Raw genomic sequence first — 115,343 nt, 5'->3', positions numbered from 1 at the left:
AAAAATTTTAGAAATATTATCTCAAAATTGTACTAAGTGTGATTCAGGCTTGGAAACTTTTATTTTAGCAAGAGAGGATACAATTTTAGAATCTGATTTTTTAATAGTCAGATGTAAATCTTGTAGGGAGTTTAATTTAATAGATAATGGGCCAAATGTAAAGCAATTAAGATTTGGGGATTATGAATTAGTTGAGCAATTACCAAAAGATAATTACGATTTAGAAGGAGCCAAAATAAGATTAAAACAACTACAATTTTTTAGAAAATAACATAAAAAAGGCTTTCTGAAATATTTCAGAAAGCCTTTTTTATGTTATTTTAAATTTGTGAAATCCGTGTTTTAATTCAAACTAAAATTATAAATAATCTTCCCAGTTTGTTTCACAGGAGCGTTATCATCGGGAGCCCATTTTGTATTCATCGCTGCAATTCTGGCTTGGTCCAATAAACAACTCGCTGTATTTGTTGTTCCTTTAATTCCTGCTGTTGCACTAATTGTTTTTCCGTTTTGATCTACTGTAACTTCAACAACTACTTTTCCTTCTTCGTTGCAACTATATTTAGGTGCAGGTTTCGATAATGCTTTTCGGTTTCCAAGAGAATATCCTGATCCGCCGCCAGAACCACCGCCGCTTCCGGCTCCGTAACCGCTTCCGGTACCAATACCATTTCCGGTTCCGTTTCCACCACCTGTTCCGCCGCCAGAACCTCCGCTGCCGTAATAACCATTAGAACCTAAACTTCCGTTAGCTTTTCCTTTGTTTCCTGCCACTTTATCATCTCCGTCTCCGCCTTTGTTCGATCCTTTCATAATGCTCGATAAAGCATCGTTTGTAGAATTCGAAACTTTAGGTTTTTCAGGAACTGGTTTTGTTACCGGTTTTTCAACAGGAGCTGGTTTTTTAGGTTTTTCTTTTACGGGAATAACGACATCATTAACATCGTCTGCTGTGTTTTCCTGAGTTATGATTGCCTCGTCTGGAGTTGATTTTGCTGGAGTTGCTTTTGCCTGGTTTTTTACGTTTAAAACTTCACTTTTATAATTCGCTCCTGAGCCTAAATCGCTATCTCCAAAATTCACAGTTACGCCGCCACCGCCACCACCTTCAGCAAGTGCGACGTTGTTTTCCGGGTTGTATGGAGGCCAAAAGCGTATAAAAAACAGTAATACTAAAATGACTGCATATATCGCCGTGGTGAGTAGTAGAGATTTCTTTTTATCTGAAGAAATAGTGGAACTCATTATGATTCTGAATTTTGTATTGTATCTTATTAAAAACGTTTAAAAGTACTAAAAATTGTTTAGAATCAAAGAGAGAATTTAACCGCTAGGTTTGCTAAGGCCTACGCAAGGAACGCTAATTTATTTCTCGCAAAGTCGCGAAGTCGCAAAGAAAACTTAAAATAAACTTTGCGACTTCGCGACTTTGCAAGATTAAAAACAAAAAGCATAGCGAACTTTGCGTAAACCTTAGCTTACCTTGCGGTTAAGCAAAAAAAAGCGAGCTAAATAATTTAGCTCGCTTAAAAATGAAGTATAAAATAAATTATACTAATTGTTTCAATGCAATCTCAAAAGCCGTTGCACTAATATTTGTTTTTGATGGATTCAAAGCATGAGCTTTTACAATCGCATTTTTTATAATTTCTGAAGTATCATTAAAGATCGCCTCATCTGTCATTTGCACTTTTTTCTCCATGAAATAAGCAAAAACTCTCGCCATTCCGCAGTTTGAAATAAAATCCGGAATCAAACTAACTTTATGATCCACTTCTTCCATAATAGATCCGAAGAAAATTTCTTTATCTGCAAAAGGAACATTCGCACCACAAGAAATAACTTCTAATCCGTTTGCAATTAAGCTGTCAATTTGAGTTTGTTGAACCAATCTTGAAGCAGCACAAGGGGTGAAAATTTCAGCACCTATTGTCCATATTTTAGAATTGATTTCCTCAAACGGAATCATATTGTCGGCAACTAATTTGTTTCCATCTTTATTTAAAAACAACGTTCTTATTTCTTCAAACGAAAAACCTTCCTCGTTGATTAATCCTCCGTCACGGTCAATAATTCCGATAACTTTGGCTCCCATTTCAGCTAAATAAAAAGCTGCTGCAGATCCAACATTTCCAAATCCCTGAACGATTGCTTTTTTACCTTTAATATCTCCGCCGTATGTATTGTAGAAATGACGAACAGCTTCGGCAACGCCATAACCTGTAATCATGTCGGCAACAGTATATTTTCTCGTTACATCTGGTGAGAATTTAGGGTTTTCAATAACCTTAATTACACCTTGACGCAATTGACCAATTCTGTTGATTTTATCAGCTTCAGTTGGTTTGAAGTGTCCGTTAAAAACACCTTCCTGCGGATGCCAAACACCACATTCTTCCGTCATCGGAATAACTTCGTGAATTTCATCAATATTCAAATCACCACCAGTTCCGTAATAACTTTTTAACAAAGGCGAAACCGCTTTGTACCAACGTTGCAAAACACCTTTTTTACGAGGATCGTTTGGATCAAAATTAATTCCGGATTTAGCGCCTCCAATTGCAGGTCCAGAAACTGAAAACTTAACTTCCATTGTTTTAGCCAAAGAAAGAACTTCGTTCATATCCAAGCCTTTTCTCATTCTAGTTCCACCTCCTGCGGCTCCTCCACGAAGTGAATTAATTACTGTCCAACCTTCTGCTTCTGTTTCAGAATCTTTCCAGTTAAAAACAATTTCAGGTTCTTTATTTTCAAATTGCTGTAATAAATCTTTCATTTTGTTGTGATATGTTTATTTTGCGTAAAAGTATAAAATAGAATAATGCGAATAATGTATTTAGATGCAATTTTATTTAAAGAAAAAAAGAAAGCCGAAAACATAATGCTTTCGGCTTTAAAATTTTATGAATGTTAGGAGATTATATTCCTAATAAATGTTTTTTTAATGTTTCATCAACTGGCTTATCTGATAACCAGATTCCGAATAATGCTTTTTTGAAATCAAATCCAGGAACTTTTCCTTTTACAACTTCATTTTTAATAACATTTATCGTTTGGTCAAATGGGTTGTACCATAATACAAAAACGTCTTTTTCTGTAATTGGATCGCTCAAAAGTGTTTTGAACTGCTCAATTCTTGGTCTTAATTCTTCCAGATTGCTTCCTGCAGATTTTTCGAAACCGGCATTCATAGCTTTAGTCAATTTGTTTGAAGAAACCATAGACGAAGTAATTTCAATTCTGATTGCCATTTCAGTATCACTGTCAATAATGAATTTTGGATCTTGGCTTAACTGCGATAAATATAAGGCCTGAACGTAAACTTCCAACCACATTTTTGATCTTCCGCCAGCACCGTTAAGTTGCATTGTTTTATTTTGTACTTCAATTTTTCTTGGAACTGTTACGCCATTAACTTCTAACTGAGTTTGGGCCGAAACGGTCGAAAATTGTAAACTTAAAAGGAATGTAAGTGCAAGTAAAATCTTTTTCATAAGCTGTCAATATAATAATTTTTAGGCAAAAATAATGTTAATTTCTTAATATTGAGTTGTTAAACGATATGTTTTTTTATTTGAAATTTTTATTTTTTATATCGTATAAGATTAATAATCAATTTAGTAAGAGTAATTTTACGTACAATTACCTGTTTTAAGAAATGTTTAGCCTTTTTTGGACTATTTTTTCACTAAAACTTTTTAGTAAAGTACTTTTTATGTGAATTTTTATTCTTAAATTTTAGAGAAAACATTGCGGACTTTATGCTTGTAGGCTTAAAATGCAATAGTATTACGAAAACGTTATCGTAATTGTTGCTGATCTATTAATTTTATATGCATGCATTGTTAAATTGACTTTTAAAAATTATCTTTGAAAGCCATTTTCAACAAAAATTGGCAAGTAAAAACAAAACTAACCACTGACCTGACCAAAATGATGAATTTTGGTTTCAAAAAACAATAAAATAAATTTAGACTATGGATTTCAATCTTACCGAAGAGCATTTAATGATTCAACAAGCCGCCAGAGATTTTGCCCAAAACGAATTGTTGCCAGGTGTTATTGAGCGTGACGAAAAACAAATTTTTCCGACCGAGCAAGTAAAAAAAATGGGACAATTAGGATTTATGGGAATGATGGTTGATCCTAAATACGGAGGAAGCGGACTTGATGCTATTTCATATGTAATCGCAATGGAAGAAATTTCTAAAGTTGATGCATCGGCTTCTGTTGTAATGTCTGTAAATAACTCTTTAGTTTGTTGGGGGTTACAAGAATTTGGAACTGAAGAACAAAAACAAAAATATTTACCAGGTTTAGCATCTGGAGAAATTCACGGTGCTTTTTGCTTAAGCGAGCCAGAAGCAGGTAGTGATGCAACTTCTCAAAAAACGACTGGTATTGATATGGGCGACCATTATTTAGTAAACGGAACAAAAAACTGGATCACGAACGGAAACACAGCTTCTGTTTATTTGGTAATTGTGCAAACGCATCCGGAGAAAAAGCATAAAGGAATCAATGCTTTGATCATGACGAAAGATATGCCAGGATTTTCAGTTGGACCAAAAGAACAAAAAATGGGAATCCGTGGTTCTGATACACACTCTCTAATGTTCAGTGATGTAAAAGTTCCAAAAGAAAATAGAATTGGAGAAGATGGTTTCGGATTCAAATTTGCAATGAAAACATTGGCCGGAGGTCGTATTGGAATTGCGTCTCAGGCTTTAGGAATTGCTTCAGGAGCTTATGAATTGGCTTTGAAATATTCTAAAGAAAGAAAAGCTTTCGGAACAGAAATCTGCAATCACCAGGCAATTGCTTTTAAATTAGCAGATATGGCGGTGAATATCGAAGCAGCACGTCATTTATGTATGAAAGCGGCTTGGGATAAAGACCAACATAAAAACTATGATGTAAGTGGAGCGATGGCGAAATTATTTGCTTCGCAGGTAGCAATGGATACGGCTGTTGAAGCGGTTCAGATTCATGGTGGAAACGGTTACGTAAAGGAATATCACGTTGAACGTTTTATGCGTGATGCTAAAATTACTCAGATTTATGAAGGAACTTCTGAAATTCAAAAAATCGTAATTTCAAGATCCGTTATCGCAGGATAATTTTAAGATCATTTATATAAAAATTGCCCTTTCAGCTTTTGGCTCGAAAGGGTTTTTTTATGAAATATTTTTTTTCCTCTTCAGAAGTTTATACTTTTAAACCAATTACTTAGCCTTCTAAAAAAATAAATCATGAAAAAGTTTTACTTTCTTCTTTTTTCGTTAGCATTATTAAGTTGTAAATCGACTCCTTCGGCAACAACCGAAAAGGCAACCCAATCAGATTCAAAACCTTTAGAAATTTCCTATAAAGTAAAAGAAACTGATGTTTCAGATTTCTTGAAATACCTTTCTTCAGATGAATTAGAAGGTCGTGAAACGGGAACAAAAGGAATTGAAAAGGCCGCAGTATTCTTGGAAGATTATTTTAAGAAGAATAATATAAAACCTTATTTTAAAACATATCGTGATACATTGACCAATTTTCAATCTCCTTCATACAACATTGTTGGAGTTTTGGAAGGTACGGATCCGGAATTAAAAAAAGAGTTTGTAGTTTTAAGTGCGCACTACGATCATATTGGAATCGAGAAAAAACAACAAGCTGATGTGATCAACAATGGAGCCAACGATGATGCTTCTGGTGTAACCGTTGTAGCAGAAATGGCTAAATATTTTGCAGAGACAAAATCAAACAAACGAAGTATTCTTTTTGTGTTTTTTGCCGGAGAAGAAAAAGGATTATTAGGTTCTAAAAGTTTAGTTCCAAAACTTCAAAAGCTTAATTTTAATTTATATACCCAAGTGAATATTGAAATGGTTGGTGTGCCAATGAAAAGGGATTTTCTGGCTTACGTAACAGGTTTTGATAAGTCAAATATGGCAGAGAAAATAAATCAATATACCGGAAAAAAAACAATTGGGTTTTTACCAAAAGAAGCCGAATATCAACTGTTTTACAGATCTGACAATTATTCATTTTACGAAGCGTTTAAAAAACCTTGTCAGTCGATAAGTACTTTTGACTTCGAGAATTTTGATTTTTACCATCATGTTTCAGATGAATTTAAAGTGATGGATATTCCGCATATGACTTCTTTCATACAAGAATTATTACCGGCTGTTACACAAATTGCATCGACACCAACGGAAGAAATTACGATGAAATAATAACCTTTCTTTTTATTGGATTTGCTTATTTTTGCTTCCTGAAATCGCCATGATTCCAAATAAAAAACGGGACTAAGAATGGCGATTCCATATTCCATAAAAAAGAAATAGTATCTCCATATGAAAAATATTATCGTTACCGGAACAAGCAGAGGAATTGGATATGAATTGGCTTTGCAGTTTGCGAATGCCGGACATCAGGTTTTGGCTATTTCGAGAAAAATACCTCAGATGCTTTTAGCGCACCAAAATGTTACTTGTCTTTCAGTAGATTTATCGGATGAAAGCGCTTTGCATGAAGTAGAAAGTTTTCTTTCATCAACCTGGAAAAAAGTAGATGCCGTTGTGCATAATGCAGGAGCTTTATTATTGAAGCCTTTTGCAGAAACCACTCAGGCTGATTTTGAAAGTATCTATAAAGTGAATGTTTTTGCTGTAGCCAATCTTACCAGAATTTGTTTGCCTTATCTTCAAAAAGGAAGTCATGTAGTAACTATTAGTTCAATTGGTGGTGTGCGCGGAAGTTTAAAATTCGCTGGCTTGGCTGCTTACAGTTCTAGTAAAGGTGCTGTTATTACGTTAACTGAATTGTTAGCTGAAGAATACAAAGAAAAAGGGATCTCCTTCAATGTTTTGGCTTTAGGTTCAGTTCAGACAGAAATGCTAAACGAAGCTTTTCCGGGTTACCAAGCTCCAATTTCTGCTGAAGGAATGGCAACTTATATTTATGATTTTACCTTAAATGGAAATAAATACTTTAATGGAAAAGTGTTAGAAGTTTCTTCAACAAATCCATAAATTCCTTTATTTAACCCCCAAACCTTACAAACAAACTAATGAAAAAAAGAATTCTAATTCTTGCAATTGTATTATGTACTGTTTTTTCTAATCAAAAAGTTTCTGCTCAGTCCTATAAATCAGAACATCTGAGTTTTTATAATTTTGTTTTTCCAGACTCTTATATTCCTAAAGGTTATAGAACTTACACGGTAAAAATGAATCTTTCGAACAGGCCAATTGCTATTTTGATTGATGGTGAAAAAAAAGGAGGCAGGGGACCACTCTCCTATAATGAATTTTTCAAAGAAGAATATTTAGTTCGCCCACTTTCGGGCACAGAAACAGAAGTTAATTATAAGGGTGAAGTCATTCCTTCAATTGCTGATTTAGGATATAGAAATCAGTCTTCTGCTAAAGCTGAAGATCACCTTATTCTTGATGTTCTTATTGATCATATTGCTTATGCTGCGGAAATACAAGAAACGAAATCGGCAGAAAAACCTTTTGGATATGAAATGTATTATCAATATAATGTCTTTTTTAAATTTAAAAATAGCGTGACTGATAATGTGGTTTTAGAAAAATCGTTCTTTGTTAAACAGAGAATGAGTGCTACCAGTGCGTCTCAAGGAACTATTTTTAATTTCAAAACAAGATCGGAAGCCGTAAATTATTTAACAGAAAATGCTGATAAAAATCTGATTTACAATGAACTTGTAACCGATATTCAGCGCTATATGAAAAGCAGGGTTGTTTCATGGGTAGGAGTTGCGTATTATCAGGACACGTATCTTTTTTCAAGAATTTCTAAAGAAGATAAAAATCCGGTATTTCTAAAGTTAAACCAGGATGTTGATGCTATGGAAAATTGGTCTAAATCTAAGCCTCAGCCTACGGTAGATGAAGCCCTTTTAGCATCAAATACTGAATTTGTTGAAAAGAATAATTTGACAATTAAAGATAATTCAGAAGCTTTTCATGGTGACGTAAATTTAAGAGACTATAAAAACTTTATAAATAAAAAACGAGTTTTTACCGATTTCATTCTAAAAATGGAAGGATATTCTAAACAGTTAGACGCAAACGATAAAGGGCAAAAGGCTGCTCTTTGGGCGTGTTATATAAATATTGCTTCAAGTTTCGGCGTTCTAAATAATTATAAAAGTAGTTTAGAATTTCTTCAAAAAGCACGTTCTTTAGATTATCAGGAACGTAAAGTACAAGAAGTTGAAAAAGAAATAAAAGACAAGCAAACAAAACTGAATATTTTTTATGGTACAGATGGTGCGATTAAAAATGATGTAAACAATAGTTATCTTAAATACCTAACCTTGTAATAGGGTTCATTTTTGCATGGATTTGTAAAATGTTTACCCTGATTAAACAGCTATGAATAAATGATTTCTTAGATTTGTTTTTTGATATATTAATACGTAATCGATTTGAACGAAACTTTAGCAAGATACATCCCCGAACATGCTGTAAAGCCTGTTTTTGAATTGATTGTTGCCAATCAGGTTCATCTGAAAATTGTGAATGAGCGCCAGACGCGTCATGGCGATTACAGACGCGGACTTAGTGGTAAACATGAAATCACGGTAAATGCAAGTTTAAATAAATATCGTTTTTTGATTACCCTGATCCATGAGATTTCACATTTAGTGGCTTTTGAAAAGTTTGGAAGAAACATCAAACCACACGGAAATGAATGGAAATTTACTTTTCAGAGAATGATGGTTCCTTTTATCCGGCCTGAAATATTCCCGGGACATTTATTACCATTGTTAGCAAGGCATTTTAAGAACCCAACAGCCAGCAGTGACACTGACACTACTTTGTCTTTAGCTTTAAAGCAATACGACAAGGAAAACGATAAAAACTACGTTTTTGAGATTCCTTATGGGAGTGTTTTCAGAATAAAGAACGGTAAAATATTTAAGAAGCTGGCGGTACGAACAAAACGTTTTGAATGTATTGAAATCAGCTCCGGTAAAACGTATCTTTTTAATCCAAACGCTGAAGTTGAATTGATCAATATTAATGAGAAATTCTAATAAAAAGGGAATTCAATCTTTTGAAATTCCAATTATAAAAAGAAATTCCAAATACCAACCTTTGCAGTTTGGAATTTGGAATTTTTTTATTGAAATTTTAAAAGGTTTTAACCTTTTAAGTATGCTTCTCTTACTTTTTTAAACAGGTTTGAAGAGTAGACAAACTTAACGATATCTTTATTATCGGTTCTAAAGATTTCTTCTTTAGTTCCTTGCCAGGCTTTTACTCCTTTTTTTAGAAATACGATATTCTCGCCAATTTCCATAACTGAGTTCATATCGTGTGTGTTGATTACGGTTGTAATATTATATTCTTCTGTAATTTCTTTAATTAGATTATCAATCAAAGTAGAAGTGTTTGGATCTAAACCAGAGTTCGGTTCATCACAAAATAAATACTTCGGATTATTTACAATTGCTCTCGCAATCGCCACACGTTTTTGCATTCCTCCCGAGATTTCAGAAGGCAGTTTCTTATGTGCATCAACTAAGTTTACTCTTTCTAAAACAAAGTCAACACGTTCTTGAATTTTTGCCTTGTTATCATTCGTGAACATTTTTAAAGGAAAAGCAACATTTTCAGCAACGGTCATTGAATCAAATAAGGCACTTCCCTGAAAAACCATTCCAATCTCCGTTCTTAGTTCTCTTTTTTCGTCAGGATTTAAATCAGAATAAACACGTCCGTCAAATTCAATTGTACCTGAATCAGGCGAGTGAATTCCTAACAAAGTTTTTAATAAAACAGTTTTTCCGGATCCACTTTGTCCAATTATCAGGTTGGTTTTTCCAGTTTCAAAAACAGTCGAAACGCCTTTTAAAACTTTACTGTCGCCGAATGATTTTTCTATGTTTTTTACTTCGATCATTATCCTAATAATAATTGAGTTAATATATAATTGAAAAGAATAATACAAACAGATGTCCAGACAAATGATACTGTACTAGCTTTACCAACTTCAAGCGCACCACCTTTCATGTAATATCCGTGGAAAGATGGAATTGTAGCTAATAACATTGCGAAAATTAGCGTTTTAATAAAAGCATATGTAATATGAAAAGGAATAAATTCCATTTGAGCACCCTGAATAAAGTCCTGACTAGTTGAAAATCCACCATAGGCACAAGCAAGCCATCCCCCAAAAATTCCCAGAAACATACTAATTCCGATTACGAAAGGATACATTAATAAGGCTACTATTTTTGGGAAAACGAGATAGTTTAATGAATTAACTCCCATAACTTCTAAAGCATCAATTTGTTCTGTAACACGCATTGTTCCGATACTTGAAGTGATGTAAGATCCCATTTTTCCGGCCATAATTACCGAAATAAAAGTAGGAGCAAACTCCAGAATTACAGATTGACGTGTAGCAAAACCAATTAAATATTTTGGAATTAATGGGTTCGTTAAGTTTAATGCTGTTTGAATGGCTACAACTCCTCCGATAAAAAAGGAGATAAAGCAAACGATGCCAAGAGAGTCGATTATTAAGTCATCGATTTCTTTGAAAATCAATTTTTTCATAACAGACCATTTTGTCTGTTTATTGAAAATTTCTTTCAACATTAAAAAATATCTTCCTATTTGAGATAAATAACGAATTAGCATCATAGTTTTTGAAATATTGGCTAAGGTAAAAAGAAGTTACGAGTTTTGGGTTATGACTTTTGGATTTTCGCCTGTTTTCCGAATCAAATTAACTTTTCTTTCATTTTTTTGAAACGATAATTTCGGATAAATTTGGCTTGTTCCGATGTAACTAATAACGGAGTTTTTGCGTTTTTAGCTTTCCAGAATCCTTTGATGTAATCCAGAAACAGAAACGGTTTTTTCTTCATCATGGCCAGTTTTGCCGAAGCAATTGCCGTAATCCAGAAGCCGTATCCTAAAGTGTAAAAAGCTTCTCCTTGTTTGTAACGTGCTGTTTTATTATAATTGGCACCTGTTGGTTTAAGGTGTTTTACGTGTAAAGATTCATCTGTAACGACTTTCCAGTCATAATATTTACAAAGCAATTCATCTACTGTATCCCAACCCATAGCAGGTTTTAAACCCCCAATTTGTTGGAACGTTGCTTTTCTATACGCTTTCAAAGCACCGCGAATATGGTCTTTGTCTGTTAGGTTTTCTAAAACCCAATCGCCATTTTTCTCGATGTAACAAAATCCACCCACCATTCCGATTTTTGGATCGGATTCAAAGTGTTTTATGATTGTTTCGAAATAGTTGGCCGGGAAAATTAAATCGCCGTCAATTTTTACAATAATATCGTATTCAGAATCTAAAGTTTCAAAACCTTTTTGAAAAGCCTGGATTACTTTGCTTCCCGGCATGTGAATAGCATCTGAAGTTTTGTTTACCACAGAAATATAAGGATTGTCTTTAGCGAAACCCAAAACAACTTCTTCTGTTTTATCTGTAGAATTGTCGTTTACTACGACAATTTTTGAAGGTAAAACTGTTTGTGAAACCAGAGATTGTAAAGTCAGGCCAATTAAATCCTGTTCGTTGTGTGCGGGAATGACGATATAGTACTTCATATAAAAATTTTAGATTTTAGATTTTAGATCTTAGATTGGTTTTACTATATCTAAAAATCAGAAATCAGAAATCGTTACTCTAAAATCTACAATCTGAAATCTAAACTTTTTCAGCGTAAACAATATAATATCTGTTGGTAAAGCTTCTTAAAAACGGACGTAGACCAAACTTTTTAACCGGGTTTGTCCATTTTTGTCTGTCGATGATTTTCCAGCCTGTTTTTTCTAAAAGCCAGTCTAATTGCCAATCTTCAAATTCATGATAATGTCTGTCCCACATATCCGTTTTAGAACGATATGCCGGAGAAAACCATAAACGCATTGGAATTGAAATTAAAAGTTTGTCTGATTTAATTTCGTTTAAAATTGTAAATGGATTTAATAAATGTTCGAAGATTTCAAAAGCCGTTACAACATCCTGACTATCTGTTTTTAAAACGTTTTGATCCAAATCTAAATCTTCGCCAGTGGTATTCTTTACTGAATAACCAGCTTCTTTCATGATTTTCGAAAACGGATTTTCAACTCCTAAATCAAGGATTGTTTCAGAGGTTTTGATATGCTTTTGTAAAAATTCTAAAGTAAGTTTGAATCTTTTATTTGGAAACGTTTTTTCGTACATAGTCTTTGCGAGGAACGAAGCAAGCTGTCGTTCATGATTTTATATTAGGTCGCAAATATACAAAGATTACTTCTTTTTTTGAGTTTTTTAATTTGAATGAAAAATGAAAAGTCCGCATTTAAAATGTGTTTTAAATACGGACTTGTATGATTTTTATATGATTTAATTATAGCTCTAGAAGAGCGTAATATTTATAGCCAATTTGAGCGCCAATTTTATAGCTCCATCGGAGCGATATTTTTTTAGCAAACTAAGAGATGTCGCCCCGATGGGGGCTTTTTGAAAGCTTAATGTGTATTCTATAAATATAACGTCCCAATGGGACTTATAATTATGTATTAATGACGGTATACAAAAGCATTAACATTCATTCCCGCTCCAACAGAAGCAAAAATGATGACATCGCCTTTGTTGATTTCATGACCTTCGATTTTTCCTTTTAGGATTAAGTCATATAAAGTTGGAACTGTCGCTACACTGCTGTTTCCTAAATCATGAATGCTCATTGGCATAATGTCTTTCGGCGCAGTTTTGTCGTATAATTTGTAGAAACGTTCGATAATCGCTTCGTCCATTTTTTCGTTAGCCTGGTGAATTAGAATTTTCTTCACTTCGTCGATTCCGATACCGCTTTTGTCTAAACAGCTCTTCATGGCACAAGGAACCTGGCTTAATGCAAATTCGTAAATTTTACGACCGTACATTTTAATGTATTTGATATCCGGATCTAAATCTGGATTGTATGATTTTCCGAAGTAAAGGAAATTAGCTTCATCATTTGCGAAAGTAGCGCTTTCGTAAGATAATAATCCTGATTCGCCTTCAGTTCCTTCTAAAATGGAAGCACCGGCACCGTCAGAATAAATCATTGAGTCACGATCGTGATCGTCAACCACTCTTGATAAAGTTTCGGCACCAATTACCAGAACGCGATTTGCCATTCCGGATTTGATGAATGCGTTGGCTTGCAAAACACCTTCAATCCAGCCCGGACATCCAAAAAGAATATCGTAAGCAACACATTTAGGGTTCTTAATAGCTAATTTATTTTTAACACGAGTAGCTAGACTCGGTAAAATATCAGTTTGATGTGTTCCAGATTTTACATCCCCAAAATTGTGGGCGAAAATGATATAATCTAAAGTTTCGCGATCGATTCCTGCGTTTTCAATTGCTTTTTCAGCAGCGAAAAAAGCTAAATCGGATGCGTTATGTTGAGTCTCGGCATAGCGGCGGTTTTCGATTCCGGTGATGCCTTTGAATTTTTTAATTACAACTTCATTTGGGTAGCCAAAAGGAGTTCCATCTTCATTTAAAAAAACATGCTTGTCAAAGTCAGTATTGCTTACTTCTTTATTCGGAATGTAACTTCCGATACCTATTATTTTTATTTTCATTATTCCTTAATTATCCAATAAATTTATTGCTAAATTATATAAAAAATTATGATAACTATCATAAAAAATACTATGCATGCATATAATTATCAAATAATAATTATTTACGGGATATATTGTTTATTTTTTAATGAAATTTAAGTTTTACCAAGATTTCAAACGTTTGAAATGGAATTTTGAGGAAAGTTTTTTTTTATTTCAGGTTTCAGGTTTCAAGTTTTGGCATAACATATAATTCGTGATCTTGTCATTTCGACGAAGGAGAAATCTTCATTAGAAACTCGACAAAGATTGACTCTTAGGGATGGAGCTACTTGCGAGGATTTCTCCTTCGTCGAAATGACATTACTTTGCTGAAAATGGAACCCGAAAGATTTTTAAAACTTATCGGGCATGTTAGAACGTTTACTCGCGTGAGGGATAGGAGGAAGCTACCGAAGTAGCGTGGATAGCCCGACAGTATTTAAAAAAAGGCCTTATAAGCGCAAAGTTGATTAGGCCTTTTTTTAAATACTGGCACGCCCAGATTATAAAAGTTTCTTTTGTTTCAGGTTTCAGGTTTCAAGTTTCACGTTACGCTCGAACCTGAAACTTGAGACCTGAAACAAAATAAACCAAAAAACAAAACCCGACAAGTCTTAAGACCTGTCGGGTTTTTGATATAATATAAAAAAACTTATTTCTTAGTTTTCCATGTAAGCTTCGATAGGTGCACAGCTACAAACTAAATTTCTGTCACCATATGCGTCATCTACACGACGAACTGATGGCCAGAATTTATTTTCAGCAATGTACTCTAATGGGTAAGCTGCTTTTTCTCTAGTGTAAGGGAAAGTCCAGTTATCAGTAGTTAACATTGCCAATGTATGAGGTGCATTTTTCAATACGTTGTTTTTATCATCGGCTGTTGCTGCTTCAATTTCTTTTCTGATTGAAATAAGTGCATCACAAAAACGATCTAATTCTGCTAAATCTTCAGATTCTGTAGGTTCAATCATTAAAGTTCCTGCTACCGGGAAAGAAACTGTTGGAGCATGGAAACCGTAATCCATTAAACGTTTTGCGATATCACCAACTTCGATTCCGTTTTCTTTGAATGAACGACAATCTAAAATCATTTCGTGAGCAGCTCTTCCACATTCTCCTGTATAAAGAATAGGGTAGTGTCCTTCGAAACGCGCTTTCATATAGTTAGCATTCAAAATAGCATGCTCGGTAGCACTTTTTAATCCTTCAGCACCCATCATTGTGATGTAACCGTAAGAGATTAAACAAACTAAAGCAGATCCGTAAGGTGCAGATGAAATAGCAGTAATCGCTTGCTCACCACCAACTTTTAAGATTGGGTTTGTTGGTAAAAATGGAACCAGTTTTTCGTTCACACAAATTGGTCCAACTCCAGGCCCACCACCACCGTGAGGAATAGCGAATGTTTTGTGTAAGTTTAAGTGACAAACGTCAGCACCAATTGTAGCTGGGTTGGTTAAACCTACCTGAGCATTCATATTAGCACCGTCCATATATACTAATCCGCCGTTGTCGTGGATTAATTTCGTGATTTCAATAATTGAAGATTCGAAAACTCCGTGAGTAGAAGGGTACGTTACCATTAAACAAGATAAATCATCTTTATGTTCGATAGCTTTTTCTCTTAAATCTTCTACATCAATGTTTCCTTCAGGAGTAGTTTTAGTAACGATGATTTTCATTCCGGCCATAGCTGCAGAAGCAGGATTGGTTCCGTGAGCTGATGAAGGAATTAAACATACATTACGGTGACTATCGCCTCTTGATAAATGGTAAGCACGAATAGCCATTAAACCAGCATATTCTCCCTGAGCTCCTGAATTTGGCTGTAATGTTGTTCCGGCAAAACCAGTAATTACATTTAATTGCTCCTCTAACTTTTTAAGCATCGTGATATAACCCTCAGCTTGTTCTACTGGTGCAAAAGGGTGAATGCTGTTCCAGTTTGGCATTGATAAAGGCAACATTTCTGAAGCTGCGTTTAATTTCATCGTACAAGAACCTAATGAAATCATTGAATGGTTCAATGATAAATCTTTACGTTCTAATTTTTTGATGTAACGCATTAACTGACTTTCTGAATGATGATTGTTGAATACATCATGCGTTAAGAAAGAAGATGTTCTTTCTAATGAAGCAGGTAATTGACTTGCAGCAGTTAATTCAGAAACGGTAAAAGTTTCTTTTCCTAAAGCTTCAGCAAAAATTGCTATAATTTGATTGATATCAGCAATTGAAGTTGTTTCGTTGAATGAGATAGAAATAGTGTCGGCATCAACATAGAAGAAGTTTACTTCATTTTTCTCCGCTACAGCTTTTACTTTTTGAGCATCTGCTTTTACTAAAATAGTATCAAAGTAAGCTGTGTTGGTTTGGTAAACACCCAATTTATTTAAAGCTTCAGCAGTAGTAACCGCTGATGCATGAACTTTACCAGCAATATATTGCAATCCTTTTGGTCCGTGGTAAACTGCATACATTCCGGCCATAACCGCAAGTAAAACCTGAGCTGTACAAATGTTTGAAGTTGCTTTTTCACGTTTAATGTGCTGTTCACGAGTTCCTAAAGCCATACGTAAAGCACGATTTCCGTTTACATCAATAGAAACTCCGATAATACGACCTGGCATAGATCTTTTGTATTCTTCCTTAGTTGCAAAAAAAGCAGCGTGAGGACCACCATAACCCATCGGTACACCAAAACGCTGAGTAGTTCCAACCACTACAGCTGCACCCATTTCTCCCGGAGAAGTTAAAGTAGCTAATGATAAAATATCAGCAGCAAAGGCAACTTTGATTTCATTTTCTTTTGCTTTAGCAACAAAAGCAGTATAATCGTTTACCTGACCATATTTTCCTGGATATTGTACAATGGCTCCGAAGAACTCATTTGAAAAATCAAAGGTTTCGTGATTACCAACAACTAATTCAATTCCAACTGGAGTTGAACGTGTTTGTAATATTGATAAAGTTTGTGGTAAAATTTCTTCAGAAACGAAGAATTTGTTTGTATTGTTTTTCTTTTGGTCACGTGTACGAACGTCAAATAATAAAGCCATTGCTTCAGCAGCAGCTGTACCTTCGTCAAGTAAAGATGCATTTGCGATTTCCATTCCTGAAAGTTCAATAACAGTAGTTTGGAAATTTAAAATAGCTTCAAGACGACCTTGAGCAATTTCTGCCTGATAAGGTGTATAAGCTGTATACCATCCTGGATTTTCGAAGATGTTTCTTTGAATTGGAGCCGGAACGATAGTTGGGTGATAACCCAGACCAATATATGATTTAAATACTTTATTTTTCTTTCCTAATTCCTGAATATGATTTGCGAATTCGTACTCCGTCATTGCCGGATCTAAATTCAAAGGCGCTTTTAAACGAATATCGTCCGGAAGGGTTTCATAAACAAGTTGTTCAATCGATTCCACTCCAATAGTTTTTAACATGTGTGGAAGATCTGTTTCTCTTGGGCCAATGTGTCTTAAAGCAAAAGCATCTGTTCTCATTTGTAGCTATCTAGTTTTTTAAAGTGAATGTAATTAGCAAAGTAAATTCCCAATTAAGCAAGATTTACAATGGTTTATTACACTTTATAGTAAATGTGTTGTTTTTTTGTCGCGCAAAATTAAGTATTATTAATAATTTAATGGGTATTTTTAACTTCAATTTTTATGAAATTTATAACCAAAGAGTTGATTTGTTACCAATTGATTAGATTTGAGATATGAAATTTTTAAAACAGATATTAGATTTTTACATCAATAGCAGCATTCATGTGGCTTTATCGTGTTATGCTTTAGTCAGAGTTACATTTCATGTGTTTCATATTCAGTATGATGAAGCGATGGCCTTGTTTGCTTTTTTTGGAACAATTGTAGGATATAATTTTGTTAAATACGATGCATTGGTCCGTGTTAAGAAAAAACCTATAGGAATTCAGTTAAAAATTATCGCCATTTTAAGTTTCATTTCACTCGTTTTAGTGGGCTATTATTTTTTCCATTTAAAGCGAATTGCACAAATTGTTTCTGTTGGAATATTTTTAATAACGGCTCTTTATACCTTGCCGTTTTTCCCAAATCGAAAAAATGCCAGAAACTGGGCAGGCGTAAAAATTTATATAGTAGCACTTTGCTGGGTAGGAGCAACGCTGGTTTTGCCTTTGATAAATGCCGAAATTCCTTTTACGGCGAACTTTTTTATCAAATGTATTCAGCGATTTGTCTTGGTTTTTGTGCTGATCCTGGTTTTTGAAATTTTGGATCTGGCTAATGATGATCCGCATTTACAGACGGTTCCCCAAACTATTGGCGTGAAGAAAACTAAGATTTTGGGCTTTTCGCTTTTGGTACCTTTTTGGGTTGTGGGAATATTGTCATTTGATTTTCATGATCTTATCATCAATCTGATAATGGTTGTCATGTTGATGCTGTTTATTCTGTTTGCAAACCCAAACCGCTCTAAATATTATACTTCTTTCTGGGTAGAAAGTGTTCCGATTTTTTGGTGGCTGATGATTGAATTTCTTTAAGTTTTTTAATTCTATATTTGAAAACAAATAGCACTATATGCAAAAAGATGTTTCTTTTTTTGGAATGAAGTTTACACAACTGCAATTTATTTTATTTTTCTTCGGATGGATGTTTTTCCTGGCTTTTATCTGGCCATTTATTGTCGGCTCTTATCTTGGAATGTCGGTTTTGATATGTGGCCTTTCTATTCTTTTTGTTGGTTTGCTTAACCGGTTATTTGGGTTGTTACTTCTTGTGTTTTATTTTGTAAATAAATCACTTATAAGATACTATCAAAATTTCATGATGGTACTTATGTCAATTTTGGTTACCTGGATATACAGTTTTTTTGTGCCAATGAATTTTTATACTTACATGGCGCATCTTTTGGTTAACACTTTTACTGTTTTTTTGATCCATGATTTTTTCTTCAAAAAAGGTGGTATCGAAGATGAGATTATCAGTTTAGATGATGATAATTAAGATTGAAGGTCTATAATGGAGATTTTTCAGAAACTTCTTTTAAGATTTTATTCCTTTCCAAAAGAAAATTAGTTAGATGTTTTTCCAGAAATAGAATGTCAAATAATTCTCCGAAAATTCCAAATGGCGCTTCGTATTGCAATTTATCTTTCATGATTGTGAAGCCATTTTTTTCTTCAAAAAAATGTTCGTGTTTGAAAGATTTAAATTTTCCAAGTTCCATTTCATCTACAAAATAATCGTAAAAATTCATTTTTGTAATTCGGCTTTTATGTGTGAGATAAAATCCGAAATGTTTTCCACGCCATGTTACCGTTTCATTTAAATTGATTAATCCGGATGTTACTCCTGCAATTGCTTTTTCATTTGATTTACTCGCAGATTGTTGATGAATGTCAATATTTCTTGAAGCATCAAAAACGGTTTGTTTTGGTGCTTTTATTTTTGTTGTGAGGTTTATTGTTGTCATTAATTTGTATCTTGTTTTGCACAATCTTGTCATTTCGACGAAGGAGAAATCTTCGCAAGTAACTCCGTTTCAATAAGCCAATCTTTGTCGAGCTTCTCGCGAAGATTTCTCCTTCGTCGAAATGACAATATCATGAGGATTGAACTTTGTCAAAGTTTTAAACTTTGACAAAGTTGTTTAGCGTAATAAATTTTTAAAAGCGTAATCAATATTTCCATACTTAAATTGAAACCCATTTTCTAAAAGTCGTTTAGGTATCACATTTCTACTTTTTAAAACTAATTCAGTTTCTGTACGAATAAAGAAAGATCCAATTTTTAGAAAAAATTTACTTATCGGAATTCCGAAAGGAAAGCCAACTGCTTTTCGGAGTTTCTGCATAAAATTAGCATTACGAACGGGTTCGGGAGAAACAACATTCACAATTCCGGTCATTTCTTTTTCAATAATAAAATCAATTGCATTTGCAAAATCTTGTTCGTGGATCCAGCTTATAAATTGATTTCCTTTTCCCTGTTTTCCGCCAAAACCAATTTTTGCTAAAGTCTTTAACGGAATAAAAGCACCTCCGTTTTTTCCTAAAACAATTGAAGTTCGCAAAGCGGTTTTTAAAGTATTGGGTGTTTCGGTTTTAAAGAATGCTTTTTCCCATGAAAGCGCGACGTTGATAGAAAAATCATTTCCGATTTCTCCGTCAATTTCATCCATTTGTTTGTCCAAAGAAAAACGATAAATAGTTGAAGTTGATGAATTCAGCCAATGTTTCGGCGGATTGTGACATTTTAAAACGGCCTTGTTTAAAATCTTGGTGCTTTCAATTCGAGACAATAGAATCTCTTTTTTGTTTTCTTTGGTATAACGGCAATCCACAGATTTTCCGGCAAGATTGATTAAAACGGTCGCGTTCTCTAATTCTTTTTCCCAGCCAGAAAAAGTTCTGGCATTCCAGTTTACATATTTTATTCCGTCAATTGTTTGAGATTTTCCTCGGGTTATAATTACAATTTCTTCAAATTTATTTTTAAAATGATGGACTAAAACCTGTCCTAAAAATCCTGTTCCCGCTGCTATGATGAGTTTTTTCATTTTATAAATTTAAGATAAATACTAAAGCAATAATTCTGTAAAGAACCCAGGTAAAACATACATAAAAAGGAAATTGTAGCACTTTCACTCTTCTAAAATGTTCCGCAAACATGATGAAAACTGTTATTCCAAACCAGCCTAAAATTAAAAACTGCGGAAGATTAACAAATTGATTTAGAATTAAAATAGGAACTAAAATCAAAGATCCCATTAAAGAAATCGTCATTAAATTTCCGGCATAATTGAGTATTGTTTTTTTATCCATTTTCAAAAGAAATAAACTTTGAAAAACAATTTGTCCAAAGGCTAAAATGAATTCTCTTAAAATACTTGTTTTCGGTAAACTCGGAATCAAATTAGAAAAGCCAAATAAGACCCAAGTGGTTATCGTTAAAGCAAATCCGATAAAAATAAATCGATACTTATAATTAAAATCGGGAGTACATTGAAGTTTGTTTTCTTTTTTACTATTTCCGCCAGGAATAATCACTTTTCGATTGTAAGAAACAAAAGAATACATTTTTGTCAGAATGAAATGAATAGGCTTAATTGTCGCGATTTTTTCAATTAATGGAAATGAAAAACCGATGACTTTTATTAAACTGTCAATTCCGTAAGTAACGGTTTTAGTTTTATTATCAACCAAAGCAATTTCGTTTGGCGCCCGTTTTAAATCGACAAAACTTTGTTCTTCTTGAGATAATTGGCAATATGATTTTCTTCCATTTTCATCTAACATACCGCTTTTTACAAAGCCAGTGGTGTACAAACTGCAAAGCGGACAATCTTCATCGTAAAGTAAAGTTTGGTTTTCGAGCGTTTTCATAATTCCTGATTTTATAGATTAATAATAAAATTCTAATGGTAAGCTTCTTCAAGAGCAAAGACAGTTTCGAGTTTTCGTTTGTTTTTAACTTTAATATCAGATCCTTTTGCAAGGAAAACAGAAGTTGGATTTGTGTTTTGTAAAAACTCGAAATCGTTGCCATACGTTTTTCTGAAATCGATAGCAACATTATAATTTAAAACCTCAAATTGTTCCCATCTTGGATGTTGAACTTCATATTCAAAAGTAGTTTCGGGATTAATTTTGGTATAACCGAAATAATGTTCTGTAATAAATTCAGCCTCAGAATCAACTTTAATTTCTGTTGGAATTTTTTCAGTTTCTAATTGAATGGTATTCCAGTTTTCGTTCTTTTTCCATTGATAAATAAAAGTTTTACTGTTTTCGTTTTCAATGATTTCATGTCTCATTTTTTGAGTTTCATAATTTTCCTGATACAAAGTATTTGCAATAAAAGTGATTGCTTTTTTAGGAACAATTTCTTTGATGAAAACAACACCACGTTTCCATTCGCCATTTTCAAAACGTTTTACATAAAATCTTAAATTGACTTCTTCAAAATCAACATGAAACGGAACTTTCAATCCTAATACTTTGGTATTTTTAAACATAAAACCTACCAAACTCACGTAACATTTGTTATTCCATAAATCTATTTCGGTACCACTTGGAAGATATTTTTCTAAGATTTTAGCATCAACTTCATAGTTGAAAAGTGCTAAGTTTTTCCATTCTGCTTTTAAGAAGTTCATTGATACGCTTTTTTATAAGTTATGATAGAAAAATAGATGGCCAGAATTATCGGTATTATAAATAACAGAAAGTAAATAAATTCAAAATGCATTATAAAAGCATTAACAGGCCACAACAGGAAAAAGAAAATAACTCCGTTTACATAAGCCTGAAGATTTTTGTCATCAGGTTCATCGATTAGCATTTTTATTCCAAAAATTAATTGAAATAAACCTGTAAGTATTGTGAATAAAAGACCAAAACATGCTAGTTCAGAACTAGTAAACAGCCCTATTGTAAATAGTATGATGGGTGCAGTAACAAAAAAGTAGTTGAGATAGTTTATAGCTTTCATAGTTATTGTTTGTTTTAAACTTTCAGAAAAAAATGAAAGTTTTAATTAAATTTTTTTATTTCATGATTTTTAGAACCAAACGCCCTAACCAGTTTTCATTGAATTCCGTCATTTTATCTAACATGTTGTCTGCTTTTAAAACGAAGTCATACAATTTAGAAGTCTGATCCACAAAGTGTTTTTCTTCAGCCGAATTGCTGGCGTCAATTGTAGAAACTTCTTTTAAGATTTTAAGAGCAGGTTTGATTTCTCTTTTGCTTCTTTCTCTTGCGATTTTTACCGCTAATTCGTCTAAATCTTTTTCGGCAGTAAAAAACTCTCTTCTTTCGCCTGCTTTGTATTCTTTATAGACAATTCCCCAATCCATTAAAGCTCTTAGATTCATGCTGGCATTTCCACGCGAAATTTGCAATTCGTCCATAATGTCTTCCATTGAAACGGCCTCGTTCGAGACCATTAATAAAGCATGGATTTGCGCCATGGTTTTATTAATTCCCCATTGAGAACCTAATGCTCCCCAGGTTTGTACGAACTTATTTTTTGCTTCTTTGAATTCCATGAAACAAATGTATATAAAAGTTTTTAAACTTTCAAAAATAAATGAAAGTTTGTTTAAAAAGAATTTATTTAGATGTATTTTCTTATATTTGCATATGCATTAAAATATAAAAATGGAAAATTATTTTGAATTTAAAGGATACAAGGGAAGCGTAGAATTTTCAGAAGAAGATAAAGTCTTTTTTGGAAAAATTCAGGGAATTAATGATATAGTCACTTTTGAGGGAGCTTCGATAAGTGAACTTAAAGAAGCTTTTCAAGAATCTGTATTAGATTATTTGGAAGTTTTAAACTAAAAAGTCCGAAGTAATTTTACTTCGGACTTTTTTTATCGTTTATCCTCTTTAGAATAATTAGAAGACCCATTTATATCAATAGGATTTCCTAAAAAATAGGGTTCGCGATTTCTCAAAACATCCCAGAAAGATTTAAAAATCGAACCATATTCTCTAAAACAAACATATTTATATCCTGAATATTCTCCTTTATTAGCCGAATATCCAACTGATTTAATTCCGAGTTTTTGTCCAATGTAAATCGCTCGGTTCAAATGATATTCCTGCGAAATTAAAGTTGCTTTTTTGATATTGAAAATATGTTTTGCACGATACATAGTAGAATAGGTATCGAAACCGGCGTAATCAATAAATATTTTAGTGGTATCAACTCCATGAGTGTAACAGTACTTTTTCATTACAGTTAATTCATCATATTCTTCACGGCCATTATCTCCTGAAAGTAAAATTTTATTGATTCGTTTTGCCTTCCATAATAAAATACCGGCATCAAGTCTGTCTTTTAAATACTTACTCGGTTGGTCTCCTCTGATTCCAGCTCCAAAAATAATTCCAACATCGTTTTTAGGAAATCTTTTAAGAGAATGATGAATGTTCTTTTTGGTCGAAGACTTTACGTAGTAATTTACAGAAACCACAGCAATTAATCCAATAATTGCAAGGTAAAGGGCGATTTTAAAATATTTTTTCAATTTATTTTTTGTAAGATTAAGTTTAAAAAGACGAAGATAATTAATTTTATTTTCAGACAAAATCAAATTAAAAATCCGAAGTATTTCTACTCCGGATATAATCTAAAATCTGATATCTAAAATTTGAAATTTACAATAGTCCCGCACGTTTCAACAAAGCTTCCGGTTTTGGTTCCTGACCTCTGAAACGTTTGTACAAAATCATTGGATGTTCTGTTCCTCCTTTTGAAAGGACATTGTCTTTGAATTTTGTTGCAACTTCTTTATTGAAAATTCCTTTTTCCTGAAAATATTCAAAAGCATCTGCATCCAGAACTTCAGCCCATTTGTAGCTGTAATATCCGGAAGAATATCCGCCTTGAAAAATATGAGAAAAAGCCGTACTCATTGCATTTTCTTTTACATCAGGATACAATTGTGTATTCGCAAATTGTTCGGTTTCGAAAGCTTTTAAATCCGTAATGTTTGTCGGATCTTGTCCGTGCCAAGCCATATCTAAAAGTCCAAAACTCAATTGACGCAAAGTCGCTAATCCTTCCTGAAAACTCGCACTTTCTTTGATTTTTTGTACATATTCAATCGGAATAATTTCTCCGGTTTCGTAGTGATTGGCAAACAAAGCCAAAGCTTCCGGTTCGTAACACCAGTTTTCCATAATCTGACTTGGCAATTCTACGAAATCCCAAAAAACAGAAGTTCCGGATAAACTCGGGTACGTTGTGTTGGCTAACATTCCGTGTAAGCCGTGTCCAAATTCGTGGAATAATGTCGTCACTTCATTAAAAGTTAACAACGAAGGTTTCGTTTCTGTTGGTTTTGTAAAGTTGCAGACGTTCGAAATATGTGGTCTTTCGTTTACGCCGTCTTTTATGGATTGTGATTTGAATGAAGTCATCCAGGCACCGTTTCTTTTTCCTTTTCTTGGGAAGAAATCGGCATAGAAAATTGAAACTAAATTACCATCAGCATCTGTTACTTCATAAGTGGTAACTTCTTCATGATATTTGTCGATGTCAAAAACTTCAGTAAAGGTTAATCCGTATAATTTTTGGGCAACCGTAAAGGCTCCGTCTAAAACTTTTTCTAATTGAAAATAAGGTTTTAGTTTTTCATCGTCTAAATTAAAAAGCTGTTGTTTTAATTTTTCAGAATAATAAGCGCCGTCCCATTTTTCCAGTTGTTCGATTCCGTCTAATGCTGTAGCGAAAGCGGTTAATTCTGCAAATTCTTTTTGAGCTGCAGGTTTTGCTTTTGCCAATAGATCATTTAGGAAAGAGAAAACTTTCTCCGGACTTTCGGCCATTCTTTCTTCCAAAACAAAGTGAGCGTGCGTTTTATAACCTAATAAATTGGCTCTTTCAAAACGCAGTTTAGCAATCTTCAGGACATTTTCCTGATTGTCGAATTCGTTATTCTGAAAAGCTTTTGCACCAAAAGCAATTGCCATTTTTTTACGCAATTCACGATTATCCGCATAAGTCAAAAACGGAACATAACTAGGATGATCTAAAGTGAAAATCCAGCCTTCTTTTTCTCTTTCTTTTGCTAATAATCTGGCAGCTTCGATTGTGCCTTCCGGTAAACCTGCTAAATCTTTTTCATCGGTTAAATGCAATTCGAAAGCATTTGTTTCAGCCAAAACATTTTCGCCAAATTGTAAACTCAGCTTCGATAATTCTTTGTCGATTTCACGCAATTGACCTTTTTTGTCTTCCGGTAAATTCGCCCCATTTCTGGAAAAACTTTTATATTTTTTATCTAATAAAGTTGTTTGTTCCGGACTTAGATTTAATGTTTCTTTTTGTTCGTAAACCGCTTTTATTTTAGCAAATAAAGCAGCGTTCAAAGTAATGTCATTTCCGAATTCAGATAATAAAGGCGAAACTTCCTGAGCGATTTTTTGCATTTCGTCATTCGTTTCAGCCGAATTCAGATTAAAGAAAATGCTGGAGAGACGATCTAAAATATCTCCGGAAAAATCCATGGCAACAACCGTGTTTTCAAATGTTGGTGGTTCGGGATTGTTTACGATGGCATCAATTTCGGCTTTAGCTAAAGCAATTCCTTCCTGAAAAGCAGGAACGTAATCTTCGATTTTAATTTGCGAAAAAGGCGCTGTATTATGTTTGGTATTGAATTTTGAAAGTAAAACACTCATTATGATATACTATTTTTTATTAATTGAAGTCAAATTTTTTTGAATTTCAAAGATAACAATTTATAAAAATCTAATAGGCTATTTGAAATTGATTGCAGGCATAAAATCCTCTTAAATTGTGTTATAGATATGTTATTTATTGCTGTAGCAGATATTAAAAGCGTAAATTGAAAAAATACGATTAGAATTATAACACTAATCATAATTAAATAAAATACTATGAATTATCAAATTATAATAAAGAATATTGACACGGTTAATGAAGTTGAAGGATATTGGACAGATGAAGATTTGGTTGTGTTATTACAAAAATTCAATTATCCCGATGGAGCTACAGCAGAGAAAAGCAGTTTGCCGGAATTATTAGAAATGGCCATTTCGGATTACGAGCCGAACGAAGCAGCACAGATTGTTTTAGAATATAAATTGGGAGATGAATTAAGTGCAGGACAAATTGAGCAGATATCAAACAATATGCTGATAGATAAAGTATGTGAGGAATATCCGGAAATACACATGCAAGGCAGATTATTTCATGTCAATCAATTGCTTTTTAAGGCTTACAATGGGAAATTTCCAAATGCAAAAGCGTCTGTTGTTCATTTCTCAATGACACCAATTAATGGCGAACTACAAAAACTGACAGCCGAAAATATATTGAAGTTATTGAATAACGGTCTGTCTGATAGAAATCTGATTAAAAGATTGTTTGAAAATCAAATGTCTCAAAATATTCCGTTTCCTGAAGCAGAAAGTATTGTTTGGGAATTGACAACAGAAGATGGTGTAAATTATAATCTGGTTACTTCAGAGAATTGGATAAATAAGGATGATGTAACAGCGTCTGAATTTGAATCTGTTTTGGAGGAAGTTGAAGATGAAGTATAATTTATAAATTTTTTGTTTCACAGAGACTCGCTAAAAAAGCACAGAGATTCACAAAGTTTTTTCTTTAATAATAAAATTAAAAAAATCTTCGTGAATCTCTGCGTTTTATCTTTGTGTATCTCTGTGGAATAAATCTTATTTTTTCAAACCTTCAGCCGCTTTATTAACCGCTGCTTTCAATTCTTCTTTATAAGCGATAATAGTATCCAGTACTTTTTTATCATGACTTCCAATAATCTGTGCAGCTAAAATCCCGGCATTTTTTGCTCCATTCAAAGCAACAGTTGCAACAGGAACGCCGCCCGGCATTTGTAAAATTGATAAAACCGAATCCCAGCCATCGATTGAATTACTTGATTTTACTGGAACTCCAATTACAGGAAGCGGCGACATAGAAGCTACCATTCCTGGTAAATGCGCAGCGCCACCGGCTCCGGCAATAATTACCGAAATACCGCGAGTGTGTGCATTTTTACTAAAATCGAATAATTTTTCCGGTGTTCTGTGTGCCGAAACGATATCTACTTCAACTTCAATATTAAATTGTTTTAATATGTCGATGGCATCCTGCATGACTGGCATGTCTGAGATACTTCCCATTATGATGGCTACTTTGCTCATTTTTTTGTTTTATTTGTTTCAAGTTTCAGGTTTTTGCTGTGACTGAAAACTGATTTTATAATTATTCTTACTCTGGAATCATGTTCCAAATGTCAATTTCAAATTCTTCTTGAATTGCCCTCAAATATTTCAAGGATTCTATTTCGTTTTCTATTTTCTCAGCAAAATAATCAAAAGGAGATACTTCCTTTTCAGCGATTCTTTCTTTTCGTCTTTCAATAAATCGCTTTCTGTTTTTTACAAAAATTTCATCATTTAAATTTAAAAGATCAATTAAGTTTTTTGCTTCAATATCTTCAGGATTATGTAAAAAATAACCATCAGAATAAATTAACCTTGTTTCAAAGTTCTTATCAACTGGATTGAGTATAGGCTCAATCCAAGAGGTTCTTTTAAGATTATTTGGTTTGTGTTTAACCATAAACCAATTTTGATAGGAATCTGTTTCTGAATATTTTAAGTTAGGATTAAAATGCTCAATATCAACAGCGTCATTGAGTCCTATGTATTCTTCTGTATAAGCACAGAAGTTTTTTTGTTCTTTTAAAAGAATAGAAGCTAACTTTTTATTATTGCCATTTTTGTAAATTATTCTTTTGCTGATGATTTCAGAAGAAGGATTTTTAAAAATTCTTTTCATAAATTAGAAATTATATTCTTCTCCTAGTTTTTCTAGCTGCTCTGAAATCTCTTCTTTCTTTTTAGGATCATTTTCAAAGTGTATTTTTTGCTTTAAGTCTAAGTATTCTTGATGTTTTTGTTGTCCGTATTTGTTAATGTAATTAATTCCGAAATCATTGTAAAGCATATCATTTGGATCATCTCCAATAGGAGAACTTCCTCTACGAACGGCAACTTTTCCTTCTTTATCGAAATATAAAATAAAGCGCTCGTCTGGTTCAAATGACGCAGCAACAAAAGGGGAATGAGTAGCAATAATATATTGCGCTTCTGATGCAAGTTTTTTGTAATTATCTATCAAATCCATTTGCATATCTGGATATAAAGAACGCTCCGGTTCATCAAGTAGGATAATTGAATCCTTGGTGTGTAATTTAAATAGAGGTAAAAAAGACAACAATAATCCTTTAGTTCCAGTGCTTGTGTTTTGAATCGGAATTGTTTCTTCAGTTCTTTTATTTAATATAGGAATTGTAAATTCAGTATTCACTAAATCTATTTCTAAATTTAATTTTTCTATGATAGGATTGAATTTTTCAGCAAAAGATTTTAATTTATTAGGATTATCTTTTTGCCAATTTTCAAATTCTAAACTTAATTTTTTTGGATTAGCAAGAAGTCCTTTATGAATTAATTCAGACATTTTTTGATTGAATTTTTTTCTATATTCTAGAATTTCTTGTAATAGAAGAATCCACATTTCAGGTTTAACATTATCATCGAACAATGTTGTATATTCATGTGGTTCTAGTAAGTTTTCAAGTTTAATTGATGTAAGCTGATTATATTTTTCAAAAATATCAATAGGATTTTCTGTAAAAATATCAATGTTTTTATCTGATATTAAATTTGATTTGAAATAGATTGTAGCTTTTCTATCTTCATATGGGACAATTGGATAAATGCTGCCACTAGCATTTGCTATTGTATATAATTTATTTTTAAAAGTTACAGTATCTTGTTTGTGAATATAGAAATCGCTATTTATTTTAAATTGAATTTCACCATTTAAGATTTCATGACCCATTAAATATTTATCCTGAATAACTTGTGAATTTAATGCTTGTTTACTACAATCAAAAATTAAATCTAATAAACTAGTTTTTCCAGTAGCACTTTGTCCAATAAAACATATTTTATCTAAGATTTCACCTTTACGTTCGCCACTTTGATAAGTAAAATCAAAATCTAGATTTTCTAAATGTCTAAATTGATCGATATGTAATTTTGAAATTTTCATTTATTGAGTTTTTACAAATCTAATTAAAATCTTTGTAAGATTACTGACAACTGATCACTCTAATAGTATTCTTAACTTCTTCTGCAATTCTTCTGGCTTCAGCCATGTCTTCGTTTACAATCGTAACGTGACCCATTTTTCTGAAAGGTCTGGTTTGTTTTTTACCGTAAATGTGAGGCGTAACACCGTTCCATCCTAAAATGGTTTCGATGTTTTCGTATACTACATCTCCGGAAAAACCTTCAGCACCCACTAAATTTACCATAACACCGGCAACTTTACTGTCTGTGTTTCCTAACGGAAGATCCAGAATCGCACGTATATGATTTTCAAATTGCGAAGTATAACTTGCTTCAATAGAATAATGTCCTGAATTGTGTGGGCGAGGAGCGACTTCATTTACTAAGATTTCATCATCGTTAGTTTGAAACATTTCCACTGCTAAAAGTCCAACGTGATTGAATTTCTCAGAAACATTCAAAGCAATTGCTCTGGCTTTTTCGGCTACTTTTTCGTCGATTCTTGCCGGGCAAATTACGTATTCTACCTGATTGGCTTCTGGATGGAATTCCATTTCAACAACCGGATAGGTTTTTATTTCTCCTGATGGATTTCTGCAAACAATAACGGCCAATTCATTTTTGAACGGAATCATTGTTTCTGCAATACATTCCACATTTGGTAAACTGTCTAAATCAGCAACCTGACGGATTACTTTTACGCCATTTCCGTCGTATCCAAATTCGGTGCATTTCCACACGAAAGGCAATTTTAAATCATTGATTTTAGATTTTAGATTGTCTAAATTTTCAAATCTTTCAAAAGGTGCAGTTGGGATATTATTTTCTGCGTAAAATTGTTTTTGGATTCCCTTATTCTGAATTCCTTTTAAGGTTTTTGGAGAAGGATACACTTTTAGGCCTTCATTTTCTAATTGCGTTAAAGCTTCAAGATTAACCAATTCAATTTCGAAAGTCAAAACATCAACCTGTTTTCCAAAATTGTAAACCGTTTCATAATCCATTAAATCGCCCTGAAAGAATTTGTTGCAGGCAATTTTGCTCGGAGCTTCGTCACTCGGATCTAAAACATAAGTTTGTATGTCAAATTTTCGCGTGTCAAACAAAAGCATTTTGCCTAATTGTCCACCGCCTAATATTCCTAATTTAAAATCAGAAGAAAAATAATTCATTGTTGTGTGTTTGTGATGCGCAAAGATACTTTATAATGATTGAATAGGAAAATGCTATTTTATTTTCTTCAAAACTTCGCGTGCCACCGCTTTATATGCAGCAGAATGATCGCCATAATCTTTATCCAGAATAATTTTTAGTTCTGGATGAATCCAATCATAATAATTCCCTAACACATATAATGTTCTTATCGAATAAGCTTTTGTGGCCACCTTTACATCATTGATCAGCCAATCGAAAGAAGCTTCAATGCAATCCTGAAGATTTCCTTCAGAAAGAATTATACAGTTTTCATCTTTTTTATAATGTGATTTCACTAAAAGCTGCGTCACTTTTGCAATTGGACGAATGGCACTTTCATCTTTCAAATTCTTCAAATTAGAGAAGAAAAAATCAAGATGAGGCTGAAGCCAAATCAATTCTTCGTAAGATACAAATTCTAAAATCCAACAGGCTTTGTGGTTGTTTTTGTCTGATGGAGAAAAACAAATAGAAACTAATTCATCAAATAAAGCAGGATTTTCTAAAATTTCCTGCGCTACTTTCAGACGATTTTCTCTGTAAGCACTAACGTATTCGAGTTTCTTTTGAAGGTCAGATGACATTTTTATTGATTTAATTCTGCGACTAAAATAGGTAATTTAATGAGATATTTCCGTAGTAATTTAGTGGAAGACCCGGATAATAATATCTTGGAGAAGAAGTCCCGACCGGAAGCGCATTTGGCAGAATTAAAGATGCATATTTTTCATTCGTCACATTATTGATTCCGAAAGCTAAATTGCTGTTTAAATTATGTAGAATTTCAAAACTATAACCGGTTTTCAAATTGAAAATAGTATAGGAATCGGAGAAAGCCGAATTAGCATCGTTCATTGGAATTTCATCTACAAATTGGTAATCGGCATTCAAATAAATTCCAAAACGGGTATTTAAAATCAATCCCGCATTGACTTTATTGGCAGGAACTCCGGTTAATTTATTGCCGGAATAATCATTTCCGCTGTCAACGAATTCTTTAAATTCATATTTTCCGATAGAAGTTCCAACATAAGAATTCAGATTAAAAAATCGATTCATTTGCCAATTGTGTTTCAACGTAATTTCAATTCCTTCATGCAATGTTTTGCCGGCATTTACGCCTTCATACTGATCATCGCCGATTCTTTTGGCGACTAATAAATCTTTAATTTCCATTCGGTAAACCGCAATTTCAGTGTAAAGATTTTTGTTGAAGAAGTAGAATTTTCCACCCAATTCAAAATTATAACCGTTTTCAGGTTTGATGTCCGGATTGATAGTTCCGTTGCTGGTCAGCGTTTCTTCGGTTGCTGGCAATGAAAATCCGCGGCTTGCAGAAAAATATAGTGTTTGTTGCTGATTTGGTTTGAATAATAAAGAAAGTTGAGGCGAAAAAATGCCGTCATAACTGTATTTTTCTGTTGAAGTTTTTTGCGGAAGAAAGTTCGTTAGCTCAAAATGCGTTTCATTATAATTCAGACCAAATTGAAGTTCGAGTTTTTCCGAAAGCAACGATCTGATCTGCGAAAATATATTGTAAAAATGTCTTTTCTGATCGCTTTCCGTCAATTGCTTTCCTTGCAAACTTCCTTGTCCGTTATTTTGTTTGTATAAATTTTCGAATGTATTTCCGTTGTAGTTATCAGTAAAATATTCCATTCCGAAAATGAATTGATTCTTCAAATTTCCAATTTCGAAATTCCCTGAAAATTGCGTTCTTGCTCCGGTTGCAAACGTATATTGACGTAAAATATCAAAAGGTCGCGGTTCGTTGCTGTCTTTATAATTGATAAAAACAGAAGTTGAATTATTCAGATTATCAGTAATCTTAAAATCATAAGCCAAACCTGCCAAAGTCGATTTGTATTCCTTAAATCCTTTTGAAGCCACCCAGGTCGGAGCACCCAATTGCGGATTTGAATCGTAAACTTCTTTACTGATCGAACTCGGAATAAAAGCTTTTAAATATGTATAATTGGTAAAGTAAGTCAGTTTGCTGTTTTGTCTTCTGAATAATTCTCCGGCAAGCGTAATTCCTTCTCGTTTATAAGAACTGTTTTCGCGCCAGCCATCTGATTTTAGATTGTGATAACTCAAATTCAGGCTGGAACTTTTCTCATTTAAGCTATAATTCAAAGTGTTTTTCAATAATCCAAAAGAACCAAAAGTGGAATTTATTCCCGCAGTTTGCCCTTTATTTTTTGAAAGTTGTGGAGAAATCAAAATCGCACCGCCCAAACCAGCACCATAAATACTCGAAAGCGGGCCTTTGATAATTTCAATCTGGTTGAGGTTCTCCAAATCAATATCATCAATAACCGTTTCACTATTTCCGGAAGTCAGCGGAATACTGCCATAAAAAGCTCTTATTTTATTCGTTCCGTAAGGCGTTCGCGCGCCAATTCCACGAATCGAAATTCGGGTTGTCGTAAAATTTGACGATTGCATAAAAACACCCGGAATTGTATTCACGACAGTCGTGATATCTGTGGCATTATTTTGCGTCAGTTCTTTTTTGGATAAAATTCCAATCGAAGCCGGAGCATTCTGCAAACTATCATTAATATGAAAGGAACTGATAATAACTTCTTCCAGTTTTTCTGTTTTCACAGAATCAATAGATTTGCTTTTTCCTTCTTGGGCAAAAGTGTTTTGGAAAACAATTGTGAGAAGAAGGAGAAAACAATATTTTTTTAAAAGCATAAAAGAATTGGTTGAAACATGAAAAAAAATTAACCGCAAAGAACGCTAAGATTTATAACCTAACTTTAGTTTTGTAAAAATGCAAAGTTCGCAAAGCTATTTCAATACAAAGCTTTGCGAACTTTGCATTTTTATAAAAATTACAGAAAATACCTTAGCGTTCTTTGCGGTAAAATTATTTGTCAAGAATATTTAATTCAATAAAATTGAAATTTATTTATTAGCCGTAACTTTCCAAATCGTATTTCCACTATCATCATTTACTAAAAGCGATCCATCATTCATAACCGTAACCGCAACCGGACGTCCATAAACTTCAGCTTTGTCATTATCAGAAATAAAACCAGTCAAAAAATCCTCTGGTTTTCCTGAAGGTTTTCCGTCTTTAAAAGGAACAAATAAAACTTTATAACCTGAGATTTTAGAACGATTCCAGGAACCATGTTGGCCAACAAAAGCTCCATTTTTATATTTTGCCGGAAATTTATCTTTTGTGTAAAACGCCAACCCCAACGAAGCTGTGTGAGCACCAACCGGAACATCAGGAACAATTGCTTTTTCTACTAAATCTTTTCTTTCGCCTTTCATTCTTGGGTCAGGAATATTTCCGAAATAAGAATACGGCCATCCATAAAAACCATCTCTTTTTACGCTCGTAATATAATCCGGAACTAAATCGTCTCCCAATTCGTCACGCTCGTTAACGGCGGTCCAAAGTTCTTTGTTTACCGGATTCCAATCCATTCCAACCGGATTTCGAAGTCCCGAAGCATAGATTTTTTCGCCAGTTCCGTCAGGATTAATTTCTAGGATATCGGCGCGACGAACTTCTTTATCGATTCCATGTTCAGCCACATTACTTCCGGAACCTACAGAAACATAAATTTTTGATCCGTCGGTATTGGAAATTATATTTCTTGTCCAGTGATTGTTGTATCCTCCGGCAGGAAGTTCGAGGATTTTTACACCTTTTGTTTCTAATTTTAACGGATTATTTTTATAGGGATATTTGTATAGTCCGTCGGTGTTGGCGATATAGAAAAAGTCTTTTAGAACCAGCATTCCAAAAGGTCTGTTCAGATCTTTTATAAAAACTTCACGGGTTTCAAATTTTCCGTCTTTGTCTTTGTCGCGAAGTACTATAATCTGGTTTTTGCTCGTTCTTGTTCCGCTTTCTACAACAAAAATGTCATTATTTGGTGCGATATAGGTCCAACGCGGGTTTTCAAAACCATCAGCAAATTTTGTTACCGTGAAACCTTCCGGCGCTGTTGGTGTTTTTCCTTCCGGCCAGCCTATTACTTTACTATTTTTTGATGTAGATTCCGTTGCAAAAGGCGGAGGCAAAGTCAGGTCTCCAATGGCAGTTTTTACAACAGTTGACGGTTGTTTTGCCAAGGCTTCTTTTTCTTCTTTTTTTACTTGTCCCTGACAGGCCGTCATTACGGTTAATAACGACATGGATAATAATTGTATCGTAGTTTTCATTATGTTTTTGAGTTAAAATTTTAATAGACAACAATTTAATAAAATTAAAAATGACCTTAACAAAAGATTTGTAAATATTAAGTGATATTTAACATTCTTAAAAAAGTCATCGTATCCATATAATTTGATACGAACAATTTGGTTGTAATTCTGTATCTTTGCGCATTATTTTAAAATCAAAAATAATGATACAACTTCACGATAAACAATTTGTTCCGTTTATTTCGGCTAAGGAAATTGATTTTGCTTTAACCAAAATAGTTGCACAAGTAGAAGATGATTTTGGAGACGATACTCCAATTTTTATTGGCGTTTTGAATGGTGCATTTATGGTTGTAAGCGATTTTCTGAAAAAATACAAAAGACCATGCGAGGTTTCATTCATCAAAATGGCATCTTACGAAGGAACTGAATCGACTAATGTTGTCAAAGAATTAATCGGAATCAATCAGGATCTTTCAGGTAGAACCGTAGTGATAATTGAAGATATTATTGACACCGGAAATACAATCGAAGAACTAAAACATTTGTTTAAACAACAAAACGTAAAGCATTTTAAAATTGCAACTTTGTTTTTTAAACCCGAAGCGTATAAAAAAGACATTAAAATTGATTACATCGGAATCAGGATTCCAGATAAATTCATCGTGGGTTATGGTTTGGACTACGATGGTTTAGGAAGAAATTTGACCGAAGTCTATAAATTGGCTGAATAAATTAAACAAAACACAACTATAATATTCATTTTAAACTTCTTACATGAAAATAAGAAGTCAAGTAACACTCACATTATGATTAACATCGTTTTATTTGGAAAGCCAGGAGCGGGAAAAGGAACTCAGGCAGAATTTTTAAAAGAGAAATACAAATTAACACATCTTTCAACAGGAGATATTTTTCGTTTTAATTTAAAAAATGATACAGATTTAGGTAAAAGAGCAAGAGTTTTTATGGACAATGGAGAATTGGTTCCTTGCGAAGTTACAACTGCAATGTTAATTGATGAAGTGAATAAACATTTAGATTCAAACGGATTTTTGTTCGACGGTTACCCAAGAACTTTAGATCAGGCTGAAGCTTTAGATAAATTTTTACCAACAATCGGATCAAGTGTGACGGCAACTATTGCATTAGAAGCTGACGATGAAATTTTGGTAGCGCGTTTACTTGAAAGAGGAAAAACAAGTGGAAGAGTTGATGATCAGGACGAAGAAAAAATTCGTGTAAGATATCAGGAATACAACGAAAAAACAGCTCCATTAATTGGATATTATAAAGCACAAAATAAGTTTCATGCCGTAAACGGTATCGGAACTATCGAAGAAATTACAGAGCGATTAACGTCAGTTATAGATAATTTGTAGAAGCTATTCCAGCTGTACGTTTCAAGTCCTCGCTAAAAAAACTATTTTTCTAACCCTAAAACGAGCTTCCTCCGGTCGCTGTTTTCTGGCAAGAAAAATTAGTTTTTTTAGCTCCGGGCTTTACTCTTCCATCTGGGCTAAAAGGCATCATGATTACAATTATATTTAACGACCAAATAAATAACGAACAAGCCACAAATTGGAAATACTAATAATATTTTTTCTAATACTATTAAACGGAGTTTTCTCGATGTCAGAAATCGCATTGATTTCGGCTAGAAAAAACAGATTGGAAACTGCTGCAAAAAAAGGGAATAAAAGCGCGAAAATTGCATTGGATTTAGCCAATTCTCCAAACAAGTTTTTATCTACAGTACAAATCGGGATTACCTTAATCGGAATTTTGACCGGTATTTACAGTGGAGATAAAATCACAATGGATGTTGAAGCTTTTGTAGCCGGTTTTGCCGTTTTAAAACCTTATGCGCATTCAGTGGCAGTGGGAATTGTGGTTGTCGTTTTAACCTTTTTCTCTTTGGTTTTAGGCGAATTATTGCCAAAAAGAATTGGATTAAATTATCCGGAAGCCATTGCAAAAGCGGTAGCATTGCCAATGAAAATAGTATCTATTATTACGGCTCCATTTATTTGGTTATTAACTTCTTCAACTGATTTTTTATTGAATGTTTTACAAATAAAACCTTCAGCAGACGGTAAAGTAACCGAAGAAGAAATTAAAGCCATTATAAAAGAAGGAACCGAAGGCGGAGAAGTTCAGGAAATTGAACAAGATATTGTGGAGCGTGTTTTTCATATTGGCGACCGAAAAGTAAATTCGTTAATGACGCACCGTAAATCGGTAGATATGCTGCCATTAAATGCCGATAAAGACAAAATCAAAACATTGGTTTTAGAAGATCTGCATACAGTTTATCCAATTTATAATGACAATTACGATGATATTGTCGGAATTGTAACGCTTAAAAATATATTCGCCAATATAGAAAGCGATCATTTCGATTTGTCGGCAATTATGACAGATCCTCCTTATTTAATGGAACAGACAACGGCTTACAAAGCATTGGAAAATTTCAAAAGAACAGGAGTACATTATGCTTTGGTTTCGGATGAATATGGCGTTTTTCAGGGAATTATTACGTTGAATGATATTCTGGAAGCTTTAGTTGGAGATGCATCTGATTTTTATAAAGATGAATTCCAATTGATCGAAAGAGAAGATGGTTCATGGCTGGTTGACGGACATTATTCATTGCACGATTTTCTAACTTATTTTGAGTTAGACGAATTGACAAACGATTACGAAGTAAATACCGTAAGCGGAATGATTATGACCGAGCTTTCACATATTCCAAAAGAAGGCGAAAAATTATATTGGCAAAAATTTGTGCTTGAAGTGCTGGACATGGATGGTGTAAAGATTGATAAAGTATTAGTAAAAGCTCTAAAAGAGTAGAGGAAAATTTGTTTCAGGTTTAAAGTTTCAAGTTTCAGGTTAGTACAAAACTTGAAACTTGAAACCTGAAACTTGAAACGATCATACATAAATAATAGTTTTCAGTCAATGTATTCACTGAAAACCTTAACTGAGACTGAATACAAAAAATAATAGAAGTTAGAAATTAAGGTTTAGAGAAATCTAAAATCTAAAATCTAAAATCTGAAATTTAAAACAATGACAGAAGGAAATTTTGTAGATTACGTTAAGATATATGTTTCATCCGGAAAGGGAGGAAAAGGATCTACGCATTTACATAGAGAGAAATTTATTGAAAAAGGAGGTCCGGACGGTGGAGATGGCGGTCGTGGTGGACACGTATATTTAGTGGGGAATAAAGGTTTGTGGACATTATTTCACTTAAAATTTGCGCGTCACATTAAAGCTGGTCACGGTGGAGATGGAGGAGGAGACCGTAGTACCGGTGCTGATGGAGATGATAAATTTATCGAAGTACCTTTAGGAACTGTCGTAAAAGATAAGGAAACGGGAGAAACCTTATTCGAAATCACCGAAGACGGCGAAAAAAGAATCCTTTCTAAAGGTGGAAAAGGTGGTTTAGGAAACTGGCACTTTAGAAGTTCAACAAACCAAACGCCACGTTATGCACAACCAGGTTTACCGGGTGTAGAAATGGACGTAATTTTGGAACTTAAAGTTTTGGCTGATGTTGGATTGGTAGGTTTTCCAAATGCTGGAAAATCAACTTTATTGTCTGTACTGACTTCCGCAAAACCAAAAATTGCCGATTATCCGTTTACAACTTTAAAGCCAAACTTAGGAATTGTAGCTTACAGAGATTTTCAATCTTTTGTAATTGCTGATATTCCCGGAATTATTGAAGGTGCTGCTGAAGGAAAAGGGTTAGGACATTATTTCTTGCGTCACATTGAGCGTAATTCAACTTTGTTATTTTTAGTTCCGGTTGATACGCCAGACATTAAAGCAGAATATGATATTTTGGTTAATGAATTGACGAAGTACAATCCAGAGATGCTGGATAAAGAACGTCTTTTGGTAATTTCAAAATGTGATATGCTGGATGATGAATTGAAAGCTGAATTAAAAGTTGAACTTGATGTCGCTTTCAAAGATATTCCATACATGTTTATTTCATCAGTTGCTCAACAAGGTTTGACTGATTTGAAAGACAAGCTTTGGAAAATGCTTAACGAGTAAAAGTCTTAAAATATTTTTTAAAGGCGTTCTGTTTTCAGAGCGCCTTTTTTATTTTCAGTAATGTTAAATTCGTAAAAAAAAGATAAAAACGTACCAGTATATTTTATTTTAAGAGTTCAAGGAATGTAATAATTGCGAAAATGAATTATATTCGCATCACTTAAACAAAATAACATGAAAAAAATAGTTTTATTCTTTACCATGTGCCTTATGGCTTTTCCTGCAAGAGCTGACGAAGGAATGTGGTTTTTGATGTTTATCGAAAGATTGAACCATAGAGATATGGAAAAAATGGGCTTGCAATTAACAGCCGAAGAAATTTACAGTATCAATCATCATAGTTTAAAAGATGCGATTGTACAATTTAATGGAGGCTGTACAGCTGAAATCGTTTCTAAAGACGGATTAGTTTTAACCAATCACCACTGTGGTTACAATGCAATTGCTGAACTTTCTACAGCAGAACAAAATTATTTGAAAGATGGTTTTTGGGCAAAAGAAAGAAGTGCCGAAATGAAACCAAAATCTTTATACGTTCGTTTCTTTGTTCGTATGGATGACGTTTCTAAAAGAATTTTGTCAAAAGTAAACGATACAATGACAGAAACAGAAAGAAACAAAATCATTCAGCAAGAAATTGCTTTGATCGAAAAGGAAAATAACGAAGGTGGAAAATATACCGTTTCTGTTCGCCCTTTCTTTCAAGGGAATGAATATTACTATTTCGTTTACCAGGATTACACAGACGTTCGTTTAGTAGGAACACCACCGGAAAGTGTTGGTAAATTTGGTGGAGACACTGACAACTGGGAATGGCCTCGTCAAACAGGAGATTTCTCTATGTTTAGAGTATATGCTGATAAAGCTGGAAACCCTGCAGCGTATTCAAAAGATAATGTGCCTTTACAGCCAAAACATTATTTGCCTGTAAGTATTAAAGGAGTTAAAGAAAATGATTTTGCGATGATCCTTGGTTATCCGGGAAGAACAAATCGTTGGATGCCAGCTGGTGGAATTGAGCAAAACGTAAAGTTTGCTTATCCTGCTTGGGTTGAAGGTGCAAAAACCGGAATGGACCAAATGAAAAAGTATATGGACAAAGATGCAACAGTTCGTTTGCAATATGCTTCTAAATATGCTTCAACTGCAAATTACTGGAAAAACCGTCAGGGAATGATTGATGCTTTGACTAAAGCCGGAACTGCAGAAACAAAATCGGCTCAGGAAGATAAATTTTACGAGTGGGCTGCTAAACCAGCTAACAAAGAAAAATACGAAAATGTAATTCCGACGATTAATGATTATTATAAAGAAACGAACTTAAAAGCGCGTCATGATAATTATCTATCTCAAGTTTTACGTACTTCAGGTTATGCAACTGCTCCGGCAACTTTAGGTAATGCCTTGATCGCTTACTATAATGAAAACGATGCTAAAAAAGCCGAAATGTTGCCTAAGATCAACTCTATGATTGATAACATTTATGGGGACTTTTATGCACCGCTTGAAAAAGATGTGTTAACTGCACAATTGAATTTATATGCTGCTAAAGCTGCAGAATATGGCTTAGCACCACAAGTTGCTAAAATGAAAACAGCAAACAATGGTGATTTTACTGCTGATGTTGCTAAAGCGACTGAAGTAAGTTATTTCACATCTAAAGATAAAGTATTGGCATTTATGGCTGATCCTAAACCATTAGCAATTGTACACGATCCGTTGTATATTATTTCTAATGATTTATTGACAAAATACCGTGCTAAGACAGATGATCAGTCAAAAGCTGATGACGGTTTTGCAATTGCTTACCGTAAATTGGTTGAAGGTTTAAGAGAATCAAAATTAAATGCTATTCAATATCCTGATGCAAACTCAACGTTAAGATTGACTTATGGAAAAGTTCGTGCTTTGCCAGCTGACCCTCGTAATGATGCTAAAATCAATAACTATACTACTATGGAAAGTATGGTTAAAAAGTATAAAGCAGGAGATCAGGAATTTGATTTACCAGCGCGTTTGTTAGAATTAAACAAAGCAAAAGATTTTGGTCAATATGCTGATAAAGCAGGATATATGCCGGTAAACTTCTTAACGGATAATGATATTACAGGAGGAAATTCAGGTTCTCCGGTATTAAACGGAAAAGGAGAGTTAATTGGAATTGCTTTTGATGGAAACATCGAAGCTATGGCTGGAGATGTTATTTTTGATCCTAAATTGCAAAGAACAATCAACGTAGATATTCGTTATGTACTTTGGATTATTGACAAATATGCAGGAGCTAAAAACATTATTGATGAAATGACGATTATTAAATAATCTAATTTTTATTGAAAAGGAAACCCGATAGATTAAAATCTATCGGGTTTTTTTATGTAGAAAATCTACAAGGCTGTATTTTGGAATTTGGAATTTCTTTATTGAAATTTAAGATTAAAGTTGTTATTGAACTTTTACTCGAATCCCCTTTGTATGACTAGAAAATTCCGGAGCATACATACTTTCAATTGTGGTAATTCCGTTGGAAAATTCGCCACTGTTATTTACCCTAATATCATATTCTAATACGTAAGTTCCTTTATTGATTCGGTCAAAAAAGAAATGCGTTGCAGCATCTTTCGTACTCATATAATAACCCAATTGATCTTTGTATTGATACTCTGAAAGTACATTTACAGGTTCAAAACAAGAAGCTCTCATATCTTTTAAATGAACATATTCTGTGTCTTCTTTCGAAGTAATAATTAATCGAACGGTAACCAGATCACCAGTTTTTAAAGGGTTTTTAGAGGTGATTCTTTCTAGTTGATCCCCTTTCATAGTATTCTTTTTTAGATATAACTCTTTCGAAACCGATAAAACAGCTCCTGAATTAGTTTTGATTTTATCTAAATCTTCAAAATATTGCCAGTAAACGCCACCAAAACCAGGCACTTTTGATTTGTTCTGAATATTTATGGAAGCCATTTCTTTTTTAACTTCATCAGCCTTCCAGTTCATTTTGATGTATCCAGTTTCGGCTTCTTTTTCGTTTTCAGATATTTTTTTGGTCAGGATTTTTTGGTCTCCAATTTTAATAATGGTATTATCTTTTACCGAAAGCCAATCATTTCCTTGCATTAATAAAGCATAAATGGCTTCGGTAGTTGATTTTGTGGTTGGCCAGTTTTTGGTTTGCTTGTTTTTTAATAACCAGACCTTCATGGCATCTACTGATTTGGTATCGCGATTCACTTCGGCGAAAGCCTCAATCAATAAAGCCTGAGTTTCAATTGGAGCCTGATACCAATACCATCCTGCTTTATTGGCAATCCAGTACATTCCCCAATCTTCATTGTTGGAAGAAGTTTCTTTTAAACTTTCAATGATTTTTTTAGCCGAATCACTTTCTCCAAAACGATTTAAAGCTAATGCAGCCAAGCCTTTTTCGTAAATAGAATAATTTAGCCAATCTTTTTTAGCTGTCTCCAAATACAATTTAGTTGCCTTTTTTAAAGTATCTGAAAGCGGATATTTATCTAAATAAAAACTTCTCGTATATAAATAATGCAAATCAGAATAAGGATTGATCCATATAAGTTTATCAGTTGTTTTTAAATTTTTCGTCTGACCTTTATAATATTCCAGGAATTTATTATCCAGGAACGGAATTCCGGTTTTGGCAATTGCATCAATTTTTGTGTTAGTATTTTCTGTTTTATTCAGTTTGGATAGATGACCCAGGCCAGCCAAAATATGTCGGGTAATGTATTCGCTTTCGTTGCCCCCGTTAAACCATGCAAATCCTCCGGATGGATTTTGTTTTTGTTTTAATTTATCAAAAGTAGCTTCTTGTGAGGTTTTCATTTTCTCCAAATCAAACAACAGGGCTAGATTCTTTTTCTTTTCATTCTCGCTTTGGGCATCATTTAGCCAAGGCGTTTCAGCCAAAATAATCGATTTTAATTCTTCGTTTTCTTCTAATTTCGAATTTAGTTTTCCATTTTTCCTCCAATCTTCAAAAACAGTTGCAATCTTCGGATTACTAGAAATAATTTCGGACGCCAAAGCATTCGAATAAAAACGGGCAAAAGTCTGTTCAGCGCACTCATGTTCGTATTCCATTAAATAAGGCAAAGACTGAATCGCAATCCATGTTGGATTCGAAGTATATTCCAATGTAAATTGATGGTTTCTTAAAGTAGAAGAGGTATTGTTTTTTAAATTTTCAAACGTATATTCTTTCGTAGAATTCTCACGAACCCAAATAGGAATACTTTCTGTAACCAGCATTTTGTTCGTTAAAACAGGAAGTATGTTTTCTTCCCCATCGGAGAAATTTCCGGATTTGGCGAGAATTTTATATTGAACCCCCTGTAAACCTTCCGGAATTGAAATGGTCCAACTCGCCGTTGTATTTCCAAAAGCACCAACATTGAAATTTCGAACATTTTTTGCGTTCAGCATTTTGGCATCAATCGGCTGCATGGTTGTGGCATCAAAGAATTGTAAAATGGCGATTCCGGTTTTGGCTTTATCAGTAACATTCGAAATCTTAGCCGAGATAACAATAGTATCTTTTTCTCTAAAGAAACGTGGGAAATTCGGTAAAACCATTAATTCTTTTTGCGTTACAACGCTTTTTTCTAAGTAACCCGAAACAGCATCTTTATTGTGTGCCAATAAACGAAGTTTCCAAGCCGTTAAAGCTTCTGGGGAAGTAAAGTTGAAGCTTACTTTTCCGTTGGCGTCTGTTTTTAAATTAGGTAAAAAGAAAGCAGTTTCAGACAGATTTTTCCTCGCTTTTACTTGCGTTAAAGCTTCTAATGCTTTTTTGGTTGTGATGATTATTGCGCCGTTTTTTGCTTTGCTTCCATAAAGGGCTGTTGCTGCCGCATCTTTTAAAACATCCATTGAAAGAATGTCTGCGGGATTTAAATTATTAGCCTCATTTTTAGAAGCAATTTCTCCATCAATTATATACAAAAGATCAGCAGAAATTGTTACACTGCCTTTTATTTTTAAAGAAGATTTTTCTGAAAGGCGACTATACATTAAGGCTTTTTGTGTTTTCAACGCTGCAGCTGGCATAGTTTTGTAAAGTGATGAATTTTCTTCGATTACGATAGCATTAGCACCAGCACCAACAGCTTCATCAACAGTTAAAACAGCATCAGGATCTCCTTTAATAGTTTCGCTGCCTACTTTTTTATCTTTAAGTTCGGTTATCGTGATGCCAAGTGAATCACCGTATCGGCTATTATTGAAGTCAAAACCAAACCAGTTTAATCGTGTTTCATCATTTTTTAATTCAGTTAGAGGAATAAATTCATTTAGATTTTCCAGAGAGGAAGATGTTCGTTCAAAACCTAAACCAGATTTAAAATTAGGAGAATTGTAATGGTAATTGTATATACTTAAGCTATTATTCCAGTCCTTTTTTGTAAACTGGTCTAAAGAGCTGTCGTACATAGAGGCTAATACTTCTGCTTCGGTTTTTGCATTGATTGATTTTAGTTTAAACGACCAGGTTTCCTTACTTCCGGGTTCGATTTTATTTCTAAAACTTTCTACAAGTAATTCAAGTTTAGATTCTGGTGTTTTTAGTGCAACGTCTATTTGGTTATTAAAAATTTCGTTGTCGAAAATGCTTTGAAAACTTATGCCAACAGATTTTTCGAATTCTTTTTTTAGCGGAACTTTGATTGTTACTTCATGGTTTTGCAAATGATACGTATTTTCAAAATAGGTTTGATTACCATAATTTCCGTTGGTAGTGATATAAAGATCAGGAATGACAGAAGAAAGTTTAACTGCTACAAAACCATCTTTTTTTGGATCCGTATTAATTTGCTCTGCTGTAAATAATTTACTTGGATTAAATTTATCTTTGCTTTGTTTGATTTCGAAAGTGGATACAGATTCTATAGGATTATTGAAGGTGTCTTTTGCTGAAAATACAATTTTATAAATTCCGGATTTATAATTTGAAATAAAATCCAAGACTATTTTTTTGTCTTTTTCGGTGTCTACTTTTTTAGAAAACAATAAAACTTCGTTTGCTTTATCTGTTTTAATTTCTACCATTTCATAAGGAAACAATCTTTCAAAATCTGATGCTGAGATATTCTCGATTTCTGGTTTTTGCCACAAGTTTTCTTTAAATTTATAAGAAAACGGACTAACGAAATACAATTTAATTTCGCCTTTGGCTGCTAAAAATTCTCCGTTTAAATTGGTACTTGTAAGCGTGATTTCGTTTTTGTTTTTAGTTTCAATACTACCCGGAATACTGGCATTGATGACCAAATCATGATAACCCACTTTTACAGTGGTTTCTGAGGTATGTGTTTCGCCATTAATATCAGTGACATCGGCAACTACACTGTAGCTAAAAACAGGCAATTGTTCTTTGATTGCATTTTTTGAAGGTTCAGCAATAAATTCAATTACAAATTTACCAGAAGCATCTGTTTTGGTTTCGCCCGTTGCTATAATTTCGTTTTGTTCGTACCCCCAATAATCACTATAATTCCTCACATAACGTGTAAATCGAGTTACTTTGTAAGTTACTTTTGCATCAGAAATGTTGCTTCCGGCAAATGCTTTTGCAGTTCCGTTTACTTTAATCGATTGATTGACCTGAAAACTTTCTTTTTTAGGATCAAAATCTACTTTAAATTTTGGACGTTTGTATTCTTCGACCCTAAAATAAGTTTGAGAGTTTTCAAGTCTTACGGTTTTCCAAAATGATGCATTTGGTTTGTTTTTAAACGAAATATCTCCTTTTTTATAATTATCAGGTTGCGTTGCATAAATATTAAAATTACCTGTAAGTCCGCTTTTAGGCAAAGTGAATTCTCCTGAAAAAGAACCAAATTCATTGGTAATAACTTCAAGTTCTTTAAACGTTTGATAATTAGTGTCTCTTACGAAAATTTTAAAAGTGGTATTGGCAACAATACTAGTTTTGTTTTTTTGTTTTTTAATGGCAATTCCTTTATAGTAAACCGTTTGTCCCGGACGATAAATTGCCCTGTCCAGATAAAACTCAACTTTTCCTGTTAAAGAATTGTTTTCTGTTTGATTGTATTGCTGCGTATATCTAAGATAATTTTTCTCGGGTAAAATAGTGTCGTTTGCCAATGAAAATTCTAAATGCTCATTGTAATCGTAGTTATTTGCTCCAATATAAGAAGCTAGTCCGTTTGAATCTGTTTTAAGAATATAACGCTTAGATTTTATGGTTACATTTTCAAGAGGTTTTCCTGTTTTTCTGTCCAGCACCTGAAAATTTTCTTTGTTGATTTCCTGGGAGGCCAGAATACTTAAATTTGAAACGGTAATGGTTTGATAAGAAAATGGTTTCTCTTTTTTTGAATCAGAATCACTTTCAAAATAAACTAAATACGTTCCTGTTTCCAGTTGTGGTAAAACAACTTCTGTCGTATATTCAAAATAATCCTTTTTATTTTGAAGCTGATAGTCTTTAGAAGCTATTTTAATTTGATTTTTTGTAATGGCTGCAGCTAAACTATCTTCTTCATAATATGAATCTAAAAATTTCCTGAGTTTTTTTTGATCAATTTTGTAGAATGATATTCTTAAATGCTCAAGATTTTTATAAGTGATAAAAGCTCTGGTATTCTCCTTATTATAAATGAACTTTTGAAGCCTTGCAGTTAATGATTTAGAAATAACATATTGTTTTTGCTCCAAAGCAGTCTGAGCTGCACTGGTTTCATTATTCAATTTTATTATCTCGTCGTATATTTTTATCGCTTCGATATTATAATCAGGATGTAATTCTTTCGACGCCTGACTAAGCAGAATTTCTGCTTTTTTTAATAGAATTTTCTGAGTAAGAATGGGATCATTCGAACGTTGTTGAAATTCATTTAAAAATGTTTTCAAATCTTCATTGGGCTGTGGCATAAATTCACTACAAAAAATAATGCGGTCAAATTGGTTTTCTAATGATGGATTGCCAGATTCGAGCTTTTTATATAGAGAAAGTACTTTTTTGAAATTTTCTTCTTTTATAAAATTGAGCTCAAGCGCTAAAAAGGCTTCTGAATTTCCTAAAAGTTCATTTTTATAAGCTGGAATTTGGCTGTTATCAATTTTCCATCGCTCAATTTTTTCAGTAAAAAACGCGATATTTTCTTTTAGTAAATAATCATATAAGTTTTCATTTTTTATCTTTTCTAAAGTCAAAAAACTAAAAATAGCCTGATACTTTTTTAAAGATGTTTTTTTAAGGATTGATTCATTTTCCAGTGTTTTTTCATAAAGTGCTATTACTTCTTTTTCAGATGTAAAATCAATGCTTGCTTTATCATCTTCCTGCATATCAACAACTGCTGTGGTGTCTATGGCTACCGCTATAGTATCTACCGTAAAACTGGCAGAATCTATCATTGCAGCCGCTTCATCTACTACCGCCGCAGCACTATCTACAACTGCATAAGCTTCGTCATAATTAGAGTACCTATTTAAACATTTTGCATAAATTAAATTCAAAATTGCTTTTGATGGTATCGAAACCCGGCTAATATCTGTTTTAAGATGATCTAAAATTTTAGTTTTTGCGTTTTCGTCAACTACCTGCAAATATTTCGATTGATAAAAAAAACATTTTATCATTTGTACTTCGTCTTTTGCTGAAACTGCTTTTTTGTAAATTTTGTCAACGATTTCATTTGCTGATTTTATTTTACCTTCATTTTCATAAGCGACAACTTTAGCCCAGTTTTTGTCATTTTTTTGAGCAAATAAAGCAGTAGTAAACAATAAGAAAACAAATAGTATATTTTTCATAAGTCGGTTTTTAGTATATAGAGTGCGGTTTTGTCTAAAAGGTTGGGAAAACTATTAAAAATAAATTTCGTACAAATTACTAATTTATCTCTAAAACCAAATAATGCATTTTATATTTCGCTATTTTTGAAATATGAAAAAGCTCCTACTTCTTTTTTTGCTAGCACCAATTTTAATTTGGTCACAATCGAATTTTGAGAAAGGCGAAAAGTTATTTCATGCCAAAAAATATGATGAGGCTCAGGTTATTTTGGAAGGAGTTTTAAAAACAAAGCCTTCAGATATAAAAACGCTGGAATATTTGGGAGATATAGCGGCGCATCACAAAGAATGGATAAAAGGAGCAGATTATTATAAAAAACTGAAAGAGCTAAAACCAACAGAAGCAGATTATTTTTATAAATATGGAGGCTGTCTGGCCATGAGAGCGATGGAAGTGAATAAATTGAAAGCTTTAGGAATGGTGGGAGACATGAAAGAAGCATTTGAAAAAGCAATAATTCTGAATCCAAAACACATTCCAGCCAGATGGGCTTTGATTGAAATTTATCTACAATTACCTGGTTTTTTAGGAGGAAGTGAATCACGAGCATTGGAATATTCGAATGAATTAATGCAAATTTCATCAGTAGATGGTTATTTGTCAAGAGGAAGAATAGATGAATATTTTAAACGTTATACGTCGGCAGAAAAAAATTATTTGAAGGCAAATGAAATTGGCAAATCAAAAGTCACTTTTCAAAAATTATATAATTTATATTTGAACAAATTAAAAGACCCTAAAAAAGCTCAGGAATTGAAACGAAAATTTGAGGCTTAAAGGCAATTAAAAATTGGAATTTAAATGAAAACACATTTCATCGCAATAGGCGGGAGCGCTATGCACAACTTGGCATTAGCATTACATAACAAAGGATATCAGGTTACAGGAAGTGATGACGCTATTTTTGAACCTTCAAAATCAAGATTAGATAAAAAGGGTATTTTGCCAGCCGAATTAGGTTGGTTTCCTGAGAAAATTACTGCTGATATTGACGCTATTATTCTTGGAATGCACGCCAAAGCAGATAATCCGGAATTATTAAAAGCACAGGAATTAGGATTAAAAATTTATTCCTATCCTGAATTTTTATACGAGCAATCTAAAAATAAAACACGTGTTGTAATTGGTGGTTCACACGGAAAAACAACAATTACTTCAATGATTTTGCACGTAATGCATTATCATAATATTGAAGTTGATTATATGGTGGGTGCACAATTGGAAGGTTTTGACACGATGGTGCATCTTACTGAAGAAAATGATTTTATGGTTTTGGAAGGTGATGAGTACCTATCTTCTCCGATCGACAGACGGCCGAAATTTCATTTGTATCAGCCGAATATTGCTTTAATTTCTGGTATTGCGTGGGATCATATTAATGTCTTCCCGACGTATGAAAATTATGTAGAGCAATTTGAAATTTTTATTCAAAAAATTACTAACGGAGGTATTTTAGTTTATAACGAAAATGATCCTGAGGTGAAGCGTGTTGCTGAGGCGGCGACAAATCCGATTCGTAAATTATCGTATCATACACCTGAATATACCGTAAGTGATGGCGTGACGTTATTAAAAACTCCGGAAGGCGATATGCCAATTGAGGTTTTTGGAGCGCACAATTTAAATAATTTGGCTGGAGCAAAATGGATTTGTCAAAATATGGGTGTTGACGAAGCTGATTTTTATGAAGCAATTGCCAGTTTTAAAGGAGCTTCCAAACGATTGGAAAAAATCGCTGAAGGAAAAGGTAAAGTAGCTTATAAAGATTTTGCACATTCACCAAGTAAAGTGGCAGCGACAACCAAAGCTGTAAAAGAGCAATATCCAAACAGAACTTTAGTGGCTTGTTTAGAATTACACACTTATAGCAGTTTGAATGCTGAATTCTTGAAAGAATATGAAGGTGCATTAGAATATGCTGATGTTGCTGTAGTTTTCTATTCTCCAGACGCTGTAAAAATTAAGCAGTTAGAAGAAGTAACTTATGAGCAAATTGCTAACTCTTTTAACAGAGAAGATTTGATTATTTATACAAATCCTGCCGAATTCAAAGAATATTTATTCAATTTAAATCTTGAAAATTCTGCACTTTTATTGATGAGTTCAGGAAATTACGGTGGTTTGAATTTTGATGAAGTAAAAGGTTTGATAAATTAGAAAATTAGTCAATTAGAAAATTAGATAATGTGTCAATTACGAAACTGTAGTTGGCACATTTTTTTTAAAATTATCTAATTGACTAATTATCTAATTTTCTAATTTGTGAAGCTATAATGCCCGACGATTTTATATTCAAATAAACAATCTTCCAAAACTTGTCCTCCACCAACATTATGCACGATTAAATTTCGTTGCCCATCTTTTGATTTTTTACTAGTTACGATCCCGATGTGAGGTAGTTTATCATTAATCATCCAGGTAACCATTTCTCCTGTTTTATAATCTTTTCCATTTTGGGTTACTGGTAGTTTTGTTCCTTTTCTTTTGAAAAACACTTCTAAATTTGGAACCCTTCTGTGATCAATATTAGTATCTGTTTTTGTCATGCCCCATTTTTCTAAGTTTGGATATTGAGAAAAATTTTCAATCATATCTTCATGTACTTCTTTCTGTAAATCAATACCTAATTTTCGATAAGAACGTATGATTACATCGGTACAAACCCCTTTGTTTTTTGGAATATCACCATTTGGATATTTAATTGAAAAGTAAGCCGGATCATAATCTATGGAAGGATCAATAATAGAAATTGCTGCATCTGATAATTGCTGTCCAAAAGTTTGTACTACTTCCAAATTGTTGTCAGCATGAAGGATATTTTTTTCTTTCTGATTACAAGACAAAAGCAAAATACAAGTTGTTAATAGATATATTGATTTCATTCTTCTTAAAATTATGTTTAGAAGTAGTTATTTTGTTTTAAAATTAATCATTTTAGGTTGTTTTTTATGAATGATTTTTCTTATTTTTCATATATTAGCCATTTAAGATTATACTAAATGAGTCCAATTACTAAAGTTGTTAAGACAACAAGCGAGAACCCTGATTTTATTGATTTAATAAAAACTTTTGATGCGTTTTTATGGGGACGCTATCCGGAATTAAAAAACGATTATTGGGGAAATAATTTAATAGAATTTAATCCTAATGTTTTTATTATTTATTTGAATGAAAAAGCAGTTGCCTGTGGTTGTTTTAAAAAGTACAATGTAAATACAGTCGAATTAAAACGCATGTTCGTTTCGCCAGAAGCCCGAGGTTTAGGTTTGGCTCAGAAGATAATAAAAGAATTAGAAGAGGAAGCAAGAGCTCAGGGTTTTGAAACGATGGTTTTAGAAACATTATACAAACAAATCGAAGCAATTAGTCTTTATCAAAAAGTAGGTTTTGAAATTGTTGAAAATTACGAACCTTATGTAGGTATGACAAATAGTGTTTGTATGAGTAAATCCATCATTTAATTTTTTGAAGATGGATACTACTCATTTTCCTATTACAAATTGGTCTGAAGACGATCGCCCTCGTGAAAAATTAATGCTGAAAGGCAAAAGTGTTTTAAGTGACGCCGAATTAATTGCGATTTTGATTGGCTCGGGAAGTCGAAAAGAATCTGCGGTTGATTTAAGTAAGCGGATTTTGGCTAGTGCTGATAATCTAAATGTCTTAGGGAAAATGTCTATTTCGCAATTAATGAATTTTAAAGGAATAGGAGAGGCTAAAGCTATTACCATTATCGCGGCATTAGAACTAGGCCGAAGACGCAGAGCCGAGGATGTTGTTGAATTGATTAAAATTACATCAAGCAAAAGAGTCTTCGAAATTATGCAGCCTATTATTGGTGAACTACCTCATGAAGAATTTTGGGTACTTTTTCTGAATAATTCTAATAAGGTGATTTCTAAATCACAGTTAAGTAAAGGGGGTATTTCTGGGACAATTGTAGATGTTCGGTTGGTTTTTAAATTAGCACTTGAAAATGGAGCTACTGGTTTGATTTTGTGTCACAATCATCCTTCAGGAAATTTACAGCCAAGTGATGCTGATCGACAAATCACTAAAAAAATTAAACAGGCTGGTGATAGTTTAGATGTTAAAGTTTTAGATCATTTGATTATTACTGAAACAAAATATTATAGTTTTGTAGATGAAGGAATATTTTAGATTATGAATACCACAATTACAGACGTTTTTTTTGATTTAGATCACACGCTTTGGGATTTTGATAAAAATTCAGAAATGGCTTTTGACCGTATTTTCAAGAGTAAATTTCCGGAAATTAAAATCAAGGATTTTATTGAGAAATATGCTCCAATTAATCAAGCTTGCTGGAAGTTATATCAAAACGATCAAATTACACATGTCGAACTTCGCTATAATAGACTGAAATTTTCTTTTGATGCTTTAAATGTTGCGATCTCAGATGAAAATATCAATGAAATTGCAAACGATTATATAGAATTCTTAACGGACAATAATCATCTTTTTGATGGTGCAATTGAAGTTTTAGACTATTTAAAGCCAAAATATAAATTGCATATTATTACCAATGGTTTTGCAAATGTTCAGGAAAAAAAGATAAATAATGCTTTGCTTTCTGGTTATTTTAGCACAATAACAAATTCAGAATTAGCGGGCGTAAAAAAACCAAATAGTATTATCTTTGATTTTGCTGTTAATTCGGCTAAGGCTTCAAAGGAAAATAGTATTATGATCGGAGACTGCCTTGATGCAGATGTTAATGGAGCATTAAATGCGGGTTTGGATGCTATTTTTTTTAATGAAAAAAAAATTGAAGCCCCGGAAAATATTAAACAGATTAACCATTTATTAGAACTTAAAAAATATTTATAAAGATGAGAATTAAATTTTTGTTGATTGCACTTTTTTGCGCAGTTATAGGATTTGCACAATCTATTAATGATTATAAAGCTGTTATTGTACCTTTAAAATATGATTTTATGAAATCTGAAAATCAGTATAGAATGGCAACAATGACTAAGTCGAACCTAAGCAAAGCTGGCTTTAATGTTTTTTATTACAATGAACAGCTTCCTGTGGATTTGAATGATCGTTGTCAGCTTTTGTATATTGATGTAAAAAAGGATAATGCTTTTTTAGTAACTAAACTTTTTATTGAGTTTAAAGATTGTTATGGAAAAGTGGTTTACACTTCAGAAGTTGGGAAAAGCAAGGAGAAAGATTACGATATTGCTTATAGAGAAAGTCTAAATATGGCTTTTATGTCTGTGAACGCATTGCATTATAAATATAGTGGTAATACTGTTGCTACAACTTTAAAAACAAGTAATACAGCTGCTACTCTAAGTGCTCCTGCAGTTGCTACATCAACAGTTGCCGCAACAAATTTGGTGGTTGTAGCTCCATCTCCAGATCTTAAAGATCCTAATTTGCTATATGCTCAGCCTACTGAATCTGGATATCAATTGATTGATAAAACACCAAAAGTGGTAATGAAATTGCTTAAAACTTCTCAAACAAATGTATTTATTGCTATCAAAGATAATGTTCAGGGTTCTTTAATTTTGAAAGAAGATGGTCAATGGTATTTTGAATCGTATCAAAATGACAAATTAGTTTCAGAAAAAATCGTAGTTAAATTCTAATATAATTCGAGTTTAATATCCATATTTATTTTTCCAACGGTTCTTTAAAAATTCGCGGTTACTATTCTCTCTAGAATTGTGTCCCGGATTGTAAAGAACCGTTTCTTTTATAGCATCCGGCAAAAATTCCTGTTCAGCAAAATTATTGGCATAGTCGTGCGAATATTTATATTCATCTCCGTACCCTAATTCTTTCATAAGTTTAGTTGGAGCATTTCTTAAATGTATTGGTACAGGTAAATCTCCTGTTTGTTTAACTAACTGCTGCGCATTGCCGATTGCCATATAAGAGGCATTGCTTTTTGGAGAAGTAGCCAGGTAAATGGCGCATTGACTCAATATGATTCGACTTTCTGGATAACCAATAGTTGTTACCGCCTGAAAAGTATTATTTGCCATAATAAATGCAGTGGGATTTGCATTTCCAATATCTTCACTGGATAGTATAAGCATTCTGCGGGCAATAAATTTAACATCTTCGCCGCCTTCGATCATTCGGGCAAGCCAGTAAACAGCTCCGTTAGGATCACTTCCACGAATAGATTTTATAAAAGCCGAAACGATATCATAATGTTGTTCGCCACTTTTGTCATATAAAACCGTATTCTGCTGAACCAATTCAAAAACACGATCATTTGTAATAATGATTTCATCTCCAGCCGAAGCATTTATAACTAATTCAAATATATTTAGTAGTTTTCGTCCGTCTCCGCCTGAAAGTCTTAGTAAAGCTTCCGTTTCTTTTAGAATAATGTTTTTAGAAGCTAATTCGGTGTCAGTTTTCATCGCACGATGTAATAAGGCCTCCAGATCAGCTTTTGTAAACGCATTTAATATGTAAACCTGGCAGCGTGACAATAATGCGGGAATTACTTCAAAACTTGGATTTTCGGTTGTTGCCCCAATTAAGGTGATCCAGCCTTTTTCTACGGCTGCTAAAAGTGAGTCTTGTTGTGATTTGCTAAAGCGATGGATTTCATCAATAAACAAAATGGGGTTTTTTGCTGTAAACAATCCACCACTTTGTTTGGCTTTATCGATCACATCACGAATATCTTTTACGCCTGAATTTATGGCACTTAAAATGTAAAATGGACGCTTCGATTCTTGTGCAATTATTTGTGCCAATGTTGTTTTACCAGTTCCTGGAGGTCCCCAAAATATTAGAGATGGAATAATTCCTTTCGAAATTTGTTGCGTCAAAGATCCGTTTGGTCCTACCAAATGACTTTGACTTATATAATCGTCTAATTTCTGTGGGCGAATACGCTCTGCTAACGGTGCTTCCATTTTGTAAAATTACTATTTTCAATTTTAATTATAAATTTTTAAAAGTTAATTACTCGTGAAAGTAGGTGGATGCAAAAAATATTTAGCTGACAAATTATCAGTAAATTGCATTTGGATAGTTTTTTGATGTTCATCCATTTACTAATTCCTAAAAAACATGAACGATAACCAATTTAAATTTTCAAATGCTGTTTTTGGTTTGCCAATCTTTTTTGTCCTTTTTTTATGGATTGTATATTGGTTTCAGATACGATTTGACTTTGATTTTTATCAAAATGGAATTTATCCCAGGGATTTGTCTGGTCTACAAGGCATTTTGTTTAGTCCTTTCATTCATGAAAATTTAGGCCATTTGTACAACAACTCTATTCCCCTTTTGGTTTTGTTGGCCGCATTGCAATATTTTTATCCCAAGCAGACTATCCCGGTTATTTTATATGGGATTATATTTTCTGGTTTAATAACGTGGGTAATTGGTAGGGAAAACTATCATATTGGAGCGAGTGGTTTGATTTATGTTTTGGTGAGTTTTATTTTCTTTAAAGGAATTCAAACAGGTTATTATAGATTAGTTGCTCTTTCGTTATCCGTTATATTACTCTATGGAGGAATGATCTGGTATGTTTTTCCTGATGTGGATGCGACCATTTCCTGGGAAGGTCACTTAGCAGGTTTCATTACCGGATTTGTATTGACATTGTTTTATAAAACTCCCGAATACAAAAAGGCCATAGTTTATGATTGGCAAAAGCCCGATTTTAATCCGGAAGAGGATTCTTTTATGAAGCATTTTGATGAAAACGGGAATTTTGTGCCTGTTGAGAAACACGAAGAAGAGGCTGAGTTTATTTCGCTTTATTTTAGTTCGGATAAATTAGTTAATTACTCAGTAACAAAATCAGAATCAGTGGATAAAGGGTAGGAGGGGATATTAAGTTTAGTTTAAAAAGACTATTTTTGTTATAGATATTTTAATTTCATTTTTGCGCATTATGAAAAAGATAAGCTTTATTGTTGTTATACTTTTATTGGTCATTAGTTCAGATATGTCAGCTCAATGCGATGTTAAGAACAGATTGTTGGCCGATGGAACAATGGTCTATTATTTTGATCCTGCCGTTTTTTATACTACCAAGTCAAAATCGCTAAAGATTAATATAGTAACAGATAAAGAGCACTATTTTATTGCTTTGCAGCCTACACCATTTCCTGCTAAAAAAGAAGGAAAAAAAATAGACGATGATTTAATTGTTCATCTTGCTGATCAGAAGTCATACAAATTATCGCATTACGACACTCAGTATATGCGAAATGACTCCATCATGCAAGTATTATATTTAATGGATGATAAAGATGTTGATGCTTTTTCGAAGTTTGAAGCTGTAGTGGCTGAAATTAATATGAAAGGGACAGAATTTATTCGGGATTATAATTTTAAATTGCATAAAGATGCAATAATGGAGCAGTTGAATTGCTTTTTGAAAAAGGAAGAGGAGAAGTAACATTAATCATCATTTGATGCATCTTCGTTTTTATGTAATAGTTTTTTATTAAGGGTTTTAAAAAGATTGTTAAATGTAACCGTTAATGATGCTGCATTTACTACTTGATTTCCACTGTTTCTGGGAAGGAACTCGTTTACATATGTCAATTCAACCTGAATGTCATCTGTAAATAAATAACCACCACCAAGGCTTAATCTATTTCTATCAAAGAAACTTTCCCCGGTTACTTTTGTTCCGGATTTAAAATACAACTCATCCGATACAATTCCATAAACAACACCCGATCGCAGAACTTTGCTATTAATTGGTTTTATATATTTAATTTGCTGCCGATATCTAAGAACATTTTCATAATCATCATCTTCATTTTTCAGATGTCTTAACTCCATTCTCATTCTGGTGCTTAAAGTATACCCGGTTTTATGAAAATAGTAAATACCCTGTAGCGCATATCTCCACTCCGGCGATTCAAATTGACCAATTTCAGGAACATCTTTATTGTTGAAATAAGCTATAAAAGTAGAAAGCTTCCAACGTGGTGAAAGGTAATAATGTCCCCATCCGCGAAATGATCGTTGAATATTCTCCTGAAAAATATTTGAGGAAGATTCTGTACTGCTGTAGCTGGCGGCAACATCTAATTCTGCTGACCATTTAGCATTTATAGTTCTGTTAAATTGTATTTCATTCCAGAACTGTCCATAGTCTTTAGTTTGTGCGTGACTAAAACCCGTAATTATAAGTATTGCAAGTATGCAACAGTTCTTTTTGAATGATATGTTTTGAGTTGATTTTGAAGACATTAATTCATAGTTAGAATATTTATTTTGTCATCTTATTTCTCAAAGTGATTTAACTTCTTTGACGCACAGCTTCATATAAGAATGCTCCACAAGCTACCGAAACATTTAACGAACCAATTGTTCCAAACATAGGTAGTTTTGCTTTTTCATCGACAATTTTAAGTACAGATGGGTTGATTCCCCTGTCTTCAGATCCCATGATAATTGCTACAGGTTCATTTAAGGCTATGTCATAAATGTTTTGGTCCGTTTTTTCTGTAGCAGCAACAGTTTTTATCCCAGATCCTTGTAAATAGAATATGGCATCTTTAATATGTTCCACTTTGCAGATAGGAACATTAAATACGGCCCCGGCTGAAGTTTTTACAGTGTCACCATTTACAGGAGCAGAACCTGCTTTTTGGACAATAATTCCATTTACACCAGTACATTCTGCAGTTCTAATAATTGCTCCGAAGTTTCTGGCGTCAGAAATTTGATCCAGTATTAAAAATAATGGTTTAGATCCAGATGCAATAGTAGATTCTACCAAATGTTCCAGATCTATAAAACCAATAGGAGATATGGTTGCAACTGCTCCTTGGTGATTATTTGGTGTTAAACGATTTAATTTTTCAACAGGTACATATGAAAAGTTTATGTTGGCGCGTTTCATGACCTTCATTAAATCTTTCATTAATTCACCGGAAATTTCCTTTTGTATAAATACTTTGTCTACTTCTTTTCCTGCCTGTATTGCTTCAATAATGGCTCTAATTCCAAATATTTGATGTTCTTTTTCCATAGGGCAAATATAGGTATAATGTTTATATAAAAAAAAACCACCCCAAATGAATGGGATGGTTTAAATAAAATTCTTTATATAAGAAATTAGTGTTCGTCTTCAATGAAACCAGTTCTTTTATAACCTTTTATTTCATAAATGGTTCCTGGGTCATCTGAGAATTCAGCTTTAAAAGAGATGCCGTCAACAGTATGTCCTCCAGTTGATGTAGCTCCATTTTTAGTTACTTTACCTTCTGTGATGTTTACATTAACGTCATATGTTTCAATAACGTTAGGTGTTGAAGCAAGGTCGTGAACAATACTACTTGCTAAATCATTTCCTGCAAATGATAATGAACTAATAGTTACCGGTGACTTAACTTTAAAATCCCAAAGGTTACCATGGTCTTCAATCCACATATCTTTTCCGTCATTTGCTGCTGTATTATAAGTAGAAAGAAGCGAATAATCGACTACTACTACTCCATTAACAGACATTTGAACGAACCAGTCTCCTGACATAGCCTTAACAGATGTACCTCCAACCTCAGTATCTCCTACTTCGTCGCAAGATGCAACTGAAGTAAGTATAAATACTGCTGCAAGTATACGTGTTATATTTTGTTTTAATTTTTTCATTTTAATAATTTTAAAGTTGTACTTGAGTTAATGTTGAAACAAAACTGTAGTTAGTAGCCGGCGGAGCAAGCCAAGCAGTTGACAGTACAAGTGTCTTGGTAGCAGCATTAACATTTAAGTTAGTTATGTTAGCAACACCTCCAAAATATTGGTTTGATAATGGGTTACCTGGGTAAGTGAAGGTATTAGTAGGAATGTTACCAGTAATAGTTCCACCTTGAGTAGCAGAAGTAACACCGATTTTTCTTCCTATACTGTACCAACCACCAAAAGCATCTGATACTCCAAAAGTTCCGTTAGTATTTTTCCAGATATAGATGTATTTCTGATCTACTGAACTTCCTTGAGAAGCAGGTAATAATGTACCGTTTCTTCTTGTAGTAGAAAGATAAACACCTTCAATACTGTTTACTAAGTCACCAGTTTTATAAACTATAACTCTTCTTGTAGAAGTTGCTTTAAAACCATCTTTATTTGTTGCAGTATACGTTTCAGTATACTCGTCAGGTACATTAACATCTAAAGTCTTGGCACCTCTGAAATTTCCGTTAAAAGTTGCTACTGTAGGTATTACAGTTCCCCCCTCTGTTGCTACAACTCCTGGGTCTGTATAAGTTCCGCCCATTGGCACAAATATAGTGCTCTCACCATTAACTTCAATAAGAGGGTAGTTTGTAACTCTAGATACATTGTCTGTATCACTCGAGCATGATGTAAGTAGCAATCCGCTAAACACCATTAATTGTATAAATATTTTTTTCATCATTTCTTTTTTTAGTTAACGTCCCACCATACAGGTGCAGTAATTGCTTTAATAGCTGGTGCGTTTGGATTTCTTGTTTTTACAGTGTTTGGTAAAACAACTCTTTTAGGGAAAGCATTGTTTGTTACGTTTTCTACTGATATTGCAAATTGACCAGGAATATATGATTCACTAGTTTGTGCAACTGTAGAAACTTTAGGGTAACCAGTTCTGCTTTGCTCCAAGAAAGATTCGTATCCGTTTCCAGGGAAACTTGCAATCCATTTTTGAGTGATGATTGCTTCAATTTTTTGTGCAGCAGTTCCTGTTGCAGGGAATTCATAGTTACCACCAGCAGCTAAAAATGTATCAGCAGTACCACCAAATCTTGTGATATTTGCAGTAACTCCTGCGTCATATTTTGCTTTAGCACCTGCTCCAGCATAATATCTTGTAAGGGCTTCGGCTTGTAAAAAGTAGCTCTCTTCTTTGCTAATAAAGAATACTGGAGTTGTAGGGTTTAATGTAACTAATGAAAGATTAGTTGCAGTGTTTTCAAAATCTCCTTGATTATTTGGATTTCCAGCTCCGTAATATTTAGCTAAACGAGGATCTGCATTTGTTGACAAATAAGTGTACAATGTTTTACTTGCTCTAAGATTAAGAGTTGTATTCAATTGTCTTCTGTCAGTTTCGTACAATGGGTTACTTCTATCAGCAGCATCTTCAAATTGATTAAATGGAGCTCTAGTGTTCATTCCGGCATCAACATCCAAAAATTCAGCACCTGAATTGATTAATGCTGTAATTCCAGATTGAGCAAGACCAGGGTTAACTTCAGTTAATCTCAGGTGTAATTTCAATAATAATGTATTACCGAATTTTGTCCAGTTGTCCATATCTCCACCGAAGATAAAGTCATCAGCAGCTGGAGCAGTTCCTACAGAAGAACTTAAATCTTTTGCTAAAGCTGATTTTAAATCAGCAATCATTAAATCATAAGCTTCTTTACCTGTATTGAATTTAGGTTGTAGGATGTTAACATTGTTTGCTTCAGCATAAGGAATGTCTTCGTACAAGTCTGTCAATACTTGAGAACCTTCTACTTCAAGAACTGTAGCTATTAAATAATAATTCCAGTTTCCTTCTGCGGCAGCTTGTCTTTTTACAGTTCTAATGTCACCTAAAGCATCAAACATGGCAGTGTATCCTGCTTGGTAATCATTTGTTCCGATACTGTATGAATCAATATCTTTATATTGATTTGAGGTATTGTTTTGTGTCCAGAATTGTGACCAAAATCCACCAATTAGGGCGTAGTATGATCCTTGTGCACCTACAAGACCTGCAATACCTGCAGGCAAGATTGTGCTGTTAGCTTGTCCAGGAGGTAATGTATCCGGATCTCTATTAATGTCAAATGTTTCATCACATGACACTAATAAGAAAAGTGCTGCTAATATTGTTGTTATTTTTTTCATTTTTCTATGTATTATTTTAGAATGATAATTTTAAAACTCCACCAACTGATCTTTGTGATGGGTTAGCTGCAAATTCTCCAAAATCAGAGATTACACCTGTTCCGTAAGTTCCAGTTTCAGGATCTGTATATGGATTCTCTCCTGGAGTCCACATGAAAAGATTTCTTGCATAAATACCAAATGTGATTTTGTTTAATCCCATGTTTTTACTTAATGCAGAAGGGAAATCATAGTTAAAATTAATCTCTCTTAGTCTTACAAAGGTTTTGTCGATAACGTGAGTTCCTTCAATTCCAGGGTTGTTAGAAGTGTTATAGAAAGAAGTTACTTTGTCCCAAGCAATAGCTGTTGTGTTTTCTGTGTAAGTAACAGCTTTTGTTACTGGATCGATGTTTTCGTTAACTGAGTTTGGAACGATAAATGGTTGTCTGTCATTATAAACAGTTTCAATACCATTTCCTACGAAGTGTGAAAGTCTTTTAGTGTAAGAGTAGAATTCTCCTCCTTGTTTCCAGTCTAGTGAGAAACCTAGGTTGAAGTTTTTGTATTTGAAAGTGTTTTGTAATCCCATTACGAAATCACGTTGAGAGTCTCCAACTTTTTGGATATCATCACTTACTTCATACATACCTGTTGCAGAATTTACAATATATTGACCTGCAGCATTTGTTTTTGGAACTTGTGCGTAGAAAGTACCTATTGGTTCTCCTTTAGTAGCTCTGAAAGTAACTCCATATGCAGGTACTAAGTCAACGTAAGGAAGTCCTCCATTTAATTCTGTAACTTCATTCATGTTTTTAGTGAATGTGTAAGTTAAGTTCCAAGAGAAATCTTTGTTTTTAATTGGGCTAGCGGTAATAGAAAGCTCAATACCTTTGTTTACAATATCTCCAGCATTGATAAATTTACCTGTATAACCTGTTGAAGGGTCTAATGGAAGGTTAACGATCAAGTCAGAAGTTGTTTTGTGGTACAAAGCAATATCATAGCTGATTCTGTTTTTGAAGAAAGATCCCTCAGCTCCAATTTCGTATTCAACTGTAGATTCTGGTTTTAAATCTGGGTTTCCAAGTCTTCCAGAAGCTTCGTAGAAACTTACTCCTCCAAGTGGAGATGCTAGTTGACCGAAGTTAGCTGCAGCTGAACCAGCAACGTAAGAATCTTCAGTAACATAAGCCTGAGTGTCATTTGCAATTTTAGAAGCTGCACCTCTTAATTTTAAGAAAGTATTTCCGTTGTCGATTACAATAGCACCAAGAGATAATGCAGGGTAGAAATATGCATTGTTTCCAATTGGTAAAGTAGAAGTTACATCTTCTCTACCTGTAATGGTAGCGAAATATCTGTTTTTGAAAGCAAATTCAGCAGAACCGTAAACAGCACCTGTTCTTCTTAATGAGTTAGCTTGTGTGATTACTGGTCTTACTGCTGAGTTTGAAAGCTCATAATAACCTGGTATACCTAAATTTGTAATAGAGTTGAATAATTGATCAGTTTCTCTTTTGTTAAAGTTGAAACCACCTAAAAGGTTTAATGTCCAATCTTCACTTAAGTTAGTGTTGTAATTAAGGTTAAAGAACGTATCAACCTCACTATATTCAGATCTTCCTTCTGTAACTCCACCGACAACTGGATTAGCTCCTGCTTCGTCTTGAGCACTTCCTGGAAGGTAATTTACGATAGCTCCGTAACTTTTAAATCTTTCAGATCTAACGTTACCACCTACTTGCCATGTTGCTGTGATCTTATCTGTTAATTTATAACTTAAGTTTACGTTTCCAAAAATGTTGTGTCCGTAAATTTTTGTGCTGTTCTCATTGATTGAGAAGTATGGATTGGCAGCATAAGGGGTGAAATAGTAATCAGGAGAATTGAAAACATTTCCTTTGTAATCTCTTAAATCTACTACACTGATATCTCTAGGTATCTGTAATAAATCTTGTTGTAAAGTTGAACCTTGTCCAGCATCATCACCTTGTCCTGTATTAACAGCACTTTGGTTTTTGTAAACATAGTTTAAAGCTGTTCTTAATGTGAATTTGTTTGATTTTAATCCTCCATTAAATCCTAAAGATTGTTTTTTGTATAAATCAGCATCTGTTGGAACAACTCCATCACTGTTTACATTTGAAAATACTAAAGAGAAATCAGAAGTATCTCCACCACCACTTAAGCTAACAGATTGAGTAGCTAAAGATCCAGTATCGTAAAAATCTCTGATGTTGTCATTTAATCCTACATATGGTTTGATTTGTTGACTATTGTCATATACTGTTCCCCAAGGTCTAACTTCTCCATTAAATGCAGGTCCCCAAGAACCATTTTCATTACTGTAAGAGTTTGTTCCTGAATAACCAGCACCGTTCCATCCTTGTCCAAATTGGTTTTGTAAATGTGGTACTCTTGCAACTTCACTGAATTCTGTTGAAGCTAAAACGTCAACTTTAATTCCTGTGTTTGCTTTTCCTTTTTTAGTTGTAATGATGATAACCCCACCACCTGCTCTTGAACCATATAAAGCAGATGCTGCAGCTCCTTTAAGAACTGTCATGCTTTCGATGTTGTTCGGGTCAAGGTCACTGATACCGTTACCAGAATCGTAAGATCTTGTTGTAGAAGTAGATCCTGTTGTTGTGTTGTTGATTGGAGATCCATCAACTACATAAAGAGGTCCTGTAGCACCATTAATAGAGTTTAAACCACGAATGATAACTTTAGTCGCAGCTCCTGGTTGAGATGGAGCAGTAATGTCTACACCGGCAATTTTTCCAGAAAGTGTTTCAAATGGGTTTGTGTTAACTACTGCAGTAATTTGCTCTGATTTTAAAGTTGTAGTTGCATAACCAAGAGATTTTTTCTCTCTTTTAATACCAAAAGCTGTTACAACAACACCTTCTAGTTCTTGTGCGCCTGCATCAGCTAATTTTACATTAATAGTTGCAGATGTTGCTGCTACTTCTTGGGTTTTCATCCCGATGTAGCTAAATACCAAAACTTGGCTTGAAGATGCTTTGATAGAGAATTTACCATCAAAGTCTGATTGCGTTCCTGTTTTTGTTCCTTTAACTAATACACTAACGCCCGGTAAAGGCATTCCTGCATTGTCAGAAACTGTTCCAGAAACAGCTCTTTCTTGCGCGAAAGTAAGTTGCGCAACTAGTACTAATAATAGCACTAAGAATCCATTGAACTTTAGTTTCATTTTTAAATATTTTGAATTAGTTCGACAAAAATCTTAATAATTTGTTAATCTACCTAATATAAAAAGCTTTTTTTTTAGTTAAATTATGATTTTGGGGTAGTAAATTGTTGTTTTATCGATAAAAAACGCCTTAAAATTGCAAATCCGCAATTTTTAGTGTTAAATTTAATAATAATTAAAAATATTGATACGGCTGCAAATGTTAAATTTATTAGTGAAGGCTATTCAATTGTTTTTTTTATAACTTTTATCCTAGAAAAATCACCTTGGTTAAGAGTTGTATTTTGTTAAAATCGTCGAGATTCTGCAATAGACTATTTATTCTTCAGATAACATCGTTGTTACTAAAGATTAAATTTTAGAGATAAGACAAAAGTGATTCTTTAGATGTTAAGTTGAAAAAGTATGGGTTTTTGTTTTTTTGTAGCCACAAAATCTTGGTTTTTTTTGGCTCCGTACTTTTTTCTATGGTGCAAACTATGTTAAGGTATTGTTATGTATAGTAAAAAAAACAGTTGCATTTTTTTTTGCAACTGTTTAGGGTTTAGTTTTTCTTTTTTCTCTGGTTTAAAATTTATCCCAAAATAATTTGGTTTCCACAGCGTCTCCACCAATTGCTGTACTTGCGTTTGTATAGCTTGTTTTATTTAATGATTGTTCTATTATTGGATAAGTATAGCGTAATGGTACATCAGAAACTGCTTCAACAGGTGGGATTAAAACTGGAAAGTCTAATCTTCTGTACGATGACCATCCTTCAAAAGAGTTGTTGTACATCGCAATCCAGCTTTGAGTTCCAATTTTTTGTTTCCATGTTCCTGTTGCTGTTCCATAAGCGACCGCCGGGTTGGTTAAATATGTCGTTGCATCTTCCGTGGTTCCTCCCCAATCTAGTATTGATGCTGTAATGGCTTTGTTATAATGTGTTTCTGCATCTGCAGGGGTTCCATATAAAGATCTTTCAGCGGCCTCTGCTAATAGAAACTCTGTTTCGGCATAGTCTAAAATTGTTCCAGGAAAATCTGGCGCTAAAAGAGTTTTTGTTATATGAGTCTTCTGGTCAAATGAATTGCTTGCTCCATTTTCTCCGCCAATATATTCAATTTCCGGAGTCGTTGGGTCGTCCATATTATTGTCGAAATATTTGGCGCGTCTTGGGTCTTGTAGCGTATTCATGGCATTTACTAATGTATTCGCAGGAACAAAATCAGATCGGCCGCTCGCAACAAGGTCCACATATAATGGATTTGTGTTTGGCGTTGCAGTCAAGTACTTCAGATCTGCATTATCATTATTGGAAGAAAACACAAATGGAGCTGAACTAGCAACTGTGGCTTGTGCTAACGCACTTTCTGATGGAATGTCTGAAATAGTAATGCCCATTCTTAATTTTAAAGTGTTTCCAAATTTGATCCATTTCGATATATCTCCTCCATAAATTCTGTCATTGTCTCCAAAACTTTCTCCTCCAGTGTCAAGTTTTCCTAAAGCATTATTTAATCTGCTAATTAAATCTTTGTAAATAGTTAAACCATCATCATATTTAGGTGTTTTATAGTTGAGATTAAGCGCTTGTGAATAGGGAACATCGCCAAAGGTTTCTACTAATATGGCATATGTGTAAACAGTCATGACTTCAATAATGGCAAGTTTGTTTTGCTTGTCTAAAGGATTTTCTGTTAAACCTAATGGTGTGTTGGTGATATTTTTAGCACTTTGGTCTAAATCTTTTAAAACATCTTTGTATAGAAACTGCCAATGTTGTTCAGGAATTGTTCTGGTAACTAAGTCATAATTACTTTCGTCAGTGTAAACGGTTTCGGTCCAGTATTGATTGATTAATCTAATAACATTGTCGTTTACATTTGTGCTCATCATTTGATCTACCAAACTTTTTTGTGCGCTTGTAAATAAAGCTTCTCCAGGTACGTTTGATGGATCTTTTACGTTTACGTTTAAATTTTCTAAATCACCAGAGCAAGACGATAAAGTTATTGCTGTGAGTAGAATTGTAAATATTTTTTTCATGATTTCTTAATTTAGAATTGCATTTTAATGTTGAAACTAATATCTCTTGTAGATGGCAGAGATCCTGTTGAGTAACCTTGTAAGTTACCTGCTCCCAATCCTGATTCTGGATCTGCATCTGGTAAGTTTTTGTGTATGATCCAAAGATTTGTTCCAACAATACTGAAAGTCATTCCGTTTATAAAAGTATTTTTTAATACTTTTTCAGATAAAGAGTATGAAATTGCGGTCTGTCTTAATTTGATATAACTGGCATCGTATACAAATGCTTCGTCAGGCAATCCTCTTCGGTATCCTTGTGCTCCAAATCTACTTGCTTCAATTCTTGTGGTGTTTGGTGATCCATCTGGGTTTACCCCTGGATTTATAAATCCTCCGCTGTCAGATCCTGAAGTTAACGGATTTCTGACTGGGTTTCCGAGTTCATTAATGAAGGCAGTATCGTCAGGTAGACCAGTTGCTAACCCGTAGTAACGGTCAAGTGAGAATATTTGTCCGCCTTTTTGCATGTCAATTAAAAACTCAAGGGAAAAGTTTTTGTATGTAAATTTATTATTTAAACCACCGGTGTAGTCTGGATTTGCATTTCCGATTGGATTGTCAGAAGTTGAAGTTTTGATGTATTGTCCATTATCCGGGTCCACAACTCTTTGTCCGTTTAGGTAAGTGTATTGAGTTCCGTAAATTACTCCATATGGCTGTCCAACTGCTGCGTTTATAGTTACACCACCTTGAAGTGATCCTAATTGTAAATTGTCAATTCCGTCTAATAGATTCAATACTTTGTTTCTGTTTCTGGCAAAATTTAAATTGATTTCCCATGAAAAGGTATCTGTTTTAACAGGCGTTCCGTTTAGAGATATTTCAATCCCTTTGTTTTCTATTTCACCAGCGTTAATCAATTCGTATAAATATCCTGTTGATGCAGTTAATCTTAATGGGATTATTTGGTCGATTGAATTGGATTTATAGTAAGAAAAATCAAAGCCTAATCTCTTTTTAAAGAAAGAAAGTTCTAAACCTGCTTCGTAACTTTTTGTGCGTTCAGGTTTAAGATTTGGATTATTCTTAGTGTCTTTTACAGATGCTGATGCGGCTCCAAATGCTGTATTAACGTTATATGTATCTAAAACTCTGTCAAAGCCTGGGCTGTTTCCAACCTCGGCATAATTAAGTCTTACTTTTCCGAAAGATAACCAGTCAGCTTCTATAAATTTAGAAAACACAAAGCTTGATGAAATGGAAGGATAGTAATAAGAGCTGTTAGCTTCTGGAAGAGTTGAAGAGTGATCTCTCCTAATTGTACCTTCCAGATATAAGTAATCATCGTAGCCAAACGAAGCGCTTCCATAAATACCATCGACACCAATGGATTCATCTCTTTCAATAGGTGCCAGCAAAGGGCTGGCTGTGTTTTGAAGTGCATATAATTTAGGTATGGCAAGACCTCCATTTGTTGCTGCGAATATTGAATTGTAATAGCTTCTGCGAATATTTACACCAGCAACTCCTTTGAGGTTTAACTTTTCAGTAAGGTTTGTGTTGTAGTTTAACATGAAATCATAGTTATACTCGCTAAAGCCTATGTTTTTTCTTGAGTATCCTGATGATGCAGGGCTACGGTTGATAGAGCCGTCGCCTCCGCCTGTACCGATACCAAAGTTGGTAGGTACGCTGCCAATAGCTCTTCTTTCTTCCTGAAGTTCGTCATATGTGTCAACGGACATTCTGCCGTAAGCATCAAGCCAGCTTGCGATTTTGTAGTTTAAGGAAACATTTCCAATAAATCTGCTTCTGCTGTCTGATTCGTAATTTTCATAACGTTGAAAATAAGGATTATCCCAGAATATTGGAGCTGCATTTGTTGTGGAATTAGGGTTCCATGTTACATTTCGTCCTGTGAGTTGGTATGCTTGTTTTAATCCTTGTAGATCAACATTAGTTTGCCACCATTGTCTAAAGTTACCTGCAATGTTGTCATTGTATCCAGTGCTGTTTCTGCCAATGGTACTAGTTTTGGTGAAGTTGCCATACCCCGCAACGGTTAGTCGGTCGTTTATAAGTGTTGATCCGTTTAATGTGAACGTATTTCTCTTTAATGTACTATTGGGTAAAAGACCATTCTGTTCAAGATTGTTTATTCCTAATCTTAAATAACCATTTTCTAAGCCTTTATCTATTGAAATAGAGTTTGTAAGAGCAATTGGTTTTTCGAAGAAAGTTATAGGTCCATTTTTAGCATTAACCCAAGGAGTGGCTTTCATATAGTTTGGGGATTCTGGATAGAAAGCGTCCCATTGGTATACCATTAGGTTTTTATCAAATGCTTGTCCATAAGAAGCATCTTCAGTTAGTGGAGTTACGTTATCAAGAATTCCGTCTCCATTGATGTCTTTTTGGTCTAGGTATGAATCTTCGTTTGGGCCATAATATGGACCGTATCCACCACCATATTGGTTTTGGTATTTTATGAAGGTACTTTTGTCAATAGAGCCAATGGTTACACCTGAATTTATTGTAATAGAATATCCTTTGCTTTTTTTGTTTCCTTTTTTGGTTGTAATTACAACAACCCCATTAGCGGCTCTGGAGCCGTAAAGTGCACTTGCTGCAGATCCTTTAAGTACGTTTATTGATTCAATATCTTCTGGGTTAATATCTGATGCGGCACTTCCGTAATCGTAACCAGCTCCAGATTGTTCCTGATCTCTTGAATTTGAGTTGTTATTACTTACTGGTACACCATCAATAACAAATAAGGCTTGGTTGTTTCCTGTTAAAGATGAATTTCCTCTAATTACAATATTAGTTGAACCTCCAAAGTTTGTGGTTCTTTTTACCTGAACTCCAGAAACTTTACCAGATATAGCATTCACAAAGTTATCGCTTTTAACTGCGGCCAGATTTTCACCTTTAACTTCTTGAGTTGCATATCCGAGAGATTTTTTCTCTCTCGAAAGTCCTAATGCTGTAACAACTACTCCTTCTAATTGCATTGCGTCTCCTGACAGTTTAGCATTTACTTGAGAAGAGTTTGCTGCAATTTCTTGCGATCTCATGCCAATGTAGCTAAAGATTAAGGTTTGACTCGGTGATGCTTTGATGGAGTATTTACCGTCAAAATCGGTTTGTGTTCCGGATTTTGTTCCTTTTACTAACACACTTACACCTGGTAAAGGTAAGCCTGCTTCATCGGTAACAGTTCCTGAAACAGTTCTTTCTTGCGCAAAGGTCAGTTGCGTTATTAGTGCTAATAGAAGCACTAAGAATCTGCTTAATTTTGGTTTCATATTATTAAATATTTTGAATTAGTCATGTAATATTCGTAATTAATGACTTAAATTCCTAATATTTTGTTAACAGATTTAAGTAAAAGGTTAAAATTTAACATTATAACATATGTTTAGTATACTGTTATAAAATTTTATTTTAGAATTATTTGTGCTGCCATTAGCTATTATCACTCGTAAAAGCCCATTTTTTGTTAACAATCCAAATCCTACTCCGAAGGAGAGTAAAGTATTAATTTTTTTATAATTTCCCAGTGAGGTCTGATCCTGGTAAATTCCATAATCAAGAATGCTATGTAGGAATAAGTTGTTAGAGGCTAAATATCGATATTCCGTTAGAAGTAAATTTACATTGTTTCCTTGAAGGCTGTTTTCTGAAAAACCTCGAATTGAATTCATTCCTCCAAATCGAAATAGTTCGTTTGTAATGTAATTTTTGCTTTTTAAATAGAAATTTTGTGAATTAACATAAACGAAATTCTTTTTGTTTAGTTCGAAGTTGTAAGATGCATTAATATTGCCGTAAAACTGATTGCTTGATTCTGCAGTTTCCGGATCATTGTTTGTGTTTCTTTTTCCGTATCCTGTTAAAAAAAATAAAGATGCTTTTTTCGGAAAAAGATTGTTTGTATAATCTGGTTTTTTGTAATCAAAACTACAAGTAAAATACGAGTTTTTGAAGTCACTAATTGTGGAGTTGTTAGTGTTTTGAATGTCGCTTGATTCTGTTGATTGGTATCCAATATAAATTTTTGAATTGTAATTTAGATAATAGCCTAGGTCTATTGCTGTTTTAGTGTTTTGAAAAGTGCTATCTTGTTTAAAGATGTTTAATTGGGCTTTTATTCCTATCGAGGAATTGAATATGTATGGTATTTCTATTTTGGTATTGAATGTCTTTTGTTGATTACCATCGCTTTTCCAATACAATGAAAATTGTTCGCCGGCATGCAAAGTGTTTAGTAGCGCAATATCAAGATATCCATTCAGGGTTGTTTTTTTGTTGTCATCATTTGAGAATCCAATATACCCGTCAAAACTGTTAGCCTTTCTTTTTTCTATATAGGTATAAACTTTAGTTGAATCATTTGTGAAGAGAATCTCAGGGTATTTTGTTTGTTTGATAAATTCAAAATTATTTAAATCATTATTTAATTCTTTGATTGTTTCCTGGTTAAAAGTCCGATTGATGTATTTTTTATTGAGTTGTATTAAATGTCCTTTTGGAAAAATATCACTTTTGTTATTATCTGAATAGTTGATAATAATCGAATTAATTATTCTTTTTTTTTCGGATTTAAAGTTTAGATCAGCATAAATCGTTTGGTTTTTTCTTTGGATATTTTCGAGGTTTATTTTGTTTAAAGCAAAGCCTTTTTTTTCCGCGTCAAGTATTTTTTGATTTAGATAGTTTTCGACTTCTTGATATGCAATAATTAAAGTATCGTTTTTGGTTTCTCCTGTGCTAAAAAGTGGATTTTTTGTACCTATATATATATGTATGTATTTTATCTTTTGTTTAAGGGTTATGATTGAGGTGTAGGTGCTGTCGTTTGTTTGGGTAGTTTCTCTTATTCGGTTGTCTAAGTAGCCGTTTTTTGATAATTTATCAGAAATGTTTTTTAGTTCTATAAAAAGTGATTTTATGTTAAGATGGTTTTTGGAATAATTCAGAGAATCAATAATTTTTGTTTCATCTGAGTTGGATCCATTTATTTTTAAATGAAAATTTTGTGCGTAACCAGAAATACTTATGCAGGAAATGAGTATGTATAAAAGTTGTTTCAAAGGGAATAATTTGATTTGTTAAAAGTATTGAAAATATATGTCGTTTGTTTCTAAAAAGATAAGCTTAAATAATGTTATTGAAAATTAATGGATTAACGTTTGTATAGTGAAAAATATTTTATACATTTGCAACCCCGTAAAAAGCGGGAATTTAATATACATAATAAATTTTTAGTATTAATTATGCCAACAATTCAACAATTAGTAAGAACAGGAAGAACTCAGATAACTAAGAAGAGTAAATCGGTTGCTTTAGATTCTTGTCCTCAAAGAAGAGGGGTTTGTACGCGTGTTTACACTACTACACCAAAAAAACCAAACTCTGCAATGCGTAAAGTTGCGCGTGTACGTTTGACAAATGGTAATGAGGTGAATGCTTACATCCCTGGAGAAGGACACAATTTACAAGAGCACTCGATAGTATTAGTTAGAGGCGGAAGGGTAAAAGATTTACCAGGTGTTAGATATCATATCGTTCGTGGAGCGCTTGACACGTCAGGGGTTGCAGGAAGAACGCAAAGAAGATCTAAGTACGGTGCTAAACGCCCAAAAGAAGCAAAAAAGTAATTTAAAACTTTTAAGAAAAAGACATGAGAAAAAGAGCGGCAAAGAAAAGACCACTTTTACCAGATCCGAGGTTTAACGACCAATTGGTAACACGTTTTGTGAACAACTTAATGTGGGACGGTAAGAAATCTACAGCTTTCAAAGTATTTTATGATGCAATTGATATCATCGAATCTAAGAAGCAAGATTCAGAAAAATCTTCATTAGAAATTTGGAAAGATGCTTTAACTAACGTTATGCCTCACGTAGAAGTACGTAGTCGTAGAGTAGGTGGAGCTACATTTCAAATTCCAATGCAAATTAGACCAGACAGAAAAATTTCTATGGCAATGAAGTGGTTGATACTTTATTCTAGAAGAAGAAATGAAAAATCTATGGCACAACGTTTAGCGTCAGAATGTTTAGCTGCTGCTAAAGAAGAAGGTGCTGCGGTTAAGAAAAGAATGGATACTCACAAGATGGCAGAAGCTAATAAAGCTTTCTCTCACTTTAGATTTTAATTCGTAAGAAATGGCTAGAGATTTAAAATATACAAGAAATATCGGAATTGCTGCTCACATTGATGCTGGTAAAACAACAACAACTGAGCGTATCCTTTTTTATACTGGAAAATCACATAAAATTGGTGAAGTACACGATGGTGCTGCAACAATGGACTGGATGGCGCAAGAGCAAGAAAGAGGTATTACAATTACTTCTGCTGCTACAACTTGTGAGTGGAATTTCCCAACTGAGCAAGGTAAGCTTTTGCCAAACTCATTGCCATACCACTTTAATATTATTGATACTCCTGGGCACGTTGACTTTACTGTAGAGGTAAACCGTTCTTTGCGTGTGCTTGATGGATTAGTTTTCTTGTTTAGTGCTGTTGATGGTGTTGAGCCACAATCAGAAACTAACTGGAGACTTGCGGATCAATATAGAGTTCCTCGTATGGGATTCGTTAACAAGATGGACCGTCAAGGATCTAACTTTTTGGCTGTTTGTCAACAAGTTCGTGATATGTTGAAGTCAAATGCTGTTGCGATCACTTTGCCAATTGGTGAAGAAAATGATTTCAAAGGTGTTGTGGATTTAGTAAAAAATCAAGCTATCATTTGGCATGATGCAACTCAAGGGGCGACTTTTGATATTGTTGAGATTCCTGCTGATATGGTTGCTGAAGTTAAAGAATATAGAGATATTCTTATTGAAGCAGTTGCTGATTACGATGAGAACTTGCTTGATAAGTATATGGAAGATCCAGATTCTATCACAGAGGAGGAAATTAACAATGCGCTTAGAGCTGCGACTATGGACATGGCTATCATCCCGATGATTGCTGGTTCTTCTTTCAAAAATAAAGGAGTTCAGTTTATGTTGGATGCTGTTTGTAAATATTTGCCTTCTCCAATGGATAAAGAAGGTATCGAAGGGATTCATCCTGATGATGCTGAATTATTAGAGGAAGATCAAACTAAGATTTTACGTCGTCCAGATGTAAAAGAGCCGTTCGCTGCTTTAGCATTTAAAATTGCTACTGACCCATTCGTAGGTCGTTTAGCTTTCTTCCGTGCTTACTCAGGGCGTTTAGATGCTGGTTCTTATGTTTTGAACACTCGTTCAGGAAGTAAAGAAAGAATTTCTCGTATCTACCAAATGCACGCTAACAAACAAAATCCAATCGAATATATTGAGGCTGGAGATATTGGAGCTGCTGTTGGATTTAAAGATATCAAAACTGGAGATACATTGTGTGATGAAAAACACCCAATCATTCTTGAGTCTATGAAATTCCCTGCACCGGTAATTGGTATTGCAATTGAGCCTAAAACTAAAGCTGACGTTGATAAAATGGGTATGGCTTTGGCTAAATTAGCTGAAGAAGATCCAACATTTACTGTTAGAACAGATGAGGCTTCAGGGCAAACTATTATCTCTGGTATGGGTGAGCTTCACTTAGATATCTTGGTAGATCGTATGAAACGTGAATTTAAAGTTGAAGTGAACCAAGGTGAGCCTCAAGTTGAGTATAAAGAAGCGTTTACAAGAACTGCAACACACAGAGAAACTTACAAAAAACAATCAGGAGGTCGTGGTAAATTCGGTGATATCGTATTTACACTTGAGCCAGCTGATGAAGTTGATGGAAAAGTTCCTGTTGGATTACAGTTTATTAATGCAGTAAAAGGTGGTAACGTTCCTAAGGAATATATCCCTTCTGTAGAAAAAGGTTTCCGTGAAGCTATGAAAACTGGTCCTTTGGCTGGTTATCAAGTGGATAGTTTGAAAGTAACTTTGACAGACGGATCTTTCCACCCTGTCGATTCTGATGCGCTTTCTTTTGAATTAGCAGCAAGAATGGGTTATAGAGAAGTGGCTAAGGCTGCTGGAGCTATTATTCTTGAGCCTATCATGAAAATGGAGGTTATTACTCCTGAAGAAAACATGGGAGATATCGTAGGTGATATCAACCGTCGTAGAGGTCAGGTTAATGACATGGGTGACAGAAATGGTGCTAAAACTATTAAGGCTGATGTGCCTTTGTCAGAGATGTTTGGATATGTAACAACATTAAGAACATTATCTTCTGGTAGAGCTACTTCAACAATGGAGTTTTCACATTATGCAGAGACGCCTTCTAATATTTCAGAAGCTGTAATTAAAAAAGCAAAAGGTAACGCTTAATTCTTAAGAAAATGAGTCAAAAAATCAGAATAAAACTAAAATCTTACGATCACATGTTGGTAGATAAATCTGCTGAAAAGATCGTAAAAACAGTAAAAACTACTGGAGCAGTTGTAACGGGTCCAATTCCGTTACCAACTCACAAAAAACTTTTCACTGTGTTACGTTCTCCGCACGTTAACAAAAAAGCGAGAGAGCAATTTGAAGTAATGTCATACAAGAGATTGATTGATATTTATTCATCTTCATCTAAAACTATTGATGCATTAATGAAGCTTGAATTGCCAAGTGGAGTTGAAGTAGAAATAAAAGTATAATTTTTTATTATATTTTATATAAAAAAGCGAGACAGTAATGTCTCGCTTTTTTTATTGTTATAATTTCTTGTTTTATAATTTTTAATCAGGAACTTTTAGATTATTGATATTCTATTTTTGAGTGAAATGTCTTTTAGTTAGGGCTTTGCGGACTGTTTTTGAAGTTAAGATTGTGTAATTGTTAAGAAAAATGTTTTAGTAAGTTAAAATGATTATGACGGATTTTTATATTTAAAGCAAGATGTTTGAGTGAAGCTTTGGAGCTTGAATTTTGATAATGAGCGATTTAATTTTTGTAACTGTTTGGTATATTCAATTTTAATGTCTACTTTTGCACTCCCTGTTTGGAAATTTCTGTTATTTTCAAATTGAAGGGAATTTTAGTAATTAATAATTAATATTTATGTCTGGGTTAATTGGTAAAAAAATCGGCATGACTAGTATTTTCGACGAAAACGGGAAAAACATTCCTTGTACAGTAATCGAGGCTGGGCCGTGTGTTGTTACCCAAGTCAGAACCAAAGGTGTTGACGGGTACGAAGCGTTGCAACTAGGTTTCGATGACAAAAACGAGAAACATTCTACTAAAGCGGCTTTAGGTCACTTTAAAAAAGCTGGAACTGTTGCTAAGAAAAAAGTCGTTGAATTCCAAGATTTCGCAACTGAACAAAAATTAGGAGATCTTATTGATGTTTCTATTTTTGCTGAAGGAGAATTTGTAGATGTACAAGGTGTGTCTAAAGGTAAAGGTTTTCAAGGTGTTGTAAAACGTCACGGATTTGGTGGTGTTGGTCAAGCAACTCATGGACAACATAACCGTTTAAGAGCGCCAGGTTCTGTGGGAGCTTCTTCTTATCCATCTAGAGTGTTCAAAGGAATGCGTATGGCTGGAAGAATGGGAGGAGATAATGTAAAAGTACAAAACCTTAGAGTTTTAAAAGTAGTAGCCGAAAAGAACCTACTTGTTATTAAAGGATGTGTTCCTGGACATAAAAACTCTTATGTAATCATTCAGAAGTAATGGAAGTAAAAGTATTAGATTTCAACGGAAAAGATACTGGAAGAAAAGTTCAACTTTCTGATTCAGTATTCGCAATTGAACCAAACAATCACGCTGTATACCTTGATGTTAAGCAATATCTTGCTAATCAAAGACAAGGGACTCACAAAGCTAAAGAAAGAGCTGAAGTGACAGGAAGTACGCGTAAGATTAAAAAACAAAAAGGAACTGGTACGGCTCGTGCGGGAAGTATTAAGAATCCATTGTTTAAAGGTGGTGGAACAGTTTTCGGACCAAGACCAAGAAGTTATTCATTTAAATTGAATAAATCTTTGAAAAGATTGGCTAGAAAATCAGCTTTCTCAATCAAAGCAAAAGAGGCGAATATCATCGTTCTTGAAGACTTTAATTTTGAAGCGCCAAACACTAAAAATTTCATTAACGTTTTGAAAGCTTTAGGGTTAGAAAATAAAAAATCTCTATTTGTGTTGGGAGAGTCGAATAAAAATGTATATTTGTCCTCACGCAATTTAAAGGCTTCTAATGTCGTAACTAGCTCAGAATTAAGCACTTACGATATTTTAAACACTAACAATTTAGTGCTTTTAGAAGGTTCTTTGGAGTTAATTGAAGAAAATTTAAGCAAATAATAGGAATATGAGTATCATAATTAGACCTATAGTAACAGAAAAAGTAACCAAAGAAAGTGAAGTTTTAAACCGCTTCGGATTCGTTGTTGACAAAAAAGCAAACAAAGTTCAAATTAAGAAAGCTGTTGAAGCTGCTTATGGAGTAACTATCGTTTCAGTTAACACGATGAACGTAAGACCGGATAGAACTACTAAATACACTAAAAGTGGTTTGATCAGTGGAAAGACAAATGCAATTAAGAAAGCGATTGTTCAAGTACAAGAAGGAGAAACAATTGATTTTTACAACAATATCTAAGATAGAAAAATGTCAGTAAGAAAATTAAAACCTATTACCCCAGGTCAGCGATTTAGAGTTGTGAATGGTTATGACGCCATTACAACTGATAAGCCGGAACGCTCTTTGATAGCGCCGATAAAAAACTCTGGAGGTAGAAATAGTCAAGGAAAGATGACCATGCGTTATACGGGTGGTGGTCACAAGCAGAGATATCGTATTATTGATTTCAAAAGAACTAAAGACGGAATTCCGGCTACAGTGAAATCAATCGAATACGATCCAAATCGTACTGCATTTATCGCTTTATTAGCTTATGCTGATGGAGAGAAAACTTATGTAATTGCTCAAAACGGATTGAAAGTTGGTCAGAAATTAGTTTCTGGTCCAGAATCTCAACCGGAAATTGGTAATACATTGCCTTTAAGCAGAATTCCTTTAGGAACTGTAATCTCTTGTATTGAGTTACGTCCAGGTCAAGGTGCGGTAATCGCTCGTTCAGCTGGTACATTTGCTCAATTAATGGCAAGAGATGGAAAATATGCTACAATTAAAATGCCATCTGGTGAAACAAGATTGATCTTGTTAACTTGTTCGGCTACAATTGGAGCTGTTTCTAATTCAGACCACCAATTAGTTGTATCAGGAAAAGCTGGTAGAACAAGATGGTTAGGAAGAAGACCTAGAACAAGACCTGTTGCAATGAACCCTGTTGATCACCCAATGGGTGGTGGAGAAGGACGTTCTTCTGGTGGACATCCACGTTCAAGAAATGGAATACCAGCAAAAGGTTATAGAACTCGTTCTAAGAAAAACCCGAGTAACAAGTATATCGTAGAACGTAGAAAGAAATAATAAGATATGGCACGTTCATTAAAAAAAGGACCTTTCGTTCATTATAAGTTAGACAAGAAAGTTCAGGAAAACGTAGAAAGTGGTAAAAATAGTGTAGTTAAGACTTGGTCTAGAGCTTCTATGATTACTCCAGATTTCGTTGGACAAACAATCGCAGTTCATAACGGTCGTCAATTTGTACCAGTTTACGTAACAGAAAACATGGTAGGTCACAAATTAGGAGAGTTTTCACCAACTAGATCTTTTAGAGGTCATGCTGGAGCAAAAAATAAAGGTAAAAAATAAGAAGCAATGGGAGTTCGTAAAAGAGAAACAGCAGATGCGAGAAAAGAGGCTAATAAGTCTATTGCTTTCGCAAAATTGAATAACTGCCCTACTTCACCTAGAAAAATGCGCTTAGTAGCGGACTTGGTAAGAGGTCAGAAGGTAGAAAGAGCACTTAACATCTTAAGATTCAGTTCTAAAGAAGCTTCAAGAAAATTAGAGAAACTATTATTATCTGCAATCAATAACTGGGAGCAAAAAAATAGTGAAGGTAATTTAGAAGAAGCTGGATTATTTGTTAAAGAGATCAGAGTAGATGGTGGAATGATGTTGAAAAGACTTCGTCCAGCTCCACAAGGTCGTGCACACAGAATAAGAAAACGTTCTAATCACGTAACAATCGTGCTTGGAGCTATCAATAACACACAAAGCAATTCTTAAGCAGCATGGGACAAAAGACAAATCCAATTGGAAATAGACTTGGTATCATCAGAGGGTGGGACTCAAACTGGTATGGTGGAAATGATTACGGTGATAAACTTGCCGAAGATCACAAAATCAGAAAGTATATCCACGCTCGTTTATCAAAAGCTAGTGTATCAAAAGTAATCATCGAGAGAACTTTGAAACTTGTAACCGTTACTATCACTACTGCTAGACCTGGTATCATTATCGGAAAAGGTGGACAAGAGGTAGACAAGTTAAAAGAAGAACTTAAGAAAGTTACTGACAAAGAGGTTCAAATCAATATCTTTGAAATTAAAAGACCTGAATTAGATGCTTATCTTGTGGCGACAAGCATCGCTCGTCAAATCGAAAGCCGTATCTCTTACAGACGTGCAATCAAAATGGCTATAGCTGCTTCTATGCGTATGAACGCTGAAGGTATCAAAGTTTTGATTTCTGGTCGTTTGAATGGTGCTGAGATGGCGCGTTCAGAAGGTTTCAAAGAAGGTAGAATTCCTCTATCAACTTTCAGAGCTGACATTGATTATGCTTTGGCTGAAGCTCATACTACTTATGGTAGAATGGGGATCAAAGTATGGATCATGAAAGGTGAAGTTTATGGAAAGAGAGATCTTTCTCCACTTGCAGGAATGGATAAAAAACAATCTGGAACTGGTGGTGGTAAAGGTGGCGATTCTCCGAGAGGAGATAGAAAACCTTTTAATAAAGGTGGAAAACCAGACGCTCGTAAAAGAAAGTAAATTTTTAAACTAAAGAAAAATGTTACAGCCTAAAAGAACAAAATACCGTAAGGTACAGAAAGGTAAAATGAAAGGTAACTCTCAAAGAGGGCATGAACTTTCTAATGGAATGTTTGGTATTAAATCTGTACATGAAGATGGAATGTTCTTAACGTCTCGTCAAATCGAAGCTGCGCGTATTGCTGCAACTCGTTTCATGAAGAGAGAAGGACAATTATGGATCAAAATATTTCCAGACAAACCAATTACTAAGAAGCCTCTTGAGGTACGTATGGGTAAAGGTAAAGGTGCCGTTGAATATTGGGCTGCCGTTGTTAAACCCGGAAGAATTATGTTTGAAGTTGGAGGAGTTCCTTTATCAGTTGCAAAAGAGGCTTTACGTCTTGCAGCTCAAAAGCTTCCAGTAAAAACTAAATTCGTCGTTGCTAGAGATTTCGAAGCATAATTAAATTTATATTATGAAACAATCAGAAATAAAAGATCTTTCTGCAGCGGAGTTGCAAGAAAAACTTAGTCAAACTAAGAAAATATATGCTGACCTAAAAATGGCTCACGCTATTTCTCCAATTGAGAACCCACTTCAAATTAGAAGTGTAAGAAGAACAGTTGCAAGATTAGCTACAGAGTTAACTAAAAGAGAGTTACAATAATTGTATTCTGCTGAAAGATGGAAGAAAAAAGAAATTTAAGAAAAGAAAGAATAGGTGTTGTTACTTCAAATAAAATGGATAAGTCTATTGTTATTGCTGAAGTAAGAAAAGTAAAACACCCATTATACGGTAAGTTCGTGTTGAAAACAAAGAAATACGTTGCACACGACGAAACAAACGACTGTAACATTGGAGATACTGTAAGAATTAGCGAAACGCGTCCTTTAAGTAAAACAAAATGTTGGAGATTAGTTGAAATCTTAGAAAGAGCTAAATAATTATGGTACAACAGGAATCAAGACTAAAAGTAGCAGATAACACGGGAGCAAAAGAAGTTTTAACTATCCGTGTTTTAGGAGGTACCAAAAGAAGGTATGCCTCTGTTGGTGACAAGATTGTAGTATCTATTAAAGATGCAACTCCTAACGGTAACGTTAAAAAAGGAGCTGTTTCAACTGCAGTTGTTGTACGTACCAAAAAAGAAGTGAGAAGAGCTGATGGTTCTTATATCCGTTTCGATGATAATGCATGTGTTCTTTTGAACGCTGCAGGGGAAATGAGAGGAACTCGTGTTTTTGGTCCGGTAGCAAGAGAACTTCGTGAAAAACAATTCATGAAAATTGTATCATTAGCACCAGAAGTGCTTTAATTCGTTTTAAGATGATAAAGCTAAAAATAAAATCAGGAGATATCGTAAGAGTTATTGCTGGAGACCATAAAGGTGCTGAAGGTAAAGTTTTACGTGTTTACCGTGAGAAAAATAAAGCGATAGTTGAAGGTGTAAACATGGTTTCGAAACATACAAAACCAAGTGCTAAAAACCCTCAAGGTGGTATCGTTAAGAAAGAAGCTTCTATACAAATATCTAACATTTCACTAATTGATCCTAAAACAAAGGAAACAACTAGAGTTGGTATTAGAGTAGAAGGAGATAAGAAAGTAAGATTTTCAAAAAAATCTAATCAAGTACTATAGTAATGGCATATACACCTAGACTAAAAGAAGAATATAAGAGTAGAGTAATCTCTGCTCTTAAAGAGGAATTCGGATATACAAACGTAATGCAAGTTCCAAAACTTGAAAAAATCGTTTTGAGCCGTGGAGTTGGTGCAGCTGTATCTGATAAAAAACTTATTGACTATGCAGTTGATGAGTTAACAAAGATCACTGGACAAAAAGCAGTATCTACAATTTCAAAGAAAGACGTTGCGTCTTTCAAATTGAGAAAAGGGATGCCTATTGGAGCAAAGGTTACTTTACGTGGTGAAAGAATGTATGAGTTTTTAGATAGACTTATTACTTCTGCTTTGCCACGCGTTAGAGATTTTAGTGGTATCAAAGCTACTGGTTTCGACGGAAGAGGTAATTACAATCTTGGAGTTTTGGAGCAAATCATTTTCCCTGAAATTGATATTGACAAAGTAAACAAAATTTCTGGAATGGATATTACATTTGTTACCACTGCAAAGACAGACAAGGAAGCAAAGTCATTATTGGCTGAATTAGGATTACCTTTTAAAAAGAATTAAGACATGGCTAAAGAATCAATGAAAGCCCGTGAGGTGAAAAGAGAGAAAACGGTAGCTAAGTATGCTGAGAAAAGAAAAGCTTTGAAAGAAGCTGGAGATTTTGAAGGTTTACAAAAATTACCGAAAAATGCTTCACCAGTTCGTTTACACAATCGTTGTAAATTAACAGGCAGACCAAGAGGTTATATTCGTCAATTTGGTATTTCACGTGTAACTTTCCGTGAGATGGCTAATAATGGATTAATTCCTGGAGTTAAAAAGGCGTCTTGGTAATCTCGCAATAAGTTACTACTTTTGCAAACCAAAAAATAATTTTTAATTGATTAAAGGTTCGGGAGGCGAGTGCCTCCCGAAAACCATAATCGCAATCAAATACATATGTATACAGATCCTATTGCAGATTATTTGACTAGAGTTCGTAACGCTGTGGCTGCAAACCACAAAGTTGTTGAAATTCCAGCTTCTAATCTTAAAAAAGAAATAACTAAGATCTTATTTGATCAAGGTTATATCTTGAGTTACAAATTTGAGACGAACACTGTTCAAGGTTCTATCAAAATCGCTTTAAAGTATGATAAAGATACTAAAGAGCCTGTAATTAAAGATATCCAAAGAATTAGTAAACCTGGTTTACGTAAATATGCAGGTGCTGCCAAATTACCAAGAATCCTTAATGGATTAGGAATTGCAATTGTTTCAACTTCAAAAGGTCTTATGACTGGAAAACAAGCGAAACAATTAAATGTAGGTGGTGAAGTAATTTGTTACGTATACTAATTTTAAAGACTAAATAAGATGTCAAGAATAGGTAAAAGCCCAATTGTAGTCCCTGCTGGCGTAACTGTAGAAGTTAAAGACGGTATTATTACAGTAAAAGGAAAAAAAGGTCAACTAACTCAGGAGTTTTCGGACGTAACTGTAACAGTTGAAGGCGATCAGGTTCAAGTTGAAAGATCGTCTGATCATAAAGACCAAAGAGCAAAACACGGATTATACAGATCATTAATCAATAATATGATTGTTGGTGTATCGGAAGGTTTTACTAAAGAACTAGAATTAGTTGGAGTTGGTTATAGAGCTTCAAACCAAGGTCAAAAATTAGATTTAGCACTTGGATATTCTCACAATATTGTTTTAGAAATTGCTCCAGAAGTAGCTTTAGAAACAATATCTGAAAAAGGTAAAAACCCTATCGTAAAATTAACATCATTTGATAAACAACTTTTAGGTCAGGTTGCTGCGAAAATCAGAGGTTTCCGTAAGCCTGAGCCATACAAAGGAAAAGGTGTTAAATTTGTGGGTGAAGTATTAAGAAGAAAAGCAGGTAAATCAGCTTAAAAAATAAGATTATGTCATTAACAAAATCTGATAGAAGACAGAGAATTAGATTCAGAATTAGAAAATCGATTAGTGGTACTGCTACTAACCCAAGACTATCTGTATTTAGAAGTAACAAAGAAATTTACGCTCAACTTATTGATGATGTAAATGGAGTTACTATATTAGCTGCATCTTCAAGAGAAAAAGAAATAGGAAAAGGTACTAACGTTGAAGTAGCTGCTGCTGTTGGAAAACTAGTTGCTGAAAAAGCGTTAAAAGCTGGGATTGATACCATCACTTTTGATAGAGGAGGTTATTTATATCACGGTCGTATTAAATCATTAGCAGAAGGCGCAAGAGCGGCTGGACTTAAATTCTAATATATTATGTCTAAATACAAAAATGTAGAATTGGTAAAACCAAGTGGTCTTGAACTTAAAGATCGTCTGGTAAGTGTTAATCGTGTTACTAAAGTTACAAAAGGTGGTAGAGCTTTCGGTTTTTCTGCTATTGTAGTTGTAGGTGATGAAAATGGAGTAGTTGGTCACGGATTAGGAAAATCTAAAGACGTTTCTGAAGCAATTGCGAAAGCAGTAGAAGATGCTAAGAAAAATTTAGTAAAAATTCCTTTGAATGGACAATCTGTTCCTCACGAACAAAAAGGTAAATTTGGTGGTGCACGTGTATTCTTAATTCCTGCTTCTCATGGTACAGGAGTTATTGCTGGTGGAGCTGTTCGTTCAGTTCTTGAATCAGTAGGTATTCACGATGTATTATCTAAATCTCAAGGATCATCAAATCCTCATAACGTAGTGAAAGCAACTTTTGATGCTTTATTACAAATGAGAAGCGCTCACACTGTTGCAAAACAAAGAGGTGTTTCTTTAGAAAAAGTTTTTAAAGGTTAATTCAAGGAAATTATGGCTAAATTATTAGTAAAACAAGTAAGAAGCAAAATCAACTGTCCTCTTTCTCAAAAGAGAGGTTTGGAAGCTTTAGGTCTACGTAAAATGGGACAAGTTGTAGAGCATGATTCAAACCCTGCTATCCTTGGTATGATAAACAAAGTTAAACACTTAGTTTCTGTTGAAGAAGCTAAATAACAAATACTGTTATGAATTTAAGTAACTTACAACCAGCTGAAGGATCAACGCACAATCAAAATAAAAGATTAGGTAGAGGAGAAGGTTCTGGAAAAGGTGGCACTGCTGCAAGAGGTCACAAAGGAGCAAAGTCTCGTTCTGGTTATTCTAAAAAGATTGGTTTTGAAGGAGGGCAAATGCCACTTCAAAGACGTGTGCCTAAGTTTGGTTTCACAAACATCAATCGTAAAGAATACGAAGGTGTTAATTTAGATACGCTTCAATTATTAGTAGACAATGGTGTGATTACTGATTCTGTTTCTATGACAGATTTCGTAGCAAATCGTCTAGCTACCAAAAATGAAATCGTTAAGATTTTAGGTAGAGGAGAATTGAAAGCAAAATTAAAAGTAACTGCCCACAAATTTACTGCTACTGCAAAAGCTGCTATTGAAGCTGCTGGTGGAGAAGCTGTAACTATATAACTTATCTATTAAGATGAAGAAATTTATTGAATCAATAAGTAATGTTTGGAAAATCGAAGAACTGAAAAATAGAATCTTAATTACATTAGGATTGCTTTTAGTATATCGTTTTGGTGCACACGTTACGCTTCCTGGGATTGACGCAACTCAATTAACTGGTTTAGCGGGACAAACTAAAAATGGTTTAGGATCTATCCTAGACATGTTTACTGGGGGTGCTTTCTCTAAAGCTTCAGTTTTTGCTTTAGGTATTATGCCTTATATTTCTGCGTCTATTGTGGTTCAGTTGATGGGAATTGCTATTCCTTATTTGCAAAAACTTCAAAACGATGGAGAAAGTGGTAGAAAAAAGATTAATCAAATCACTCGTTGGTTGACTATAGCTATTACACTGGTTCAAGGTCCAACTTATATCTATAATTTATACAGAACATTGCCTGGTAGTGCATTCTTACTAGGCTTTAATTCTCCTGAATTTTTGTTCTCATCTGTTATCATTTTAGTGACAGGTACAATCTTTGCTATGTGGCTTGGAGAGAAAATTACGGATAAAGGTATTGGAAATGGAATTTCATTATTAATTATGGTTGGTATCTTAGCTCGTTTACCTCAAGCTTTTATTCAAGAGTTTACAACGAGAGTTACCAATAACAATGGAGGTCCAATGTTATTAGTTATTGAAATTATTGTGTGGTTATTAGTGATTATTGCTTGTGTATTGCTTACAATGGCAGTACGTAGAATTCCGGTTCAATACGCTCGTCGTACAACAACTGGTGATTATGAGCAAGATTTAGCAGGTGGTAATAGACAATGGATTCCTCTTAAGCTTAATGCTTCTGGAGTTATGCCAATCATTTTTGCTCAGGCAATTATGTTTATACCTGCAGCTGTAGCTGGATTGTCTAAATCAGACACATCACAATCTATTGTTGGAGCATTTAGTAATATGTTCGGTTTTTGGTATAATTTTGTATTTGCAACTTTAATTATTGTATTTACATTTTTCTACACTGCAATTACTGTTCCTACTAACAAAATGGCTGATGATTTGAAAAGAAGCGGTGGTTTTATCCCGGGAGTTCGTCCAGGTGCTGAAACTTCAGATTTCTTAGATAAAGTGATGTCTTTAATAACTTTCCCAGGATCTTTATTCCTTGCTTTGATTGCTGTGTTCCCAGCTATTGTTGTAAGTATTATGGATGTACAACAATCTTGGGCAATGTTTTTTGGAGGTACCTCATTAATAATTATGGTTGGAGTTGCAATAGATACTATTCAGCAAATCAATTCATACTTGTTAAACAAACATTATGATGGTTTAATGAAGACTGGTAAAAATAGAAAAGCAGTAGCTTAATATATTTATGGCAAAACAATCAGCAATAGAACAAGACGGATCAATTATTGAAGCATTGTCAAATGCGATGTTCCGTGTGGAGTTAGAAAATGGACATATTGTAATTGCTCATATTTCTGGTAAGATGCGTATGCATTACATCAAATTATTACCCGGTGATAAAGTGAAACTGGAAATGAGCCCTTATGATTTGTCAAAAGCAAGAATTACTTATCGATATTAAAGGATATTCACTATGAAAGTTAGAGCATCAGTAAAAAAGAGAAGTCCCGAGTGCATCATTGTGCGTAGAAAAGGGAGATTGTACGTAATAAACAAAAAGAATCCTAGATTTAAACAAAGACAAGGATAATTATGGCAAGAATAGCAGGGGTAGATATCCCAAAAAATAAAAGAGGTGTTATAGCACTTACCTATATCTTTGGATTAGGAAGAAGTAGAGCTATTGAGATTTTAGAAAAAGCTCAAGTTAGCCAAGACAAAAAAGTTCAAGATTGGAATGATGATGAGATCGGAGCGATTCGTGATGCTGTTTCATTTTACAAAATTGAAGGAGAATTACGTTCTGAGGTTTCTTTAAACATCAAACGTTTAATGGATATTGGTTGTTACAGAGGTATCCGTCATAGATCTGGTCTTCCGTTAAGAGGACAAAGAACTAAAAACAACTCTAGAACAAGAAAAGGTAAAAGAAAAACTGTTGCTAACAAGAAAAAAGCAACTAAATAATAAGTAATATGGCTAAAGCAACTGCAAAAAAACGTAAAGTTATCGTTGAATCAACGGGTGAAGCTCATATTTCTGCCACTTTCAACAACATTATCATTTCTTTGACAAATAAGAAAGGTGAAGTTATTTCTTGGTCTTCAGCTGGTAAGATGGGTTTCAGAGGTTCTAAAAAGAACACTCCGTACGCAGCTCAAATGGCAGCAGAAGATTGTAGTAAAGTAGCTCTTGAGGCAGGACTTAAAAAAGTAAAAGTTTATGTAAAAGGACCAGGAAACGGACGTGAGTCTGCTATTCGTTCTATTCATAACGGTGGAATTGAAGTTACTGAGATTATCGATGTTACTCCAATGCCTCACAACGGATGTCGTCCTCCGAAAAGACGTAGAGTTTAATTTATTTATTATAGTATAACAAGGTAGAATATAGATTATCGAAGGATTTGACCTGAATTCATAATCTCTACCTTAAATTTAATTTTTTAGAAATGGCAAGATATACTGGTCCTAAAACTAGAATTGCTCGTAAATTTGGCGAAGCAATCTTCGGAGATGACAAATCTTTCGAAAAAAGAAATTACCCACCTGGACAACACGGGATGGCAAAAAAAAGAGGTAAAAAATCTGAGTACGCTGTTCAGTTAATGGAAAAGCAAAAAGCTAAATATTCTTACGGAATTTTAGAAAAACAATTCAGAAATTTATTCAAAAAAGCATCAGCTACTAAAGGTGTTACTGGTGAAGTTCTTTTACAATTATGTGAGGCAAGATTAGATAACGTTGTTTTTAGAATGGGTATTGCTCCTTCTAGAAGAGGAGCTAGACAATTAGTTTCTCACAGACACGTTACTGTTAATGGTGAAGTTGTAAACATCGCTTCTTACCACCTTAAACCTGGTGATAAAGTTGCAGTTCGTGAAAAATCTAAATCTTTAGAAGCTATCGAACGTTCTTTGTCAAATTCAAGTCATGTTTATGAATGGATTACTTGGAATAATGATCTTAAAGAAGGAACTTTTGTTTCTGTACCTGCAAGACTTCAGATTCCAGAAAACATTAAAGAACAATTAATCGTAGAGTTGTACAACAAATAATAATTGACTTAGTCGAAATTTATGGCAATATTTAATTTTCAAAAGCCCGATAAAGTTATCATGATCGATTCAACCGATTTTGAAGGTAAATTCGAATTTAGACCTTTGGAACCTGGTTACGGATTGACAGTTGGTAATGCACTTAGAAGAGTTTTGCTTTCAGCATTAGAAGGTTATGCAATTACATCTGTTCGTATCGAAGGTGTAGATCATGAGTTTTCTACTATTTCAGGTGTTGTTGAAGATGTTACCGAAATTATCCTTAATCTAAAACAAGTACGTTTCAAACGTCAGATCGAAGATATCGATAATGAAGCAGTTACAATTTCTGTTTCTGGTAAAGATCAATTGACAGCAGGTGATTTTCAAAAATTTATTTCAGGTTTTCAAGTTTTGAATCCAGACCTTGTTATCTGTAATTTAGATTCTAAAATCAAATTGAACTTCGATTTAACAATCGAAAAAGGTAGAGGATATGTTCCTGCTGAGGAGAACAAAAAACAGAATGCTGCAATTGGAACCATTTTTACAGACTCTATTTTTACTCCGGTAAAAAATGTAAAATATGCAATTGAAAACTTCCGTGTAGAGCAAAAAACAGATTATGAAAAATTAGTTTTTGAAATTAAAACTGATGGATCTATTAATCCAAAAGATGCTCTTACTGAAGCTGCTAAGGTTTTAATTCACCACTTCATGTTGTTTTCTGACGAAAGAATTACACTCGAGGCTGACGAAATTGCACAAACAGAATCGTATGATGAAGAGTCATTGCATATGAGACAATTGCTTAAAACTAAGCTTGTTGATATGGATTTATCTGTGAGAGCATTAAATTGCTTGAAAGCGGCTGAAGTTGATACACTTGGTGATTTAGTATCGTTCAATAAAAATGACCTAATGAAATTCCGTAATTTTGGTAAAAAATCTTTAACAGAGCTAGATGAACTTGTAGCAGTTAAAAATTTAACTTTCGGAATGGATTTAGCTAAATACAAATTAGATAAAGAATAATTCAATCCGCCACGGCGGATTAAATTTAAAATAGCAATGAGACACGGAAAAAAATTCAATCACTTAAGCAGACAGACTGGACATAGAAAAGCTATGTTAGCTAATATGGCTTGTTCTCTTATTGAGCACAAACGTATTAACACTACTGTTGCTAAGGCTAAAGCGCTTAAACAATTCGTTGAGCCTTTAATCACAAAATCAAAAGAAGATACGACTCATAATCGTCGTATTGTTTTTGCTTACTTACGTAGCAAATATGCGGTAACTGACTTGTTCAGAGACGTAGCTGCTAAAGTTGGAGACCGTCCAGGTGGATACACTCGTATCATTAAAGTTGGAAATCGTTTGGGAGATAATGCTGATATGGCAATGATCGAACTTGTAGATTTCAATGAACTTTACAATGGAGGTAAAAAAGAAGTTAAAAAAGCAAAAAGCCGTCGTGGTGGTAAAGCAAAAAAAGCTGAGGAAACTACTGAAGCTCCAGCTGCTGAGTCAGAAACGACTACTGAAGCTTCTGAATAATTATGAAAGTAATGATTCTATAAAAATCAAGGATAAGCTAATTTTTAGTTTATCCTTTTTTTTTGATTTTTTTTAAAATAAATCAAAATATAACTTATTTCAATACTTAGGTTCAATTTTTATGAATGAATTTTTTAAAAAATCTTGGAAGCACTCTTTTAAAGAAGTAAATTTGCAAAATATCTAATTACAAGTAAAACATGCCTGGCTAGTTTTATGACGATTAAAAACAATACAAATTAAAGAATGAAATACACAACACGACAAAGCGCCATTTTATTACTAAGTGATGGGACTATTTTTCATGGAAAATCTATCGGGATTAGCGGTAAGACTTTTGGTGAAGTTTGTTTTAATACTGGAATGACCGGATATCAGGAGATTTTTACTGATCCTTCTTATTTTGGCCAAATATTAGTTGCCACTAATGCGCACATTGGGAATTATGGTGTTAATGATTTAGAAATAGAATCTGACAGTGTGAAAATTGCTGGTTTAGTTTGTAAAAACTTCAGCTTTAATTATTCACGTGAAGATGCTTCTGGAAGTTTAGAAGATTATTTTACTAAACAGAATTTAATCTGTATCTCTGATGTTGATACTCGTGCATTGGTAAGTTATATTCGTGACAATGGAGCTATGAATGCTGTTATCTGTACTGACGGAACTTCAGTTGAAGATTTGAAGAAAGAATTGGCAAATGTGCCAAACATGGAAGGTTTAGAGTTGGCTTCAAAAGTATCGACTACTGAACCTTATTTTTTTGGAGATGAAAAAGCTACTTATAAAATATCAGCTTTAGATCTTGGCATCAAAAAAAATATCTTAAGAAATCTTGCTAAGAGAGATTGTTATATTAAAGTTTTCCCATATAATTCAACTTATAAAGATTTGACAGAATTTAATCCTGATGGATACTTCTTGTCAAATGGCCCTGGAGATCCAGATCCGTTATTTGGTGCTATACAAGTTGCTAAAGAAATTATAGCAGATGATAAACCATTATTTGGAATTTGTTTAGGGCATCAGGTTATAGCTCTGGCAAACGGTGTTAAAACGTATAAAATGTTTGGAGGTCACCGTGGGATTAATCATCCTGTGAAAAATATAATTACAGGAAAAGGGGAAATAACTTCGCAAAATCATGGTTTTGCTGTAAAAAGAGATGCGTTAGATAATCATCCTGAGTTAGAGATTACACATGTACATCTTAATGATGATACAGTTGCAGGAATGCGAATGAAAAATAAAAATTGTTTTTCAGTTCAATATCACCCAGAGGCAAGTCCTGGACCACATGATTCATCTTATTTATTTGATCAGTTTGTTGAGAACATAAAACAAGCTGTTGCTAAAACGATGTAGTTAATAAATAAAGAAGTTTAATAGTAAGAATGCGTTTTTACTATTAAATATTTTTATAATTTCGAAAAAAAAATATAATTTATTAATAAAAAAACAGAAATAATGAGTATTATAATTAAAGTTCACGCAAGACAAATTTTTGATTCTAGAGGTAATCCTACCATTGAAGTTGATGTAGTAACTGAAAATGGAGTTTTAGGAAGGGCTGCTGTTCCATCTGGAGCATCTACTGGAGAGCACGAAGCTGTTGAATTACGTGATGGAGGGAAAGCTTATCTAGGAAAAGGAGTTTTGAACGCAGTGAATAATGTAAATACCGTTATTGCTGAAGAGTTAGTTGGAACTTCTGTTTTTGAACAAAACACTATTGATCAGTTAATGATCGATTTAGACGGAACACCAAATAAATCTAAATTAGGAGCTAATGCTATTTTAGGAGTTTCTTTGGCTGCTGCAAAAGCTGCTGCTAACGAACTTGGATTGCCATTGTACAGATACGTTGGTGGAGTTTCTGCTAATACATTACCTGTTCCAATGATGAATATCATCAATGGTGGTTCTCACTCTGATGCACCTATTGCATTCCAGGAATTTATGATTTTCCCTGTAAAGGCAACTTCATTTACGCATGCTATGCAAATGGGAACTGAAATTTTCCATAGCTTGAAAAAAGTGTTACATGATAGAGGTTTAAGTACTGCTGTAGGTGACGAAGGTGGTTTTGCGCCAAATTTAGCTGGAGGTACTGAGGATGCTCTTGATACTATTAAATTGGCTGTTGAAAAAGCAGGATATTCTTTCGGTGACGAAATTGTGATTGCTCTTGATTGTGCTGCTTCTGAATTTTATGTAAATGGTAAATACGATTATACTAAATTTGAAGGCGAAACTGGAAAAATCAGAACTTCTGAAGAGCAAGCTGATTATTTAGCTGAACTTGCTGCTAAATATCCAATTATTTCTATCGAAGATGGTATGTACGAAGATGACTGGGATGGGTGGAAATATTTAACAGATAAAATTGGAGATAAAGTACAATTAGTAGGTGATGATTTATTTGTTACTAACGTTGAGCGTTTGTCTACAGGTATTGAAAAAGGAATTGCAAATTCAATTTTAGTAAAAGTAAACCAAATTGGTACTTTAACTGAAACGATTGCTGCTGTAAATATGGCTAAGAATGCAGGTTACACTTCAGTTATGTCTCACCGTTCTGGAGAAACAGAAGATAATACTATTGCAGATTTAGCGGTAGCTTTAAACTGTGGTCAAATTAAAACAGGTTCTGCTTCTCGTTCTGATCGTATGGCAAAATACAATCAATTATTAAGAATTGAAGAAGAATTAGGAAGTACTGCTTATTTTCCGGGGTTAAAGGCCTTCAAGATTAAATAATTGTAAGGTTATATATAGATTTAAACCACCCATTTTTTAATGGGTGGTTTTTTTTTGGAGTTTTAACAAATTCATAGCAGTATTCCTTTTTTAATTAGTCTTAAATTCCTTAGATTTGATAAATTATTATTTTAAAGATTTATTTCCGATATATTATGTCAAAAATAGCTACATTAGAAGTAGATGGTCAAAAAATTGAGCTTCCGGTTATTACTGGGAGCGAAAATGAATCAGCTATCGATATTAACAAATTACGTGATTTAACTGGTGTTATTACAATTGATCCTGGTTACAAAAATTCTGGTTCTTGCAAAAGTGAAATCACCTTCTTAGACGGGGAATTAGGAATCTTGCGTTACAGAGGATATTCAATCGAAGATCTGGCTGAAAAAGCAAGTTTCTTAGAGGTATCATATCTTTTGATTTTTGGTGAACTACCAACAACTCAACAGCTGGAGCAATTTGAAAATGATATTAAAAAACATACTTTGGTAAACGAAGAGATGAAAAATATCATTGACGGATTTCCAAAAACAGCTCATCCAATGGGAGTTTTATCTGCTTTGACAAGTGCTTTAACTGCATTTAATCCAAAGGCAGTAAATGTTGATAACGAAAAAGAAATGTACGAGGCTATTTGTAAAACAATGGCAAAATTCCTTGTAATTGCTACATGGACATATAGAAAATCAATGGGCTATCCATTGAACTACTATGACAATACAAAAGGATATGTAGAAAACTTTATGCAATTGATGTTTCAATTGCCTACAGGGCCTTATAAAGCAAGTCCGGTTGTTATTGATGCATTAGATAAATTATTTATTCTTCATGCTGATCATGAGCAAAACTGTTCTACTTCAACAGTAAGAATGGTTGGTTCGTCTCATGCAGGTTTGTTTGCTTCGATTTCTGCAGGAGTTTCTGCGCTTTGGGGACCACTTCATGGCGGAGCGAATCAAGCGGTTCTTGAAATGTTAGAAGAAATTAATAAAGATGGTGGAGATACTGATAAATTTTTAGCAAAAGCAAAAGATAAAAATGATCCTTTCCGTTTGATGGGATTTGGTCACAGAGTATATAAAAACTTTGATCCAAGAGCTAAAATTATCAAAAAAGCAGCTAAAGAAGTGTTAGAAACATTAGGTGTTAATGATCCAATTTTAGAAATTGCTAAGAAACTAGAATCAGCTGCCCTTGAAGATGATTACTTCAAATCAAGAAATTTATATCCTAATGTTGATTTCTACTCAGGAATTATTTACAGAGCATTAGGAATTCCAACTGATATGTTTACAGTGATGTTTGCCATTGGAAGATTACCAGGTTGGATCGCACAATGGAAAGAAATGCGTGAAAACAAAGAGCCAATCGGAAGGCCTAGACAAATTTACACAGGACACCCTTTAAGAGACTTTAAGTCTAACAAATAAAATAACTTCAAAGCTTCACTTAACTGTGAAGCTTTTTTTATATTTGCTCAAAATATAATAGAGTTATGTTGCAATTAAATATAAAGAACGAAACGTCAAGATTGCGAGCAGTAGTTTTGGGTTCAGCCGTTCATAATGGGCCAACTCCATCTTTAGATGAAGCTTACGATCCTAAATCATTGGAACATATTAAGGCAGGAACTTATCCAGTCGAAAAAGATATGGTTGCTGAAATGGATGCATTTAATACTGTTTTTCAAAAATATGATGTTAAAGTTTATCGTCCGGAAATGATTGAGAATTACAACCAAATATTCGCGAGAGATATTGGTTTTGTAATTGATGATGTTTTTGTAAAATCAAATATTTTACCTGATAGAGAACGTGAATTAGATGCAATTCAATATGTAATCGATCAAATCGACCCTTTAAAAGTAGTTCGTCCGCCTGAAGAAGTTCATATTGAAGGCGGGGATGTAATGCTTTGGAATGATTATATTTTTATAGGAACTTATAAAGGAAGCGATTATAAAGATTATATCACTGCCAGAACCAATATGCATGGTGTAAGGTATATTAAAGAATTGTTTCCGAATAAAATTGTCAAGGAATTTGATTTAGTAAAATCTAAATTAGAAGCTCGTGATAATGCTTTACACTTAGATTGTTGTTTTCAACCTGTAGGAAAGGATAAGGGAATAATTTATAAAAGAGGTTTCCGCGAAGAAGCTGATTATTTGTATTTGGTAAACCTTTTTGGGAAAGAAAATCTATTTCATATTGAAAGAAACGAAATGTATAATATGTTTTCAAATGTCTTTTCTATAGATGAAAATGTAGTTGTTTCTGAGAAAAATTTTACGCGCCTAAATAACTGGCTTCGTGCAAATGGATTTATTGTTGAAGAAATTCCGTATGCTGAAATTGCAAAACAAGAAGGATTGTTGAGATGTTCAACTTTACCGTTAATTAGAGATTAAAAATAGCTTCAGGTTTTAAGTTTTGTTATAAAGTTTAAAGCTGAACAAAAATATAGAGATTATGCAACAAACAACAAATGCAATCGTAATGATTCGTCCGGTTGCTTTTAGAATGAATGAGCAAACAGCGATAAATAATTACTATCAAAAAGTATTAGACGGGCTTTTGCCAAGTACAGTAAATGCAAAAGCACAACAAGAATTTGATGTTTTTGTTGAAAAGCTTAGAGCAGTTGGGGTTGATGTCACAGTTATTAATGATAATTTGGATACAGATACACCAGATAGTATTTTTCCGAATAACTGGGTTTCTTTTCATGAAAATGGAGATGTGGTATTATATCCTATGTTTGCTGAAAATCGTCGTCAGGAACGTCGTGAAGATATTCTAGATACTCTTGAAGAGAAAGGTTTTGAGATTTCTAACATAATGGATTATACATCAGCTGAAGAAGATGGGTTTTTCTTGGAAGGAACAGGAAGTTTACTTTTAGATCGTGCAAATGCCAAAGCATATTGCGCATTATCTCCACGTGCAGACGAAGAATTGTTTATAGAATTCTGTGAAGATTTTGATTATGCTCCTGTAATTTTTGAAGCATTTCAAACTGTTGACGGTGAACGTAAACTAATCTATCATACAAATGTGATGATGTGTCTCGGAGAAACTTTTGCAGTTATCTGCGCCGATTGTATCGATGATAAAAAAGAACGTAAAATGGTTCTTGAAAATTTAAAAGCAGATAAGAAGGAAATTATTTTAATTACGGAAGCCCAAGTGAATAATTTCGCAGGAAATATGTTAGAAGTTCGAGGGGCAAATGATAAAAAATATATTGTCATGAGTGCATCAGCACATCAAAGTTTAACACCGAAACAAATTACTCAGTTAGAAAATCATGCTGAAATTTTGAGTTCAAGTTTAGATACTATTGAAGCTTGTGGAGGAGGAAGTGCAAGATGTATGATGGCTGAAGTATTTTTACCAAGAAATTAAGAATAATCATAAAATATAAAAAGGGATAAAGCTTATGTTTTATCCCTTTTTGTTTATATGAAAATAAATGGATTTACATCAAATTTCCTTTGATAATGTTAATGATTGAACTTACTATATATTGAATACCAATTGATATTACAATAAATCCAACAATTCTGGAAATTGCGACAATTCCTGAAGCGCCTAATATTCTGGCTAAATAATGTGCACTTTTTAAAATAGCAAAAATGGCGACAGCAATCGCTAAAATTGCCAAAGATGAAATAATTATTTCTTCCATGCCGTGATGTTCTTGGTAAAATGCAATCAATAGTGAGATTGATCCAGGGCCAGCAAGCATTGGAATTGCCAATGGAGTAAGGGCAATGTCATTTCGTTGTTGTGCTTCGTTTTCAATCTTTTTGTTGATTCCTCGTTTTTTATTGAATTTTCCGGATAGTAGAGAGAATCCTGAATTTACAATTACTATTCCACCTGCAATTCGTAAGGCATCGATGCTGATTCCGAAAAAGCTCAGAACATATTGACCAATAAAAAAAGAAACAATTAAAATAATAAAAACGTTAATTGCGGTCCATAGTGAAATACGGGAACGTTCTTTTTGAGAATCATGTTGGGTAAGACCTACGAAGATTGGAACAGTTCCAATAGGGTTCAAAACGGAAAAAAGGGCGGCAAATAAATAAATGAAAAGATCCATAAAGTTTGGGTTAGTACTGTAAAAATAGATAATTTTTAATTGTGTAAAGTAAATTCATGTTAGGATAATGTTTTTTATTACTTCAATTCTACATTAATAACCTAAACCAAGCTCGTTCTTTTTGATTACTTTTGTGCAATATTCTAAAATAATGAAAAATAAGAAAACTTTAGTTCTGGGAGCAACTACAAAACCAGATAGATATGCATATAGAGCTATAAATATGTTGGTTCAAAAAGGACATACTGTATTGGCAATTGGTCAAAATACCGGCGAAGTTGCCGGCGTGAAAATTTACACTAAAGCAATTCCAGTGAAAAATATAGATACTGTAACCTTATATCTAAATCCTGCACGCCAGCGTGATTATTATAATTACATCATCGAGGCACAGCCAAAAAGAGTTGTTTTTAATCCCGGAACTGAAAATCCAGAATTATATCAATTGTTAGAGCTGAATAATATTAAGTCTGAAGTTGCTTGTACTTTGGTTCTACTGGCTACTAATCAATATTAAATTTTTTAGGAGCTAATCCCGCGATCCGTCAAATGAAGTTCATTGAACTCCAATTAAAAGAAAATAGGTTGAAGTAATGTTTTTGTTTTTTAAAGGAAAAACAAAAAAGGATTTCCACTTCTAATGGAGTTAAAAAGAAACATTAAAGTATTACTTTTGTCGTCATGGAATTTTCATCAAAATTAATAGAAAAAGCAGTTAACGAAATGTCTCAGTTACCTGGAATTGGTAAACGTACGGCATTGCGACTGGTTCTTCATTTGTTAAAACAACCCAAAGAACAAACTGGTTTTTTGTCTCAGGCATTATTAAACATGCGGGAAGATATTAAGTTTTGCGAAAGCTGCCATAATATTTCAGACACAAAAGTTTGTGAGATTTGTGCTAATATGACGAGAAATCATCAGACGATTTGTGTAGTCGAAGATATTCGGGATGTAATGGCTATTGAAAACACAGGTCAATATAAAGGAATATATCATGTATTGGGTGGCAAAATTTCTCCAATTGAAGGTGTAGGCCCAAGTCAATTAAATATTTCCAGTTTAGTTGAAAAGGTGAAAGGTGGAAAAGTAATAGAAATTATTTTTGCACTGAGTTCCACTATGGAAGGTGACACCACGAATTTTTATATTTATAAACAGATTGCCGAATCAGAGATTGTAATTTCAACAATTGCAAGGGGAATCGCTGTTGGTGACGAATTAGAATATGCGGATGAAATTACACTTGGAAGAAGTATTTTACATCGTGTTCCGTTTGAAAAAACTTTTAAAAACAACTAAATAAGATCAAATAAAAGTTAGATTTCCTGAAAGTTAAAGGAAAAGCTATATTTGCGATAAATTTTTAATAATGACAAAAAACAGCTTTTATATTTTACTATTAATTAGTACGCTTTTTACATCTTGCATTCCTGTAAAAGACCTATGGTATTTGCAAGATAAAAATAATACAGGAGAGCAAAATGCAGTTTCTGCTGTTGAATCTAAACCATATAGGCTACAGGTAAATGATGTTTTAAGTATTAATATAAAGGCTATTGATCCTAAATTGGTTTCGATATTTAATACAACAGAAAATGCGACAACAGGAAAATCAGAATCGGCCTTGTATTTTGATGGATTTACTGTCGATGATCATGGTAATATCAGAATGCCAATCTTAGGAGAGATAAATGTTATTGGTTATACTTTGGAGGAAGTCAGAGTTAAAATTGAGAAAAAATTACTAGAAGAATATTTTAAAAGTGAAGCAAATGTTTTTGTGACGGTAAAACTCGCCGGTTTTAGATATACAATAAATGGTGAAGTTGGAAATACGGGAACAAAAACATTATTTCAGTCGCATGTAAATATTATGGAAGCAGTTGCTAATGCAGGAGATATAACTACGGTTGGTAATAGAAAGGCGGTGATGATAGTTCGCCAAACTCCAACCGGGGTTCAAATGAATGAAATAGACCTTACTGATGCTAATGTAATGAAATCACCATATTATTATTTACAACCTAACGATTATATTTATGTAAAACCGTTGAGGCAGAAAACATGGGGGACAGGACAAACTGGTATTCAGTCAATCGGTACTATAATCACCTTATTGTCATTGGCAACAACCGTGTATTTAATTATCAAAAACTAAAGTAAATTCGAATAATGTTAGATATAAAAGATTTTTCCATTTTTGAAAATCATTCAAATTTTGATTTTAAAGGATTTATATTAAAAATTCTTAGTTACTGGAAATGGTTTTTAGTTAGTTTGATCATTGCATTTACGGTTGCTTATCAGGTAAATATCCGTAAAGAAAAGATCTACGGAATGCAAACGATGATTTCAATAAAGGAAGAAAGTAATCCGTTTTTTACATCGAACACAAGTTTAGTTTTTAATTGGGGAGGAATTTCAGATCAAGTAAACGGAATATCAACAATATTACAATCAAGATCTCACAATGAGCTGGTTGTTACTAGGCTGCAGTTTTATATTGATTATTTTACACAAGGAGAATATAATTTGGTAGATTCTTATGGTGCAGTTCCTTTTTATGTAGATATTGATGAATCAAAGGGACAGCTTGCTAATGCTTTAATACGTATAAAATTTTTAAGTCCAAGTGAATATGAAATTCGAATACCGTTTGAAAAGAACTCAATCTCATTAATTAATTATTCGGATAATTCATATTCCAATACATCTGTTCAGCCAATAGAATTTGTAAAAAAATATAAAGTTGGAGAACAGGTTTTATTACCCTTCCTCAATTGGAAATTACAGATAAATGATGATCCGGGGTTTTATAAAGGGAATGAGTACTTTGTTCGATTTAATGATTTTGATGGTACAGTTTCTCGTTATAAAGGAATAAATGTTACTTCTGATGATAAAGGAGGTTCTATATTGACATTGGGGATGCAGGGAACGAATAAAGCCCGATTAGTCGAATATTTGAACGCAACAGTGAAAACGTTGATCAAAATTCAGCTTGACGGCAAAAATCAGTTTGCCACTAATACGATACGATTCATTGATAGTACACTCGTTGCTATGGAATCGCAATTAAAAGAAACGGGTAATGAATTAAAATCATTTCGAAAGGATAAGAATATCTATGAAATAGAAGGTGGAGGAGCTAAGTTTTCTGATAAAATTATGGATTTTGATGTGGAAAAAGATCAGGTTTCCAGAAAAATTGCGTATTACAATTCTTTAAAATTGTATCTGAATAATAGTGTAGATTATTCAAGATTACCAGCTCCCTCTGTTGCAGGTATCGAAGATCCAAATATTGTAGCCAGTGTCTCAAAACTTATAACACTTTCAACTCAAAGATCAGAAATGGCCTATGCAGTAAAAAGCGAGAAGATTTTTAAGGATTTTGATAATCAAATGCAGGCTATTAAAAGTGTGTTATTAGAAAATATAGCATCAGCAAAAGCATCATTATTGTATGATTTGTCTCTTGTAAATGCTAAAATTGGTCAGGCAGAGAATACTGTAAAAAGGCTTCCTGAAGAGCAACAGGAACTATTGAAGATTAAAAGAAAGTACGATCTAAATGATAATATTTATACTGAATTTCTTCAAAAACGAAATGAAGCAGAAATCGTAAAAGCCTCTAATTTATCTGATATCCATTTTATAGATCCCGCTAAAGATATTGGAGGGGGGCTAATAGGACCTAAAACGTCAGTTAATTATGTTTTAGCTTTGTTTTTAGGCTTGTTGATTCCCTTATTATTTGTTTTCGGTATTTTTTTCATCAATAATTCAATTCAGAATACTGACGATATAAGTAAGTTGACTCAAATCCCGTTGATTGGTGTTATTGGTTTTAATAAAGATAACGTCAGTCTGGCTGTGTTTGATAAACCTAAGTCGGTACTTTCTGAAGGTTTTAGAACAATTCGCTCATCTTTACAGTTTTTGTATAAGAAACAGCAGGTTAGTGGTTCTAAAACGTTGATGATAACTTCTTCTATTAGTGGGGAAGGAAAAACATTTTGCTCTATTAATATAGCTACTGTTTTTGCTTTGAGCGAGAAGAAAACAGTGATTATTGGCCTGGATTTAAGAAAACCGAGATTGGCAGATGAATTTAATTTGAAGAATTCGATAGGGGTAGTAAATTATTTAATTAAGCAGAACAGTTTAGATGAAATTACGAATCCTACTCAAATTGCGAATCTTGATGTTATTCTTTCAGGGCCAATACCACCAAATCCTTCTGAGCTTATTTTAAGTGATGCAATGAAAGAACTGATAGATGAACTGAAGCAAAAATATGACTATATAATTTTGGATACACCTCCGGTTGGATTGGTTTCTGATGCAATAGAATTGGCTCAATATGCTGATGTTACCTTGTATATTGTAAGGCAAAATTATACTAAAAAGGATATGATATCGTTGTTAAATACCAGAATAAAAAGAGGAGAACTTAGTAATGCCAGCATTGTTTTTAATGGTTATGAAAATAAAGCGAAGTATGGATCTGGTTATGGCTATGGCTATGGGGCATATTCAAACGGATATCATGATGAAGAAGTTAAATTAAGCTTTTGGAAAACTATTTTAAACAAATTCACTAAAAAATAATTTGAAGTAAATGAAAGTATCAATTCAATATACGATTCTAATTACTGGAGGCGCAGGTTTTATTGGCTCAAATTTATGTGAGTATTTTTTAGGATTAGGGCATAAAGTAATTTGTTTGGATAATTTCTCAACAGGTCATCATCATAATCTAAAAGATTTTATAAGTGATCGAAACTTTAAATTAATTGAAGGAGATATTAGAAATATTGTGGATTGTTCACTAGCTGTTGAAGGAGTTGATTATGTTTTGCATCAGGCTGCTCTAGGGTCGGTTCCAAGATCAATTGATGATCCCGTAACGACAAATGATGTGAATGTATCAGGCTTTCTGAATATGCTTGTCGCTTCTCGTGATGCGAAAGTAAAACGTTTTATTTATGCGGCAAGTTCATCCACATATGGCGATTCTCAAGGATTGCCTAAAGTTGAAGATGTGATTGGAAAACCATTATCTCCATACGCTATTACAAAATATGTAAACGAATTGTATGCTGAGATTTTTAGTAAAACATATGGTTTGGAAACTATTGGATTGCGTTATTTTAATGTCTTTGGAAGAAAGCAGGATCCTAAGGGAGCTTATGCGGCAGTAATTCCAAAGTTTGTAATGCAGTTAATGAATTATGAGAGTCCAGTCATTAATGGTGATGGAAATTATTCAAGAGATTTTACTTATATAGACAATGTAATTCAAATGAATGAATTGGCGATGACAAGTCTAAATCCGCTGGCAATAAATACGGTTTATAATACTGCATTTGGTGATCGAAATACTTTAAATGATTTAGTTGAATATTTAAAAAAATATCTGGCTGAATTTGATGTTAAAATTGCTGATGTCGAAATAGTATACGGAACAAATAGAGCAGGTGATATTCCGCATTCATTAGCAAGTATAGATAAAGCAAAAAAAATATTGGGTTATGATCCGAAATATTCTTTAAAGGAAGGATTGAAAGAAGCGGTGAGTTGGTATTGGGAAAATTTAAAATAAAAGGAAGATCAAGATAATAGTAAAGTAGATGAAAATTACAAAAATTTGTTGCATTGGTGCGGGTTATGTTGGAGGCCCAACTATGGCAGTAATTGCCCAAAAGTGTCCACATATTCAAGTTACAGTTGTCGATTTGAATGAACAAAGAATTAAAGATTGGAACGATCCTAATACGGAGAATATACCAATTTATGAACCAGGTCTTGCTGAAATTGTTGGAGAAGCAAGAGATAGAAATCTTTTCTTTTCAACAGAAGTTGATAAAGCAATTGATGAGGCTCAAGTTATTTTTATATCAGTAAACACACCTACCAAAACCTATGGTAAAGGGAAAGGTATGGCTGCTGATTTAAAATACATTGAATTATGTGCCAGACAAATTGCGAAAGTGGCAAAACAAAATAAAATTGTAGTGGAGAAATCTACTTTGCCGGTTCGAACTGCAGAAGCCATTAAAAGCATCTTAGATAATACAGGAAATGGTGTTCAGTTTCAAATATTATCAAATCCAGAGTTTTTGGCTGAAGGAACTGCAGTGACAGATTTATTAAATCCGGATCGAATTTTAATTGGTGGCGATACGACACCTGAAGGTGAAATCGCTATTAATGCATTAGTTGATGTTTATGCCAATTGGGTAGATAAAGCGAAGATTTTAACTACCAATGTTTGGTCATCAGAGTTGTCTAAACTTACAGCAAATGCATTTTTGGCACAACGAATTTCGTCTATAAATGCAATGTCTGAATTATGTGAAAAAACTGGTGCTGATGTAAATGAAGTGGCGAGGGCGATTGGAATGGATTCAAGAATTGGATCAAAATTTTTAAAAGCATCGGTAGGTTTTGGAGGTTCTTGTTTTCAAAAGGATATTTTGAATTTAGTTTATATCGCAAAATCATATGGGTTAAATGAAGTGGCAGATTATTGGGAACAAGTTATCATAATGAACGATTATCAAAAAAGAAGATTTTCAAACAAAATCGTTCAAACTTTATATAATACAGTAGCTGATAAAAAAATTACATTCTTAGGTTGGGCCTTCAAAAAAGATACTAATGATACACGAGAGTCTGCTGCTATTTACGTTGCTGATGATTTGATCAATGAACAAGCTAAAATTGCAGTTTATGATCCTAAAGTTACGAGAAACAAGATGCTTAATGACTTGGATTACTTGGGAACCAGGGCAGTCGAAGAAAATGATGCCGCATTATCTGCATTCGATAATGCATATGAGGCGGTTAAAGGATCCCATGCTATAGCAATTCTTACCGAATGGGATGAGTTTAAAACCTACGATTGGCAAAAAATATATGATTCGATGCATAAACCCGCATTTCTTTTTGATGGGAGGAATATCTTAAATGCGAAAGAATTAGAAGCAATAGGATTTGTCTATAAGGGAATAGGTTCTTAATTTGAATTAAATATTGAAGTAAAATTAAATAAGAGATAGATGAAGATGAATGATCGTTTTGTTTCGATAAGAGAAAAATTATGACTTGGTATGTATTATACACAAAGCCTAAATGGGAAAAAAAAGTTGCCGAAAAACTGAATCAGATTGGGGTTGAAAGCTATTGTCCAACTATCACGAGGATTAAACAATGGTCAGATCGGAAGAAAAAGGTAGAAACGCCGCTTTTTAATTCCTATGTGTTCGTTCAGCTGTCTGATATTGATAGAAATGTTGTGTTTTCTGTTCCTGGTGTAATTCGATTTTTGTTTTGGTTAGGAAAACCAGCAGTAGTTCGGGATGAGGAGATTAATGTTATTAAGACTAATCTAAAGGCTGCTAGCGTAATCGATATTTTAGTTTCTTCGATTCAGATCGGAGATAGGATAAAATTAGAATCGGGAGCTTTCAGTAAACAAGATGCAATTGTTCAGGAAGTCACTAAGACGCATTATATTTTAGTATTGGAATCTTTGGGATGTGTACTTAAAATGAGATATAAATAATTGGCGTTCATTATAAAAAAGCAAAAGCAATAGATAAAGTGTGAAATAAGCACATTTTGTCTGTTGCTTTTTTTATTATTTAGTTTTTATTGACTGATTGATAGTAGGTTGGTTATTTTAAGTTTTTATTTATAATTTGTTTTTCGAGTATTACGGGAAACCGTATTGAATAAATTGACTTAATATGTTATATTTGCCGAAAATGATTTTAGAATATCTGACCAAATTTATGTGGTTCAGAGAGGCGAAGCCGTGAAGCTAATTGATTGAATTGACTAAAAAATAGTATAAATTGGATGAAAATATAAAGATTGCGGTTATTGGTTTGGGCTATGTTGGTCTTCCTTTGGCTAGATTATTTGCTACAAAGTTTCCAGTTGTAGGTTTTGATATAAATGATTCGAGAGTAGCTTCTTTAAAGTTAGGAAAAGATAGAACATTAGAAGTTGAAGATGCTGTTTTAAAGAGTGTGCTTGTTGATAATCCGACTGATAAAAAAGGATTATTTTGTACTACTTCTTTAAAAGATATATCAGATTGTAATTATTTTATAATTACAGTTCCAACTCCGGTCGATAAAAATAATCGTCCCGATTTAACACCTTTATATAAATCAAGTGAATCAGTAGGCAAAATTTTAAAACCTGGGGATATCGTAATTTATGAGTCAACAGTTTATCCGGGAGTTACAGAAGAACAATGTGTTCCTGTTTTAGAAAAAATTTCAGGATTAAAATTTAATATAGATTTCTTTGCTGGATATTCTCCTGAAAGAATCAATCCAGGCGATAAAGAACATACTGTAGAGAAAATATTAAAAGTAACATCAGGCTCAACGCCTGAAATTGGTTTAAAGGTTGATGCCTTATATAAATCAGTTATTACAGCTGGGACGCATTTGGCTCCTACAATTAAAATTGCAGAAGCAGCTAAAGTTATCGAAAATTCGCAAAGAGATATCAATATTGCCTTTGTAAATGAACTGGCTAAAATATTCAATTTAATGAATATCGATACTCAAGAAGTCCTCACTGCAGCAGCAACAAAATGGAATTTTTTGCCATTCAAACCAGGATTGGTTGGAGGGCATTGCATTGGGGTTGATCCATACTATTTGGCACAAAGAGCTCAAGAATTTGGATATCACCCTGAAATAATTTTAGCAGGACGACGTTTAAATGACAGTATGGGCGAATATATCGCTTCACAAGTTGTAAAGCTGATGATTAAAAAAGGAATTTCGGTTAATGGTGCTAATCTTTTGATGCTTGGAATCACATTCAAAGAAAATTGTCCCGATGTACGAAATACAAAAATCGTCGATGTAATAAAAGCATTAACTGAATATGGTATCTTAGTAACAATATATGATCCTCTTGCAAATATCGAAGAGGTAAAAAAAGAGTATGGACTGGCATTGTTAAATTCAGTTCCAAAAGAAAAATTTGATGCTATTATTTTAGGGGTCGCTCACTCAGAGTTTTTAAATCTGAATTTTTCTAACCTGCAAAAAACAAGTAGCTTATTATATGATGTAAAAGGAGTTTTGGGTGCTACAGCGGATAATAGACTTTAATTTTTAAATTTAAATTACATTATGAAAGTAGGAATAACTTTTAGTGCTTTTGACTTATTGCATGCAGGCCATATTAAAATGTTAGAAGAAGCAAAAAGAACTTGTGATTATTTAATAGTGGGCTTGCAAACTGATCCAACACTAGATCGTCCTGAGAAAAATAGTCCGTCACAAACCGTAGTAGAACGTTATATACAATTGAAGGGTTGTAAGTTTGTCGATGAAATCGTTCCTTATGCAACGGAACAAGACTTGGAAGATATCCTGCGTTCTTTTAAAATTGATGTGCGTATTATTGGAGATGAATATAGAGATAAAAATTATACAGGCCGTGATTATTGCGAGCAAAAAGGTATAGAGTTGTATTATAATGTTAGGGATCATAGGTTTTCAAGTAGTAATCTTAGAAAAGAAGTTGCTGAAAAACAATTAAAAAAAATATAATATATGGGAGTATCAATAACTCATGTAATCTTAACTGGAGGAGTAGGAAGCAGACTTTGGCCGCTTTCCCGTAAAAGCCAGCCAAAACAATATTTGGAAATATTTGAAGGTAAATCTTTATTTGAAATGACTGTGGAGCGTAATAGTCATTTAGCTGATAAAGTAATGGTTGTTGGAAATATCGATAATCATCATTTAAGCGGTAGAGTGATGGATAAGTCTAAAACCTCTTATATCAATATAGTGGAGGCAACTCCTAGAAATACCGCCGCTGCCATTGCTTTCGCGGCATTTGCATCTAATCCCGAAGAGATATTGATTGTAACTCCGTCAGATCATATAATAGACATGATGGAAAACTACAACAAAGCAATTGATGAAGCAGTTTCTAAAGCTCAGGAAGGTTTTATTGTAACTTTTGGAGTTATTCCAACTAAACCTGAAACGGGGTATGGTTATATAGAATCAAAAGGAGATGTGGTAATTTCTTTTCGTGAAAAACCAAATGAAACAACTGCCAAAGAGTTTATTTCGAAAGGGAATTTTTTATGGAACAGTGGAATGTTTTGTTTTAAAGCGGGAGTATTATTAGACGAGTTAAAACAATTTCAGCCAGATGTTTATGAGAAATCTAAGGCTGTTTGGGAGTCAAGCAAAGAAGGTTTCTTAGATTTGAATTTATCCCTAGAAATTCCATCAATAAGTATTGATTACGCCGTAATGGAGCGAAGTAAAAAAATAAAAGTTGTACCCGCAGCATTTTCATGGTCAGATTTAGGTTCATTTGAATCTGTTTATGATTATTTAGTTTCTAAAGGACATACAGTAGATAAAAACGGAAACATGGTAATTGGTTGTGAAAAGCATACTGTATTTTTAGGACTAAAAAACACTATTTTTGTTTATACAGATACAGCGAATTTAATTTTGCAGAAAGAAAATTCTCAAGATGTTAAAGATATTTATAGTGAGTTAGAAAAAAGAAATTCAGATTTGTTAAATTAATTGTTAAAATGAAAAAAATTCTAATAACTGGAGGTGCTGGTTTTATTGGTTCCCACGTCGTTAGACGTTTTGTGAATAAATATCCTGATTATCATGTTTTTAATTTGGATGCCTTGACATATGCTGGAAATCTTGAGAATATTAAGGATATTGAAAATAAACAAAATTATACTTTTATAAAGGGAGATATTGTTAATGAATCTTTTATAAATAATCTTTTTTCGATTCATCATTTTGATGGAGTTTTACATTTAGCCGCTGAGTCTCATGTTGATCGTTCTATTGAAGATCCTTTATCATTTGTAAAAACAAATGTAATCGGAACTATGAATTTATTAAACGCAGCAAAAAAACAGTGGGAAGGCAATTTTGAGAACAAACGATTTTATCACATAAGCACTGATGAAGTTTATGGCTCACTTGGTACTGAAGGTCTATTTACTGAGACTACCCCTTACAATCCTAATTCTCCATATTCAGCATCTAAGGCAAGCTCCGATCATTTTGTCAGAGCATTTGGAGAAACTTATGGGTTGCCATATGTTTTAACCAACTGTTCAAACAATTATGGATCTTATCATTTTCCTGAAAAATTAATTCCTCTTTTTATAAATAACATTATTAATAACAAGTCATTACCAGTATACGGTGACGGTAATTATACGAGAGACTGGCTTTTCGTCGAGGATCATGCAATAGCTATTGATTTAGTTTTTCATACTGGCAAAAATCATGAAACTTATAATATTGGAGGTTTTAATGAATGGAAGAATATTGATCTCGTTAAATTATTATGCCAAATCATGGATCAAAAATTGGGGCGGGAAGATAATACTTCTGAAAAACTGATTACTTTTATAAAAGACAGACCAGGACATGATTTGCGTTATGCGATTGATGCTACAAAAATTAACAAAGAGTTAGGGTGGAAACCATCAGTTACTTTCGAAGAAGGATTGGAAAAAACAATTAATTGGTATCTTAATAATGAAGAATGGTTAAGAAATGTAACATCAGGTTCTTATAAAGATTATTATAAAAAACAATATTCATAGATTTTTATTTAAATCGAATTTTGATTAAACACATATTAAGTATGAAAAAAATAATTTACGTTCTTACTTTGCTTTTTATTCTAGCAGCATCTTTTAACGCAAATGCTCAAGACTTACTTAAATCTAAAGATTTAAGTACGGTAAAAGTAGATGATTTATCTGATGAGGACATCGCTAAAGTTAATACACAATTGAAGAATAACAATATGAGTGTAGATGACGCAGAATCTGTTGCTATCTCAAAAGGTATGAGTCAAGTTGAGTTTAATAAATTAAGAGGCAGATTAAGTGGTCAATCAGATACATCAGAGAATAATAATACGACGTCTAATTTAGGTAAAAATAAATCTCAATTTGGAAGAAACCAGGATGCAATTACAAATAATAAAGTAAAAGACTCTGCAAATGCATTAATTTTTGGGTCAGAATTATTTGACAATCCTACTTTGAATTTTGAGCCGGACCTAAAACTGGCTACTCCAATGAACTATATATTAGGTCCTGGGGACGAATTACAAATTAATGTTTATGGAATTCAGGAGTATAATGCAACTGCACCAGTTAGTGTAGAAGGAAAGATCAATATTCAATATATAGGACAAATTTCAGTTTCTGGAATGTCTATTGAAGCTGCAACACAAAAGATTAAAGCAGCAATTGCTAAAATTTTTGCTACAGTTCGTTCCGGACAATCACAGGTTAGTGTGAGTTTAACTCAGATAAGAACTATTAAGGTAACAATAGTTGGAGGAAAACAACCAGGGAATTATTCCATTTCATCACTAGCAACGGTCTACAATGCTTTGCATTTAGCGGGAGGCCCAGGTAAGAATGGTAGTTATAGAAATATTGAATTAATTCGAAACAATAAGGTTTATAAAAATATAGATATTTATAGGTTTTTAGTCAAAGGAGATCAATCTGATAACGTTAGTTTAAAAGATAATGATGTGATTCGAATTCCTGCTTATAGTCAAAGGGTGGCAGTTGTAGGAGAAGTAAAAAGACCTGGAATCTTCGAAATGAAAGAAGGGGAAACTTTTGCTGATTTGTTAAAGTTCGCATCTGGTTTTACTGAATTCGCTTATACAAGTTCAGTACATGTTGAACAAAAAACAGGAAAGGAATTAAAAGTCGATGATGTAAATGAAAGTAATTTTGGTACTTATAAACCAAAATCCGGAGATGTTTTTACCGTTACTAAAATTTTAAGCCGATATGAAAATCGTATTAATATCGAAGGTGCAGTTTTTAGACCAGGTTATTATTCTTATTCTGAAGGGATGAGGGTTTCTGATCTTATTACAAGAGCTGAAGGAATGAAAGAAGACGCTTATACAAAAAGAGCCAGAATTATTCGATTGAAATCTGATTTAACAACAGAGATTGTAAATGTAGACTTAAGTGCTGCATTGTCTGGTGATTTGAATGCAGATATTGAATTAAAGAGGGAAGATATTGTGACCGTTTTTTCAATCTTAGATTTTAGAGAAGAATATAAAGTTACGATTGATGGAGAAGTAAAAAAACCGGGTGAATATTTGTACTATGAAAATTTAACTTTAAATGACTTAATTGTTGAAGTAGGGGGTCTTACAGGTTCTGCATCTAAAAGAGTAGAAATAGCAAGAATGGTAAAATCTGAAACAATTGACGATACCAATCCCAAACGAGTTGAATTGGTCGAATTCGAAATAACTGCAGATAATAATGAGCAGGTGAAAAACTTTATTTTAAAACCTTTTGACGTTATTAATATTCGAAGAGTAGCTGTTTATTCAAAACCTCAAATGGTGAAAGTGAGCGGTGCAATTACATACCCTGGAAAATATGTTTTGGTGAATAAAAAGGAGACTGTTTTTAATATTGTAATGAGGGCTGGAGGTCCTACATCTATTGCTAATTTAGATGGGATGAAAATTAAAAGACCAATCAAACAGGATCAAATCGAGAAAATAAAAAGTATAGACTTAAATTTAGCTAAAAATGATACGATAGATGAAGAATTGTCCCAGAAATTGGAAGAGAAAATGCGCTATTCTGTAATTCCGGTAAATTGGGGTGAAATTGTTAAGAATAAGAGTCATTATTCAAATGTTACCTTATTTCCTGATGATGAAATTGTAGTTGCTAATTATAACGAAGGTGTAAAAGTTACCGGTAATGTATTGCTGACATCTGAAATACCATATAGAAGCGGAAAAGGATTTAGATATTATATTGATGCTGTAGGTGGCGTTGATAACAAGGGGTGGAAGAAAAAGGCTTACATTATTTATCCCAATGGAAAAGCAGATGTAACCAAATCATTTTTATTTTTTAGATCTTATCCGACAGTTACGCCCGATTCTCAAATAGTTGTTCCGGAGAAACCAGAAACTAAAACACTGACTACAGGAGAATGGGTTAGTATAGGCAGCGTGATTACTAGTTTAGCTCTTTTGGTTATAACAGCTTTTAAATAAATTTAGTTATGGTATCGCAAGAAAATGAAGAAATATCTTTAAAAGAGCTTATCGGTAAGGGTAAGGAATGGACAAATTATTTTTTATCACAGTGGAAAATAATTCTAATTATTGGTTTTGTAGGAGCAGGTTTAGGTTTAAGCTATTCTATGGTTAAAAAACCAGAATATACAGCATCTTTATCATTCGCACTTGAAAGTGATGGAGGTTCTGGAGGTTTAGGAGGTGCATTAGGTTTAGCCAGTCAATTTGGGCTTGATTTAAACGGATCAGGTGGCGGAATGTTTGCTGGTGCTAATTTAATTGAACTTTTCAAATCTCGAATTATGGTTCAAAAAGCGTTACTGGCTCCAGTTGATGTAAATGGTAAACGCATGTCTATGGCTGAAATGTATATCCAGAATAAAGGATGGAGAACGAAATGGGATGAAAATGCAGAACTTAAAAAGCTCCAATTTTTACCGGATTCAAATGCAGAACTTTTTACGAGACAGCAAGACAGTGTGTTGGGAATGATTTATAGCGATTTGTCAAAAAATTTGCTTACCGTTTATCAAAAAGATAAAAAAATATCTATTATCACGATGGAAGTTCTTTCTAAGAATGAACTCTTTGCTAAGTATTTCTGTGAAAATTTGGCTCGTAAAGTTTCTCAATTTTACATTAATGTCAAAAGTAAGAAATCGCGCATCAATATGGATATTTTAAATAGACAAACAGATTCTATTCGTGCAGAATTGAACTCTGCAATAAATGGAGTGGCTGTTGCAAATGACAATACATTTAATTTAAATCCGGCTCTTAACGTTAGGCGAGCAACGTCTACGAAAAAACAGGTTGATGTGCAGGCTAATATTGCTATTTTGTCAGAACTAGTTAGACAAACTGAATTAGCCAAGGTAACTTTACGAAATGATATTCCTTTAATTCAGGTTATTGATAAACCTATTTTGCCTTTACCTGTAGATAGATTAGGAAAATTGAAAGGAATAATTTTAGGAGGTTTTTTAGGAGGTTTTTTTACTATTTTGTACTTGACCTTTAAAAGGCTTATTGCCTAATAATTGTATGAGAGTGATTTAATATAATCTTAAAAATGACTAGAGAAAAAAAAATTTACATTGCTGGACATAACGGAATGGTCGGAAGTGCCATTTGGAGAAATTTATCTTCTAGGGGATATACAAATTTGCTTGGAGCTTCGAGTAAAGAATTAGACTTGAGAGATCAAAATAGCGTTAAAGATTTTTTTAATGAACATAAGCCGGACATTGTAATTGATGCTGCTGCAAAAGTGGGCGGAATCTTGGCAAATAATGATTTTCCGTACCAATTTATTATGGAAAATATGCAAATTCAAAATAATTTAATTGATACAGCTTTAACATCTCAAGTAGAAAAATTTATATTTCTTGGTAGTTCATGTATTTACCCAAAGTTTGCTCCTCAACCATTAAAAGAAGAATATCTTTTAACTGATACATTAGAACCAACAAATGAATGGTATGCGATTGCTAAAATTACAGGTGTAAAAACCTGTCAGGCTATCCGTAAACAGTATAATAAAGATTATGTTAGTCTAATGCCAACAAATTTGTACGGCACACACGATAATTTTGATTTAAAAACATCTCATGTATTACCTGCCATGATTAGAAAGTTTCATGAAGCAAAAGAAAATAATAATGCATCGGTAACACTTTGGGGAAGTGGTACTCCTATGAGAGAATTTTTGTTTGTAGATGACATGGCAGAAGCAGTCGTTTTTGCTTTAGAAAATAAATTACCTGATTATTTATACAATATTGGGACGGGATTGGATTTAACAATTAAGGAGTTAGCTGCAACAATACAGAAAGTTGTTGGCCATCAAGGTGAAATTATATGGGACGATACTAAACCAGATGGGACGCCTAGAAAATTAATGGATGTTTCTAAAATGCATGAATTGGGTTGGAAACATAAAATAAATCTAGAAACAGGAATTCAAAAAACGTATGATTGGTTTTTAGAAAACGAAGGAAAATACAAAGAGAATAAATTATAATATAGAGTAATTTACATACTCTGGAATCTTAAAGAACAAAATAAAATGAAAGTAGCTCTAGTAACTGGTATTACAGGTCAAGATGGATCTTATTTAGCTGAATTATTATTAGAAAAAGGATATATGGTTCATGGTGTGAAACGCCGGGCATCCTCTTTTAATACCCAACGTATAGATCATATCTATCAAGATCAACATGAGGCACATGTGAATTTTAAATTGCATTATGGAGACTTGACCGATTCAACTAATATTATTAGAATAATTCAGGAAGTACAGCCTGACGAAATTTATAATTTGGGAGCTATGTCTCATGTTAAAGTTTCTTTTGACTCTCCGGAATATGTTGCAAATGTTGATGGAATAGGAACTTTACGTATTCTTGAAGCAGTTCGAATACTAGGTTTAGAAAAAAAGACAAAAATTTATCAAGCTTCAACTTCAGAGCTTTATGGAGGTTTAGCTGAAAATAAAAATGAAAAAGGTTTTTACGATGAAAATTCACCATTTTATCCTCGTTCTCCGTATGGAGTAGCTAAGATTTATGGATTTTGGATAACAAAAAATTATCGTGAAGCTTATGATTTATATGCTTGTAACGGAATTCTTTTCAATCACGAATCTCCAAGACGTGGAGAAACTTTTGTAACGCGTAAAATTACAATGGCAACTGCTGCTATAGCTAAAGGAAAGCAAGAATGTCTTTATCTTGGAAATCTAAATTCACAAAGAGATTGGGGACATGCAAAAGATTATGTTGAAGCTATGTGGAGAATTTTGCAGCAAGATGTCGCAGAAGATTATGTAATTGCTACTGGTGTTACTACTTACATTAGAGATTTTGTTATAATGGCTTTTGCTGAGGTTGGTATTGAATTGATCTTTGAAGGCGAAAATGAAAACGAAACGGCCAGAGTAGCTGCTTGCAATAATCCTCTATATCAGTTGGAAACAGGCAAAGTTGTTGTACGTGTTGATCCGGAATATTATCGCCCAACAGAAGTAGATTTGCTAATTGGAGATCCTACGAAATCTAAAACTCAACTGGGCTGGGAACCTCAGTATGACTTAGCAGGATTAGTTAAAGAAATGGTGGCAAGCGATTTGAAATTGTATTAATCAAAGATTAATATTTTAAAAAGAGGCTAGTATGCTTTTGAGGTATTTGATTAAATCAAGGCAGATTAACCGAGTATTAAAAATTATTTGATATAGAACAGTGATGAGTAAACTTTATAAAAAAACATATATAATAGCAGAAGTAGGTGTGAATCATAATGGTGATCCTGCAATTGCAAAGGAACTAATTAAACAGGCTAAAGCTTCCGGGGCTGATTGTGTTAAGTTTCAGACATTTAAAGCTTCTCAGATTGTGACAAAGACTTCTCCTAAAGCTAAATATCAATTGGAAGTAACAGAGAAATCGGAAAGCCAGTATGAGATGTTAAAAAAATTAGAATTGGATTTTAAGGATTATAAAATGTTAATTGATTATTGTGATGAAATCAATATTGATTTTTTATCAACACCCTATAATCTTGAAGATTTAATTTTTTTAGAGGAGTTAAATGTTGATTCTTATAAAATTGCTTCTGGTCAGCTTACTGAATTACCTTTTTTAAAAGAAGTTGCAAAAAGAAAAAAAACAATATTATTATCCACAGGAATGGGAACATTAGCAAATGTTTTTGATGCTGTTGAAGCTATTCGTAGTGAAGGAAATGATGATATTATTGTATTACAATGTACTACAAACTATCCTTCTAAAATTGAAGAGGCAAATATTCTTGCCATGAATACTATTAAAGAGGCATGTGGAGTAAGAGTTGGATATTCTGATCACGTAACAAACAATTATGCTTGTTATGCTTCAGTTGCTTTGGGAGCTGAAGTAGTAGAAAAGCACTTCACTTTAGATAAGAATATGGAAGGCCCGGATCATACTTGTTCATTGACACCAAGTGAATTTGCAGAACTGGTCGATGGAATTAGAAATATCGAGATGTCTTTAGGTAGTAAAGTAAAAAGACCTTCACAAATTGAGATGGAAAATAGTTTGGGAATGAAGCGTGGTATGGTTATTATTCAGGAAATTGAAGCAGGGACTATACTTACGGCTAAACATATTGGTTTTAAAAGACCTTTAAAAGGATTACCGATAAATATGTTAGACCAGATTATCGGAAAAGAAATTTCTAAATCTATGTCAATCGATGAGGCATTGGATTACGACTGTATAGTATGGTAAAGTCTTTTGAGATAAAAGAAATAAGTGTCGACGATACACAAGTATTAAGAAATTTTATTGATAATGCCGGAAATTCTATAGAATCATTTCGCTATTTTAATACCAGACCACTTGAAATCATTTCTAATCATGTGATAACTGTCGTTGTTTTAGATGATAAAATTCCAGTAGGTTATGGACATCTTGATAAAGAAGATGATAAAATATGGTTTGGAATTGCTATTTCAGAGCAATATAAAGGGAAAGGTTTAGGCAAAAAAATAATGCAGTACCTGACTGATTATGCTGATAGAAAAAAAATGTCAGATTTATTTCTTTCTGTCGATAAATCAAATACTATAGCGATTAAAATGTATGAAAATTTTAACTTTTTAAAAGTTAAGGATTTGTCAGAAAATGTTTTGTTAATGAAGAGAAAATGTGATTATGAAATCTAATATATATGTAAGTTCTTTAGCTTTTTTAGATCAATCTGTTGAAGAAATTATGGAGATTTGTGCGCTAAATAATTACAATTTAGAATTTAGTTCAGGGATGCCTTTTAGGCAGAATATGGATCAGATTTATTTGGATGCTAAAATTCAACGAATGCCTCATAATTATTTCCCAGACCCCGAAATTCCTTTTGTTTTAAACTTAGCAAGTTCAAATTTAGAGATTAGAAGACAGTCTATTGAGCATTGTAAGAGAGGACTGAAATTGGCAAAAGAATCAAATTCTCCGTTTTATGCCGCTCATGCAGGTTTTTGTATTGATCCTAAACCTTCAGAATTAGGTAGAAAAATTGCCATTCAAAGTGAGATTGATAAAGGAATTAATAAAGAGCATTTTTTAAATTCGGTATTCGAAATTTTAGATGTAGCTGAAGAGCTAGAGATAAGTTTCTTAATTGAAAATAATGTTTTAGCTCCTTTTAATTATAACGGAGAGAATCCACTACTTTGTTGTGAGTTCAACGATATAAGTTGGCTTTTTGAAAATGTTATTCATAAAAGATTTGGACTACTTTTGGACACAGCCCATTTAAAAGTTAGCTGTAGAACCCTTAACTTGGATTTATTAGAGCAGTTTGAAAAAATAAGCCCCTTTGTAAATGCTTTTCATCATAGTGATAATGATGGAACAGTAGATTCAAATTTGCCATTAGATAGTAATTATTGGTTTTTGAAATATTTCAAAAATTATAAGGACTATGTGCATGTTTTGGAAATAAAATCCTTAAATACTTTCGAAATAGAAAGTCATATTAAATTATTTGAAAAAAATGGAAATTAAAGATTTGATAATTAACCAAAAGTGCGATCTAAGAAAGGCACTTAAGGTTCTGGATACAGTTGGTCAGGGAATTTTATTCGTTACAGAAAATAATGAAAAACTGGTTGGAGTGATAACTGATGGAGATATCAGAAGATCATTGCTTTTAGACGTTAATTTAGATGTTGAAATATCTGAAATAATGAATAAAAATTTTCTTTCACTTTCTATAGATACAGACAACACAGAAATTTTGCATCATATAAATAATAAAATTAAAGTTATTCCTTTAGTAGACGAGGAAGGTAGGGTTGTCGACTATGCTTCTATTAATAGATTGAGAAGGATTTCGATTTGCTCACCTTTACTTGAGGGAAATGAATTGCTTTATTTGACAGAATGCATAAAAACAAACTGGATATCTTCTCAAGGTAAATATGTAAGATCCTTTGAAAGTTTGTTCAAAAATTATCATGA

At 33.5% G+C, this 115,343-nt stretch carries 116 protein-coding genes (2 of these 116 running past the window's edge); 79 read left to right on the top strand and 37 right to left on the bottom strand.

Translation table 11 applies throughout. From position 1 onward, the window contains the following. Positions 1-271, top strand: the final stretch of a protein-coding gene (locus IRZ99_RS11075; RefSeq protein ID WP_194657318.1) for a DUF4844 domain-containing protein. The gene continues 386 nt to the left of window position 1, outside the view; only the last 271 of its 657 coding nucleotides appear in the window; its start codon lies off the left edge, out of view; the stop codon is at positions 269-271. Between the two features lie 71 nt (positions 272-342). Here IRZ99_RS11075 and IRZ99_RS11070 read toward each other — a convergent pair whose 3' ends face one another. The 3 genes from IRZ99_RS11070 to IRZ99_RS11060 form a co-directional block, all read right to left on the bottom strand. Beyond that, a complete protein-coding gene (locus IRZ99_RS11070; RefSeq protein ID WP_194657317.1) occupies positions 343-1,245 on the bottom strand; it encodes an energy transducer TonB in 903 nt (300 codons plus the stop codon). A 304-nt stretch (positions 1,246-1,549) separates the two neighbouring features. Then, a complete protein-coding gene (locus tag IRZ99_RS11065) occupies positions 1,550-2,776 on the bottom strand; it encodes a Glu/Leu/Phe/Val dehydrogenase dimerization domain-containing protein (protein WP_194657316.1) in 1,227 nt (408 codons plus the stop codon). A 142-nt stretch (positions 2,777-2,918) separates the two neighbouring features. Then, positions 2,919-3,494 (bottom strand): chalcone isomerase family protein, encoded by a 576-nt coding sequence (locus IRZ99_RS11060; RefSeq protein WP_194657315.1) that lies wholly within the window; start codon positions 3,492-3,494, stop codon positions 2,919-2,921. A gap of 483 nt (positions 3,495-3,977) precedes the next feature. Between IRZ99_RS11060 and IRZ99_RS11055 the strand changes: the two genes are divergently transcribed. From IRZ99_RS11055 to IRZ99_RS11035, 5 genes are all read left to right on the top strand, one after another. Then, complete coding sequence (locus tag IRZ99_RS11055; RefSeq protein ID WP_194657314.1) at positions 3,978-5,120, top strand: acyl-CoA dehydrogenase; 1,143 nt, start codon at positions 3,978-3,980, stop codon at positions 5,118-5,120. Between the two features lie 132 nt (positions 5,121-5,252). Then, on the top strand, positions 5,253-6,230 hold the full coding sequence (locus IRZ99_RS11050; protein ID WP_194657313.1) for a M28 family peptidase: 978 nt from the start codon (positions 5,253-5,255) through the stop codon (positions 6,228-6,230). 120 nt (positions 6,231-6,350) lie between these two features. Continuing rightward, positions 6,351-7,028, top strand: a complete 678-nt coding sequence (locus IRZ99_RS11045) for an SDR family oxidoreductase (RefSeq protein WP_194657312.1) — start codon at positions 6,351-6,353, stop codon at positions 7,026-7,028. Between the two features lie 38 nt (positions 7,029-7,066). Then, entirely contained in the window at positions 7,067-8,347 is a 1,281-nt protein-coding gene (locus tag IRZ99_RS11040; RefSeq protein ID WP_194657311.1) for a hypothetical protein, read from the top strand. 105 nt (positions 8,348-8,452) lie between these two features. Beyond that, positions 8,453-9,064: a SprT-like domain-containing protein gene (locus tag IRZ99_RS11035; RefSeq protein ID WP_194657310.1), complete on the top strand. Its 612-nt coding sequence runs from the start codon at positions 8,453-8,455 to the stop codon at positions 9,062-9,064. 107 nt (positions 9,065-9,171) lie between these two features. On the opposite strand, the gene IRZ99_RS11030 is transcribed toward IRZ99_RS11035, so the two are convergent. From IRZ99_RS11030 to gcvP, 6 genes are all read right to left on the bottom strand, one after another. Continuing rightward, a complete protein-coding gene (locus IRZ99_RS11030) occupies positions 9,172-9,933 on the bottom strand; it encodes an ABC transporter ATP-binding protein (RefSeq protein ID WP_194657309.1) in 762 nt (253 codons plus the stop codon). Beyond that, positions 9,933-10,679, bottom strand: coding sequence for an ABC transporter permease (locus IRZ99_RS11025; RefSeq protein ID WP_072974880.1), 747 nt, complete (start codon positions 10,677-10,679; stop codon positions 9,933-9,935). The genes IRZ99_RS11030 and IRZ99_RS11025 overlap by 1 nt, the downstream gene beginning before the upstream one ends. A gap of 80 nt (positions 10,680-10,759) precedes the next feature. Continuing rightward, on the bottom strand, positions 10,760-11,608 hold the full coding sequence (locus tag IRZ99_RS11020; RefSeq protein ID WP_194657308.1) for a glycosyltransferase family 2 protein: 849 nt from the start codon (positions 11,606-11,608) through the stop codon (positions 10,760-10,762). Between the two features lie 100 nt (positions 11,609-11,708). Then, the gene (locus tag IRZ99_RS11015) at positions 11,709-12,230 is read right to left on the bottom strand and encodes a methyltransferase (protein WP_056189107.1); all 522 of its coding nucleotides are present in this window, start codon (positions 12,228-12,230) and stop codon (positions 11,709-11,711) included. A 338-nt stretch (positions 12,231-12,568) separates the two neighbouring features. Next, on the bottom strand, positions 12,569-13,627 hold the full coding sequence (locus IRZ99_RS11010) for a 3-oxoacyl-ACP synthase III family protein (RefSeq protein ID WP_194657307.1): 1,059 nt from the start codon (positions 13,625-13,627) through the stop codon (positions 12,569-12,571). A gap of 683 nt (positions 13,628-14,310) precedes the next feature. Beyond that, positions 14,311-17,160: an aminomethyl-transferring glycine dehydrogenase gene (gene gcvP / locus IRZ99_RS11005; protein ID WP_194657306.1), complete on the bottom strand. Its 2,850-nt coding sequence runs from the start codon at positions 17,158-17,160 to the stop codon at positions 14,311-14,313. Between the two features lie 218 nt (positions 17,161-17,378). On the opposite strand from gcvP, the gene IRZ99_RS11000 reads away from it, so the two are divergent. Further along, positions 17,379-18,185 (top strand): hypothetical protein, encoded by an 807-nt coding sequence (locus tag IRZ99_RS11000; protein WP_194657305.1) that lies wholly within the window; start codon positions 17,379-17,381, stop codon positions 18,183-18,185. 37 nt (positions 18,186-18,222) lie between these two features. After that, on the top strand, positions 18,223-18,648 hold the full coding sequence (locus tag IRZ99_RS10995; protein WP_194657304.1) for a hypothetical protein: 426 nt from the start codon (positions 18,223-18,225) through the stop codon (positions 18,646-18,648). A 10-nt stretch (positions 18,649-18,658) separates the two neighbouring features. Here IRZ99_RS10995 and IRZ99_RS10990 read toward each other — a convergent pair whose 3' ends face one another. From IRZ99_RS10990 to IRZ99_RS10965, 6 genes are all read right to left on the bottom strand, one after another. Beyond that, positions 18,659-19,117, bottom strand: coding sequence for an SRPBCC family protein (locus IRZ99_RS10990; protein ID WP_194657303.1), 459 nt, complete (start codon positions 19,115-19,117; stop codon positions 18,659-18,661). Positions 19,118-19,294: 177 nt separating this feature from the next. Then, on the bottom strand, positions 19,295-20,203 hold the full coding sequence (locus IRZ99_RS10985) for a TIGR01777 family oxidoreductase (RefSeq protein WP_194657302.1): 909 nt from the start codon (positions 20,201-20,203) through the stop codon (positions 19,295-19,297). Between the two features lies 1 nt (position 20,204). After that, positions 20,205-21,029: a hypothetical protein gene (locus tag IRZ99_RS10980; RefSeq protein WP_194657301.1), complete on the bottom strand. Its 825-nt coding sequence runs from the start codon at positions 21,027-21,029 to the stop codon at positions 20,205-20,207. 32 nt (positions 21,030-21,061) lie between these two features. Next, positions 21,062-21,802, bottom strand: coding sequence for a YqjF family protein (locus IRZ99_RS10975; RefSeq protein WP_194657300.1), 741 nt, complete (start codon positions 21,800-21,802; stop codon positions 21,062-21,064). Continuing rightward, on the bottom strand, positions 21,799-22,137 hold the full coding sequence (locus IRZ99_RS10970; RefSeq protein ID WP_194657299.1) for a hypothetical protein: 339 nt from the start codon (positions 22,135-22,137) through the stop codon (positions 21,799-21,801). Before IRZ99_RS10970 ends, IRZ99_RS10975 begins: the two co-directional genes overlap by 4 nt. Before the next feature lie 55 nt (positions 22,138-22,192). Beyond that, positions 22,193-22,696: a GbsR/MarR family transcriptional regulator gene (locus IRZ99_RS10965; RefSeq protein ID WP_072974859.1), complete on the bottom strand. Its 504-nt coding sequence runs from the start codon at positions 22,694-22,696 to the stop codon at positions 22,193-22,195. A 112-nt stretch (positions 22,697-22,808) separates the two neighbouring features. On the opposite strand from IRZ99_RS10965, the gene IRZ99_RS10960 reads away from it, so the two are divergent. Then, positions 22,809-22,991: a hypothetical protein gene (locus IRZ99_RS10960; protein WP_194657298.1), complete on the top strand. Its 183-nt coding sequence runs from the start codon at positions 22,809-22,811 to the stop codon at positions 22,989-22,991. Positions 22,992-23,023: 32 nt separating this feature from the next. Here IRZ99_RS10960 and IRZ99_RS10955 read toward each other — a convergent pair whose 3' ends face one another. Both IRZ99_RS10955 and IRZ99_RS10950 read right to left on the bottom strand, forming a co-directional pair. Continuing rightward, complete coding sequence (locus IRZ99_RS10955) at positions 23,024-23,683, bottom strand: vancomycin high temperature exclusion protein (protein WP_194657297.1); 660 nt, start codon at positions 23,681-23,683, stop codon at positions 23,024-23,026. Between the two features lie 130 nt (positions 23,684-23,813). Further along, on the bottom strand, positions 23,814-25,841 hold the full coding sequence (locus tag IRZ99_RS10950) for a M3 family metallopeptidase (protein WP_194657296.1): 2,028 nt from the start codon (positions 25,839-25,841) through the stop codon (positions 23,814-23,816). Between the two features lie 219 nt (positions 25,842-26,060). On the opposite strand from IRZ99_RS10950, the gene IRZ99_RS10945 reads away from it, so the two are divergent. Further along, positions 26,061-26,729 carry a hypothetical protein gene (locus IRZ99_RS10945; RefSeq protein WP_194657295.1) on the top strand — a complete coding sequence of 223 codons (669 nt, stop codon included), beginning with the start codon at positions 26,061-26,063 and terminating at the stop codon, positions 26,727-26,729. A gap of 135 nt (positions 26,730-26,864) precedes the next feature. Here IRZ99_RS10945 and purE read toward each other — a convergent pair whose 3' ends face one another. The 7 genes from purE to IRZ99_RS10910 form a co-directional block, all read right to left on the bottom strand. Next, positions 26,865-27,350 carry a 5-(carboxyamino)imidazole ribonucleotide mutase gene (gene purE / locus IRZ99_RS10940; protein WP_039117314.1) on the bottom strand — a complete coding sequence of 162 codons (486 nt, stop codon included), beginning with the start codon at positions 27,348-27,350 and terminating at the stop codon, positions 26,865-26,867. Positions 27,351-27,417: 67 nt separating this feature from the next. Beyond that, complete coding sequence (locus IRZ99_RS10935) at positions 27,418-27,990, bottom strand: HNH endonuclease domain-containing protein (RefSeq protein WP_194657294.1); 573 nt, start codon at positions 27,988-27,990, stop codon at positions 27,418-27,420. 3 nt (positions 27,991-27,993) lie between these two features. Next, positions 27,994-29,271 carry an ATP-dependent endonuclease gene (locus IRZ99_RS10930; protein ID WP_194657293.1) on the bottom strand — a complete coding sequence of 426 codons (1,278 nt, stop codon included), beginning with the start codon at positions 29,269-29,271 and terminating at the stop codon, positions 27,994-27,996. Between the two features lie 40 nt (positions 29,272-29,311). Next, positions 29,312-30,463: a 5-(carboxyamino)imidazole ribonucleotide synthase gene (locus IRZ99_RS10925; protein ID WP_194657292.1), complete on the bottom strand. Its 1,152-nt coding sequence runs from the start codon at positions 30,461-30,463 to the stop codon at positions 29,312-29,314. A 54-nt stretch (positions 30,464-30,517) separates the two neighbouring features. Further along, positions 30,518-31,069 (bottom strand): hypothetical protein, encoded by a 552-nt coding sequence (locus IRZ99_RS10920; protein ID WP_194657291.1) that lies wholly within the window; start codon positions 31,067-31,069, stop codon positions 30,518-30,520. 22 nt (positions 31,070-31,091) lie between these two features. Continuing rightward, entirely contained in the window at positions 31,092-33,095 is a 2,004-nt protein-coding gene (locus tag IRZ99_RS10915; RefSeq protein ID WP_370527661.1) for a TonB-dependent receptor, read from the bottom strand. Positions 33,096-33,401: 306 nt separating this feature from the next. Continuing rightward, positions 33,402-34,676 carry a sorbosone dehydrogenase family protein gene (locus IRZ99_RS10910; protein WP_194657289.1) on the bottom strand — a complete coding sequence of 425 codons (1,275 nt, stop codon included), beginning with the start codon at positions 34,674-34,676 and terminating at the stop codon, positions 33,402-33,404. 185 nt (positions 34,677-34,861) lie between these two features. Between IRZ99_RS10910 and hpt the strand changes: the two genes are divergently transcribed. The 5 genes from hpt (at position 34,862) to IRZ99_RS10890 (ending at position 41,054) form a co-directional block, all read left to right on the top strand. Then, positions 34,862-35,392 (top strand): hypoxanthine phosphoribosyltransferase, encoded by a 531-nt coding sequence (hpt, locus tag IRZ99_RS21200; protein ID WP_228519072.1) that lies wholly within the window; start codon positions 34,862-34,864, stop codon positions 35,390-35,392. A 75-nt stretch (positions 35,393-35,467) separates the two neighbouring features. After that, a complete protein-coding gene (locus tag IRZ99_RS21195; protein ID WP_026982979.1) occupies positions 35,468-36,040 on the top strand; it encodes an adenylate kinase in 573 nt (190 codons plus the stop codon). 199 nt (positions 36,041-36,239) lie between these two features. Beyond that, positions 36,240-37,514, top strand: coding sequence for a hemolysin family protein (locus tag IRZ99_RS10900; RefSeq protein WP_194657288.1), 1,275 nt, complete (start codon positions 36,240-36,242; stop codon positions 37,512-37,514). A 219-nt stretch (positions 37,515-37,733) separates the two neighbouring features. Continuing rightward, on the top strand, positions 37,734-38,735 hold the full coding sequence (obgE, locus tag IRZ99_RS10895) for a GTPase ObgE (RefSeq protein ID WP_194657287.1): 1,002 nt from the start codon (positions 37,734-37,736) through the stop codon (positions 38,733-38,735). Positions 38,736-38,909: 174 nt separating this feature from the next. Continuing rightward, complete coding sequence (locus IRZ99_RS10890; RefSeq protein ID WP_194657286.1) at positions 38,910-41,054, top strand: S46 family peptidase; 2,145 nt, start codon at positions 38,910-38,912, stop codon at positions 41,052-41,054. 123 nt (positions 41,055-41,177) lie between these two features. Here the strand turns inward: IRZ99_RS10890 and IRZ99_RS10885 are convergent, their stop codons facing one another. Next, the gene (locus IRZ99_RS10885; RefSeq protein WP_194657285.1) at positions 41,178-47,534 is read right to left on the bottom strand and encodes an alpha-2-macroglobulin; all 6,357 of its coding nucleotides are present in this window, start codon (positions 47,532-47,534) and stop codon (positions 41,178-41,180) included. Positions 47,535-47,667: 133 nt separating this feature from the next. Between IRZ99_RS10885 and IRZ99_RS10880 the strand changes: the two genes are divergently transcribed. After that, complete coding sequence (locus tag IRZ99_RS10880) at positions 47,668-48,354, top strand: lipopolysaccharide assembly protein LapB (protein ID WP_194657284.1); 687 nt, start codon at positions 47,668-47,670, stop codon at positions 48,352-48,354. A 24-nt stretch (positions 48,355-48,378) separates the two neighbouring features. Further along, entirely contained in the window at positions 48,379-49,734 is a 1,356-nt protein-coding gene (gene murC, locus IRZ99_RS10875) for a UDP-N-acetylmuramate--L-alanine ligase (protein WP_194657283.1), read from the top strand. A gap of 98 nt (positions 49,735-49,832) precedes the next feature. On the opposite strand, the gene IRZ99_RS10870 is transcribed toward murC, so the two are convergent. After that, positions 49,833-50,459, bottom strand: a complete 627-nt coding sequence (locus tag IRZ99_RS10870) for a DUF1287 domain-containing protein (protein ID WP_194657282.1) — start codon at positions 50,457-50,459, stop codon at positions 49,833-49,835. A gap of 117 nt (positions 50,460-50,576) precedes the next feature. On the opposite strand from IRZ99_RS10870, the gene IRZ99_RS10865 reads away from it, so the two are divergent. The 4 genes from IRZ99_RS10865 to IRZ99_RS10850 are packed head-to-tail and all read left to right on the top strand — an operon-like array spanning position 50,577 to position 53,201. Continuing rightward, positions 50,577-51,038, top strand: a complete 462-nt coding sequence (locus IRZ99_RS10865; RefSeq protein ID WP_194657281.1) for a GNAT family N-acetyltransferase — start codon at positions 50,577-50,579, stop codon at positions 51,036-51,038. A gap of 10 nt (positions 51,039-51,048) precedes the next feature. Then, positions 51,049-51,738: a DNA repair protein RadC gene (gene radC, locus IRZ99_RS10860; protein ID WP_194657280.1), complete on the top strand. Its 690-nt coding sequence runs from the start codon at positions 51,049-51,051 to the stop codon at positions 51,736-51,738. Between the two features lie 3 nt (positions 51,739-51,741). Beyond that, positions 51,742-52,428, top strand: a complete 687-nt coding sequence (locus IRZ99_RS10855) for a YjjG family noncanonical pyrimidine nucleotidase (RefSeq protein ID WP_194657279.1) — start codon at positions 51,742-51,744, stop codon at positions 52,426-52,428. A gap of 2 nt (positions 52,429-52,430) precedes the next feature. Further along, on the top strand, positions 52,431-53,201 hold the full coding sequence (locus IRZ99_RS10850; protein ID WP_194657278.1) for a hypothetical protein: 771 nt from the start codon (positions 52,431-52,433) through the stop codon (positions 53,199-53,201). A 12-nt stretch (positions 53,202-53,213) separates the two neighbouring features. Here the strand turns inward: IRZ99_RS10850 and IRZ99_RS10845 are convergent, their stop codons facing one another. Next, positions 53,214-54,491: a replication-associated recombination protein A gene (locus tag IRZ99_RS10845; RefSeq protein WP_194657277.1), complete on the bottom strand. Its 1,278-nt coding sequence runs from the start codon at positions 54,489-54,491 to the stop codon at positions 53,214-53,216. Positions 54,492-54,648: 157 nt separating this feature from the next. On the opposite strand from IRZ99_RS10845, the gene IRZ99_RS10840 reads away from it, so the two are divergent. Both IRZ99_RS10840 and IRZ99_RS10835 read left to right on the top strand, forming a co-directional pair. Further along, positions 54,649-55,413 carry a rhomboid family intramembrane serine protease gene (locus tag IRZ99_RS10840; protein WP_194657276.1) on the top strand — a complete coding sequence of 255 codons (765 nt, stop codon included), beginning with the start codon at positions 54,649-54,651 and terminating at the stop codon, positions 55,411-55,413. Positions 55,414-55,483: 70 nt separating this feature from the next. Then, the gene (locus tag IRZ99_RS10835; RefSeq protein ID WP_194657275.1) at positions 55,484-55,993 is read left to right on the top strand and encodes a hypothetical protein; all 510 of its coding nucleotides are present in this window, start codon (positions 55,484-55,486) and stop codon (positions 55,991-55,993) included. 2 nt (positions 55,994-55,995) lie between these two features. Here IRZ99_RS10835 and IRZ99_RS10830 read toward each other — a convergent pair whose 3' ends face one another. The 9 genes from IRZ99_RS10830 to IRZ99_RS10790 all read right to left on the bottom strand — a co-directional run bounded on the left by IRZ99_RS10830 (position 55,996) and on the right by IRZ99_RS10790 (position 70,734). Then, complete coding sequence (locus tag IRZ99_RS10830) at positions 55,996-56,799, bottom strand: DUF2490 domain-containing protein (protein ID WP_194657274.1); 804 nt, start codon at positions 56,797-56,799, stop codon at positions 55,996-55,998. A 49-nt stretch (positions 56,800-56,848) separates the two neighbouring features. Then, positions 56,849-57,583: a 23S rRNA (guanosine(2251)-2'-O)-methyltransferase RlmB gene (gene rlmB, locus IRZ99_RS10825; protein ID WP_194657273.1), complete on the bottom strand. Its 735-nt coding sequence runs from the start codon at positions 57,581-57,583 to the stop codon at positions 56,849-56,851. Positions 57,584-57,669: 86 nt separating this feature from the next. Continuing rightward, positions 57,670-58,203 carry a lipid-binding protein gene (locus IRZ99_RS10820; protein ID WP_194657272.1) on the bottom strand — a complete coding sequence of 178 codons (534 nt, stop codon included), beginning with the start codon at positions 58,201-58,203 and terminating at the stop codon, positions 57,670-57,672. Between the two features lie 10 nt (positions 58,204-58,213). Further along, on the bottom strand, positions 58,214-58,966 hold the full coding sequence (locus IRZ99_RS10815) for an immunoglobulin-like domain-containing protein (RefSeq protein WP_194657271.1): 753 nt from the start codon (positions 58,964-58,966) through the stop codon (positions 58,214-58,216). Positions 58,967-58,977: 11 nt separating this feature from the next. Continuing rightward, complete coding sequence (locus IRZ99_RS10810) at positions 58,978-60,426, bottom strand: SusD/RagB family nutrient-binding outer membrane lipoprotein (RefSeq protein ID WP_194657270.1); 1,449 nt, start codon at positions 60,424-60,426, stop codon at positions 58,978-58,980. A gap of 16 nt (positions 60,427-60,442) precedes the next feature. After that, positions 60,443-63,628, bottom strand: a complete 3,186-nt coding sequence (locus tag IRZ99_RS10805) for a SusC/RagA family TonB-linked outer membrane protein (protein ID WP_194657269.1) — start codon at positions 63,626-63,628, stop codon at positions 60,443-60,445. 567 nt (positions 63,629-64,195) lie between these two features. Beyond that, on the bottom strand, positions 64,196-65,656 hold the full coding sequence (locus tag IRZ99_RS10800; RefSeq protein WP_194657268.1) for a SusD/RagB family nutrient-binding outer membrane lipoprotein: 1,461 nt from the start codon (positions 65,654-65,656) through the stop codon (positions 64,196-64,198). Positions 65,657-65,667: 11 nt separating this feature from the next. Continuing rightward, positions 65,668-68,946 carry a SusC/RagA family TonB-linked outer membrane protein gene (locus tag IRZ99_RS10795; RefSeq protein WP_194657267.1) on the bottom strand — a complete coding sequence of 1,093 codons (3,279 nt, stop codon included), beginning with the start codon at positions 68,944-68,946 and terminating at the stop codon, positions 65,668-65,670. Positions 68,947-69,033: 87 nt separating this feature from the next. Further along, positions 69,034-70,734: a ShlB/FhaC/HecB family hemolysin secretion/activation protein gene (locus IRZ99_RS10790; RefSeq protein WP_228519071.1), complete on the bottom strand. Its 1,701-nt coding sequence runs from the start codon at positions 70,732-70,734 to the stop codon at positions 69,034-69,036. 183 nt (positions 70,735-70,917) lie between these two features. Between IRZ99_RS10790 and rpsL the strand changes: the two genes are divergently transcribed. From rpsL to ctlX, 37 genes are all read left to right on the top strand, one after another. Beyond that, entirely contained in the window at positions 70,918-71,301 is a 384-nt protein-coding gene (rpsL, locus tag IRZ99_RS10785; RefSeq protein WP_007136570.1) for a 30S ribosomal protein S12, read from the top strand. Positions 71,302-71,324: 23 nt separating this feature from the next. Then, on the top strand, positions 71,325-71,801 hold the full coding sequence (gene rpsG / locus IRZ99_RS10780) for a 30S ribosomal protein S7 (protein WP_007803600.1): 477 nt from the start codon (positions 71,325-71,327) through the stop codon (positions 71,799-71,801). A gap of 10 nt (positions 71,802-71,811) precedes the next feature. Then, positions 71,812-73,968 carry an elongation factor G gene (gene fusA / locus IRZ99_RS10775; protein ID WP_026982959.1) on the top strand — a complete coding sequence of 719 codons (2,157 nt, stop codon included), beginning with the start codon at positions 71,812-71,814 and terminating at the stop codon, positions 73,966-73,968. Positions 73,969-73,979: 11 nt separating this feature from the next. Then, the gene (gene rpsJ, locus IRZ99_RS10770) at positions 73,980-74,285 is read left to right on the top strand and encodes a 30S ribosomal protein S10 (protein ID WP_007803605.1); all 306 of its coding nucleotides are present in this window, start codon (positions 73,980-73,982) and stop codon (positions 74,283-74,285) included. Between the two features lie 403 nt (positions 74,286-74,688). Beyond that, positions 74,689-75,306 carry a 50S ribosomal protein L3 gene (rplC, locus tag IRZ99_RS10765; RefSeq protein WP_007803612.1) on the top strand — a complete coding sequence of 206 codons (618 nt, stop codon included), beginning with the start codon at positions 74,689-74,691 and terminating at the stop codon, positions 75,304-75,306. Continuing rightward, positions 75,306-75,935 carry a 50S ribosomal protein L4 gene (gene rplD, locus IRZ99_RS10760; RefSeq protein ID WP_194657266.1) on the top strand — a complete coding sequence of 210 codons (630 nt, stop codon included), beginning with the start codon at positions 75,306-75,308 and terminating at the stop codon, positions 75,933-75,935. Before rplC ends, rplD begins: the two co-directional genes overlap by 1 nt. A gap of 7 nt (positions 75,936-75,942) precedes the next feature. Next, positions 75,943-76,233, top strand: a complete 291-nt coding sequence (gene rplW / locus IRZ99_RS10755; protein ID WP_017495018.1) for a 50S ribosomal protein L23 — start codon at positions 75,943-75,945, stop codon at positions 76,231-76,233. A gap of 9 nt (positions 76,234-76,242) precedes the next feature. Next, positions 76,243-77,067: a 50S ribosomal protein L2 gene (rplB, locus tag IRZ99_RS10750; RefSeq protein ID WP_007803623.1), complete on the top strand. Its 825-nt coding sequence runs from the start codon at positions 76,243-76,245 to the stop codon at positions 77,065-77,067. Between the two features lie 6 nt (positions 77,068-77,073). Further along, positions 77,074-77,352, top strand: coding sequence for a 30S ribosomal protein S19 (gene rpsS / locus IRZ99_RS10745; protein ID WP_012022488.1), 279 nt, complete (start codon positions 77,074-77,076; stop codon positions 77,350-77,352). A gap of 6 nt (positions 77,353-77,358) precedes the next feature. Continuing rightward, positions 77,359-77,772: a 50S ribosomal protein L22 gene (gene rplV, locus IRZ99_RS10740; RefSeq protein ID WP_007803631.1), complete on the top strand. Its 414-nt coding sequence runs from the start codon at positions 77,359-77,361 to the stop codon at positions 77,770-77,772. Positions 77,773-77,777: 5 nt separating this feature from the next. Then, positions 77,778-78,539: a 30S ribosomal protein S3 gene (gene rpsC / locus IRZ99_RS10735; RefSeq protein WP_007803635.1), complete on the top strand. Its 762-nt coding sequence runs from the start codon at positions 77,778-77,780 to the stop codon at positions 78,537-78,539. Between the two features lie 19 nt (positions 78,540-78,558). After that, on the top strand, positions 78,559-78,984 hold the full coding sequence (gene rplP / locus IRZ99_RS10730; protein WP_007803637.1) for a 50S ribosomal protein L16: 426 nt from the start codon (positions 78,559-78,561) through the stop codon (positions 78,982-78,984). A 13-nt stretch (positions 78,985-78,997) separates the two neighbouring features. Beyond that, complete coding sequence (gene rpmC, locus IRZ99_RS10725; protein WP_007803639.1) at positions 78,998-79,189, top strand: 50S ribosomal protein L29; 192 nt, start codon at positions 78,998-79,000, stop codon at positions 79,187-79,189. Between the two features lie 17 nt (positions 79,190-79,206). Next, complete coding sequence (gene rpsQ / locus IRZ99_RS10720; RefSeq protein ID WP_007803646.1) at positions 79,207-79,467, top strand: 30S ribosomal protein S17; 261 nt, start codon at positions 79,207-79,209, stop codon at positions 79,465-79,467. A 2-nt stretch (positions 79,468-79,469) separates the two neighbouring features. Next, a complete protein-coding gene (gene rplN, locus IRZ99_RS10715) occupies positions 79,470-79,838 on the top strand; it encodes a 50S ribosomal protein L14 (protein WP_007803649.1) in 369 nt (122 codons plus the stop codon). A gap of 11 nt (positions 79,839-79,849) precedes the next feature. Further along, positions 79,850-80,164 carry a 50S ribosomal protein L24 gene (gene rplX / locus IRZ99_RS10710; protein WP_007803650.1) on the top strand — a complete coding sequence of 105 codons (315 nt, stop codon included), beginning with the start codon at positions 79,850-79,852 and terminating at the stop codon, positions 80,162-80,164. A 2-nt stretch (positions 80,165-80,166) separates the two neighbouring features. Continuing rightward, complete coding sequence (rplE, locus tag IRZ99_RS10705) at positions 80,167-80,718, top strand: 50S ribosomal protein L5 (RefSeq protein WP_017495015.1); 552 nt, start codon at positions 80,167-80,169, stop codon at positions 80,716-80,718. A 3-nt stretch (positions 80,719-80,721) separates the two neighbouring features. Continuing rightward, on the top strand, positions 80,722-80,991 hold the full coding sequence (gene rpsN, locus IRZ99_RS10700) for a 30S ribosomal protein S14 (RefSeq protein ID WP_007803655.1): 270 nt from the start codon (positions 80,722-80,724) through the stop codon (positions 80,989-80,991). Positions 80,992-81,096: 105 nt separating this feature from the next. After that, a complete protein-coding gene (gene rpsH / locus IRZ99_RS10695) occupies positions 81,097-81,495 on the top strand; it encodes a 30S ribosomal protein S8 (RefSeq protein ID WP_029272051.1) in 399 nt (132 codons plus the stop codon). Between the two features lie 18 nt (positions 81,496-81,513). Next, entirely contained in the window at positions 81,514-82,056 is a 543-nt protein-coding gene (gene rplF, locus IRZ99_RS10690; protein ID WP_072974807.1) for a 50S ribosomal protein L6, read from the top strand. A gap of 11 nt (positions 82,057-82,067) precedes the next feature. After that, the gene (gene rplR, locus IRZ99_RS10685; protein ID WP_072974805.1) at positions 82,068-82,418 is read left to right on the top strand and encodes a 50S ribosomal protein L18; all 351 of its coding nucleotides are present in this window, start codon (positions 82,068-82,070) and stop codon (positions 82,416-82,418) included. Positions 82,419-82,421: 3 nt separating this feature from the next. Beyond that, complete coding sequence (rpsE, locus tag IRZ99_RS10680) at positions 82,422-82,946, top strand: 30S ribosomal protein S5 (protein WP_085950926.1); 525 nt, start codon at positions 82,422-82,424, stop codon at positions 82,944-82,946. Positions 82,947-82,958: 12 nt separating this feature from the next. Beyond that, on the top strand, positions 82,959-83,141 hold the full coding sequence (gene rpmD, locus IRZ99_RS10675) for a 50S ribosomal protein L30 (RefSeq protein WP_017495010.1): 183 nt from the start codon (positions 82,959-82,961) through the stop codon (positions 83,139-83,141). 11 nt (positions 83,142-83,152) lie between these two features. Then, the gene (rplO, locus tag IRZ99_RS10670; RefSeq protein ID WP_026982954.1) at positions 83,153-83,605 is read left to right on the top strand and encodes a 50S ribosomal protein L15; all 453 of its coding nucleotides are present in this window, start codon (positions 83,153-83,155) and stop codon (positions 83,603-83,605) included. A gap of 13 nt (positions 83,606-83,618) precedes the next feature. Further along, positions 83,619-84,965: a preprotein translocase subunit SecY gene (secY, locus tag IRZ99_RS10665; RefSeq protein ID WP_056195286.1), complete on the top strand. Its 1,347-nt coding sequence runs from the start codon at positions 83,619-83,621 to the stop codon at positions 84,963-84,965. Positions 84,966-84,972: 7 nt separating this feature from the next. Further along, positions 84,973-85,188 carry a translation initiation factor IF-1 gene (gene infA / locus IRZ99_RS10660; protein WP_007136545.1) on the top strand — a complete coding sequence of 72 codons (216 nt, stop codon included), beginning with the start codon at positions 84,973-84,975 and terminating at the stop codon, positions 85,186-85,188. Between the two features lie 12 nt (positions 85,189-85,200). Next, positions 85,201-85,317 (top strand): type B 50S ribosomal protein L36, encoded by a 117-nt coding sequence (ykgO, locus tag IRZ99_RS10655; RefSeq protein ID WP_072945378.1) that lies wholly within the window; start codon positions 85,201-85,203, stop codon positions 85,315-85,317. Positions 85,318-85,319: 2 nt separating this feature from the next. Beyond that, on the top strand, positions 85,320-85,694 hold the full coding sequence (gene rpsM / locus IRZ99_RS10650) for a 30S ribosomal protein S13 (protein ID WP_007803675.1): 375 nt from the start codon (positions 85,320-85,322) through the stop codon (positions 85,692-85,694). Between the two features lie 8 nt (positions 85,695-85,702). After that, entirely contained in the window at positions 85,703-86,086 is a 384-nt protein-coding gene (gene rpsK / locus IRZ99_RS10645; RefSeq protein ID WP_007803677.1) for a 30S ribosomal protein S11, read from the top strand. 92 nt (positions 86,087-86,178) lie between these two features. Beyond that, positions 86,179-86,784: a 30S ribosomal protein S4 gene (gene rpsD / locus IRZ99_RS10640; RefSeq protein ID WP_026982953.1), complete on the top strand. Its 606-nt coding sequence runs from the start codon at positions 86,179-86,181 to the stop codon at positions 86,782-86,784. Positions 86,785-86,805: 21 nt separating this feature from the next. Beyond that, entirely contained in the window at positions 86,806-87,798 is a 993-nt protein-coding gene (locus tag IRZ99_RS10635) for a DNA-directed RNA polymerase subunit alpha (protein ID WP_026109818.1), read from the top strand. Between the two features lie 36 nt (positions 87,799-87,834). Next, positions 87,835-88,323, top strand: coding sequence for a 50S ribosomal protein L17 (gene rplQ, locus IRZ99_RS10630; protein ID WP_007803683.1), 489 nt, complete (start codon positions 87,835-87,837; stop codon positions 88,321-88,323). Positions 88,324-88,569: 246 nt separating this feature from the next. Continuing rightward, positions 88,570-89,688: a glutamine-hydrolyzing carbamoyl-phosphate synthase small subunit gene (gene carA / locus IRZ99_RS10625; RefSeq protein ID WP_194657265.1), complete on the top strand. Its 1,119-nt coding sequence runs from the start codon at positions 88,570-88,572 to the stop codon at positions 89,686-89,688. A gap of 102 nt (positions 89,689-89,790) precedes the next feature. Continuing rightward, positions 89,791-91,083 (top strand): phosphopyruvate hydratase, encoded by a 1,293-nt coding sequence (gene eno / locus IRZ99_RS10620; RefSeq protein ID WP_194657264.1) that lies wholly within the window; start codon positions 89,791-89,793, stop codon positions 91,081-91,083. Positions 91,084-91,238: 155 nt separating this feature from the next. Continuing rightward, positions 91,239-92,516: a citrate synthase gene (locus IRZ99_RS10615; protein ID WP_194657263.1), complete on the top strand. Its 1,278-nt coding sequence runs from the start codon at positions 91,239-91,241 to the stop codon at positions 92,514-92,516. A gap of 65 nt (positions 92,517-92,581) precedes the next feature. After that, positions 92,582-93,496 (top strand): dimethylarginine dimethylaminohydrolase family protein, encoded by a 915-nt coding sequence (locus tag IRZ99_RS10610; RefSeq protein ID WP_194657262.1) that lies wholly within the window; start codon positions 92,582-92,584, stop codon positions 93,494-93,496. A gap of 61 nt (positions 93,497-93,557) precedes the next feature. Continuing rightward, entirely contained in the window at positions 93,558-94,493 is a 936-nt protein-coding gene (gene ctlX / locus IRZ99_RS10605; RefSeq protein WP_194657261.1) for a citrulline utilization hydrolase CtlX, read from the top strand. A 73-nt stretch (positions 94,494-94,566) separates the two neighbouring features. Here ctlX and IRZ99_RS10600 read toward each other — a convergent pair whose 3' ends face one another. After that, positions 94,567-95,196, bottom strand: a complete 630-nt coding sequence (locus IRZ99_RS10600) for a MarC family NAAT transporter (protein ID WP_194657260.1) — start codon at positions 95,194-95,196, stop codon at positions 94,567-94,569. Positions 95,197-95,347: 151 nt separating this feature from the next. Here IRZ99_RS10600 and IRZ99_RS10595 point away from each other — a divergent pair, with 151 nt between their 5' ends. The 19 genes from IRZ99_RS10595 to IRZ99_RS10505 form a co-directional block, all read left to right on the top strand. Continuing rightward, entirely contained in the window at positions 95,348-95,713 is a 366-nt protein-coding gene (locus IRZ99_RS10595) for a CoA-binding protein (RefSeq protein WP_194657259.1), read from the top strand. Between the two features lie 164 nt (positions 95,714-95,877). Then, entirely contained in the window at positions 95,878-96,498 is a 621-nt protein-coding gene (gene recR / locus IRZ99_RS10590; RefSeq protein WP_194657258.1) for a recombination mediator RecR, read from the top strand. Between the two features lie 70 nt (positions 96,499-96,568). Then, entirely contained in the window at positions 96,569-97,357 is a 789-nt protein-coding gene (locus IRZ99_RS10585) for a polysaccharide biosynthesis/export family protein (RefSeq protein ID WP_194657257.1), read from the top strand. A 14-nt stretch (positions 97,358-97,371) separates the two neighbouring features. Continuing rightward, on the top strand, positions 97,372-99,813 hold the full coding sequence (locus IRZ99_RS10580) for an exopolysaccharide transport family protein (RefSeq protein WP_194657256.1): 2,442 nt from the start codon (positions 97,372-97,374) through the stop codon (positions 99,811-99,813). A gap of 10 nt (positions 99,814-99,823) precedes the next feature. Beyond that, positions 99,824-100,807: an SDR family oxidoreductase gene (locus IRZ99_RS10575; RefSeq protein WP_194657255.1), complete on the top strand. Its 984-nt coding sequence runs from the start codon at positions 99,824-99,826 to the stop codon at positions 100,805-100,807. 28 nt (positions 100,808-100,835) lie between these two features. Further along, positions 100,836-102,227 carry a nucleotide sugar dehydrogenase gene (locus tag IRZ99_RS10570; protein WP_194657254.1) on the top strand — a complete coding sequence of 464 codons (1,392 nt, stop codon included), beginning with the start codon at positions 100,836-100,838 and terminating at the stop codon, positions 102,225-102,227. A gap of 80 nt (positions 102,228-102,307) precedes the next feature. Continuing rightward, positions 102,308-102,772, top strand: coding sequence for a UpxY family transcription antiterminator (locus tag IRZ99_RS10565; protein ID WP_194657253.1), 465 nt, complete (start codon positions 102,308-102,310; stop codon positions 102,770-102,772). Between the two features lie 292 nt (positions 102,773-103,064). Continuing rightward, a complete protein-coding gene (locus IRZ99_RS10560; protein ID WP_194657252.1) occupies positions 103,065-104,348 on the top strand; it encodes a nucleotide sugar dehydrogenase in 1,284 nt (427 codons plus the stop codon). 21 nt (positions 104,349-104,369) lie between these two features. After that, positions 104,370-104,792, top strand: a complete 423-nt coding sequence (locus IRZ99_RS10555) for an adenylyltransferase/cytidyltransferase family protein (RefSeq protein WP_194657251.1) — start codon at positions 104,370-104,372, stop codon at positions 104,790-104,792. 3 nt (positions 104,793-104,795) lie between these two features. Beyond that, on the top strand, positions 104,796-105,797 hold the full coding sequence (locus tag IRZ99_RS10550) for a mannose-1-phosphate guanylyltransferase (protein ID WP_194657250.1): 1,002 nt from the start codon (positions 104,796-104,798) through the stop codon (positions 105,795-105,797). 8 nt (positions 105,798-105,805) lie between these two features. Then, the gene (gene rfbB / locus IRZ99_RS10545) at positions 105,806-106,852 is read left to right on the top strand and encodes a dTDP-glucose 4,6-dehydratase (RefSeq protein WP_194657249.1); all 1,047 of its coding nucleotides are present in this window, start codon (positions 105,806-105,808) and stop codon (positions 106,850-106,852) included. 41 nt (positions 106,853-106,893) lie between these two features. Continuing rightward, positions 106,894-109,317 carry an SLBB domain-containing protein gene (locus IRZ99_RS10540; RefSeq protein ID WP_194657248.1) on the top strand — a complete coding sequence of 808 codons (2,424 nt, stop codon included), beginning with the start codon at positions 106,894-106,896 and terminating at the stop codon, positions 109,315-109,317. A gap of 8 nt (positions 109,318-109,325) precedes the next feature. Continuing rightward, positions 109,326-110,378 carry a lipopolysaccharide biosynthesis protein gene (locus IRZ99_RS10535; protein WP_194657247.1) on the top strand — a complete coding sequence of 351 codons (1,053 nt, stop codon included), beginning with the start codon at positions 109,326-109,328 and terminating at the stop codon, positions 110,376-110,378. A 35-nt stretch (positions 110,379-110,413) separates the two neighbouring features. After that, entirely contained in the window at positions 110,414-111,364 is a 951-nt protein-coding gene (locus IRZ99_RS10530; RefSeq protein WP_194657246.1) for a GDP-L-fucose synthase, read from the top strand. A 45-nt stretch (positions 111,365-111,409) separates the two neighbouring features. Further along, the gene (gene gmd, locus IRZ99_RS10525; RefSeq protein WP_194657245.1) at positions 111,410-112,483 is read left to right on the top strand and encodes a GDP-mannose 4,6-dehydratase; all 1,074 of its coding nucleotides are present in this window, start codon (positions 111,410-111,412) and stop codon (positions 112,481-112,483) included. Between the two features lie 103 nt (positions 112,484-112,586). Then, complete coding sequence (gene neuB / locus IRZ99_RS10520) at positions 112,587-113,612, top strand: N-acetylneuraminate synthase (protein WP_194657244.1); 1,026 nt, start codon at positions 112,587-112,589, stop codon at positions 113,610-113,612. Beyond that, positions 113,606-114,049 carry a GNAT family N-acetyltransferase gene (locus tag IRZ99_RS10515; RefSeq protein ID WP_194657243.1) on the top strand — a complete coding sequence of 148 codons (444 nt, stop codon included), beginning with the start codon at positions 113,606-113,608 and terminating at the stop codon, positions 114,047-114,049. The genes neuB and IRZ99_RS10515 overlap by 7 nt, the downstream gene beginning before the upstream one ends. Further along, positions 114,039-114,887, top strand: coding sequence for a sugar phosphate isomerase/epimerase (locus IRZ99_RS10510; protein ID WP_194657242.1), 849 nt, complete (start codon positions 114,039-114,041; stop codon positions 114,885-114,887). The genes IRZ99_RS10515 and IRZ99_RS10510 overlap by 11 nt, the downstream gene beginning before the upstream one ends. Beyond that, a protein-coding gene (locus IRZ99_RS10505) for an aminotransferase class I/II-fold pyridoxal phosphate-dependent enzyme (protein ID WP_194657241.1) crosses the window boundary here: on the top strand, positions 114,877-115,343 show its 5' end (the start). 979 nt of this gene lie beyond the right edge of the window; only the first 467 of its 1,446 coding nucleotides appear in the window; its start codon is at positions 114,877-114,879; its stop codon lies off the right edge, out of view. Before IRZ99_RS10510 ends, IRZ99_RS10505 begins: the two co-directional genes overlap by 11 nt.

Origin of the sequence: Flavobacterium sp. LC2016-12 (assembly GCF_015351595.1) — a bacterium.
Taxonomy (GTDB): domain Bacteria; phylum Bacteroidota; class Bacteroidia; order Flavobacteriales; family Flavobacteriaceae; genus Flavobacterium.
Note: the sequence above shows the minus strand (reverse complement) of the source record. Positions and strands in the feature narration are given on the sequence as shown.

Excerpts from the sequence above, each read along its gene's own strand:
- IRZ99_RS11070 (WP_194657317.1), bottom strand. The coding sequence starts at position 1,245 with ATGAGTTCCACTATTTCTTCAGATAAAAAGAAATCTCTACTACTCACC.
- IRZ99_RS11065 (WP_194657316.1), bottom strand. The coding sequence starts at position 2,776 with ATGAAAGATTTATTACAGCAATTTGAAAATAAAGAACCTGAAATTGTT.
- IRZ99_RS11060 (WP_194657315.1), bottom strand. The coding sequence starts at position 3,494 with ATGAAAAAGATTTTACTTGCACTTACATTCCTTTTAAGTTTACAATTT.
- IRZ99_RS11055 (WP_194657314.1), top strand. The coding sequence starts at position 3,978 with ATGGATTTCAATCTTACCGAAGAGCATTTAATGATTCAACAAGCCGCC.
- IRZ99_RS11050 (WP_194657313.1), top strand. The coding sequence starts at position 5,253 with ATGAAAAAGTTTTACTTTCTTCTTTTTTCGTTAGCATTATTAAGTTGT.
- IRZ99_RS11045 (WP_194657312.1), top strand. The coding sequence starts at position 6,351 with ATGAAAAATATTATCGTTACCGGAACAAGCAGAGGAATTGGATATGAA.
- IRZ99_RS11040 (WP_194657311.1), top strand. The coding sequence starts at position 7,067 with ATGAAAAAAAGAATTCTAATTCTTGCAATTGTATTATGTACTGTTTTT.
- IRZ99_RS11030 (WP_194657309.1), bottom strand. The coding sequence starts at position 9,933 with ATGATCGAAGTAAAAAACATAGAAAAATCATTCGGCGACAGTAAAGTT.
- IRZ99_RS11025 (WP_072974880.1), bottom strand. The coding sequence starts at position 10,679 with ATGATGCTAATTCGTTATTTATCTCAAATAGGAAGATATTTTTTAATG.
- IRZ99_RS11020 (WP_194657308.1), bottom strand. The coding sequence starts at position 11,608 with ATGAAGTACTATATCGTCATTCCCGCACACAACGAACAGGATTTAATT.
- IRZ99_RS11015 (WP_056189107.1), bottom strand. The coding sequence starts at position 12,230 with ATGTACGAAAAAACGTTTCCAAATAAAAGATTCAAACTTACTTTAGAA.
- IRZ99_RS11010 (WP_194657307.1), bottom strand. The coding sequence starts at position 13,627 with ATGAAAATAAAAATAATAGGTATCGGAAGTTACATTCCGAATAAAGAA.
- gcvP (WP_194657306.1), bottom strand. The coding sequence starts at position 17,160 with ATGAGAACAGATGCTTTTGCTTTAAGACACATTGGCCCAAGAGAAACA.
- IRZ99_RS11000 (WP_194657305.1), top strand. The coding sequence starts at position 17,379 with ATGAAATTTTTAAAACAGATATTAGATTTTTACATCAATAGCAGCATT.
- IRZ99_RS10995 (WP_194657304.1), top strand. The coding sequence starts at position 18,223 with ATGCAAAAAGATGTTTCTTTTTTTGGAATGAAGTTTACACAACTGCAA.
- IRZ99_RS10990 (WP_194657303.1), bottom strand. The coding sequence starts at position 19,117 with ATGACAACAATAAACCTCACAACAAAAATAAAAGCACCAAAACAAACC.
- IRZ99_RS10985 (WP_194657302.1), bottom strand. The coding sequence starts at position 20,203 with ATGAAAAAACTCATCATAGCAGCGGGAACAGGATTTTTAGGACAGGTT.
- IRZ99_RS10980 (WP_194657301.1), bottom strand. The coding sequence starts at position 21,029 with ATGAAAACGCTCGAAAACCAAACTTTACTTTACGATGAAGATTGTCCG.
- IRZ99_RS10975 (WP_194657300.1), bottom strand. The coding sequence starts at position 21,802 with ATGAACTTCTTAAAAGCAGAATGGAAAAACTTAGCACTTTTCAACTAT.
- IRZ99_RS10970 (WP_194657299.1), bottom strand. The coding sequence starts at position 22,137 with ATGAAAGCTATAAACTATCTCAACTACTTTTTTGTTACTGCACCCATC.
- IRZ99_RS10965 (WP_072974859.1), bottom strand. The coding sequence starts at position 22,696 with ATGGAATTCAAAGAAGCAAAAAATAAGTTCGTACAAACCTGGGGAGCA.
- IRZ99_RS10960 (WP_194657298.1), top strand. The coding sequence starts at position 22,809 with ATGGAAAATTATTTTGAATTTAAAGGATACAAGGGAAGCGTAGAATTT.
- IRZ99_RS10950 (WP_194657296.1), bottom strand. The coding sequence starts at position 25,841 with ATGAGTGTTTTACTTTCAAAATTCAATACCAAACATAATACAGCGCCT.
- IRZ99_RS10945 (WP_194657295.1), top strand. The coding sequence starts at position 26,061 with ATGAATTATCAAATTATAATAAAGAATATTGACACGGTTAATGAAGTT.
- purE (WP_039117314.1), bottom strand. The coding sequence starts at position 27,350 with ATGAGCAAAGTAGCCATCATAATGGGAAGTATCTCAGACATGCCAGTC.
- IRZ99_RS10935 (WP_194657294.1), bottom strand. The coding sequence starts at position 27,990 with ATGAAAAGAATTTTTAAAAATCCTTCTTCTGAAATCATCAGCAAAAGA.
- IRZ99_RS10930 (WP_194657293.1), bottom strand. The coding sequence starts at position 29,271 with ATGAAAATTTCAAAATTACATATCGATCAATTTAGACATTTAGAAAAT.
- IRZ99_RS10925 (WP_194657292.1), bottom strand. The coding sequence starts at position 30,463 with ATGAATTATTTTTCTTCTGATTTTAAATTAGGAATATTAGGCGGTGGA.
- IRZ99_RS10920 (WP_194657291.1), bottom strand. The coding sequence starts at position 31,069 with ATGTCATCTGACCTTCAAAAGAAACTCGAATACGTTAGTGCTTACAGA.
- IRZ99_RS10910 (WP_194657289.1), bottom strand. The coding sequence starts at position 34,676 with ATGAAAACTACGATACAATTATTATCCATGTCGTTATTAACCGTAATG.
- hpt (WP_228519072.1), top strand. The coding sequence starts at position 34,862 with ATGATACAACTTCACGATAAACAATTTGTTCCGTTTATTTCGGCTAAG.
- IRZ99_RS21195 (WP_026982979.1), top strand. The coding sequence starts at position 35,468 with ATGATTAACATCGTTTTATTTGGAAAGCCAGGAGCGGGAAAAGGAACT.
- obgE (WP_194657287.1), top strand. The coding sequence starts at position 37,734 with ATGACAGAAGGAAATTTTGTAGATTACGTTAAGATATATGTTTCATCC.
- IRZ99_RS10890 (WP_194657286.1), top strand. The coding sequence starts at position 38,910 with ATGAAAAAAATAGTTTTATTCTTTACCATGTGCCTTATGGCTTTTCCT.
- IRZ99_RS10885 (WP_194657285.1), bottom strand. The coding sequence starts at position 47,534 with ATGAAAAATATACTATTTGTTTTCTTATTGTTTACTACTGCTTTATTT.
- IRZ99_RS10880 (WP_194657284.1), top strand. The coding sequence starts at position 47,668 with ATGAAAAAGCTCCTACTTCTTTTTTTGCTAGCACCAATTTTAATTTGG.
- murC (WP_194657283.1), top strand. The coding sequence starts at position 48,379 with ATGAAAACACATTTCATCGCAATAGGCGGGAGCGCTATGCACAACTTG.
- IRZ99_RS10870 (WP_194657282.1), bottom strand. The coding sequence starts at position 50,459 with ATGAAATCAATATATCTATTAACAACTTGTATTTTGCTTTTGTCTTGT.
- IRZ99_RS10865 (WP_194657281.1), top strand. The coding sequence starts at position 50,577 with ATGAGTCCAATTACTAAAGTTGTTAAGACAACAAGCGAGAACCCTGAT.
- radC (WP_194657280.1), top strand. The coding sequence starts at position 51,049 with ATGGATACTACTCATTTTCCTATTACAAATTGGTCTGAAGACGATCGC.
- IRZ99_RS10855 (WP_194657279.1), top strand. The coding sequence starts at position 51,742 with ATGAATACCACAATTACAGACGTTTTTTTTGATTTAGATCACACGCTT.
- IRZ99_RS10850 (WP_194657278.1), top strand. The coding sequence starts at position 52,431 with ATGAGAATTAAATTTTTGTTGATTGCACTTTTTTGCGCAGTTATAGGA.
- IRZ99_RS10845 (WP_194657277.1), bottom strand. The coding sequence starts at position 54,491 with ATGGAAGCACCGTTAGCAGAGCGTATTCGCCCACAGAAATTAGACGAT.
- IRZ99_RS10840 (WP_194657276.1), top strand. The coding sequence starts at position 54,649 with ATGAACGATAACCAATTTAAATTTTCAAATGCTGTTTTTGGTTTGCCA.
- IRZ99_RS10835 (WP_194657275.1), top strand. The coding sequence starts at position 55,484 with ATGAAAAAGATAAGCTTTATTGTTGTTATACTTTTATTGGTCATTAGT.
- IRZ99_RS10830 (WP_194657274.1), bottom strand. The coding sequence starts at position 56,799 with ATGTCTTCAAAATCAACTCAAAACATATCATTCAAAAAGAACTGTTGC.
- rlmB (WP_194657273.1), bottom strand. The coding sequence starts at position 57,583 with ATGGAAAAAGAACATCAAATATTTGGAATTAGAGCCATTATTGAAGCA.
- IRZ99_RS10820 (WP_194657272.1), bottom strand. The coding sequence starts at position 58,203 with ATGAAAAAATTAAAACAAAATATAACACGTATACTTGCAGCAGTATTT.
- IRZ99_RS10815 (WP_194657271.1), bottom strand. The coding sequence starts at position 58,966 with ATGAAAAAAATATTTATACAATTAATGGTGTTTAGCGGATTGCTACTT.
- IRZ99_RS10810 (WP_194657270.1), bottom strand. The coding sequence starts at position 60,426 with ATGAAAAAAATAACAACAATATTAGCAGCACTTTTCTTATTAGTGTCA.
- IRZ99_RS10805 (WP_194657269.1), bottom strand. The coding sequence starts at position 63,628 with ATGAAACTAAAGTTCAATGGATTCTTAGTGCTATTATTAGTACTAGTT.
- IRZ99_RS10800 (WP_194657268.1), bottom strand. The coding sequence starts at position 65,656 with ATGAAAAAAATATTTACAATTCTACTCACAGCAATAACTTTATCGTCT.
- IRZ99_RS10795 (WP_194657267.1), bottom strand. The coding sequence starts at position 68,946 with ATGAAACCAAAATTAAGCAGATTCTTAGTGCTTCTATTAGCACTAATA.
- rpsL (WP_007136570.1), top strand. The coding sequence starts at position 70,918 with ATGCCAACAATTCAACAATTAGTAAGAACAGGAAGAACTCAGATAACT.
- rpsG (WP_007803600.1), top strand. The coding sequence starts at position 71,325 with ATGAGAAAAAGAGCGGCAAAGAAAAGACCACTTTTACCAGATCCGAGG.
- fusA (WP_026982959.1), top strand. The coding sequence starts at position 71,812 with ATGGCTAGAGATTTAAAATATACAAGAAATATCGGAATTGCTGCTCAC.
- rpsJ (WP_007803605.1), top strand. The coding sequence starts at position 73,980 with ATGAGTCAAAAAATCAGAATAAAACTAAAATCTTACGATCACATGTTG.
- rplC (WP_007803612.1), top strand. The coding sequence starts at position 74,689 with ATGTCTGGGTTAATTGGTAAAAAAATCGGCATGACTAGTATTTTCGAC.
- rplD (WP_194657266.1), top strand. The coding sequence starts at position 75,306 with ATGGAAGTAAAAGTATTAGATTTCAACGGAAAAGATACTGGAAGAAAA.
- rplW (WP_017495018.1), top strand. The coding sequence starts at position 75,943 with ATGAGTATCATAATTAGACCTATAGTAACAGAAAAAGTAACCAAAGAA.
- rplB (WP_007803623.1), top strand. The coding sequence starts at position 76,243 with ATGTCAGTAAGAAAATTAAAACCTATTACCCCAGGTCAGCGATTTAGA.
- rpsS (WP_012022488.1), top strand. The coding sequence starts at position 77,074 with ATGGCACGTTCATTAAAAAAAGGACCTTTCGTTCATTATAAGTTAGAC.
- rplV (WP_007803631.1), top strand. The coding sequence starts at position 77,359 with ATGGGAGTTCGTAAAAGAGAAACAGCAGATGCGAGAAAAGAGGCTAAT.
- rpsC (WP_007803635.1), top strand. The coding sequence starts at position 77,778 with ATGGGACAAAAGACAAATCCAATTGGAAATAGACTTGGTATCATCAGA.
- rplP (WP_007803637.1), top strand. The coding sequence starts at position 78,559 with ATGTTACAGCCTAAAAGAACAAAATACCGTAAGGTACAGAAAGGTAAA.
- rpmC (WP_007803639.1), top strand. The coding sequence starts at position 78,998 with ATGAAACAATCAGAAATAAAAGATCTTTCTGCAGCGGAGTTGCAAGAA.
- rpsQ (WP_007803646.1), top strand. The coding sequence starts at position 79,207 with ATGGAAGAAAAAAGAAATTTAAGAAAAGAAAGAATAGGTGTTGTTACT.
- rplN (WP_007803649.1), top strand. The coding sequence starts at position 79,470 with ATGGTACAACAGGAATCAAGACTAAAAGTAGCAGATAACACGGGAGCA.
- rplX (WP_007803650.1), top strand. The coding sequence starts at position 79,850 with ATGATAAAGCTAAAAATAAAATCAGGAGATATCGTAAGAGTTATTGCT.
- rplE (WP_017495015.1), top strand. The coding sequence starts at position 80,167 with ATGGCATATACACCTAGACTAAAAGAAGAATATAAGAGTAGAGTAATC.
- rpsN (WP_007803655.1), top strand. The coding sequence starts at position 80,722 with ATGGCTAAAGAATCAATGAAAGCCCGTGAGGTGAAAAGAGAGAAAACG.
- rpsH (WP_029272051.1), top strand. The coding sequence starts at position 81,097 with ATGTATACAGATCCTATTGCAGATTATTTGACTAGAGTTCGTAACGCT.
- rplF (WP_072974807.1), top strand. The coding sequence starts at position 81,514 with ATGTCAAGAATAGGTAAAAGCCCAATTGTAGTCCCTGCTGGCGTAACT.
- rplR (WP_072974805.1), top strand. The coding sequence starts at position 82,068 with ATGTCATTAACAAAATCTGATAGAAGACAGAGAATTAGATTCAGAATT.
- rpmD (WP_017495010.1), top strand. The coding sequence starts at position 82,959 with ATGGCTAAATTATTAGTAAAACAAGTAAGAAGCAAAATCAACTGTCCT.
- rplO (WP_026982954.1), top strand. The coding sequence starts at position 83,153 with ATGAATTTAAGTAACTTACAACCAGCTGAAGGATCAACGCACAATCAA.
- secY (WP_056195286.1), top strand. The coding sequence starts at position 83,619 with ATGAAGAAATTTATTGAATCAATAAGTAATGTTTGGAAAATCGAAGAA.
- infA (WP_007136545.1), top strand. The coding sequence starts at position 84,973 with ATGGCAAAACAATCAGCAATAGAACAAGACGGATCAATTATTGAAGCA.
- ykgO (WP_072945378.1), top strand. The coding sequence starts at position 85,201 with ATGAAAGTTAGAGCATCAGTAAAAAAGAGAAGTCCCGAGTGCATCATT.
- rpsM (WP_007803675.1), top strand. The coding sequence starts at position 85,320 with ATGGCAAGAATAGCAGGGGTAGATATCCCAAAAAATAAAAGAGGTGTT.
- rpsK (WP_007803677.1), top strand. The coding sequence starts at position 85,703 with ATGGCTAAAGCAACTGCAAAAAAACGTAAAGTTATCGTTGAATCAACG.
- rpsD (WP_026982953.1), top strand. The coding sequence starts at position 86,179 with ATGGCAAGATATACTGGTCCTAAAACTAGAATTGCTCGTAAATTTGGC.
- IRZ99_RS10635 (WP_026109818.1), top strand. The coding sequence starts at position 86,806 with ATGGCAATATTTAATTTTCAAAAGCCCGATAAAGTTATCATGATCGAT.
- rplQ (WP_007803683.1), top strand. The coding sequence starts at position 87,835 with ATGAGACACGGAAAAAAATTCAATCACTTAAGCAGACAGACTGGACAT.
- carA (WP_194657265.1), top strand. The coding sequence starts at position 88,570 with ATGAAATACACAACACGACAAAGCGCCATTTTATTACTAAGTGATGGG.
- eno (WP_194657264.1), top strand. The coding sequence starts at position 89,791 with ATGAGTATTATAATTAAAGTTCACGCAAGACAAATTTTTGATTCTAGA.
- IRZ99_RS10615 (WP_194657263.1), top strand. The coding sequence starts at position 91,239 with ATGTCAAAAATAGCTACATTAGAAGTAGATGGTCAAAAAATTGAGCTT.
- IRZ99_RS10610 (WP_194657262.1), top strand. The coding sequence starts at position 92,582 with ATGTTGCAATTAAATATAAAGAACGAAACGTCAAGATTGCGAGCAGTA.
- ctlX (WP_194657261.1), top strand. The coding sequence starts at position 93,558 with ATGCAACAAACAACAAATGCAATCGTAATGATTCGTCCGGTTGCTTTT.
- IRZ99_RS10600 (WP_194657260.1), bottom strand. The coding sequence starts at position 95,196 with ATGGATCTTTTCATTTATTTATTTGCCGCCCTTTTTTCCGTTTTGAAC.
- IRZ99_RS10595 (WP_194657259.1), top strand. The coding sequence starts at position 95,348 with ATGAAAAATAAGAAAACTTTAGTTCTGGGAGCAACTACAAAACCAGAT.
- recR (WP_194657258.1), top strand. The coding sequence starts at position 95,878 with ATGGAATTTTCATCAAAATTAATAGAAAAAGCAGTTAACGAAATGTCT.
- IRZ99_RS10585 (WP_194657257.1), top strand. The coding sequence starts at position 96,569 with ATGACAAAAAACAGCTTTTATATTTTACTATTAATTAGTACGCTTTTT.
- IRZ99_RS10580 (WP_194657256.1), top strand. The coding sequence starts at position 97,372 with ATGTTAGATATAAAAGATTTTTCCATTTTTGAAAATCATTCAAATTTT.
- IRZ99_RS10575 (WP_194657255.1), top strand. The coding sequence starts at position 99,824 with ATGAAAGTATCAATTCAATATACGATTCTAATTACTGGAGGCGCAGGT.
- IRZ99_RS10570 (WP_194657254.1), top strand. The coding sequence starts at position 100,836 with ATGAAAATTACAAAAATTTGTTGCATTGGTGCGGGTTATGTTGGAGGC.
- IRZ99_RS10565 (WP_194657253.1), top strand. The coding sequence starts at position 102,308 with ATGACTTGGTATGTATTATACACAAAGCCTAAATGGGAAAAAAAAGTT.
- IRZ99_RS10555 (WP_194657251.1), top strand. The coding sequence starts at position 104,370 with ATGAAAGTAGGAATAACTTTTAGTGCTTTTGACTTATTGCATGCAGGC.
- IRZ99_RS10550 (WP_194657250.1), top strand. The coding sequence starts at position 104,796 with ATGGGAGTATCAATAACTCATGTAATCTTAACTGGAGGAGTAGGAAGC.
- rfbB (WP_194657249.1), top strand. The coding sequence starts at position 105,806 with ATGAAAAAAATTCTAATAACTGGAGGTGCTGGTTTTATTGGTTCCCAC.
- IRZ99_RS10540 (WP_194657248.1), top strand. The coding sequence starts at position 106,894 with ATGAAAAAAATAATTTACGTTCTTACTTTGCTTTTTATTCTAGCAGCA.
- IRZ99_RS10535 (WP_194657247.1), top strand. The coding sequence starts at position 109,326 with ATGGTATCGCAAGAAAATGAAGAAATATCTTTAAAAGAGCTTATCGGT.
- IRZ99_RS10530 (WP_194657246.1), top strand. The coding sequence starts at position 110,414 with ATGACTAGAGAAAAAAAAATTTACATTGCTGGACATAACGGAATGGTC.
- gmd (WP_194657245.1), top strand. The coding sequence starts at position 111,410 with ATGAAAGTAGCTCTAGTAACTGGTATTACAGGTCAAGATGGATCTTAT.
- neuB (WP_194657244.1), top strand. The coding sequence starts at position 112,587 with ATGAGTAAACTTTATAAAAAAACATATATAATAGCAGAAGTAGGTGTG.
- IRZ99_RS10515 (WP_194657243.1), top strand. The coding sequence starts at position 113,606 with ATGGTAAAGTCTTTTGAGATAAAAGAAATAAGTGTCGACGATACACAA.
- IRZ99_RS10510 (WP_194657242.1), top strand. The coding sequence starts at position 114,039 with ATGAAATCTAATATATATGTAAGTTCTTTAGCTTTTTTAGATCAATCT.